Origin of the sequence: Isoptericola cucumis (genome assembly GCF_014635665.1) — a bacterium.
Lineage (GTDB): Bacteria > Actinomycetota > Actinomycetes > Actinomycetales > Cellulomonadaceae > Isoptericola > Isoptericola cucumis.
In genome coordinates, this window is record NZ_BMDG01000008.1 from 113139 (window position 1) to 228481 (window position 115343).

The window sequence follows — 115343 nt, forward strand, 5'->3', positions numbered from 1 at the left end:
CCGACGGGGCGCCGCGCGTGCTCGACGTCGGCGTCGGCACCGGCATCGTCGCGCGACAGCTGCGCGACGCGGGCTGCACCGTGCTCGGGGTCGACGTCGACGACCGCATGGCCGACGTCGCGCGCCGGGACGGGACCGTCGTCGAGATCGCGCGGTTCGAGGACTGGGACGCCGCCGGCCGCACGTTCGACGCCGTCACCGCCGGCCAGACCTGGCACTGGGTCGACCCGGACGCGGGCGCGCTGCGCGCCGCGGAGGCGCTGCGGCCGGGCGGCGGACTGACGGTGTTCTGGAACGCCGGCGACCCTCCGCCCGACCTCGCCGAGGCGTTCGCCGACGTGTACCGGGAGGTGCTTCCCGGCTCTCCGATGGCGGCCGCCGGCTCGGGGTCGGCCCGCGAGGGCTACGGCCGGATGATCACCCGGGCGGCCGAGGGGGTGCGCCGCAGCGCGGCGTTCGCCGATCCTCGCGAGCACCGGTACACCTGGGAGCGCACGTACACCCGTGACCAGTGGCTCGACCTCGTACCCACGACCGGCCTGATGACTCGCCTCCCGGCCGCCCAGCTGGACGCCGTCCTCGACGGCCTCGGCGCCGCGATCGACGCCGCCGGCGGGAGCTTCGTGCAGCAGGGCGCCACCCTCGCGCTGACCGCGGCGCGGCGCTGAGCCGGCGCGGGGTCAGTGCCCGCCGGAGACCAGGAAGACCAGCCCGAAGGCGACGGCCCCCACGACGACGCCCAGGCACACGATCGCGCCGGCGAGCCGCGCCGGGGTGGGCCGGCCGATGGAGACCGCACCGGCCGACGCCGGCCGCTCGCCCGCGGCCGGCGCGCCCGGGGCCGCCGGCGCCTGCTCGGTCGTCGTGCCGGCCAGCAGGCGCAGGCCGAGGGCGAACAGCGCCGGGATCCCGGCACCCACGATCAGGCCGGCCACGAGGACCTGGCCCAGGGCGCCCCACTCGATGAAGTCGCTCATGACTGCACGCTCCCCTGCGCCGGGACGCTGACGGTCCCGACCGACTCGATGGCCGCGCCCACGGAGGACGCGGTGGCGGCGGCCGGCACGGGGGCGACACGCTCGCCGCCGGCCTCGCCGGTGGTGGCGGCGACGGCCTCGACCGTCGCGCCCTTCTCCTCGTCCCAGGCCTCGTTGACGTTGGTGTGGTCGACCGGCTTGCGGCGCGACGCCAGCCAGATCGCGGCCGAGGAGGCGATCAGCACCACGAACACGGCGATCGTGCCGGCGGCGCCGCCGATCGCGGACTCCATCCAGTGGCACAGCGCGCCGACCAGGCCGGCGGCCGGGAGGGTGATCAGCCAGGCCACGAACATGCGGCTCGCGACGCCCCAGCGCACCTTCGCCCCCGGCATGCCGACGCCGGAGCCGAGCACCGAGCCCGTCGCGACGTGCGTCGTCGACAGGGAGAAGCCGAAGTGGCTGGACAGCAGGATGACCGCAGCGGACGAAGTCTCGGCCGCCATGCCCTGGCGGGTGTCGATCTCGACGAGCCCCTTGCCGAGGGTGCGGATGACGCGCCAGCCGCCCAGGTAGGTGCCGGCCGCCATCGCGAGGGCGCAGGACAGGATCACCCAGAACGGGACGCCCGAGTCGGCCGGCACGGCGCCGCCCGCGATGAGCGCGAGCAGGATGATGCCCATCGACTTCTGCGCGTCGTTGGTGCCGTGCGCCAGGGAGACGAGCGAGGCGGAGCCGATCTGGCCCCAGCGGAAGCCGCGGTTGCTGACCTCCTGCGGCACGCCGCGGGTCAGGCGGGCGACCAGCCAGGTGCCCGCGCCGGCGACGGCGATCGCCACGAGCGGCGCGACCAGCGCCGGCACGAGGACCTTCGACACCACGCCCGTCCACAGCACGCCCGACGTGCCGACGGCGGCCAGCACCGCGCCGACCATGCCGCCCACGAGGGCGTGCGACGAGCTCGACGGGATGCCGAACAACCAGGTGATGAGGTTCCAGACGATGCCGCCGACCAGGCCGGCGAGCACCACCGGCAGGGTGACGACACCGGCGTCGACGATGCCCTTGGCGATCGTCGCGGCGACGGCCAGCGACAGGAAGGCGCCGACGAGGTTGAGGACGGCCGACAGCAGGACGGCTGTCTTGGGCTTGAGTGCGCGGGTGGCGATGGAGGTCGCCATGGCGTTTCCCGTGTCGTGGAAGCCGTTCGTGAAGTCGAAGGCCAGTGCGGTCACGACGACGAGCGCCAGCAGGAGCGTCTCGGTCACGACATCCATCGTGGGGGGCCGGTCCGGGCCCGATCGACCATCAGGGGGCTGTTCGGTGAACTGTTCCGGGACTGTTCATCTTCTGTTCACCTTCGCTCCGCGTGTCGGGTCAGCGCGCCCCGAGCACGTCGAGCACCCACGCGTTCTCGAACGCGATCTCCTCCCAGCGGGCGTACCGGCCGGAGACCCCGCCGTGCCCGGCGGACATCTCGATCTTCAGCAGCGCCGGGGCGCCCGACGCGCGCAGCCGCGCCACCCACTTCGCCGGCTCCACGTACAGCACGCGGGTGTCGTGCAGCGACGTGGTCGCGAGGATCCGCGGGTAGTGCGCGGCGTCGTCCGGCACGTTCTCGTAGGGGCTGTACGACCGCATGAGCGCGTAGGTGGCCGGGTCGTGCAGCGGGTCGCCCCACTCGTCCCACTCCACGACGGTCAGCGGCAGCGACGGGTCGAGCATCGAGGTCAGGGCGTCGACGAACGGCACCCCGGCGAGCACGCCCGCGAACAGCTCCGGGGCGAGGTTGGTGACCGCCCCGACCAGCAGGCCGCCCGCGCTGGCGCCGTCCGCGACCATCCGCTCCGGCGTCGTCCACCCCGCCTCGACGAGGTGGCGCGCGCACGCCACGAAGTCGGTGAACGTGTGCGGCTTGGCCGCGAGCTTGCCGTCGTCGTACCAGCGGCGGCCCATCTCCCCGCCGCCGCGCACGTGCGCGACGGCGAACACGACGCCGCGGTCGAGCATGCTGAGGCGCGGTACGGAGAAGTACGGGTCGATGCTCATCTCGTACGCGCCGTACCCGTACAGCAGCAGGGGGGCCGGCTCGGCGCGCAGCCCCGCGCCGTCCAGGGTGACCGCGTCCCGCCGCCACACCAGGCTGATCGGCACCTGCGTGCCGTCGGGCGCCGTCGCCCACTCGCGCCGCTGGGTGTACTCGTCCGGGTCGTACCCGCCGAGCACGGGCTGGCGCTTGCGCACGTGCCGCTCGCCGGTCGCGAGGTCGACGTCGAGCACCGTGGCCGGCGTGACGAACGACGTGTGCTGCACCCGCAGCAGCGGCTGCGACCAGTCCGGGTTCGCGTCGAGGGCGACGGAGAACAGCGGCTCGTCCACGGCGATCTCCTCGACCGGCCACGGCGAGCCCGCCTCCAGCCCGCGCAGCGCGACCACGCCCACGCGCGGCAGCGCCTCGCGGCGGAACGACAGCACCACGTGCTCGGCGAAGGCGTCGACGCCGTCGAGCCGCGTCGCCGGGTCGTGCGGCACGACGGCGCGCGCGGCGGCGGGGTCCTGCGGGCCGTCGGCGCCGGGCACGTCGGTCACCGCCAGCTCGAAGTTCTCGGCGCCGTCGTTGTGCAGCACCAGCAGGGCGTCCCGCCCGGCCGCGAGCACGACGTGCTCGACCGTGTACTCCATGCCGTCGCGGCGCTCCCACACGACGCGCGGTGTGCCGGTGGGGTCGTCGGCCTCGAGCACGCGGGCCTCGCTCGTCGTCTTCGAGCCCAGCTCGAGCACCAGGTAGCGCTGCGACCGGGTCAGGCCGACGCCCACCCAGAACCGCTCGTCGGGCTCCTCCAGGACGAGGACGTCCTCGGACGCGGGGGTGCCGACCTCGTGCCGCCAGATGCGGTACGGGCGCCACGCGTCGTCCACGGTCGGGTAGAAGACGTACGCGCCGTCCGGGGTGATCGTCGCGCCCGGGAACGTGTCGGTGACGACGTCGGGCAGGTCGGCGCCGGTGGTCAGGTCGCGCACGCGCAGCGTGTACCGCTCGTCGCCGGTGGTGTCGACGGCGTACGCGAGCCGCGCGCCGTCGGCGGAGACGTCGAACGACCCGAGCGAGAAGAAGTCGTGCCCCTCGGCCTCGACGTTCTGGTCCAGCAGCACCTGCTCGCCGTCGGGCCCGCCGTCGTGGCCGCCGTGGCCGTCCCGGCCGCCCTCGTCCGGCTGCAGGTCCGGCGGGGTCCAGGCGTCGGCGCCGCCCGCTCCGGCGGCCGGCACCCGGGCGTGGATGGGGTACTGCCGGCCCTCGACGGTCCGGGCGTAGTACCAGGCGTCGCCCAGGCGCGTCGGCACCGACAGATCGGTCTCCTGGGTGCGCTCCTTGATCTCCGTGAAGAGGTCGCTGCGCAGGCCGGCGAGCGGCGCGAGCTGCGCCTGCGTCCACGCGTTCTCGGCCTCCAGGTGCGCCAGCACCTCGGGGTCGTCCTTGGCGCGCAGCCACTCGTAGTCGTCGACGAACGCGTCCCCGTGGTGGGTGCGCGTGGTCGGGCGCCGCTCGGCCGCGGGGGCCTCCTGCGGCCCGGCGACCGGGGTCTCGGGGACGGTCTGCTCAGGGCTGCTCTCGACGTCGTGCACGCGGCCAGCGTACGTGCCGGGACCCACGGGCCGACGCCGCCACCGGCGCCCGCCGGGTGACCGTTCCGGTGATGCAGGACTGTGACCTCAGAGTGTCGGCTGGGTCACATTTTCGTCGCTACACTTCCGGCACGCTCGTGAAACCTCGGCGATACATGGGGCCTTTAGTGTCGCTGCACCGCCGGGGGTGAACGGGCACGCCCCGAGCTGCCTCGGGGACCACGCCCTCGACACCGAGGAGGACCGGCCGGATGACATCGGACCGACCCCACCTCGCGAGCGTGCTGCGCCGCACCGCTGCGGCACTCGCGATCGCGCTCGCCCCGCTCGCCCTCACCGCTGCGCCCGCTACCGCGGCGCCCGGGACGGCGACACCCGTATCGACCAGCACCGCCGCAGGAGCCGCCACACCTGCAGGAACGACGACCGGCACGGCCGACGTCCCCACCGACTGCTCGCCCGAGGAGTCGGCCTGCGTCGCCGCGTTCGTCCTCACCGAGGAGAACGACCGCATCCCCGACGTGGCGGTCACCATCACCGGCCCGGAGGACTTCAGCGCCACCTTCACCACCACCGCCGACATGCAGTCGGTCGCCGTCCCCGTGGTCGGCCAGTACACCGTGGCGATCGACCCGGCGACGCTGCCGGCCGATCAGCCGCTCCCGGAGGGAGCGGCCACCGAGATCGAGGTCACCGCGCAGACCGGCGCCACGGCCCGGGCCGCGTTCCGCGTCGGCGCCGACGCCGCCGCACCGGCCCCCACGCAGGAGGAGACCACCTCCGCCCCCGCCGACGACGGCGGGGAAGCCCCGGCGGAGTCGGACGGCGAGGGCGTCGGGGCTGCGCCGGAGGGCGACGCCTCGCAGGGCGCGCTCACGTGGGCCCAGGTGTGGCAGCAGTTCGGCTCCGGCATCCGCTTCGGCCTGCTGCTCGCGCTCGCCTCGATCGGGCTCAACCTCATCTTCGGCACCACCGGGCTGTCGAACTTCGCGCACGGCGAGCAGTTCGCCCTCGGCGCCGCGTTCGGCTTCATCACCATCAACCAGATGGGGATGCCGGTGTGGCTCGGCGCCATCCTGACCATCGCCGTCTGCGCGCTCACCGGGCTGGCGCAGGACGCCGGCGTCTGGCGGCCGCTGCGGCGCAAGGGCACCCCGGTGATGCAGCTGATGATCGTGTCGATCGGCCTCTCGATCGCGCTGCAGTACGTCATCCAGCTGCTCATCGGCGGCGGGTCCGAGCGCATCCTGTCGAACAACCCGCGGCCGCTGAACATCGCCGGGATCACGCTGAGCACCGCGTCGTGGCTCTCGATGGTCGTCGCGCTGGTCTGTCTCGTGGGGATCGCCTGGTTCCTCACGCGCACCCGCCTCGGGCGCGCCACCCGCGCCGTCTCCGACAACCCGGCGCTCGCCGCGACCACCGGCATCGACCCCGACAAGATCGTCCGCATCGTGTGGATCATGGCCACCGGCTTCGCCGCCCTGGCCGGCCTCATGTGGGGCATCTCGTTCGGGTCGTTCAACTGGCAGCTCGGCGTGCAGCTCCTGCTGCTGATGTTCGCCGCGGTCACGCTCGGCGGTCTCGGCACCGCGTTCGGCGCGCTCGTCGGGTCGATCCTCATCGGGCTCGTCGTCGAGCTCTCCAACCTCGTGATCCAGAGCGACCTGCGCTACGCGTCGGCCCTCGTGATCCTCATCCTCGTGCTCCTGATCAGGCCGCAGGGCATCCTCGGCCGCCGCGAGCGGATCGGCTGAAGGGAGACCCACCATGGACGAGCTCATCAGAATCCTCACCCAGTCGCTGGCCGAGGCCATCGCACCCACCACGGCCGCGTTCGCCATCGCGGCGATCGGCCTGAACCTGCACTTCGGGTACACCGGGCTGCTCAACATGGGCCAGGCAGGCTTCATGCTGCTCGGGGCCTACGGCTTCGGCATCTCGACGATCGCCGGAGCGCCGTTCTTCCTCGCCCTGCTGATCGCCCTCGGGGCGGGCCTGATCTTCGCCGTCGTCCTCGGCATCCCGACGCTGCAGCTCAGAGGCGACTACCTCGCGATCGTCACCATCTCCGCCGCGGAGATCATCAGATGGATCGGCAGGTCCACGTGGCTCCAGGAGTGGACGGGCGGTGCGTCGGGCCTGCAGGGGCGCAACTACAAGGGCACCTTCCAGGACCTGTCGCCGCTGCCCGACGGGCGCACCACGATCGGCCCGCTCGAGTACATCAACACCGGCTCCGACTCCTGGTGGACGCGCCTCTTCGCGTGGGGCGTGGTCGCCGTCGTGCTGCTGTTCGTCTGGCTCATCACCCGCAGCCCGTGGGGCCGCGTCCTCAAGGGCATCCGTGAGGACGAGGACGCCGTGCGCGCGCTCGGCAAGAACGTGTACTCCTACAAGCTCCAGTCGCTGGTGCTCGGCGGGATGCTGGGCTCGCTCGGCGGTGTGCTCTACGTGCTACCACTGACCATCGCCCCCGACGCCATGGGCCGCACGATGACGTTCTTCGCGTGGACGGTGCTGCTCCTGGGCGGGGCCGCCACCGTGTTCGGGCCCGTGCTCGGGTCGATGATCTTCTTCGGCGCGTACATGCTCATGCGCACCGGGATGCGCGCCCTGTCGGAGAACACCGGGGTCGGGAACATCATCAGCACCACCAACGTGGAGCAGATCGGCGGCATGCTGGTAGGAGCCACGCTCATGCTGCTCGTGATCTTCAGGCCACAGGGCATCCTGGGCAACAAGAAGGAGCTGGCGTTCAATGTCCGCTGACGAGACCACCCACGCCGCACCCGGCACGGGGCCCGGCGACGAGGCCGGGCGGGCACCCGCCTCCGTCGTCGACGCCGCGGCGGCAGCCGCCCAGGAACCGAGCTCCGCGACCGCGGTCGAGGCCCGCGGGGAGCTCGCCGAGATCGAGCCCGTCGTCGGCGTCTCCAAGCCGGACGCCATCCTCGTCGCGGACGACGTCGTGCGCCGCTTCGGCGGCATGACGGCGTGCGACGTCGACCACCTCGAGGTGCAGCGGGGCGCCATCACGGCGCTCATCGGCCCCAACGGCGCCGGCAAGACGACGTTCTTCAACCTGCTCACCGGCTTCGACACCCCGCAGAGCGGCACCTGGAGCTTCGAGGGCCGCTCGTTGCAGGGCAAGAGCGGCGCGCGCGTCGCCAAGGCGGGGATGGTGCGCACCTTCCAGCTCACCAAGGCCCTGTCACGGCTCACGGTGCTGCAGAACATGCTGCTGGCCGCGCCCGACAACCCCGGCGAGCGGTTCTGGCTCTCCTGGCTGCCGTTCACCTGGCGGGCCCACGAGATGGCCGCCACCGAGAAGGCGATGGAGATCCTCGCGCGGTTCAAGCTCGCCGACAAGGCGCCCGACTACGCCGGGTCCCTGTCGGGCGGGCAGCGCAAGCTGCTCGAGATGGCCCGCGCGCTGATGACCGACCCGACGATGATCATGCTCGACGAGCCCATGGCGGGCGTGAACCCCGTGCTCGTGCAGTCGCTGCTGGGTCACGTCCAGGCGCTGCGCGACGAGGGGATGACCGTCCTCTTCGTCGAGCACGACATGCACGCCGTGCGGCACATCTCCGACTGGGTGGTGGTCATGGCCGAGGGCCGGATCGTCGCCGAGGGGCCGCCCGCGTCGGTGATGCGGGACCAGGCCGTCGTCGACGCCTACCTGGGAGCCCACCACGACACCGACCTCGGGGACGACTCCCTGCTCGATCCCGAGATCCTGGCCCGGCTCGAGGCCGAGGAGGAGAAGCGATGAGCGACACCGCGATCCTGCCCGGGGAGGCCGCCGCCGGCGCCCCCAAGGACCGGGAGCTGCTGCTGCGGGCCGACAACCTCGTGGCGGGCTACCTGCCGGGGGTCAACATCCTCGACGGCTGCTCGATCGAGGTCGCCAAGGGCGAGCTGGTCGGCATCATCGGCCCGAACGGCGCCGGCAAGTCCACGCTGCTCAAGGCGTTGTTCGGGCTGGTGAAGATCCACTCCGGGACCGTCACCCTCGGCGGCGACGACATCACGGGCATGAAGGCGAACGCCCTCGTGGCCCGCGGCGTCGGCTTCGTGCCCCAGAACAACAACGTGTTCCCCTCGCTCACGGTCGAGGAGAACATGCGCATGGGCGTGTACCTGCGCCCCCGCGTGTTCGACGAGCGCTGGGGGTTCATCGGGGAGCTGTTCCCCGTGCTGCACGAGCGGCGGTCGCAGCGGGCGGGCGCCATGTCCGGCGGCGAGCGGCAGATGGTCGCCATGGCGCGGGCTCTCATGATGAACCCGTCCGTGCTGCTGCTCGACGAGCCGTCCGCCGGCCTGTCCCCCGTCCGCCAGGACGAGACCTTCCTGCGCACCCGCATGATCAACAAGGCCGGCGTCTCGGTGGTCATGGTCGAGCAGAACGCCCGCCGGTGCCTGCAGATCTGCGACCGAGGCTACGTTCTCGACCAGGGCAAGGACGCGTACACCGGCACCGGGCGCGAGCTCCAGGCCGACCCGAAGGTGATCTCGCTCTACCTCGGCACCCTCGCGGAGGAGAACCCGTAGGCACCCGACCGGCGGCGGGCGTCCCTCCGAGGGACGCCCGCCGCTGTCGTCGAGCCACGCAGCTGGTCAGGCGCCGCCCCAGCGCCGCAGGTCGTCGTCGGTGATGTCCCGCACGGGGACCTCCTGCGTGATCCGCAGGTGGTTGCCGAACGGGTCCCGCAGCGCGCAGTCGATGCCGTAGGGCTGCTCGGTCGGCTTCTCGGTGAACTCCACCCCCTTGGCGGCCAGCGCGGCGTAGGTGGCACGGCAGTCGTCGGTGGTGAGGATGGCGGCGGTGCCGAGCGCGCCGCGGGTCACGAGCGACCGCACCTGCGCGGCGGTCTCCTCGCTCATCGACGGCGGGCCGGGCACCTCGAGCAGGATGCGGCGCTCCGGCTGCCCCGGCACGGCCACGGTGAGCCAGCGCATGAACCCCATGTCGACGTCGGAGGTCACCTCCAGGCCGAGGGTGTCGACGTAGAAGGCGAGCGCCTCCTCCTGGTCGAGGACGTAGACGCTGTGGATGGCGATTCCGGTGAACATGCCGACAACGCTAGGGACGGGCCGCCGGCGACGCTTCTCCGAAACTGCTCGGTCGCGTCCAGGCCTTGGTGAAGCAGACCGGCGCGGGCACCGGGCGCGCGTCCTGCCGGTACCGGGTCGGGCTGCGCCCGACGACGGCCGTGAAGGTGCGGCTGAAGGTGCCGAGGCTGTCGTAGCCCACCGTCCGTGCGACGTCCGTGACGGGCTCCGACGTGTCCCGCAGCAGCGCGCAGGCACGCTCGATCCGGCGGCGCTGCAGGTAGCGGTACGGCGTCTCGCCGAACACCGCGCGGAACCGGCGGGCGAAGTGGGCCGGCGACATGTACGCGACCGCGGCGAGCGACGGGACGTCCAGCGGCGCCGAGTACTCACGGTCGATGGCGTCGCGGGCGCGCAGGAGCCGGCGGTTCTCGTCCTCCGCCGGCGTGAACATCTCGCCAGTCAACACCACCGCCGTGGGCCCCGCGCCGCGTGCTCGCCGCGCGGAGGCGGCCCGCGTCACGACGGCCCGGGTGCTCGTGGGGAGCACCCGGGCCGTCGTGGTGTCGGCGACCGGTCAGCGACCGGCCTGACCGGGGGTCACTCGATCTTGCCCTCGATCTGCCGCTCGTAGCTGTACGTGTTGTCCTTGCCGTAGGCGTAGATGCCGATGAACGCGGACGTCGGGTCGTTCTTGTCGTTGAGCGGCCCGATGCCGGACTTGCCGACGTAGTTGATGTCGTCGCCGGCCTCGAGGGCGGTCACGCCCTCCTCGAACGTGGTCACCTCCGTGCCGCCGTCCGCACCGGACACGGCCTTGATGTTCGCCGAGATGGTCTCGCCGTCCGTGGCGCCGCCCTTCACCGCGGCCAGCGCGGCGAGGACGGCCGCGTCGTACGACTCGGCCGAGTACGAGAAGTCGTTGAGCTCGCCGTCCTCGTTCTCGGTGTACCAGGCCTTGAGCTCCTCACGGAAGGAGTCGTCCGCCTGGGCGCCGGGCAGCGTGCCCTTGACCCCGGCAAGCGTGCCCGGGTCGAACTGGTCGCCGTAGTTGGACAGGTTCCCGTCGCAGAAGTACGTGGTCCCGTCGAAGTCCCACCCCTGCGACACGAGCTCGTTGACGATCGCGACCGTCTCCTCGAACGCGATGACCGAGATGGCGTCCGGCTTCTGCGCCAGCAGGTCGGTCACCTGGGCACCGAAGTTGGTCTCGCCGGGGGCGAACTCGTGCCCCTGACCGGTTCCGCCGTAGACGACCTCGCAGCCGCCGGCCTCGACCGCCTTCTGCACGTTGTCACGCAGGCCGGTGCCGTAGGCCTCGTTCTGCACGAGGAAGCCGACCTTGCAGTGCCCGTCGTCGAGGATGAGCGAGCCGTGCGCGGCGCCCTGCACCGTGTCCGGCGGTGCCGTGCGGGCGAAGAACTCGCCGTAGCCGGACAGGTCGGTCGCAGTGTTGGCCGGCGAGATCTGCATGACGCCGGCCTCGGCGAACGTGTCGACCACGCCGAGGGACACGGCCGACGAGGCCGCACCGATCACGGCCGTCGCGCCCTTGTTGATGAGGTCGGTGGCGGTGCTGTTCGCCACCGACAGGTCGGTGCTGTCACCGGAGTCGCCCCACTCCACCTTCACGTCCTCGCCGAGGACGCCTCCGGCGGAGTTGATGTCGTCGATGGCGAGGCCGACACCGGCGATCTCGGGGGGGCCGAGGAAGGCGAGGGTGCCCGTCACCGGGAGGATCGTGCCGATCGTCAGGGGTTCTGCGGTCGTCTCGCCCTCGCCGTCGTCGCCGCCCCCGCCCTCGGAGGAGGCACAGGCCGTGAGGCCCAGGCTCAGGACCGCTGCCAGGGCGAGGCCCCGGGCGGCCGTGCTGCGTCGAATCATGCTGTTCCCCTTCACCAGGTGGGACTGCGCGGCTCAACGCCGCCTTTAGTGGCGCTGAACGTAGTGGGAATGTATGTCCGCCACGTGTCGCGTGGGTCACACTCCCGGGATCGTGACGAACCTGTTACCTCCGTCACACCACGGCGCGCAGTCCCTCCCGGTGCGGGCCGGTCAGTCGCGGAACTGCGTGAAGGCAGCGGTCGCCGGGTCCGCCCCGGTGCGCCCGTCCACACCTGACTCGAGCGCGTCGATCTGCGCCATCTGCTCCTCGGAGAGCTCGAACGAGAAGAGGTCCATGTTGGTCGCCTGACGCTCGACCGACATCGACTTCGGGATGACGATCCGGTTCTGCTGCACGGCCCACCGCAGCACGACCTGCGCCGGCGTGACGCCGAGCTCGGTCGCCGCGGCCACGACGGCAGGCGCGTCGAGGTCGCCGCCGCGCCCCAGGGGCGAGTACGCCTCGACCGCGATCCCCAGCGCGCGGCACGTCTGCTGCACGTCGACCTGCTGGAAGGTGGGGTGCACCTCCATCTGGTTCACCGCGGGCACGACGTCGGTCTCCGCGACGAGGCGTTCCAGGTGGTCGGACAGGAAGTTGGAGACACCGATCGCCCGCACCGCGCCGTCGGCGAGCAGCTTCTCGAACGCCCGCCAGGTCTCGACGTACAGGTCACGGCTCGGCACCGGCCAGTGGATCAGGTACAGGTCGACGACGTCGACGCCCAGCTCCCGCCGCGAGTCGTCGAAGGCGCGCAGGGTCTGCTCGTAGCCCTGGTCGCCGTTGCGGAGCTTGGTGGTCACGAAGACCTCGTCGCGCGACAGCCCCGAGGCGCGCAGCGCGGCGCCGACGCCCGCCTCGTTGTAGTACGCGGCAGCCGTGTCCACGTGCCGGTAGCCGAGCTCGAGGGCCTGCTCGACGTTCTCCTGCGTGCCGCCGTCGGGCACCTGGAAGACGCCGAGGCCCACCTGCGGGATGTCGACGCCGTTGTTGAGGGTCAGGGACGGGGTGGTGACGCTGCTCATGGCACCTTTCTATCCCAGCGGCCCGCCGGGGTCGGGTCGGTCACACCGACGCGTCCACGGTGTGGACGTGTCGGCGAAGACCACTGGTGCACGATCGCGCGCTCGCGTACCGTTGGGGCCGTTGCAGTGCCTCGCTCGATCCAGGACGTCCTTTCGTCCTGCGCTCCACGGCCACGTCGTTCAGGATTGACGTGAACGTCGGGCGGACCTTGGTTTCAAGAGTTGACGACGATTCACCGTGATGCGCGATCTCGACGGTCGAGGTCGTCGACACCTCTTGAAGGAGTTCTCATGGCTACCGGAACCGTGAAGTGGTTCAACAGCGAGAAGGGCTACGGCTTCATCGCCCCCGAGGACGGCTCGGCTGACGTGTTCGTCCACTTCTCCGCGATCCAGTCCCAGGGCTACCGCTCGCTGGACGAGGAGCAGCGCGTCGAGTTCGACGTGACGCAGGGCCCCAAGGGCCCGCAGGCGGAGAACGTTCGCCCGCTCTGACCCTCCGCACGGCCGAGTGACTCGGCCCGCGTGAGCACACGGCCCGCATCCCGCCAGTCGGCGGGGTGCGGGCCGTCGTCGTCCCGCCGGGAACGCGCGCCAGGACGCGGTCGTTGGACGAGGTATGGGATTCCTCGACCGACTTCTCGGCAGGACGCGCGACACACGGACGTTCCACGGAGTGCCCGGGCAGCCCGGAGCCACGTCGCCGGACGTCGGTGAGGCGCCGGGCAAGCACGGCTACTCCCCCGGCTCGGGCCAGGAGCCGGCCGGCGCCCCGGCCGCCCCCGGCTACGGCGCGAGCGGCGCCGCCGCCGACCGCGACCCCGACGAGGTCGCCGTCGAGCGGTACCGCTACCTCCTGCGGACCGCGCCGCCGGACGCCGTCGAGCAGGCGCACGCCGAGGCTTTCGCGCGGCTGACACCCGAGCAGCGACGGCGCGTCCTCGACGAGCTGAGCGCGGGGGCGCCGCCCGCGGAGCGGGCGTCGTCGGACGACCCGCAGTCCCTCGCCCGGATGGCCACCCGCGCGGAGATGCGCCAGCCCGGCACGCTCGAGCAGACGTTCCGCGGCACCGACGGGCCCGGCGCGGCTCGCGGCACGGGCTTCGGCTCCATGGTGGGGGCGAGCATGCTGGGCACGGTCGCCGGCGTGGTGATCGGCACCGCCGTGGCGGGCGCGCTGTTCGGCCCGACGTTCGGCGACCCCTCGCAGGACTTCGCCGCCGACCCTGGCGCGGGCGGGTCCGACGCGGGGGCCGACGCGGGGGCCGACTCGGGCGGGGACGCGGGTGCCGGGGCAGACCCGGGGGCCGAGGCCGCGGGCCAGGACGGCGGCGGCTTCTTCGGCGACGGCGGGTTCGGCGACGGTGGAGGGTTCGGCGACGTCGGCGGCTTCTGACGGCCCGCTACGTGCCGAGCGCCAGGAACGCGCCGAGCCGCTCGACACCGTGCACGGTGCCCGGCAGATAGTTCGTCAGCTGCGGCGACCGGACGACGACGGCGCACCACCGACCGCGCGAGACGGCGACGTTGATGCGGTGCCTGCTGAGCAGGAAGCCCGTGCCCCGGGGGATCCGGTCGGGGGACGACGCTGCCATCGTCAGCACCACGACCACCGCCTCCCGCCCCTGGAACATGTCCACGGTGCCGACCGCGACCCCGGCCAGGCCGGCGGCGTCGAGCGCGCGTCGCACCGTCGCGACCTGCGCGTTGTAGGCCGCGACGACGAGCACGTCGCCGGCGTCCAGGGGGCGCGCGCTCCCGTCGCCCGGGTGCCAGGTGCGCCCCAGGACGTCGCGGACCTGCCGCACCACCTCCTGGGCCTCGGCGACGGAGGACACGTCGTCGCCCTCGTGGTCGACCAGCACGTGCCGGACGCCGGGCTCCACGCCGTCCAGGTGCCGGGCGGCGGCGCGCGGGTGGGCGTGCAGCCTGCCCTCGTAGGCGAGCCGGGAGACCTGGTCGCACAGCGCCGGGTGCATGCGGTACGACGCGGGCAGGAAGTAGCCGAACCGCTCGGGGAGCACGTCGTGCTCCCCCGTCAGCCACGACAGCGCCGACCCGGCCACCGCGGGCTCGGGGTGGCTGCCCCGGCTCACCTGCCCGAGCTGCTGCGGGTCGCCGAGCAGCAGCAGGCGGGCGGCGGCGCGCGCCACGGCGACCGTGTTGGCGAGCGAGAACTGCCCGGCCTCGTCCACGACGAGCAGGTCGAGGCCCTCGGGCTCCCAGCGGGCGTGCGCGAAGTCCCAGGCGGTGCCGCCCACGAGGCACCCGCGCCTCGCGTCCCGGGCCGCCGCCGCGTGCGTGGCGAGCGCCTCGGGGGTGACCTCCGCCCACGCCGCGGCCGGCGCACCCGGACGGTCCCGTCGTTTCTTGGCCACCCGCTCGGGCGGCACCCCGGCCCGGACGGCGGCCGCGAGCAGGTTCTCCACCACCGCGTGGGACTGCGCGACGACGCCGACGCGCCATCCCTCCTCGACCAGCCGGGCGACGACGTGCGAGCCGAGGGAGGTCTTGCCCGTGCCGGGCGGCCCCTGCACCGCGAGGAACGACCGGTCCAGCCGGCGCACCGCCTCGAGCACCGCCGGCACGAGCTCCGCCTCGCCGTCGGGACCGGGCCGGGCCTCCGGCAGCGCATCGCCCCCGGCGAGACGCGGGGAGCGTCGCGCCAGCAGGTCGGCCGCCGGGCCGTCGGGCAGCCGCCCGGCGGCGCGCCAGGTCGCCAGCGCCGCGGCCGCCGCGTCCTCCACGGCCTGCTCCTGCGGCCCCGTCTGCACCAGCCCGTCCAGGGCGACCCCCGTCGGCAGCGCGTCGTACGGATGGTCGGACCGGCGCAGCTGCTCCCGCACGACCAGCACCTGTCCGGCTGCGCGGCCGTCTGCGGCCGGACCAGCGGCCGGACCAGCGGCCGGACCAGCGGCCGGGTCGGGCTCGACGATGCTCGCCCGGCGGTGCGCGGCGCGCACCGCCCCCGGGGTGAGCTCGCCGACCCCCGCCGGCACCGGCTCGTCGTACAGCAGCCAGACCGGGGCGCCGGGCACGAGCTCCGAGCCCTCGACCGCCCGCCCCCGCAGCACCAGCAGCCGTGACGACGTCGACCGTCCCGCCTCGACCTCCCAGCCCCTGAGGACCTCGGCCTCCTGCACGACCATCGAGGTCCGCCGCCCGGGCCACTCGTCGGGCGGCGAGTCCAGCCGGGCGAAGTGCTCGTGCCAGAACGGCTTGGCCTCGCGCCGGTAGTAGCCGACGGACGCCCCCAGCAGCGCCAGACCCTGCACCTGGGCCGCACGCCCGGTCGCCGCGGCGCCGTCGAGCGCGGCCCGCTCGGCCCGCTCGGCCTCGACCGTGGCCCGCACGTCGTCCTCGAGCGCCAGCCGGCGCCGGACGTCGAGGGCGCGCCTCGTCGGCTCGGCGGCCGCCTCGACCGATGCCTCGACCGATGCCTCGCCCGATGCCTCGACCGGTGCCTCGCCCGCCGCCGGGCCGGGCTCGGCCGGCGCCGGCTGACCGGAGTGGGCCCGTACCCCGTTCACCTGGGCGCGGGCGTCGCGCAGCCAGTCGAGCAGGCGCAGCGTGGAGACGCAGTCGTACCGGTTGTACTCGAGGATCTGCTGCTTGCGGCGCGCGGCCTCGTCGTGCCGCCCCGCCGCCAGGAGGCCGGTGTACTCGGCGTACTCGACGATCGACGCCGCGGCGTCGGTCACGCCCTCACGACCCGGTTCGTGGGACATGTACAGCGGCTCGAGCTTCTTGATCGACCGCGACCGGTGGGAGATGCGCAGCGACGGGCGCACCACCTTCCACAGGTCCACGAGCACGCCCTCGCGCAGCAGGTCGTCGACCTCGTCCTCGTACGTCCCGTGCCGGGCCGCGATGGACAGCAGGTGCGACCGCTCGTAGTCGGCGTAGTGGTAGACGTGCAGGTCCGGCCACCGTCGGCGCCGGTCGCGCAGCCAGTCGACGAAGGCGACCAGCGCGTCGCGCTCCTGCGCCGGGGTGTCGGCCCACAGCCCGTGGAACGGCGGGGCGCCCTCGTCGGCCGCGTCGTCGTCCACCCCGGGGCGGGTCACCCAGCCGAAGAGGTAGTCCAGCCCGTACCCGGCCCCCGGCCCACGGCCCTGCGGGTCCGTCCACAGTGGGTCGCCCTCGAAGTCGAAGAACACGTCGCCGGGGCTGGGCGGGGGCAGCCGGTCGACGGCGGCGGGGTCGGGCATGGCCCAGCGCAGCTCGGCCGCCTGCGGCCCGTCGGGGCCCTCGACCTCGTACCGGACGCGCCCGTCCCCCGGGTCGGTACCGAGCTGCAGCGCCGCCTGGGACCGCACCTTCTCGAACGCTCCCTCGGACATCCCGGCGGGCGCCTGCTCGGCCGCGGCCAGCCCGTCGATCGTGGTGACGCCCCCGGCGGCCAGGGCCGCGCGCTGGCGCGGGTAGACCCCGCCGACCAGCAGCACGTCACGGTGCCGCTCGGCAGCCTGGGCGCAGTCCGGGCACACACCGAGCCGCCCGCACGCGACGAACCGCGGGTCCCCCCAGGTCACGGGTCCGTCGTCGGCGACGTGCGCCGCCACCACGTCGAGCATCCGGTCCCGTCGCGCACGGAACACGGGCAGCACCTCGGCGAGCAGGTGCGCGGTGGCCTCCTGCGTGCCCAGCAGCAGGTGCCCGTGGGAGGTCGGGTCGACGCCCGCGGCGGCGAGCTGCTCCGCGTAGGCACCCACCTGCAGCAGCGCGGGCACCTGGGCCCGGCGCGCGAGCTTCGCCTCCCACACGGCGTACCGGGGGCGGGAGCCCTCGCCCGCACCGTCGGCACGGTCCGCGCGCACGAGGAAGTCGGCGCGGCCGTGGAACCGGCCGTCGAAGAAGGCCGCCTGCGCGACGACGTCGGCGCCCCGCTCCAGGGCTCCGAGCGTGCGCGCGTGCGCCCCCGCCAGCTCGTCCCAGGTGGTGGCGGCCGGCGGCATGACCTCCACGACGCCGCCGGGGCCGCCGCCGGCCGGCGCTTCCCCGAAGCGGGCACGGTGCTCCTCGAGCGCGCGGCGCTCGTGGGCCGCACCCAGCGCGAGGGTGCGCGCCAGCGTCGCGTCGGCGACCCGCTCGGTGCGGGGCGACCGTCCGAGGACCTCGTCGACGCGGCGCAGCAGCGCGTGCTCGCACTCCGCCGCGAGCACCACGTCACGGGCCGAGTGCACCAGCCGGGGCGGGGCGTCGGCCGTCGTGCCGCGGGCACCGTCGTCGTCGAGAAGGAACATGCCACCTTCTCTACCAGGGCCCCCCGACAGCCCGCGGAGCACTGTCGGCGCGTTGCCGGCATGGTCGCGACGTGGACCTGCACGCCCGGTTTCCGCCATAGTAGGTGCCGCTCGACGACCAAGGAGTGTCATGGCTGTGCGATTCAACCCGCCCCCGGGGTGGCAGGTTCCCCCCGGTTTCCGGCCCGAGGCCGGGTGGGTTCCCGACCCTGCCTGGCCGCCCGCGCCCCCCGGCTGGGAGTACTGGGTCGAGAGCTCCGCGCCGCCACCGGTCGCCCCCGCCCCCCGGTACTCCGCACCGCCGCCGCCCGTGGCCCCGGCGGAGTCGGCGGCCGAGCGGACCAGCGTCATGGCACCGATCGCGAGCCACGCGCCCGCGCCGCCGCCCGCCGGGCCACCCGCCGTCGACCCCCGCGCGACGACGACGATGCCCCCGTCGCCGCCCGCACCGCAGCCCGGGCAGGCCGGCCCCGCGACCGCGACCCCGTCGCGCCGCGCCCTCCAGGCGGAGGAGCCCGAGCCCGGTCGTGCCGCCGCGGCGGCGTCGGCGGCCGCCACCGCGGTGCAGGCCTGGGGCGACAAGCTGCAGGCGCGCCGCGCCGCGAAGGCCGAGACCGCCCAGGCGGAGGCTGCCCGGGCGGAGACTGCCCGGGCGGAGACTGCCCAGCAGTCGGCACGACCCGTCCGGCGCCGGGGCCCGTCGAGCATGCTCGTCACCGGAGTGGCCGTGGCGTGCCTCGCGCTGGGCTGCATCCTCGGCGTCACCGTGTCGATGATGCGCAGCTCGGACGCCGCGCAGGCGCTCGTCGACGCCCGACGCGACCTGCAGCAGGCCGAGCAGCTCAAGTCGGAGGCCACCCAGGCGCAGCAGGACCTGACGAACCTGCGCACCGAGGTCGAGGACCGCGAGAAGGCGCTGCAGGAACGCGAGAAGGAGGCCGCCGCCAAGGAGGCCGAGCTCACCAGCCAGGAGCAGCAGCTCGCCGACCAGCAGCAGCAGCAGGAGGAGGAGGCGGCCCAGCCGGAGCCCGAGGAGGGCGGCGACTGGTTCTACTGGGACTGCAACGCGGCCCGGGCCGCCGGCGCGGCCCCGATCCAGCAGGGCCAGCCGGCCTACCGCGGCAGCCTCGACGCCAACGGCAACGGCATCGCCTGCGAGGACGGCGAGTAGCGCCGCCGCGTCACCCCGCGACCGCGAGCATGTCGACGCCCAGGGTCGCCAGGACGCCGAACAGCACGCCCCACAGGACGATCGAGACGATCTGCCAGCCGATCACCGCGTTGCGCGAGGCGCCGAAGGACACCATGGCGGCCGAGGTGATCTGGCTGGGCAGCAGCGTCTGGCCGAGCAGGCTCACGCCCGGGACGCCGAAGCGGTCGAACCGCTCGCGCAGCTTCGCGCGCCGCGGCGAGTCGGGCTTGCCCCGCCCCTTGGCCGCCGCGGTCCGCACCCGGGCGGCCACGAGCACGAAGACGAGCATGGAGATCACGTTGCCGACCACGGCCGCCGCGACGGCGACGGCCGGTTCGAGCCCGGCGAGGATGCCCAGCACGGAACCGAGGTACGACTCGACGAACGGGATCGCCCCGGCCAGCATCACCCCCAGCCACTGGAGCAGGGGCGGCAGGCTCTCGGTGAGCTCTTGCAGGTTCTCGATCACGGGTACTCCACAGGTCGTTGTCAGGACGTCCCTGACATCCTGGCCATGACCTGGGCGGACGGACAGTGTCCTGCCGCACCGGTCCCGGTGAGCCGGTCACGGTGCGGCGGTGACATCTGTCAGGTCCGCCGGTCGGCCCGACCTCCGGTCAGTCCCCGGTGTCGATCTCGACCTGCGCCGTCGTCCCGTCCGTGAAGGTCACGTCGGCCGTCGGGGGCAGCGACGACGCCCCCGGCGCCCACGCCGCCCACCAGCCGTCGTCGAGCGACGCCCGGACGACCTGACCGTCGTCCGTCGTGAGCTCGATCGACTCCACCTCGTCCCCGGCGCGGCCGAACGCGGACGTGAGCGCCCCGTCCCCGGTGCTGCTCTCGGACCACGACGCGGTCCCGGCCTGGAGCGTCGTGACGTCGCGCGCGCCGGGGGCGGCCGGCCCGGCGGCCACGACCGCGTCGGAGGTGACGACGTCCTGCGCCCCGTCGGCGGGGGTCGTGACGAAGCACTCGGTGACGGCGTCGTCGCCCGCGAGCACGACGTACGTGTACTCCCCGCGCACCTCCGTGAGCACGGGCCGTACGGGCACCTCGGTGACGGCCGGGCCGTCGGGCCCGTCGGTGATCTCGTGGGCGGAGGTGCCGCACGGCTCGGCGGCCTGCGTCGCGGCGGCCCGGGAGAGGTCCGCGGGCTCGGGCGTCCAGGACGCGTACGCGGGCGGCGACCCGAGGGACGAGGTCAGCGTGACCCCGACGGCGACCGCGACGACGGCGGCGGCCGCCGCGCTCGCGACCAGCGCCGGGCGCGGGGCGCGGCGGATCTTCACGGCGGAGCGCTCGGTCCCGAGGATCGCCTGCAGGGCGGGGTCGTCCGCCCGGCCGGGGGCGCGCAGGTCGCGGGCGGGGTCGAGGCCCTCGAGCTCCGCCATCATCGGCGTCTTCATCGTGCCTCCTCGCCCACCGACGAACCGGTGGAGGACTTGAGGTTGCGCAGCACGTCGGCCGTCTCGTGCGGCAGGCCGGAGAACGCGAGCAGGCGCTTGCGCGCCCGGGTGAGCCGGACGGAGAACGTGGTGGGCCGCACGCCGAGCACCCGCGCCGCCTCCACCGCCGTGAGCCCGTCCCAGGCCACGAGCGCGATGACCTCGCGGTCCGCGGCGGACAGCAGGTCCCAGGCGCGGCGCAGGTCGGTGCGGTCGGCGGCGACGTCGGCGGTGCCTTCCCGCCCGGGCTCCGGCTCCTGCTCGAGGCGGGTGCCGAGCGCCCGCCACCGGCCGTGCGTGCGCAGGTGCGTGGACAGCACGTTGCGGGCCACCCCGAACAGCCAGGGCCGCGGTTCTGCCGGCACGTCCTCCACCTTTCGCCACGCCACCAGGAACGTCTCGGAGACGACGTCGTCGACGAGCTCCGGCATCGCCCGCCGAGCCACGAACCGCGCGACCGGCTCGTGGTGGTCCACCCACAGCCGCGTCAGCAGCGCGCGAGCATCGGCGTCGTCCACGCTCGTCCTCTCGTCTCTACCTCTGGTGTTGCCGGCAGGGGCCTCGGTGCTACACCGTAGTGACAGTCAGTTGCCCCGGACGAGTCGGCTGGTGCGCGCACCGCACCTCGCCCGGGCAGCCCGGGCAATGCCCACCGGAGACGAGGAGCGGACATGAGCCGACGCAGGACCACCACGACCCGGGCCGCCGCGTGCCTCGGCGCAGCCGCCCTCCTGCTCGGCGGCGCGCTCGCCACGACGGCGGGGTCGACGGCCGCCGTGGCGGCCCCCGAGAACCTGCCCGGCGTGCCGGAGGCGGGCAGCCCGGCGAAGGCCTGGGAGAAGTGGGCCGCGCAGGAGCGCGCCGACGCGAAGGCCACCGACTGGGAGGCCGACGCCGCGGCCCGCGGGTGCGAGCTGCAGGACGTGACGATCACGTCCGAGGTCGACCGCGAGTACAACCTCGCGATGGGCGCGCCCGCCGACCTCGAGACCCACCGCGTCGAGCTGGCGGAGCGCTGCGACGGCGCAGCGAGCCTCGCCGGCGAGGTCGGCAGCGCCGACGGCGACGCCACGCGGTCCGCCACCACCCTCGCGGCCGGCCTGCCCTCCGGTTCGCAGTGCGACACCACCGAGGGCCCCGGCGTCGTGTGCCTGTGGAAGGACAGCGGGCGGATCTACTCCTCCTGGCGGTACGAGGGGTCCGGCACCGTGACGGGCTTCCTGCGCATCTACCGGGTCTCCACCGGCTCGAGCGGCTGCCCCACGGGCAGCACGTGGCTCACCGGGGCCGACTCGTCGTGGAGCAACGGCACCACCCGGACGGTCTCCAAGACCCGCACCCAGGCCGGGGGCTACGCCACCCACGTGTGGAAGAAGGTCGTCATCGGGCACACGAACTGGGGCTCCACCTGCGCGTCGCTCTGACGCGGGCCGACCTCAGAGGACGTGCGCGAGGAAGTCCCTCAGTCGCGGCTCGGACGGGTTGTCCAGCACGTCGCCGGGCCGCCCCTCCTCGACGATGGCGCCGTCGTCCATGAACACGACGTGGTCGGCGACCTCGCGGGCGAAGCCGATCTCGTGCGTCACGACGATCATCGTCATCCCGGACCGGGCCAGGTCCTGCATGACGGCCAGCACCTCGCCGACCAGCTCCGGGTCGAGGGCGGACGTCGGCTCGTCGAACAGCATGAGCTCGGGGTCCATCGCGAGCGCGCGGGCGATCGCGACGCGCTGCTGCTGGCCGCCGGAGAGCTGCGCCGGGTAGTGCTCCACCCGGTCGGACAGCCCGACCCGGTCGAGCAGCTCCAGCGCCCGGGTGCGGGCGGCCGCCTTCGACAGCCCGCGCACCTGGACGGGCGCCTCCATGACGTTCTCCAGCGCCGTCTTGTGCGGGAACAGGTGGAAGCGCTGGAACACCATCCCGATGCGGGAGCGCTGGGTCGCGATCGCCTTGGGGTGCAGGCGGTGCAGCACGCCCTTGGCGTCCTCGCGGTAGCCCATGAGCTCGCCGTCCACGTGGATGGCGCCCGCGGTGATCTCCTCCAGCTCGTTGACGCAGCGCAGCAGCGTCGACTTGCCCGAGCCGGACGGGCCGAGGACGACGGTCACCGACCCCCGCTCGACGTCGAGGTCGATGCCGCGCAGCACGTGCACGGCGTCGTGCCCGCGGCCGAACACCTTGTGCACGCCGCGGACGGTCACCATGGGGTCCGTGCTCTCGACCGGCTCGACCGGCTTGACCGACGGGGTCACGGGGTCACCTCCAGGAAGGGGTCGTCCTTGGTCGTGCCCGAGGCGCCGATGAGCGCCTGCTTGCTGGGCTTGCGCCCGCGCCCGAAGGGCCCGCGGCCGCCGCCCCGGCGGCCGGTGGCGCCGCCGTCGAACCCGCGGCCGTAGTACCGCTCCAGGTAGTGCTGGCCGATCATGAGGACCGACGTGATGAGCAGGTACCAGAGCGCCGCGACGATGAGCAGCGGGATGGGCTGGAAGATGCGGTTGCCGATGGCGTTGGTCGCGTACGTCAGCTCGAGGGTGAACGGCACGGCGAGCACCAGCGACGTCGTCTTGAGCATGGAGATCGTCTCGTTGCCGGTGGGCGGCACGATGACGCGCATCGCCTGGGGCAGCACGATGCGGCGCAGGATCTTGCCGTCCTTCATGCCCAGCGCCTTGGCGGCCTCCGTCTGGCCCGGGTCGACCGACGAGAGACCGGCCCGCACGATCTCCGCGAGGTAGGCCGACTCGTTGAGCGCGAGGCCGAGCAGCGCCGCCCAGAAGGCCGTGATGACGTCCTGGGTGCTGAACGTGAAGAACTCCGGCCCGAACGGGACGCCCAGGCTCAGGCGCGGGTACAGCACCGACAGCAGGCCCCAGAACACCAGCTGGGTGTAGATCGGGGTGCCGCGGAAGAACCAGATCCAGAACCAGGACACCCCGCGCATCACGGGGTTGTCGCTGCGCCGCATCACCGCGAGCATCACCGCCAGCACGATCGCCAGCGCCATCGACCCGAACGTCAGGACGAGCGTCCAGCCGACGCCGCGCACCACGACGACGTCGCGCAGGTACAGCCAGACGGTGTCCCAGCGGAAGTTCGGGTTGGTGACCAGCGCGTTCACCGCCATCGCGGCGAGCACGAGGACGATCGCGGCCGAGATCCACCGCCCGGGCCGGCGTACCGGCCGGGCGTGGATCGGTTCGGGCAGCGTGCTCATGGGGTCTCCTCGGGACGGCCGGGTCAGCCTGCGGGTGTCAGCCTGCGGGGTTCAGCTCGGCGGTGCCCAGCACGGCCTCGCCGCTGCCCCAGGCGTCCGCGACCTCGGCGAGCACGCCGTCGTCCATGAGCTTCTGCAGCGCGGCCTGCACGGCCTTCGCCAGCTCGGTGTCGTCCTTCGCGACGACGGCGCCGTACGGGGCGGCGTCGGTGATGTCACCCAGGGTCTCGACGGAGCCCTCCGTCTGCTCGACCGCGTAGGCGATGATCGGCGAGTCGGCGTACATCGCCTGCAGCTTGCCGCCGGCGAGGTTGGTCGTCACGTCGGACTGCGAGTCGTAGGGCAGCACGTCGATCGCGTCCTTGCCGGCGTCGGCGCACTCCTTGTCCATGTCGCCGAGCTCGTCCTGCTGGATCGTGCCGGTCTGCACGCCGACGGTCACGCCGCACAGGTCGTCGGGCGCCACGTCGTCGGGGTTGCCCTTCGCGACCGCGAGCTGCGAGCCCGCCGTGAAGTAGCTGACCATGTTCACGGTGTCGAGGCGCTCGGGCGTGATCGAGAAGGCGGAGAACCCGACCTCGAACTTGCTGCCGATCGCGGGGATGATCGAGTCGAACCCGGCGTTCTGCACGTCCGCCTCGAGCCCCATCGTCGCGGCGACGGCGGTGACGATGTCGATGTCGAGCCCGACCGGCGTCTTCCCGTCCGCGTCGACGAACTCGACGGGTGCGTACTCCAGGTTGGAGCCGACCGTCAGGGTGCCGTCCTCCGACACGCCCTCCGGCACCATCGCCTCGACCTCGGGGTCCACCTCGATCGCGGAGAGATCGGGCAGCGCGGTGGACTCGTCGGCGGGTGCCGTCGCGGCGCCGCCGCCGTCCTGGGACGCCGTGGTGCAGCCGGTGAGGAGAAGGACGGCCGCGGTGGCGGACGCCGCGAGGGCGGGCAGGGTGCGCATGGTGGGCTCCGAAGATCGTGCGAGGGGTCAATGCATGATTATGCAGTCCACTGCATGATGCTCCAAACCGGCTGGTGGGGACGACACCCGGCCGCGCCTCTCGACATGCCGGAGGACGCCGCCGTCCTTATGCTCCGAGAATGATCAGATTCCTGATCCGGGCGGCGATCTTCCTGCTCGCAGCGGCGGTGGGCATCCTGCTGACTGACTGGGGCTTCTCGATGCTGGACCTGGAGACCTTCGAGATCAACTGGAGCGAGCCCCTGGGCTTCGTCGTCGCCGTCGTGGTGTTCGCCCTGGCGCAGGCGATCCTCTCGCCCTTCCTCGCCAAGATCGCCCGCAACAACGCGCCCGCGCTCGTCGGCGCCGTCGGGCTGCTGTCCACGTTCGTGGCGCTCATCATCGCCGTCCTCACCACCGACGGCCTCGTGATCTCCGGCGCGGCGGGCTGGATCCTCGGCCCCGTCGTGGTCTGGCTGATGGGGATGCTTGCCGCGTTCCTGCTGCCGCTCTTCCTGCTCAAGGAGGGCGTGGAGAAGGTCCGCGAGAACAACGACTGATCGTTGCGGGTACGAGATCGGCGTGGACTCGAGCTCGAGTCCACGCCGATCTCGTACCCCCAGCAGGTCGGGGTCGCTCGGGGTCAGGTGTCGTGCTGGACGATCGGGTCGTCCTCGCGGTGGTCGTCCTCGCCGCCGGGCGGGAAGTCCGTCCGCTCGGGCCGGGCCCGCAGCGCCAGGATGCTGGCGATCATCCCGCCCCAGACGATCAGCAGGGCGACGATCATCATCACGATCGCGTCGGTGCTCATCGGTCGGTCTCCTTCCCGGAGGTCGCGGCAGCGGACGCCACCGGCGGGTACGTGGGCCAGGCGTCGAACCTGTCGGGGTCGACCCGCCAGCGCGGCAGCGTCAGCAGGACCGCCCCCACGACGAGCACCACGAGCGTGCCCCAGCCGGCGTACAGCAGGTAGGTCTCGTCGTAGCCCTCGTAGCCGTTCTGCACGAGGTCGACGATCCGCGAGACCAGCATGTAGGCGAGCACGGCCGGGACGATCGCGCCCACGCAGATGTACCACCAGCGCCCGACGGGGAACGTCGAGACCCCGGTGAGGTGGTAGCGCAGCTCCGGACCCATGCGCAGCACCCAGATGAGGAAGATGCACATGAGGACGGCGGACGCCACGATGCCGATGTTGTTCGACCAGTTGTCGATGGTGTCCAGGGCGATGAGGCCCGTGGTCGTGGAGAACCCGACGACCGACACGACCCCGGCGACGACGCCGAGGCCGGTGACGGCCTGCCGGCGGGTGAGGCCGAACTTCTCCTGGATGCCGGCGGAGACCACCTGCAGGATCGAGATCAGCGACGTGAACCCGGCCATCGCCAGCGCCCCGAAGAACAGCGCGCCGAACAGCGGGCCGGCCGGCATCTGCGACACGACCGCGGGGAACGTCACGAACGACAGGATCGGCCCGGTGATGCCCTCCAGCTCACCGACGGCGATCCCCTGCTCGTGCGCGAGGAAGCCGAGCGCGGCGAACACGCCGATGCCCGCGAGCATCTCGAAGCCCGAGTTGGAGAACGCCACCACGAGGCCCGGCGACGTGAGGTTCGCCTTGCGCTTCCGGTAGGACGAGTACGTGATCATGATGCCGAACGCCACGGAGAGCGAGAAGAAGATCTGCCCGTAGGCGGCGATCCACACGTTCGGGTCGCCGAGCGCGCCCCAGTCCGGGGTGAAGAGGGCGTTGAGGCCGTCCCCCGCGCCGTCCAGGAAGACCGCCCGCACCACGAGGACGGCGAACGCGACCACCAGCAGCGGCAGGAAGATGACGTTCGCCTTCTCGATGCCCTTCGCGATTCCGCCCGCGAGGACCGCGATCGTCGCGACCCAGACCAGCAGCAGCGGGATCAGCACCGCCGGCACGAAGTCGAGCGAGAACCACGGGCCGCCGTTGGCCGTGTCCGAGAGCTGCAGGTACTCGCCGGTGAAGAAGCCCGCCGTGTCGTCGCCCCACCTCAGGTCGAACGAGTAGACGAAGAAGCTCAGCGCCCAGGCGATGATCGCGGCGTAGTAGATCGCGATGACGAAGCAGATCATCACCTGGAACCAGCCGAGGGTCTCCAGCCAGGACTTGGCGCGGCGCAGCGCCGTCGGCGGCCCGCCACGGAAGCGGTGCCCGAGGGCGTAGTCGAGGAACAGGATCGGGATGCCCGCCGTCAGGAGCGCGATCACGTAGGGCACCATGAAGGCGCCGCCGCCGTTCTCGTACGCGACGCCGGGGAATCGCCAGATGTTGCCGAGCCCGATGGCGGAGCCGATCGCGGACAGGATGAAGCCGACCTGTCCGGTGAACTGCTCCCGCGGGGGCTGCGTGTCATGCGTGGATGTTGCGGTCACGGGTGACGAACCTCCATGTTGATCACCGCCGCGTCAAACGCGTCTCACGAATGATGATGCCTCAGGGGCGCCGGTCGAGCCCGTCGCGACATGCTCAACCGGCGAGCAGGCGCCCCACGAACCCGCCGCGCAGCCGGCCCTCCGGGTCGAACCGGTCCGCGAGGGCGCGGAAGTCGCCGAACCGCGGGTACAGGGCCGCCATGTCGCGCGGGTCCACCGTACTCACCTTGCCCCAGTGCGGCCGAGCCCCGAGCGGCAGCAGCGCCGCCTCGACGTCCGGCAGCACCGCACGCACGTCCGCCTCGCGCGGCAGCCACGTGAAGTGGAACCCCACGGACGGCTCGTCGAACGGGCTGAGCCACAGGTCGTCGCCGGCGACCGTGCGAATCTCGCTCGTGGCCAGCAGGGGCGCCACCTTCGGGCCCAGCCGCCGCATCGCCTCGACCGCGGCCACCACGTTGCGGCGCGGCAGCAGGTACTCCGACTGGACCTCGTCGCCGGCGGACGGCGTGAACTCGAGCCGGAAGTGGCTCAGCCGCTCGTGCCACGGCCCCGCCACCCCCAGCTGCTCCGTGCACGCCGACGGGTCCACGCCCGGCAGGGGGTGCACCGGCGTCGTCGCCCAGCGCGCGCCCGGCACCTCCGGCACCCGTCCGCCGTCCGACCCCGCCTTCGACTTGAACCAGATGTCGCGCACGGCCGGGTCGTCCCAGCGGGTGAAGGCGCTCACCGAGTACGCGGCGGACATGATCGCGTCGAAGTTGTCGAGGTAGTCGTCCCAGGGCAGCTCCTGGGCCACGTCCTGGCGCACCGAGAAGGTCGGCACGGTGGTCAGCTCCACCCGGGTCACGACGCCCAGCGCCCCCAGGGACACGACCGTGCCCGCGAAGACGTCGGGGTGCTCCGCGCGCGTGATGCGGCGCAGCTCGCCGCCCGGCGACATGATCTCCAGACCCACGACGGCGCCGGACAGGCTCTGGTTCGCGTCGCCCGAGCCGTGGGTCGCGGTGGCCACCGCGCCGGCGACCGAGATGTGCGGCAGGGAGGCCATGTTGCCCAGCGCGCGCCCGGTCGCATGCAGGCCGCGGGACACCTCGCCGTAGCGCAGCCCGGCGTTCACCGAGACGATGCCGTTCTCCGCCCCGTCCTGGTCGAGCAGGTCGACGGCGGGGCGGCCGTCGTCGAGCACGTCCACCTGCACGTGCACGCCCGGGGTGTCGGCGACGTCGTTGAACGAGTGCCGCGAGCCGAGGGCGCGCACGTGGTCGGCCGCCGTGACGACGTCGGCGAGCTGCTCCAGCGAGGTGGGGCGCACGATCTCGCGAGCGGAGTAGGTCAGGTTCCCGGCCCAGTTCTGATGCACGGGACCACCCTGCCACCTCGTGGCACCCCCGCGGATCCGTCTTCCGGTGGATCCCGGGTCGTCCCGAGGACCTACGCCGCCGTCGGCGCCAGGTACGCGGCCAGCGCCGTGACCTGCTCGGACAGGGCCTCGGGCTCGGAGCCGGTCGCGTCGCGCAGCCACTGCACCTCGACGTCGACCAGACCGCCGGGCGGCGGGTTCGCGGGCCAGCGCCACCGGCCCGCGACGACGCCGTCCACCGCCAGCGAGTGGACGAAGGCTCCCGCCCGGTCGGGCGGCGGCAGCGCGGGGTCGAGCACGACGTGCCGCGTCTCGCGGTAGGACATGAGGAGCTCGTCGTACGCCTGGAGCAGGTCGACCTCCGGCCGGGTGGTGCCCGGCGCGTGCCGGCCGGGGTCGTCGAGCCAGCGGTCGGCGACGGACGTCGTCCCCACGAGGGTGAGCCCCTCGAGGTCGCCGGCGCCCGGCACCTCGACGACCTCGCCGGCGTCGCGGAGCACGGCCAGGCCCCGCCGCAGGTCGGCGAGCGGGATGTCGCTCCACAGCCGCAGGTCACCCACCGTGGCGAACGCCCGTCCCGGCAGGTAGCGGCGCCACAGCTCCAGCACCGCGGCCTCCGCGTCGAACCGCTCGCCGAGCGGCCCGTAGCCGGCAGGGACCCGGTCGTCGAACGCCGCGTACACCTGGTGGTGCTCCGGCCGGCCGGCCGGCGGCGGGCCGCTGACGACCAGCCGCCGCAGCTCGGCGTGCATGAGCGTCTGCGTGAACACGATGCCGGGCGCGTCGGCGGCGAGCACCCCGCGCGCGAGGAGCGCGCCCTTCAGCTCGGCGCGGGTGCGGGGCCCGGCCGCGACCTCGGCGGCGACCGCGTCCACGCCGGGGCCGAGGTCGCCCACGTCCCACGCCCGCTCGGTCGACGCCATGAGCCGCGCGACCCGTGGCGCCGTCAGCTCGAGCAGCCAGCGCACGTCGGCCGGCCGCACCAGGTGCCAGGTGGGGCGCAGCACGTGGGTGCGCAGCACCTCGCCGTCGGCGAGCGACCGGTTCGCCGCCGCCCGGTCGGGCCGGGCCGCGGCGTCGACGCGTCGGCTCAGCCCCCACAGCGCGGGCTGCAGCTCCTGCCCCTGCACGGCGAGCAGCCGCTCGACGGCGGCCGGGAGGCCGGGCGTGCCGGGCCCGCGCAGGCCCGTCGCCTCGAGGCGGGCGGCGCGCACGCGCCGCGAGTCCAGGACAGGGCGGGAGGGACCCGTCATCCGCGCCGGCCCGACGGCTCCGCTTCCTCCACCGGGATGCGGCCGCCCATGCCCACCATGTCCAGCACCTCGGTCACCGCGTCCGACGGGGCGCGCAGCACCACCGGCGTCCCCGTCTCCTGGCCGAGCATGTAGACCTGCAGGATGAAGGCGACCCCGGACGAGTCGATGAACGTCACGTCCCGGGCGTCCAGGACGACGGGGCGCGTGGTCCCGCGGGCCGCGAGGCTCGCCATCGCGTCGCTGGCCGCCTCCCGGAGCTCCGCGTCCACCTCGCCCCAGAGGGTCAGGACGGTGCCCTCGTCCCCGGTGCGTGACGAGATCCCGGAGCTGGGCCCGGGTTCGCTGCTGGTGTCGAAGTCCATGTCCTCGTGAAGCTCCCGTACGTGCGGCGCCGATCGGCGAGCGGGCGGCCCTCGCTGCCCCTCTGTCGCAACGAGAAGGCCCGCGTCGAGTGTTCCCCGCTCAGATGGTTTCGTCCACCCCTGCCGCGGCGCCCAGTGCGGCAGACGCCGCCCGCACCCTGGCCGGTGGCGTGTGCGGGCGCCGCGGCGTCATCGGCCCGGCTCGGGATCCGTGACGTCCGCGACCTGCGCTCCCAGCGCCCTGACCAGGGCGGCGCCGTCGACGGTGGCGGCCACGCCGTGGCCGCCCGCGCCGATCGACACCGGCCCGGCGGCGACCCGCTCGTCCGCGACCACCGGCCACGGGCGCGTCGAGCCGAACGGCGTGATCGTGCCCCGCTCGTAGCCGGTCATCTCCCGCGCCACGTCCCGGTCGGGCATCGACAGCCGCGACACGCCCAGCAGCGCCCGCAGCCGCGGCCACGCGATGGTGCGGCCGCCCGGGACCAGCACGAACAGGTAATCGTCGTCACCGCGGCGCAGCACCAGGGACTTGATCACCTGGTCCGCCCGCAGACCGCGCGCCTGCGCCGCCTCCTCCAGCGACGACACCTGGCCGTGCCGGACGAGCTCGAACTCCAGCCCCGACGCCTCCAGCGCCTCCCGGGACCGGCGCTCGCCCGCGGACTCGGTCGAGCCGGTCACCCCTCGTCCCCGGACTTGACGGCGTCCTCGGTCTCGACGGCGAGGACGACCTCGGAACCCTTCGCCACCGCGGCGTCCGCGTCCGGGGACTCGACGACCTCGTCCTCGGGCTCGACGCCCTCCGCCGGGTCCGTGACGACCACGAACCCGAGCGGCTCGAGCTCGTCCCGCGCCTCGGCGACCGTCAGGCCGGTGACGTCCGGGACCACCACCATGTCGCTCCAGTCGATGGTGACGGTCGACCCCTCCGGGACCTTCGTGCCCGCCCCCCGGGTCTCGACGACCAGGTCCTCGGGCCCGACGCCCTCCGCCGGGTCGGTGACCACCACGAACCCGAGCGCCTCGAGCTGCTCCGTCGCCTCGGCGACCGTCAGCCCTTCGAGGTCCGGGATCGTGACCAGGGCCGGACCGCTCGAGACGACGAGGGTGACCGTCCACCCGGTCCGCACCTTCTGGCCGGCACCGGTGTTCTCCAGGACCTGCCCCTGGGGCTCGTCGCTCGCCTGGGTCGTCGTGGTGACCCGGAGCCCGAGCGCCTTGAGCTTCGTCTTCGCCGTGGTGACGGACTGGCCGGCGAGGTTCGGCACCGTCACCTTCTGCACGGTCTCGCCCGTGCCAGGACCGTCGCCGCCCGTGCCGGGCCTCGACCCGCCGTCGGAACCTCCGGTGCCGCCGGAGCCGTTGCCCGAGCCCTTGCCCCCCGAGTCCTTGCCTCCGGTGCCGCCGGTGCCGCCGGTGCCACCGGAGTCCTTGCCGCCCGAGCCCGTCTTCTGCTCGTCGGCGCTGCCCTTCTTGTCCGAGCGCTGCTTCTGGTCGGGGCTGCTCTTCCGGTCGCCGGACCGCTTGTCGGCGGGCTGCTTCCCGTCGTCGTCGTGGCCCGCCTTGTCGACCGGCGCCCCGTGGCCGTCGCCGTCCCAGCGGCCGACGTCGGCGGAGTCCCACGCCCGGTCGGGGATGGGCCCGGACGCGAAGAACTCGAAGTGCCACGGCTCGGGCTTGGACCCGTCGAGCCGCGCCCACGACGGGTTGTCCCAGCCGAAGTCGGGGCCGTGCACGCGCAGCCACCGGTACTCGGCGGACGTGCCGGACGAGATCGGCGTCGACAGGTCGACGGCGACGCCCCAGCCGTGGTTGGAGGTACCGGGCGTCGCGGCCAGGTACGGCTTGATGACCTTGAGCCGCACCTGGACGTCGTACGGCCGGTACGAGTCCGTCATCGGGATCGGGACGCCGAACTCCTTCTCGTACAGCGCGTTGAGGGCGGTGAGCTGCGCGGCGGCGTCGCACCGCAGCATGTGGCCCTGCGCGAAGTCCAGCGGGCACAGCACCGAGGTCGGGATCCGGCCGTTGGCGAAGCCCGCGGTGCTGCCGGCGTACTTGTCGACGACGGCCCGCAGCCCGGCGGTCAGCGTCGCGCGGGAGCTGTCGCCGGACAGCCCGTCCGCCGGCAGGACGGCGTCGGCCGAGCTCTCCGACGCCGGGTCGAGCAGGTTCGCGAGCCGCGTCGCGGCGACGACCACGTCGTCGAACGTCACCGGCCCGGACTCCGTCACCTCGGGGACCTCGGCGGCCGCGTCCTGCACCGCGTCGGCCGGGGACGTGGGCGGCTCGACGACGCGCGAGACGGGCGCGGCGTCGGCGGTCGAGACGTCGGCCGGTCCGTCGGCGGGGCTCGTCGCGGCCTGGACGACGGGCGCGGCCTGCGGGACGGCCTCGGGGGTGCGCAGCCCGGCGTCGGCCTGCTGGGCGAGGTACGTGCTGAGCAGCATCCCCACCTCGGCCGCCGCCTGCTCGATCTCGCGGGTGTACTCGCGCCCGGCGTCCTCGGCGGCCAGCTCGGCGCGCTCCAGGACGGCGAGCACCTCGGCCACGCTGGTCGGGCCGGTCGTCGTGGTCTCGCCGACGACGCCGATGCTGACGCCCTCTCCCTCCGGGCTTCCCGCGCCCGCGACGGGCAGGTCCTGGGCGGCGTGCAGGTGCTCCGCGTCGCCGGGTGCACCGACGACCGGGAGCGCCACCAGACCCGCGCTCAGCACGGCGACGGTGGTCGCGATGCCGACGACGCGGGCAAGCCCGTGCCCCCGCTTGCGCTGCTCGCGGCGTTCCACCTGGTCAGCGTCTCGTACGACCGTCACGACCGCGGACCTCCCTCAGCGACGATGCAAAGTGCTCGCATCCTTGCACAACCCTCCCGGTGCCGGTGACCCGGGCGACGATGTGGCTCTCCCACTCTGCGTCACCCTGTCGCGGCTTGCCAGCGGGGCTGCCGAGAATTCATCCGTCGGCCATCCCCGTGACAAGGAACGAGCCCCGGGGGGCGCGGTTGATACGTCGAGGCACTCGACCGGCGGGCGCGGGCGGACGACGCGGGGTGGACGACGCGGGGTGGACACTGACCTCATGAGCTCCGTCGACCTCAACAGCGACCTCGGCGAGGGGTTCGGGCGCTGGACCCTCGGCGACGACGCGGCGATGCTCGGCGTCGTGTCGTCCGCCAACGTCGCGTGCGGCTTCCACGCCGGCGACCCGGCCTCCATCCGCCGCACCGTGCGGCTCGCCGCCGAGCGCGGCGTCGCCGTCGGGGCGCACGTCGGCTACCGCGACCTGGTGGGCTTCGGCCGCCGCGACCTCGACGTCGCGTCCGAGGAGCTGCAGGCCGACGTCGCGTACCAGATCGGCGCGCTGGCGGGGCTCGCGGCCGCCGAGGGCGCGCGCGTCACGTACGTCAAGCCGCACGGCGCGCTCTACACCGCCTCAGCGGTCGACGGGCGGGTGGCGGCCGACGTCGCGGCCGCGGTCGCCGCCGTCGACCCGTCGCTGAAGCTGCTCGGCCTGCCGGGCACCCGGTCGCTCGACGCCGCGGCCGCGGCCGGCCTGACCACGGTCGCGGAGGCGTTCGCCGACCGCGCGTACACGCCGGCGGGCACGCTCGTCCCCCGGCGGGAGCCGGGCGCGGTGCTGCACGACCCCGACGTCGTGGCCCGCCGCATGCTGCGGCTCGTCACCGAGGGGGTGGTGGAGGCGGTCGACGGGTCGCCGGTCGAGGTGCGCGCGGACTCGATCTGCGTGCACGGCGACTCCGACGGCGCCGTCGCGATGGCCCGCCGCGTCCGCGAGCTCCTCGACGCCGAGGGCGTGGCGATCGCGCCGTTCGCGCCCGCGGGCGGACGGGTGCGGGCGGACCGCTGAGCGTGCGGATCCTGCCGGCCCGTGACGACGTGCTGCTGGTGGAGGTCGACGACCTCGACCAGGCGCTCGCCCTGCACGGCTCCCTCCGGGCGTCGCCCGTCCCGGGCGTCGGCCGACCGGTGCCGGGGGCGCGCACGCTGCTGGTGCCGTTCGACCCCTGGCGGGTCGGCGCCCGCGACCTGGCGGCCGTGCTCCGGGACCGGGTCGCGACGGCGCGGCAGGCCGCCGGGCAGCCCGGGTCCGGCGCCGCGGGCGGCCGGACCGTCGAGATCCCCACGGTGTACGACGGCGCCGACCTCGCCGACGTCGCCGACCTGCTCGGGTGGAGCGCCGAGGAGGTCGTGCGCCGGCACGCTGCCGCGTCGTGGGTCGTGGGGTTCGTGGGGTTCGCGCCCGGCTTCGCCTACCTGACGAGCGACGACGACGGGCTGGTCGTCCCCCGGCGGGACACGCCGCGCACGCGCGTGCCCGCGGGCTCCGTGGCGCTCGCCGGGCCCTGGTCCGGCGTCTACCCGCGCGAGAGCCCGGGCGGGTGGCAGCTGATCGGGCGGACCGACGTCGTCACCTGGGACGCCGACCGCGACCCGCCCACGCCGTGGGCTCCCGGCGACCGGGTGCGCTTCACGGTCGTGCGGGAGTCCGTCCGTGGACGCTCGGCCGGTGAGGTCGGTGGTTCGGGGCGAGGTCGGCGGTCCGGACCGCCGACCTCGCCCCGGACCACCGATCTCGCCGGCGCAGCCCCGTCCGGCCCGGGGCTCGACGTCGTGACGCCTGGCGCGCAGGCGCTGCTGCAGGACCTCGGGCGGCCGGCGCTCGAGCACCTCGGCGTCTCCGCGTCGGGGGCCGCCGACCCGCGCAGCCTGCGCGCCGCCAACCGGGCCGTGGGCAACCCGCCGGGGGCGGCGGCGGTCGAGGCCGTCGGCGGGCTGCGCCTGCGCGCCCGGGGCCCGGTGGTGCTGGCGCTCGCCGGCGCCGACGCGGGCGCCGTCGTGCATCCCGCGGGCGCCCCGGACGAGGGGCGTGCCGCGCCGTTCGCGCGCCCGTTCCTCCTGGCCGACGGCGACGAGCTGGCGCTCGGCCACCCGGCGCGCGGGTGGCGCACCTACGTCGCGGTGCGCGGCGGCGTCGACGCGCCGCCCGTCCTCGGGTCCCGCGCGACCGACACCCTCGCCGGCCTCGGGCCCGCGGCCCTCGGCCCGGCGACCCGGCTCGCGGCAGGCCCGGGCGGCGCCGCGGACGCCGTGGCGGCGCACGACGTCGGGGCGCCGTCCCCCTCGACGCTGCCCGCGCCCGGCGAGGTCACGACGCTCCCGCTGGTGCTCGGCCCGCACGACGACTGGTTCGACGCCGCCGGCCTCGCGCTGCTGGCGGGCCAGGACTGGGAGGTCACCGCGCGGTCGGACCGCGTCGGGCTGCGGCTGGCGGGGCCCTCCCCGCTCGCGCGCACCCCGGCCGCCCGGGGCCGCGAGCTGCCGAGCGTGGGCTGCGTGACGGGCGCCGTGCAGGTGCCGCCCGACGGGCTGCCGGTGCTGTTCGGCCCCGACCACCCGCTCACGGGCGGGTACCCGGTGGTGGGAGCGGTGGCGTCGGGCCACCTGTGGCTGCTCGGTCAGCTGCCGCCGGGCGCGCTGGTGCGGTTCCGGCCGGGCGCGACCAGCCCGCACTCGTAGGCGACGATCACCGCCTGGACCCGGTCCCGGACCCCGAGCTTGGCCAGGACGTTGCCGACGTGCGTCTTCACCGTCGTCGCGGAGAGGACGAGCCGGTCCGCGATCTCGGCGTTGGACAGCCCGTCCGCCACGCACCGCAGCACGTCGAGCTCGCGCGGGGTGAGCGAGCGCAGCCGGGGGTCGGTCTCGTGCGCGGAGGGGTCGGCGCCGCCCGCGGGCAGGTGCGGGGCGAACAGGTCGAGCATCCGCCGCAGGACGCGCGGCGCGACGACCGAGCGCCCCGTCGCGACCGTGCGGATCGCGTCGACGAGCTCGTCCGGGCGGGCGTTCTTCAGCAGGAAGCCGCTGGCGCCGGCCCGCAGCGCGGCGAACGCGTACTCGTCGACGTCGAACGTGGTCAGCACGAGCACGCGCACCTCCGGGTGCTCGGCGACGATCCGGCGCGTGGCCTCGATGCCGTCCGTCCCCGGCATGCGGATGTCCATGAGCACGACGTCCGGGGCCAGCGCCGCGACCTGCTCGAGCGCGACGGCGCCGTCCGACGCCTCGCCGACGACGTCCAGGTCCGCCTCCGTCTCGATCACCAGCCGGAAGCCCATGCGCAGCAGCGCCTGGTCGTCCACGAGCAGCACCGTCGTCATCGGACCCCGTCCTCGTTCGTGTCGTCGTGCGCGTCGTCGTGCGCGTCGTCGTGCGCGTCGTCCCAGGGCAGGACGACGTGCACCCGCCAGCCTCCGCCGGGCCGGGGGCCGGCGTCGACCCGGCCGCCGAGGAGCGCGGCCCGCTCCCGCATCCCGAGGACGCCCCGCCCGCTGCCGCCGCCGGCCGGCGCCCGGGTGCCGCCCTCGTCGAGCACGTCCACCTCGACCGCCCGGTCGCCCCGGGCCAGCGCGACGTGCACGACCCGGGTGCCGGGGGCGTGCCGCAGCACGTTCGTCAGCCCCTCGGTCACGATCCGCACGAGCGCGAGCCGCAGCGAGGTGTCCGCCGGCAGCGGGGCGTCGAGGCCGGTCGCGGTGACCGGCAGGCCGGCGGCGCGGAAGCGCTCCACGACGCCGGCGAGGTCCGTGCCCGGGAGGTCGGGACGGGGCTCGGGCCCCGCCCCGTCCACGGCACGCCCGGCGTCGGCGGGGTCGAGGGCGCCGAGCACGCGCTGCAGGTCCGACAACGCCTCCCGGCCGGTCCGGGACAGCTCCCGCAGCGCCTCGCGGGACCGCTCGGGCGCGCGGTCGAGCGCCGCCCCGGCGCCGTCGGAGAGCGCCACCATGACGGAGACGCTGTGCGCGACGACGTCGTGCATCTCGCGCGCGATGCGGCCCCGCTCGGCCGCGCGCGCGAGCGCCGCGCTCTGGTCGCGCTCGCGGGCCATCGCCTGGTAGCGCTCGACGATCTCCAGGGCGTACAGCCGGCGGGCCCGCGCCGTCGACCCCGTCGCGACGCCCAGCGCCACGAGCGCGAGCAGGAGCGACGCCGAGAGCGCCCGGCGACCGGCGGAGAAGGGCGGCGCCTCCAGCTGCCGGGCCGGGTCGCCGCCGGTCCCCGGCTCCGGTCCCCACAGCAGGATCTCCGCGAGACCGATCTCCTGCCACCACCACAGCGCGGCCACGACGACCACGGCCGCCGCGGCGGCGGCGACCCAGGTGGTGCGTGCCGGCCGGGTGGCCGCGACGGTGTACAGCGCGCAGGCGAGGCACAGCCCGAGGACGCCGAGCACGCCCGCGACGCCCAGCGAGGCGACGGCCACGACGGTGAGGGCCGCGGTGACGCCGAGCGGCCACCGACGACGGACGGCGAGCAGCGCCGCCCCCAGGACGGCTCCGGCGAGCCACGCCGTCGGGACGGTCCACGCGACCGCCGCGCCCGGCCGGTACATCCCCAGGGCGGTGGTCCCCAGCACGGTCTGCACCGCCACGACGGCGGTGACGAGCCCGACCAGCAGCACCGCCGTGACGAGGGCGGCGTCAGCGATTCGCGGATGGGCGGCGACCAGGCCTCCCAGCGGCCCCTGCCGCTGCACCTGTCCCGGGGTGAGGGGGTCGGCCGCGCGGAGGGTCGTCACGGGCCCACTCTCCCATCGCTCGTCATGCCCGTCGCGATCCCGTGACCGCTCACGTGACGTCGCCACGGCGCAGGCGGTACGCGGCCACGGCGAGCACTCCGGCGACCCAGGCCCCGAGGACGAGCCCGCCGCCCCACGCCCCGAGGTGCGGGCCGAGGCTCGCCGCGTCCAGGGCCGCGAGCCCGGCGTCGTCGAGGAGCAGCCGCGTCCCGGCGCCGGGCAGCAGGGCGCGGGCGGTGTCGGCCGCCTGTCCCGGGTTCGTCGCGAGCAGGTGGTCGACGACGACCAGCAGGAGCGTCGCGCTCACGAGCGCCGCCGCCGGCCGCCGCAGCAGCGCACCGAGGCCGAGCCCGAGGAGCGCCACGCCCGTCAGGTCGAGCACGAACCCGGCCAGGACGCGGACGGTCTCGCCGTCCGCGAGGTCGAGCGCCGTCCCCGCGGTGGCCCGTGTGCCGGCCGTGACCAGCGCCGACGCGGCGACCGCCGCGACCGCGGCGGCGAGGGTGACGACGGTCGTCACGACGCCCTGCGCCACGAGCACCGGCAGCCGCCGGGGCACGGCGGTGTACGTCGTCGTCGCGGTGCCGGCGCTGTGCTCGCCGGCGCCCACCAGCGCGCCCAGCGTCAGGGGGCCGAGCTGGGCGAGCAGGTGGCCGGCGACCACGAGCGAGGCGGCGGTCCGGCCGTCCCCCGACCGCGCGAACAGCCCCAGCACCCACGCGAGCGCCGCCGTCGTGCCGACCGTGCCCACGACGACCCACCAGGTCGAGCGCAGGCCGGCGAGCTTGGTCCACTCCGCGGCGACCACGCGCCCGAGCGTGACACCGGTGCGCCCGGGCGCCCGCGGCGTCGTCGAGGCGTTCCCCGGGACGGTCGTCGGCCCCACCTCAGGTCAGGTCCCTGCCGCGCAGGCGGGCCGCGGCCGCGGCCAGCGGGACGAGCACCCACGCGGCGAGCACGAGCCCGCCGCCCCACGGGCCGAGGTCGGGCGCGCCCTCGACGCCGCCGGCCCCGGGCGGCGTCGCGAGGAGCGCCCCCGCCCCGCTGGGCAGGAGCGTGACGAGGGTGTTCACCGCGCTCTGCAGCGCGGCGGGGTCGCCCGCGGGCGCGGTCGTGGGGCCGGCCGCGACGTCGGTCGCGAGCATGAGCGCGATCGGCAGCACCAGGGCGACGGCGAGCACGGCCACGAAGGCCGGCGTCGGGCGGCGCAGCAGCGCCCCGACCGCGAGGCCGAACAGCGCCAGCCCGACCAGGAAGGCCACCATGCCCGCGAGGACCTGCGGCGTCCCGTGGGTCGTCAGCTCGAGGGGGATCCCCCGCGAGCGGGCGGCGGGCAGCAGGCCGGCCACCGCGGCACCGACCGCCAGGACGGCGGTGGCCAGGGCCGCCGCGGCCGTGACGACGGTCTGGCCCGCGAGGACGGGCAGCCGGCGCGGGACCGCGGTGAACGTCGCGCGGAACGTGCCGCTGCTGAACTCCCCCGTCCCGACGAGCACCCCCAGGACCAGCGGCCCCACCTGGGCGAGCGAGAGACCCGCGGTGAGCGAGTCGAGCGGGTCGAAGCCGGGGTCGACGGACGACGCGTTCGCGGCCGCGAACGTCAGGAGCCCGGACACCAGCACGGTGGCGACGGCGACCAGGGCCGGGCCCCGGAGGCCGGCGAGCTTGGTCCACTCGGCCGCGACCACGCGCGGCAGGGTCGGCGCCGTCATCGGGCACCGCCCCGGTACTGCACGGCGCCGGCGGTGAGCTGCAGGTAGGCGTCCTCGAGGGAGCCGCCGTCCTCGAGCTCGGCCACGGTCGCGTCCGCGAGCAGCCGGCCCCGGCCGATGACGACCACCCGGTCGGCGCACAGCGCGAGCTCGTGCATGAGGTGCGACGACAGCAGGACGGTGCGCCCCTCGGCGGCCAGCTCGCGCACGAGGCCGCGCACCCACAGCACGCCGTCCGGGTCGAGCCCGTTGACCGGCTCGTCGAGGATCAGCGTCCCCGGGTCGCCGAGCAGCGCGCCGGCGATCCCGAGCCGCTGGCCCATCCCGAGCGAGAACGTGCCCGCGCGGCGGTGCGCGACGGTCTCCAGCCCCGTCGTCGCGATCACCTCGTCGACGCGGGACCGGGGGATGCCGTGGGTGCGCGCCAGGCCCAGCAGGTGGCGGAACGCGGTCCGCCCCGGGTGTGCCGAGCGGGCGTCGAGCATGACGCCGACGTCGTGGAGCGGCGCGGCCAGCTCGGCGTACGGGCGGCCGTCGACGGTCGCCGTGCCCGACGTGGGGCGCTCCAGGCCCACGATCAGGCGCATCGTCGTCGACTTGCCCGCACCGTTCGGCCCGAGGAACCCCGTCACCGTCCCGGGCGGCGCCGTGAACGTCAGCCCGTCCACGGCCGTGGTGCGCCCGTAGCGCTTGGTCAGCGCCGTCACCTCGATCATCTGTCCTCCTGTCGGCGGCGGGCGGCGTCCGTCGGCGTCGCGCCGCCCGTCGTGACCGACGCTAGGGAGGCGGCCGGGGGTGCCGGCACCTGCGCACGGCCGAGATCCGCGGCCCGCCGCCTCGTCCTCGAGGAGGAGGTCCGTCCGCACCAGGGGGCGGTCACGGCACGACGAAGGCCTGGCGGGCAGGTGCCCACCAGGCCTTCGTCGTCGCCGACATGACGTCCGGCGTCGCGCGTCCGTCAGGCGCGCGTGGTGGCCTCCGCCAGCTCGCGGTCGTCCTTGGACCCGCCGTCCGACGCGGCGTCGGACGCGTCGTCGGACGCGGCGGCGTCGGCCTGCTCGGCCGCGGCGTCGTCCGCCTCCGGCTCGTCGTCGTCGAACAGGTTCTCCGACGACGCGGCGCGGTACTGCTCGAGGTCGAGGATGCCCTCGCGCTTGGCGACGACGGTCGGCACGAGCGTCTGGCCGGCGACGTTCACGGCGGTGCGGCCCATGTCGAGGATCGGGTCCACGGCGAGCAGCAGGCCGACGCCGGCGAGCGGCAGGCCCAGGGTCGACAGCGTCAGCGTGAGCATGACCATGGCCCCGGTGAGCCCGGCGGTCGCGGCGGAGCCCACCACGGACACGAACGCGATCAGCAGGTAGTCGGTGATCGACAGGTCGACGCCGAAGATCTGCGCCACGAAGATCGCGGAGATCGCCGGGTAGATCGAGGCGCAGCCGTCCATCTTGGTCGTCGCGGCCAGCGGCACGGCGAACGACGCGTACTCGCTCGGGACGCCCAGGTTCCGCTCGGTCACGCGCTGCGTCACCGGCAGGGTGCCGATCGAGGAGCGGGAGACGAACGCCAGCTGGATGGCCGGCCAGGCACCCCGGAACCAGGCCATGACGCCCAGCCCGTTGGAGCGCAGCACCACCGGGTAGACGACGAACAGCACCAGCGCGAGGCCCACGTAGATCGCCAGCGAGAACGACGCGAGCGAGCGCAGCGACTCCCAGCCGTACGTCGCGACGGCGTTGCCGATGAGGCCCATCGTGCCCAGCGGCGCGAGGCGGATGATCCACCACAGCACCTTCTGCACGATGGCGAGGGCGGAGCGGTTGAAGGCGAGGAACGGGTCGGCCTTGGCGCCGGACTTGAGCGCCGCGATGCCGATGACGAGCGCGACCACGAGGATCTGCAGCACGTTGAAGCTGATCCCGGTCTCGGCGCTCAGCGCGCCGTCGGCGCCCGCCTCCACGGAGGTGTCGGCACCGAGGCCGAGCACGTTCGTGGGGATGAGCCCGTTGAGGAAGTCCATCCACGTGCCCGTGCTGGACGGCTCGGCCGCCTCCGCCGTGGTCAGGGTCGTGTTGTGACCGGGCTGGAAGACCAGGCCCAGGCCGATGCCGATCGCCACCGCGACGGCGGCCGTGATCGCGAACCAGAGCAGCGTCTGGCCGGCGAGGCGGGCCGCGTTGGTGACGGTGCGCAGGTTGGCGATCGACGCGACGATCGCCGTGAAGATCAGCGGCGGCACGATCGCCTTGAGCAGGGTGACGAACGACGAGCCGATGGTGTCGAGGGTCGTCGTCAGTCCGTTGGGGACCGGGTCGGAGCCGTCCGTGCCGGGCGACTGCGGGCCCATGGACAGGGCCAGCCAGCCGAGCAGCACGCCGAGCACGAGGCCCAGGATGATCTGGACCGAGAAGGACGGGAAGCGCAGACCCTTGCGGGCGCGGGGCTGCGCTCCGGGGATCTTGGTCGTAGCGGAGGACACGGAGGGACCTTTCGCCTCGGGCGCCGGGCGGCAGGGAACCGGTCGGCGTCGTGGGGGACGTGGCGGCGCGGGGCGCGGCCGACGTCAGGACGGAGGGTGCACGGGAGGTGCGGGGCGCGTGGCAGCGCCGGGGGGTGCCGGGCCGTCGGCGTCGACGGCGGTCAGCGCAGGGTCAGCGACACAGCGCGCTGGCGACGCGACGGAAGTCGACATCCAGGCGCGCGGTGAGGAGCTTCCTCACGGGAACGCTGACAGCCACAGGTGCTCCAGGCAAGATCGAGGATCGGGGGCCGATCACGCGGTCGAATGATCGACATGATCGAAGGTAGGTATCGAACCCACGAATACGGGACGATAGCAGGGACGCGGCGCGCCGCCCAAGGGGTGTGAGCCGAGTCATGCGCGTCGTACCGTCGGCAACGTGACCGACGCCCCCCTCTCCCGCGACCCCCTCTGGCCACGCGCGGGCGGTTGGCCTGCGACGACGCCCGACGGGTCGCGCGCCGACCTCGCGATGCTGGGCGTCCCCGCCTGGCGCACCTCGCTGTCGCCCACCGGCGCGCACGCCACGCCCGCCGCGGTGCGCGACGCGCTGCGCCGCTACAGCCCCGCGCTGATCGACGGGCCGGGCACGGCGGCCGACGCCGGGCCGGTCGACCTGTGCGAGCTCGACGTCGTCGACCTGGGCGACGTCGACGAGCCGGACGGCCCGGACGGCGAGGCGCGGACCCGCGCCGCCGTCACGTCGGCACTGGCGCAGGCGCGGGCGCTCGTCGCGCTCGGCGGCGACAACTCGCTCACCGTGGCGACCGCGCTCGGCGCCTGGGGCGACGACCTCGCCACCGCGGGCCTGGTCACCCTCGACGCCCACTACGACCTGCGCGACGGCGTCTCCAACGGTTCGCCCGTGCGGCGCCTGGTCGAGGCGGGCCTGGACCCGACGCGGATCGTGCAGGTCGGCATCGCCGACTTCGCCAACTCGGCCGGGTACGCGCAGCGTGCCGCCGACCTCGGCATCACGGTCGTGACCCTCGACGACCTGCGCCGACGCGGTCCCGGGGCGCTGGCCGACGTCGCCCGCGAGGCGCTCGAGGTCGCCGGCGCCGCGGGCGGGCCGGTGCACCTGGACGTCGACGTCGACGTGTGCGACCGCTCCGTCGCGCCCGGCTGCCCGGCGAGCGTGCCGGGCGGGCTCGCCGCGTGGGAGCTGCGCGCCCTCGTCCGCGAGGTGTCGCGCGACGAGCGCGTGCGCTCGGTCGACGTCGCCGAGGTGGACGCGACCGCGGACGCCCCCGACGGGCGCACGGTGCGCCTGGCCGCGCTGTGCGTGCTGGAGGTCCTCGCCGGCCTGGCGCTGCGGCGGGCGCCGGCTGCGGTCTAGCGGCCCGTCGACCGCCCGGCCGGCTGCGGCTCCGCGGCGGGCGACGAACCCGTCGCGAGGCCGCGGATCAGCGCCTCGAGAGAGACCTCGAAGACGCTCCGGCGCTCACGGCCGGGCGCCTCGCCGACCGCCTGCTGCAGCAGCGGGAGCCCGTCCAGGTCCGCCGCGTCCAGGCGTCCGACCCGGTCGGCGGTCGTGTCGTCGCCGGCGGCGACCTCCATGCCCACCTGGCCGAGCACCAGGCCGATCACCGCGTAGACCATCTCGAGCGCCCGCGCTGGCCCGAGCTCGGACGGCTGCATCGCCTCGAGCGCGCGCTCCATGCCCCGCAGCGTCGCCGGCGTGATGCCCGGCCGGGTGGCGACGACCGGCACGAGCCGGGGGTGGGCGAGGAGCTGGGCGCGGAACCCGTGGGCGACGGCCCGCAGCGTGCCCTGCCAGTCCCCCGCGTCGGGCAGGTCCGGCAGGACGCCGTCGAGCAGGCGCTCCACGAGGCCGTCGAGCAGCTGGTCCTTGGTGCCGACGTGGTGCTGGACCGTCATCGCCTCGACCCCGACGGCCGCGCCCAGCCGCCGCATGGACAGCGCCGCGAGGCCGTCCCGGTCGACGAGCTCGGTCGCCGCGTCGAGCAGCGCGGCCCGGGTCACTCCCGCGTGCCGTCCCTGGGGACGCCGCGGCGTCGCTTGACTTCTCATACGACGTAAGTCTAGCGTCGCCGAGTCTCATACGGTGTATGACAAGGAGTCCTGATGAGCAACCGCACGCAGACCGACCGCACGCAGCGCACCAGGGCCGTCCCGACGGCCCTGTGGATCGGAGCCGGGCTCACCCTGTTCTGCGCCCTGGCGCCGCTTCTCGACCTGGCGCTCACCGGAGCGATATCGGCGCACGTCCGCGCGGCCTACCCCGCCTGGGACGCCGCCACCGTCTCGACCGAGGCCACGGCGATCACCGCCTGGCTGGTGGGCACGGCCGTGCTCGGCCTCGTCGGCTGGGGCGTGACCATCCGGGCCACGGCCAAGGGCCGCCGCTGGGCGCGCCCGACCGCCGCCGCCCTGCTGGTGGCAGGGCTCGTCGTCGCCGCGACGAACCTCAGCCTGGGCGGCGAGGCCTACGACGTCATCGTCCCGACCGCGTTCGGGTTGCTGACGCTGCTGCCCACCGTCGCCGGGTTGGTCGCCGTGCTCACGATGGGCGGGGCGTCCCGGGCGGCCGCCCCCGTCGGGGCCTGACGACCCAGACCCGACCCAGACCCGATCTCGACCTGACCTAGACCTGCCGCCCGCCCTGCCACACCGCGTGCACCAGCGGGACACCGGGGCGGTACGCCAGATGGGTGCGGCTGGGGGCGTCGAGCACGACGGCGTCGGCGCGGGCGCCCGGCGCGAGGTGCCCGACGTCGTCGCGCCGCAGCGCCCGCGCGCCGCCCGCCGTCGCGGCCCACACGGCCTCGGGCACGGTCATGCCCATCTCCCGCACGGCGAGCGCCACCATGAGCGGCATCGAGCTCGTGTACGACGAGCCGGGGTTGCAGTCGCTCGCCAGCGCGACGACGGCGCCCGCGTCGAGCAGCCGCCGCGCGTCGGGGTACGGCTGCCGGGTGGAGAACTCGACGCCGGGCAGCAAGGTCGCGACGGTCCCGTGAGCGGCGGGGCCGGACGAGCCGCCCGACGCGCCGCCCGACGACCACGAGCCCGCGAGCGCCGCGACGTCGTCGTCGGACAGGTACGTGCAGTGGTCGACGGCGGCGGCGCCGAGGTCGACGGCGAGCCGCACGCCCTCCCCCGGGCCGAGCTGGTTGGCGTGCACCCGCACGCCGAGGCCGGCGGCGGCGCCTGCCTCCAGCACCCGCCGCGACTGCTCGGGGGTGAACGCACCGGTCTCGCAGAACACGTCGATCCACCGCGCGTGCGGGGCGCACGCGGCGAGCATGTCGCCGACCACGAGGTCGACGTACGCATCCGGGTCGTCCGCGCACTCCGGCGGCACCACGTGCGCTCCGAGGAACGTCACCTCGTCGGTGACCTCCGCGGCGAGGCGCACCGCGCGTTCCTCGTCGGCCACGGACAGGCCGTACCCGCTCTTGACCTCGAGCGTCGTGGTGCCCTGCGCGAGCGCCTCGTCGACGTGCTTGCGCAGGTTCGCGCGCAGCGCGTCGTCGGACGCCGCCCGCGTCGCGGCGACGGTGGTGCGGATGCCGCCCGCCGCGTACGGGCGCCCGGCCATGCGCGCCTCGAACTCGGCCGTCCGGTCGCCGTCGAACACGAGGTGGGTGTGGGAGTCGACGAACCCGGGCAGCACGGCGCGCCCCTCGACCGCGACCACACGGTCCGGCGCCCGCCCGAGCGCCTGCTCCACGCCGTCGGCGCACGCGCTCTCCGTGCCCACCCATGCCACCCGTCCGCCGTCCAGCAGCAGCGCGGCGTCGCGGACGAGGCCGGTCGGGTCGTCGGCCGGATCGACGCCGACCACCTCGGGGGCGTTGGTCGTGAGCTCGCCGATGCCCAGGATCAGGGTCGCCGGGTGTGCGCCCCCGGGATGCTCCACCTCGCGCACGTCACGCCTCCCGGTCGAGGGCTCTGGCCGGCTCGTCGGGGTCGGGGCCGCCCGCCTCCAGCATGGGCACGCGCAGCCCGCCGCGCTCGGCGGCGCGGGCGGCGTCGTCGTACCCGGCGTCCACGTGCCGCAGGACGCCGAGGCCCGGGTCGTTGGACAGCACGCGTGCGAGCTTCCGCGCCGCCAGGTCGGTGCCGTCCGCGACCGACACCTGCCCCGCGTGGATGGACCGCCCCATCCCCACGCCGCCGCCGTGGTGCAGCGACACCCACGTGGCGCCGGACGACGCGGCGGTGAGCGCGTTGAGCAGCGGCCAGTCGGCGATGGCGTCGGAGCCGTCGGCCATGCCCTCCGTCTCCCGGTACGGGGAGGCGACGGACCCGGCGTCGAGGTGGTCGCGCCCGATGACGACGGGCGCGCTCACGTCGCCGGAGGCCACGAGGTCGTTGAACGCCAGCCCGGCGCGGTCGCGCTCCCCGTGCCCGAGCCAGCAGATGCGCGCGGGCAGGCCCTGGAACGCCACGCGCTCCTGCGCGGCACGGATCCAGCGGTGCAGGTGGTCGTTCTCCGGGAACAGGTCGAGCACGGCCTTGTCCGTGGCGGCGATGTCGCGCGGGTCGCCGGACAGCGCCGCCCAGCGGAACGGCCCCTTCCCCTGCGCGAACAGCGGCCGGATGTAGGCCGGCACGAAGCCGGGGAAGTCGAAGGCGCGGTCGAAGCCGCCGCGGCGCGCCTCGTCGCGGATGGAGTTGCCGTAGTCGAACACCTCGGCACCGGCGTCCATGAACCCGACCATGGCCTCGACGTGCCGGGCCATCGACTCGCGCGCCCGGTCGGTGAACTCCTCCGGCTTGGCGGCGGCGTAGTCGTGCCACTCGTCGACGCCGACGCCGAGCGGCAGGTACGACAGCGGGTCGTGCGCCGACGTCTGGTCGGTGACGACGTCGACCGCGACGCCGCGCTTGAGGAGCTCCGGCACGACGTGCGCGCTGTTGCCCGCCACGCCGACGGACAGCGCGCGCTTCTCGGTGCGCGCGGCCTCGACGCGGCGGACGGCGTCGTCGAGGTCGTCCGCGACCTCGTCGAGGTAGCGCTCGCGCACGCGGCGCTCCAGGCGGGAGCGGTCGACGTCGACCACCAGACACACCCCGCCGTTGAGCGTCACCGCCAGCGGCTGCGCGCCGCCCATGCCGCCGCAGCCGCCGGTGAGCGTGAGGGTCCCGGCGAGCGTGCCCCCGAACCGCTTCGCCGCGACGGCGGCGAGCGTCTCGTACGTGCCCTGCAGGATGCCCTGCGCGCCGATGTAGATCCACGACCCGGCCGTCATCTGCCCGTACATGGTGAGGCCCTGGGCCTCGAGCTTCCGGAACTCCGGCCACGTGGCCCAGTCGCCCACGAGGTTGCTGTTGGCGATCAGCACCCGCGGCGCCCACTCGTGCGTGCGCAGCACGCCGACGGGCTTGCCGGACTGGACGAGCAGCGTCTCGTCGTCGGCCAGCGTCGTGAGCGTGCGGACGATGGTGTGGAAGCACGGCCAGTCGCGCGCCGCGCGGCCCGTGCCGCCGTAGACGACCAGGTCGTCGGGGCGCTCCGCCACCTCCGGGTCGAGGTTGTTCATCAGCATGCGCAGCGGTGCCTCGGTCTGCCAGCTGCGGGCGGTGAGAGTCGTGCCCCGCGGGGCGCGGACCGGGACGGGGGTGCCGCGGTCGTAGGCGGTGTGGGACATCGTCGTCTCCTTCGGCGAGGTCAGGTCGGTGTCAGCGGAGCGGCCCGACGGCGCCGCTCGCGGCGGCGGCCACGCCGCCGTCGGCAACGAGCCGGGTCACGGCGTCGATCTCGGGGGCGAGGAAGCGGTCCGGGCCGGGGCCGGGGACGGCCGTGCGCAGCAGGTCGTGGACGGCGCCGGTGCCGGCGGCGGGCGTCAGGCCGGACTCGGGGGTGCAGCGCAGGTCGAGGGCGCGGGCGGCGGTCATGAGCTCGACGGCGAGCACGCGGCCCAGGCCGTCGACGGCGCGGCGCAGCTTGCGGGCGCCGGCCCAGCCCATGGACACGTGGTCCTCCTGCATGGCCGACGACGGGATGGAGTCGACGCTCGCCGGAGCGGCGAGGCGCTTGAGCTCGCTCACGATCCCCGCAGCCGTGTACTGCGCGATCATCAGGCCGGAGTCGACGCCCGGGTCGTCGGCGAGGAACGCCGGCAGCCCCTCGTTGCGTGCGACGTCGAGGAACCGGTCGGTGCGCCGCTCGCTCATGCTCGCGACGTCGGCCACCGCCACGGCGAGGAAGTCCAGCACGTACGCGACCGGGGCGCCGTGGAAGTTGCCGTTGGACTCGACCCGCCCGTCCACGGTGACGACGGGGTTGTCGATGGCGGAGGCGAGCTCGCGGCCCGCGACGGTCTCGGCGTGGTCCAGGGTGTCGCGGGCCGCGCCGTGCACCTGCGGCGCGCAGCGCAGCGAGTACGCGTCCTGCACGCGGGTGCACTCGGGGCGGCCCTCGGCGTCGAAGGTGCGGTGGCTCGCCACGACCGGCGAGCCGGCCAGCAGCGCGCGCAGGTTCGCGGCCGACGCCGCCTGGCCCGGGTGCGGGCGCATGCCCACCAGGTCCTCGGCGAACGGCGCGTCCGAGCCGAGCAGCGCCTCGACGCTCGACGCCGCCGCGACGTCCGCCGTCGTGAGCAGGCGGTGCAGGTCGTCGAGGGCGAGGCACAGCATGCCGAGCATGCCGTCCGTGCCGTTGATGAGGGCGAGGCCCTCCTTCTCGCGCAGCTTCAGCGGCGCGATGCCCGCGGCCGCGAGCGCCTCGGCGGCGTCGACACGCTCGCCGTCTTCCTCCGGGCCGGTCGAGACCCGCACCGGGCCCTCGCCGAGCGCGGCGAGCGCCACGTGGGCGAGCGGCGCGAGGTCGCCCGAGCAGCCGAGCGAGCCGTACTCGTGCACGACGGGCGTGATGCCGGCGTTGAGCATCGCGGCGTACGTCTCGGCGACGACGGGGCGCGCGCCCGTGCGGCCGGTGGCGAGTGTCGCGAGGCGGAGGAGCTGCAGGGCGCGGACGACCTCGCGCTCCACCTCCGGGCCGCTGCCCGCGGCGTGCGAGCGCACCAGGCCGAGCTGCAGCTGCGCCCGCTTGTCGACGGGGATGTGGCGGCGAGCCAGGGCGCCGAAGCCGGTGGAGACGCCGTAGTGCGGGCGGTCGTCGTCGGCCAGGTCCTCGACGACGGCGCGGCTCGCCGCCATCGACTCCAGCGCGCGGTCGGTGAGGCGCACCGCGGCGCCGTGCCGGGCGACGGCGACGACGTCCGCGACGGACAGCGGGTCGCCGGTGATCTCGACGGTGGTCGTGGCGGCGCTCGTGGCGCTCGTGGCGGTGCGGCCGGCCACGGGGGTGGTGCGGTCGGCGGGGTGCTGCAGCGTGTCGGCCATACGGACAGCACACACCGTCGTCGTGCCGCTGGACACGGCTCCGGGCGAGGTTCAGTCTGGGATCCCAGACAACGTCGATGCGTCCGGCCCCGCGGGACCACGCCCGGGTGCGGCGCCCGCGGGGCCACCCGCGCGGGCAGGACGGCCAAGGAGAGTCGCATGGCGGACGTCCCAGCAGCGCGCAGCACGCTGCGGGTGCTCGCGTACCTGGCGGCGCAGCCCGGCCCGTCGCCCGCCGCGGCGGTGGCGCAGCACCTGGGGCTGCCGCGCTCGACGGTGTACCACCTGCTGTCCGTGCTGGTGGACGAGGGCTTCGTGACCCACCTGCCCGAAGAGCACCGGTACGGGCTGGGGACGGCGTCGCTCTCTCTCGGCTCGGCGTACGCGCGTCAGGCTCCTCTCGCCCGGTTGGCGCGACCCGTGGTCGCGCGCCTGGTCGAGACGACGGGCGAGAGCGCGCACCTCGCCGTCCTGCACGGGCGCGAGGTGCTGTACCTCGTGGAGCAGCGCGCCCCGCACCGGCTCAGCCTCGTCACCGACGTCGACGTCCGGCTGCCGAGCCACCTCACCGCCAGCGGCCGCGCCGTGCTCGCGCGGCTGCCCGCCGCGCAGGTGCGCGCACTGTTCCCCTCCGCGGGGGCGCTCGCCGACCGCACCGGCGTGGGCCCGCGCACGCTGCGCGAGCTGCGCGAGGTGCTGCGCGACACCCGCCGACGGGGACACGCCACCGAGGACGGCGAGGTCACCACCGGCCTGGCGTCCGTCGCGCACGCCGCGGTCGACCACACCGGGTACCCGGTGGCGGGCGTCGCGCTGACGTTCTGGTCCGACGACGTCGACGACGGGCGACGGGACGAGCTGGCCGCCGCCGCCGGCCGGGCCGCCGTGGAGATCAGTCGCCGGCTGGGCGCGCGGGGCTGACGCACGACGCGGCCGTGCCCGGTCCCTCACCGGCACCCACCGCCGCTCGCCGGGCACGCACCGGCGCAACCTCGCGCCGAGGCTGTCCACAGCCGCCATCGTCCACAGATATCCGGGGATCTTCCGCCACTCCTTGACGCGTTCGAACGCCTGTTCGATAACGTCGCACCATCACCTCGAGAGGCGAACGTCTGGGCGGTCGTGCCGGGCGACGCCGCACCGGAGGTGAGCGACCGACCAGAGGAGGAGCGATGACGCTGACCGAGCAACCCGTCAGGCCGAACGCCCCCGGGCCACGTACCTCGCACCCGAACGCCGCCCACCCGCCCACAGCCGATCCACCGGCGCTCGAACCGCCGCCTGACGTCGACGCCCCTGCCCTCGGCACGGGCTCGGCCCCGTCCGCGACGGGGGCGCTCGAGCTCGTCGTGGAGGCGCTCTCCGAGATCGCTGCGAACGCCGGGTGGGACCACGTCACGGACCCGGACCTGGCACAGCTCGAGTCACGGCTCCGCGCCGTCGAACAACGGCTCGCGGCGGTCCGTCTCGACATCCTGCCTGCGCTGGAGGCTTCCGGGACCTGGTCGCTGGACGACTCGCGGACGTTCGCCCACTGGCTGGCCCGCCGCGACCGCGTCCACCCGGCCACGGCGCACCGGGAGGTGCGCACGGCCCGCCGGCTGCTCCACGACCTGCCCGCCACCCGCGCCGCCGCTCTCGCCGGGCAGATCGGGGCGGACCACGTACGGGCGTTGGTCGACGTCGCGCCGACGTCTCCGGCGCGGCGCGAGACGCTCGCCGCACCCGTACCGGACCCGACCGTCGGCACGGAACGCGACGCCGCTGACGTCGAGGACCCCGACGAGGGAGGCGCCCTCGAGAGGCCGACCGGGGAGGAGTACCTCCTCAGCCTGTCCGAGGCCTGCTCGGTCCCGCAGTTCCGCCGCCTCGTGGGTCGCTTCGCCCACGTCGCCGACCCCGAGGCCGACGAGCGCGGATACGTGAAGGCCCGCGAGAAGGAGTTCCTGGAGGTCTCCCCGACGTTCGACGGCTACCACCTCGCCGGGTTCCTCACCGAGGAGCACGGACAGACCCTCCGCGGCACGCTCGACGCCCTGACCGGGCCACCGACCGGCGGCGACACTCGCACGCCGACGCAGCGGCGCGCCCAGGCGCTCGCCGACATGGCACGGCTCACGGCCGAGCGCGGGGACACCCGGCAGGACCACACCGGGCAGGAGGCCGCGGGACGAGAGGCCGCGGGACGGGAGAACGGCGGACTGGGGCGCGCCGGGCACCGTGCCGCATCCCGGCCGCACGTCACGGTGACGGTGTCGTGGACGGAGCTCCGGCGCGCGCTCGCCGGCACCGCCACCGCCGGCACCGCCACCGACGGCTCCGAGACCGACTGCTCCGAGACCGACTGCTCCAGGGCCGACTGCTCCAGGGCCGACAACCTCGACCTGGAGAGCCTGACCGCTCCCGTCGGAGAGGGCCTTGCCCGGTTCGGCGACGGCCGTGGCCCGATCCCGGCGTCGGTGCTGCGCCGCATCGCGTGCGACGGTGCCCTCACGCGCGTGATCTTCGGCCCGGACTCACAGGTGCTCGACGTCGGGCGGGCGCAGCGCACGGTCGCCGGTCCGCTGCGCCGCGCCGTCGTCGCCCGCGACCAGCACTGCACCTTTCCCGGCTGCGACGAGCCGCCGTCACGCTGCGAGGTGCACCACGCCGTCGTCCGCTGGGCTGACGGCGGACCCACCAGTGCCGAGAACGCCGCACTGCTGTGCTGGCACCACCACGACCACGTCGACGGCAGCGGTGTCAGCATGCGCCGGCGCGCCCGGGCCGGGACCTCGTGGTGGGAGTTCCGCGACCGGCAGGGTCGGGCCCTCGCCGGGTCGGACGTTCCGCCCGGCCACGCTCCGCCCAGGCCTGCCGCGCCCGGCCACCCGACTCCCGATCGCCGGGCTCTCGACCGCCCCACTCCCGACCGGGCAGCCGCAGACCGGGCAGCCGCATGACCGCGCGATCAGTCGAGCCACTCCCGCGCGGCGGCAACCAGCGTCGCGACGCCGAGGTCGAGGGTCGGCTCGGGAGCCGGGGCGAAGTACGGCGAGTGGTTGGACGGGATGCCGCGCGGCTGCTGGCCCGCCGCGGCAGCACCGGCGAGGTCGACGTCGGCGAACTGCGCCGGGTCGTGGCCCCCGAGGAACCAGTACACGAGCGGAGCGCCGGCGGCCGTCGCGAGCTCGCCCACGTCCTCGGACGCCGCGTGCGGGGCGGGGGTCACGACCGCAGGCGAGCCGCCGACCGCCTCGACCGGCGCACGGCGCGCCTCCAGGGCCGCGCCCAGGGCGCTGCGGGTGCGCTCGGTCGCCTCCGGGTCGTTCACCGTCGCCGCGAAGCTGGTGACCGTCTCGATCTCGGGAGGCTGGGGCGCCCCGGACGCGGCGGCCTCCGCCTCGACGATCCGGCGGATGGCGGCCAGCACGCGCTCGCGGACCTCGGGCGTGTAGGTGCGTACGTTGACCAGCAGCTCGGCACGGTCCGGGATGATGTTGGGCTCGCTCCCGGCGCGGACGGACCCGACCGTCACGACGGCCGACTCCCCCGCCGCCACCTCGCGGGCCACGATGCCCTGCAGCCGCTGCACCGTGGCGGCTGCCATCAGCACGGGATCCACGGTGGTCTCCGGCATCGAGCCGTGCCCGCCGCGCCCGTGCAGCGTGATCCGCAGCGAGTCCGCGGCCGACATCGCCACGCCGGCGCGCACCGCGACCACCCCCGCGGGCAACGCCAGGACGTGCTGACCGAGCACCACGTCGGGCGCCCCGCCGACGGTCGCGAACAGGCCGTCGTCGAGCATGGCCCGGGCACCCCGGCCGAGCTCCTCGGCGGGCTGGAAGAGCACCACCAGCGTGCCCCTCCATCCGGTGTCCCCGTCCGCGAGCGCGGCCGCCGCCCCGAGCAGGCAGGTGACGTGCACGTCGTGGCCGCAGGCATGCATGACGCCGGCTTCCTGGCCGTCGTCCGTGGTCGTCACCTGCGTCGACGCATAGGGCAGCCCGGTGCGCTCGGTGACGGGCAGCCCGTCCATGTCGGCACGCAGCAGCACGCGCGGGCCGTCGCCGTTCGTGAGGACGCCGACGACGCCGGTGCCGCCGATCCCCTCGTGGACGGCGTAGCCCCACCCGCGCAGCCGCTCGGCGACGATCCCGGCCGTGCGGTGCTCGGCGAACCCGAGCTCCGGGTGCGCATGCAGGTCGGTGTAGATCGCGGTCAGCTCGGACGTCGTCAGCGCGCTCATGCCGCCATCCTGCCGCCGACCAGCGTGGCCGCCAGGCGGCGCCACGGCCCGCTCGCGCCCGCCCTGCACGGCGGTGTGTGCAAGATCTCCACGTCATCTGTGGATTCCGGCCAGTGGAAACGCTCCCGGGCAAGGCAGAATCGGGCCCATGACGTCAGCGACGACTTCGACCATGGGCAAGACGACGACCCGTCTGGCCGCAGCGAGCCTGCTCGCCCTGGCCATGATGCTCGGCGCCTGTTCCGCCCCTGCCGACGTCGAGCGGTTCATCGCCGACGCACAAGGTCAGGCCGAGGCCATCGAGGGCGACCTGCACGAGCTGGAGAAGCAGGTGTCCGACCTGCCCGCCACGCTCGCCACCGACGTCACCAACGCGGTCGCCTCGGCGACCGCCGCCACGGAGGAGGCCCGCGCGGCCCTGGTCCGCGCGTCCGAGTCCGCCGCCGGCGCGGTGATCGCCCTCGAGGACGCCCAGGTGGCGCTCGAGGCGGCGTCCGCCGAGGTCAGGCACGTGACCGGGGAGGCCGCCGATGCCGGCGCCGCCGAGGTCTCGGGCATGCTGGGCAGCCTGCAGGAGCAGATCGACGCCCTGCGCGGCGAGACGGAGAACGCCGCAGCCTGACCCGCCGGCGTCAGTCCGGGTCGCTCGGGTCGAGCGGCAGGTGGTGGTCGAGGTTGACCGTGCCGCGCCGCCAGTACCCGGAGATCGAGAGCTGGGCGGGCGGCAGCCCGAGCTCGCGACGCAGGTAGCGCCGCACGGGCACGAGGTCCCCCGCCTCCCCGAGGGCGACGACGAGCTCACCCTCCTCGACGCCTCCGAGGGACCGCACGGCGTCCTCCAGCTGGCCCGGGCCGTCGGTGCGGTAGAGGATCTCGACGGTGGCCCGCCCGAGCTCGTCCTCGACGAACGCCTCGTCGACGTCGTCCCCGATCTCGACGATCGCGGTGACGGGGACGTCCGGCCCGACGGCCTGCACCCAGCGCGCGGCGGCGGGCAGGCCCGTCTCGTCGACGGCGAGGGTGAGGCGGTCGACCCCCTCCGGGGCGCCGACGCTCCCGCGCGGCCCGGCGAGCACCAGCTCGTCACCCTCGGCGGCCCTCGCGGCCCAGGCCGACGCCGGCCCTTCGTCGCCGTGCAGCACCCAGTCGATGTCGAGCTCGGCCACGCCGTCGACGGTCCTGGTGGCGCGCACGGTGTAGTCGCGCGAGATGGACACGACGCCGGTGGGCCGCTGCAGGCCCCCGTCGGGCGCGATCGTCGGGGCGTGCAGCTGGCCGGTGGCCGGGTCGGGCAGGAAGACCTTGACGTGGTCCTCCGGGCCGGGCGCCTGCAGAGCGGCGAGCGACGACGACGCCGCGGGGTCGGCGCCGGCGACGTCGCGGAAGGTCGTGCGCCGCATCGAGCCGGTCAGCTCGGCGACGGCGTGCACGCGCACGCGGCGGGGGACGAGGTCGAGGCGGGTGCGGGGTCGGTCGAACACCTCTCGATTCCATCACGACCGCCCGTGCGCGGGCCCACGGCCCGATGAGGGCGGGCCGGGTCGCGGGTCTACCTGCCATGACCGACCTTGCCGCCGACGCCGAGCGCGTCCTCGCCACCGTCCGCTACGTCGTGCTCGCGACGATCGACCCGGACGGCGCGCCGCGCGTCTCGCCGGTGTTCTTCACCCGGGACGGTCGCGACGTCTACTGGGTGTCGTCCCCAAGCGCGCACCACTCCCGGAACGTGGAGCGCGAGCCGCGGGTCGAGGGCGTCGTCTTCGACTCCACCGTCCGGGTCGGCTCCGCGGAGGCCGTGTACCTCACCGGCCGGGCGCAGGTCGTGCCCGACGGCGAGCTCGAGGCCCGCTGCGCCGCGGCGTACGCCGACACCCGTGACGGCGTGGCGTTCACGCCCGGCGAGCTGTCCGGGGAGGCCGACATCCGGCTGTACCGCTTCGAGGTCGACCGGTGGGAGGTCCTGGTGCGCGGCAGCGACCCGGAGCGCGGCACGGGCACCGACCGCCGGGTGCCCGCGCCGCTGGGGTGAGAACCCCGGAGGTCAGGCGAAGAAGACCCGCAGGTCGGCGACGTCGCCCGGCACCTCCATCGCCGCGACGTGCCCGCCGCGCGGGAGCTCGGACCAGTGCTCGATCCGCGCGTTGTCGCGCTCGGCGAGGCTGCGGATCGTCTGGAGGTCGTCGGCGAACACCGCGACGCCGATGCGGCCGGTGCTGACGACGGGCTCGGCGCCGCTGCGCTGCTCGGCGTGGTGGCAGCGCGCTGTGCCACCCCGGCACCTCACGTGAGCACGCGCACCGGGCTGCCCGCCGCCCACGCGGCGACGTCCTCGACCGCTTCGCCGTAGAACGTCTCGTACGTGGCCTCGGTGACGTACCCGAGGTGCGGGGTCAGCACCGTGCGCGGCGCGGACCGCAGCCGGTGGTCGGCGGGCAGCGGCTCGGCGTCGTACACGTCGAGCCCGGCGCCGGCGATCCGCCCGTCGTGCAGCGCCGCGAGCAGGGCGTCCGTGTCGACGAGCGCACCGCGCGAGGTGTTGACGAGGTACGCGGTCGGCTTCATCCGCGCGAGGTCGCCGGCGCCGACGATCCCCACGCTGCGCGCGCTCAGCTTGTAGTGCACGGTCACGACGTCCGACGTCGCGAAGAGCTCGTCCTTGGTCACCGCGCGCACGCCGACCTCGGCGGCGTGCGCAGGGTCGAGGTGGGTGCTCCACGCGACGACGTCCATGTCGAAGGCCGCGCCCACGCGCGCCACCCGCGTGCCGAGCCGGCCGAGCCCCACGACCCCGAGCCTGCGTCCGGCGAGGTCGGCACCCACGGTGTGCTGCCACCCGCCGTCGCGGACGGCGCGGTCCTCGGCAGGGACGTGCCGCAGCAGCGCGAGGACGAGCGCCCAGGTGAGCTCGGGTGTCGCGTTGGTGGGTGATCCCGTGCCGCACACGACGATGCCACGCCCGCGGGCGGCGTCCAGGTCGATCGCCGCGTTGGCACGCCCGGTGGTGACGAGCAGCCGCAGGTCGGGCAGCCGGGCGAGCCGGGCGGCGGTGAACGGCGTCCGCTCCCGCATCGCGACCACGACGTCGTAGCCCGCGAGCGCGGCGACCACGGCGTCGTCGTCGGGCAGGTGCCGGTCGAGGAAGTCGACCTCGGCCTGCAGGCTCGCCCAGTCGGCGAACCGGTGGGCCACCTGCTGGTAGTCGTCCAGGACGGCGACGCGCACGCTGGCCTCCTCGTCGATGCTGGGTGCTGGGCGCCTGCTGGGTGCTGGGTGCCTGCTGGGCGCCGGCCCTCGCCGGGCGGTGCCGACGTTACCGACGTCCGCGCGCCGCGTCGTGCCCGCCCCCTTGGCGCGACGACGCCGGGGCGGGAGACTGTCGGGGTGAGCGACCCGTACCAGCCCGACCAGCCGGGCCAGCAGCCCGGCTACCAGACCCAGCCCGGTTACCCCGCGCAGCCCGGCTACCAGACCCAGCCCGGCTACCCACCCCAGCCTGGCTACCCGCCGCAGCCCCACCAGCCGCAGGGTGGAAACCCGGGGTACGGGTACCCGCCGCCGTACGGTTACCCGCCGGCCGACCCGGGCCAGACGATGGGCATCGTCGGCTTCGTCCTCGCGTTCGTGTTCCCGCCCGCGGGCATCGTCTTCGCCGCGATCGGTCGTTCCCAGTCGCGGCAGGCCGGCTTCGACAACCAGCTCGCGACGTGGGGGTTCTGGCTCTCCATCGTCTTCACGTCGCTCGGCGTGCTCTACGCGCTGTTCTGGGTGCTCCTGGTGTTCGGGGGCCTGTTCGCGGCGGTGTCCGTCGGCGGGGCCACGTCGGCGGTCGGGCTCACCGTCTGACGCCCCGGTCCTGACGCACCGGCCCTGACGCCCCGGCCCGAGCGACCGGGCGCGGCCCGCCGGCCGTGGCTAGCCTGACCCGACACCGTCGGACGGAGACCTCCATGCAGCGACCCACGATCGACGCGGACCTGGCCGTGGTCGGGTTCGGCAAGGGCGGCAAGACGCTCGCCGCCGCGATGGCCGGACGCGGCGCCCGGGTCGTCATGATCGAGCAGTCGGACCAGATGTACGGCGGCACGTGCATCAACATCGGCTGCGTCCCCACGAAGTCGCTCATCTACCAGGGCGAGCACGTCGACCCGCACACCGCGGGCGAGGAGAGCTTCCGGCTCGCGGCCGCCACCACCCGCTCGCTCACGTCGCTCATGCGCGGGAAGAACTTCGCGATGATCGACTCGCTGGACGCCGCGACCGTCGTGACGGGGCAGGCGACGTTCACCGGGCCGCACTCGCTGGTGGTGCGTGCCGGCGACGACGAGCTCGAGGTCACGGCGACGACGATCGTCGTCGGCACGGGTGCGGAGCCCGTCCTGCCCCCGATCCCCGGCCTGCGGGAGAGCAACCACGTCGTCACGAGCACCGGCCTGCTGGGGCGCACGGAACGCCCGCGCGAGCTCGTGGTCCTCGGCGGCGGGTACGTCGCGGTCGAGCTGGCCGCGATGCATGCCGCGTTCGGCGCGCGGGTCACGCTGCTCACGCGCGGGCCGCGCATCCTGCGCCACGAGGACGACGACGTCGCCACGGCCGCGGCCGGCATCCTCGCCGACGCGGGGGTCGCGATCCGCACGGACGTGACGATCGATTCCGTGGCCGACACGACGACCGACGACGGCCCCTGCGCCCGCGTGACGTACCGGACGGCGGACGGCACCACCGACACGGTCGACGGGGACACGGTGCTCGCCGCGCTCGGACGGCGCCCGGTCACCGACGGGCTGGGGCTCGAGGCCGCGGGTGTCCGCACCGACGCCCGCGGCGCCGTCGTCGTCGACGAGCACCTGCGCACCAGCGCGGAGCACGTCTTCGCGGTGGGCGACGTCAACGGCGGCCCGCAGTTCACGTACGTGTCGCTCGACGACTACCGCATCGTCCTGGACCAGCTCGTCGGCGAGGGTCGGCGCTCGACCGCCGACCGGCGCGCGGTGCCGCAGGCGATCTTCATGACGCCGCCGCTGGCGCGGGTGGGGATGACGGAGGCGGAGGCCCGGGAGACCGGGCGACCGCTGCGCGTGGCGGTGCGCCGGGTGGCGGACATGGCCACGGTGCCGCGCGCCAAGATCGCCGACCCGCGCGGCCTGATGAAGGCCGTCGTCGACGCGGAGACGGACGAGGTCCTCGGCGTCACGATGCTCAGCCACGACGCCCACGAGACGATCAACACCGTCGCGCTGGCGATGCGGCACGGGGTCACGGCGACCCGGCTCCGCGACGAGATCTACACCCACCCGTCCATGACCGAGGCGCTCAACGACCTGTTCGCGAACCTCGCCTGACGTCCACGAGCGCCGGCGAGACCACCACCCCGATCGACGAGGAGATCCATGAGAACCGTCCCCCTGGGCACCACCGGCCGCCACGTCCCGAACGTCGTGATCGGCCTCATGCGCATCCAGCAGCTGGACGACGACGCCGTGCGCGAGCTCGTGCGCACCGCACGCGACGCCGGCATCGACTTCGTCGACCACGCCGACGTCTACGGTGACGACCTGCACGGCTGCGAGCGCCGGTTCGCCGAGGCCATGCAGCTGTCGCCGTCGGAGCGCGAGCAGCTCACCATCCAGTCCAAGGCCGGCATCGTGCGCGAGGGGCCGTACTTCGACTACTCGTACGAGCACCTGGTCTCCTCGGTCGAGGGCTCCCTGCGCGCCCTGGGCACCGACTACCTGGACGTGCTGCTGCTGCACCGCCCGGACGCGCTCGTGGAGCCGGACGAGGTGGCCCGCGCCTTCGACGACCTGGAGGCCGCCGGCAAGGTCCGCGCCTTCGGCGTCTCCAACCACACCCCGGGCCAGATCGACCTGCTCAAGAAGTCCGTGCGCCAGCCGCTGGTCGCGAACCAGCTGCAGCTGTCGATCACGCACGCGCCGATCGTCGCGCAGGGGGTGGCTGCCAACATGGCGGGCGAGGACCAGGCGCTCACCCTCGACGGCGGCGGGATCCTCGACTACTGCCGCCTCCACGACATCACCGTGCAGGCCTGGTCGCCGTTCCAGGCGGGCTTCTTCACCGGCGTGTTCCTCGGCTCGGAGGACTACCCGGAGCTCAACGCCGTGATCGACCGCCTCGCGGCGAAGTACGACGTGCCGCCCATCGCGATCGCCGTCGCCTGGATCACCCGGCACCCGGCGGGGATGCAGGTGGTGCTCGGCACGACGACGCCGGAGCGCGTCGAGGGCGCGGCCCAGGGCTCGGACCTGCCCCTCACCCGCGCCGAGTGGTACGAGCTGTTCCGCGCCGCGGGCTACCGCGTGCCCTGACGGGCAGCCGCCCCCGAGGTCGCCGCTCGTGGTCGGGCTCGGGGGCGGGTAGCGCGGGCCAATCACCTTGCGCGGCTTGAGAGAATGGGACGTCGTGAGCACCGAGCCCAGCCCCGCACCGCAGTCGTCGTCGGACGACGGCGGTGCGCGGCGTCCCCGCCGCCGCGGCCGCGGACGCGGCAGGCCCCCGGGCTCGGGCCGGCCGGCGGACCAGCAGGCCGCCCGGTCGCGCGGCCCGCGTCGCGTCAGCCATGAGCAGCTCGAGAAGGCCGCCGCGAGGCGCGCCGCGGTCGAGGTCCCGCCGATCGTTTACCCCGAGCAGCTGCCGGTCTCGGCGCGCCGGGACGACATCGCCGCTGCGATCCGCGACCACCAGGTGGTCGTCGTCGCGGGCGAGACGGGCTCCGGCAAGACGACGCAGCTGCCGAAGATCCTGCTCGAGCTGGGCCGCGGGCGCGCCGGGCAGATCGGGCACACGCAGCCGCGCCGGATCGCGGCGCGCAGCGTCGCCGAGCGCGTCGCCGAGGAGCTGGACACCGAGCTGGGCGGCGTCGTCGGCTACCAGGTGCGGTTCACCGACCAGTCGTCGGAGGACACCCTCGTCAAGGTCATGACGGACGGCATCCTGCTGGCCCAGATCCAGCGTGACCCGGAACTCCTCGCCTACGACACGATCGTCATCGACGAGGCGCACGAGCGGTCGCTCAACATCGACTTCCTGCTCGGCTACCTGTCGCGGCTGCTGCCGCGCCGCCCGGACCTCAAGGTCGTCATCACGTCGGCGACGATCGACTCCGAGCGGTTCGCGGCGCACTTCTCGCCGTCGCACCTGGCCGAGGTCGGCGGTGCCCCGCGCGACGTGGTCGAGGTGCTGCCCGACCATGCGCCCGTCGTCGAGGTCACGGGCCGCACCTACCCGGTGGAGATCCGCTGGCGTCCCCTGTCCCCCGACACCGACCCGGACGCGCCGGCGAAGAAGAGGGCCCGCTCCGAGGACGGCGAGAAGGACCTGGTCACCGGCATCGTCGAGGCCTGCGACGAGCTGATGCGCGAGGGCCCCGGCGACATCCTCGTGTTCCTCTCCGGCGAGCGGGAGATCCACGACGCGGCGGACGCGCTGGAGGGCCACCTCAAGGACCGGGTGCGCGACAGCAAGCGGCCCGACTTCGTCGAGATCCTGCCGCTGTACTCGCGGCTGTCCGCGGCGGAGCAGCACCGCGTCTTCCAGTCGCACCCCGGCCGCCGCATCGTGCTGTCGACGAACGTCGCCGAGACGTCGCTGACCGTGCCGGGCATCCACTACGTCGTCGACCCGGGCACCGCCCGCATCTCGCGCTACTCCAAGGCGACCAAGGTGCAGCGGCTGCCCATCGAGCCGATCAGCCAGGCGAGCGCCAACCAGCGCTCCGGGCGGTCCGGCCGCGTGGCGGACGGCGTCGCGATCCGTCTCTACTCGCAGGAGGACTTCGAGAGCCGGCCGGAGTTCACCGAGCCCGAGATCCTGCGCACGTCGCTCGCGTCCGTGCTGCTGCAGATGATCTCCGTCGGTGTGGTGCAGACCCCCGACGACGTGGCGCGCTTCCCGTTCGTCGAGCCGCCGGACACCCGCGCCGTGCGCGACGGCGTGCAGCTCCTCAGCGAGCTCGGCGCGCTGGAGACGCGGGACGGCGCCACTCGCCTGACGGAGGTCGGGCGCACGCTCGCGCAGCTCCCGATGGACCCGCGGCTGGCGCGCATGATCATCGAGGGCGCGAAGCAGGGGGTGGCGCGCGAGGTCGCGATCATCGCCGCCGTGCTGTCCATCCAGGACCCGCGCGAGCGCCCGGCCGAGACGCGCGCGCACGCCGACCAGCTGCACGCCCGGTTCACCGACCCGCGATCCGACTTCCTCACGTACCTCAACCTGTGGGAGTACGTGCGCGGCCAGCAGCACGAGATGGGCTCGTCCGCGTTCCGGCGGATGTGCAAGGCGGAGCACCTCAACTTCCTGCGCATCCGCGAGTGGCAGGACGTCGTCGCGCAGCTGCGCGAGATGAGCAAGCCGCTCGGCATCGACATGTCGTTCAAGCCCCGCACCCGCACGGTCTCGGCGGAGCGCGCCGACGTCGACCCCGAGACCGCCGAGGTGGACCACCGGCTCGCCTGGGACGGCGACACCATCCACCGCGCCCTGCTGGCGGGTCTGCTGTCGCAGATCGGCATGCAGGACACCGGGGAGATCAAGGCGTCGTCGGTGGCCCACCTGCGCGGGGAGGCGCGCGCCCGCGCGCTGCGCCAGGCCGCGAAGCGCGCGCGCAACGAGTACCTCGGCGCCCGCGGCGCCCGGTTCGCCATCTTCCCCGGGTCGCCGCTGAGCAAGAAGCCGCCGGAGTGGATCATGGCGGGCGAGCTCGTGGAGACGTCGCGGCTGTGGGCGCGCGACGTCGCCCGCATCCAGCCCGAGTGGGCGGAGGAGCTCGCCGGGCCGCTGGCCAAGCACACCTACTCCGAGCCGCACTGGTCCACGAAGCAGGGCGCGGCGATGGCGACGGAGAAGGTGCTGCTGTACGGCGTGCCGATCGTCGCCGACCGGCCGGTGCTGTTCGCCAAGGTCGACCCCGAGGCGGCGCGCGAGATGTTCGTCCGCCACGCGCTCGTCGAGGGGCAGTGGACCACCCACCACCGGTTCTTCGCGGAGAACCGGCGCCTGCTCGCCGAGGCCGAGGAGCTCGAGGCCCGGTCCCGGCAGCGCGGGCTCGTGGCGTCCGAGGACGACCTCTTCGCGTTCTACGACGAGCGGGTCCCGTCGTCGGTGGTCAGCGCCCGGCACTTCGACACCTGGTGGAAGTCCGCGCAGCGCGAGACGCCGGACCTGCTGACGTTCACGCTCGACCAGCTCGTGGACTCAGGAGCCGTCGACACCGACCAGTTCCCGGAGACGTGGACGCAGGGCGAGGTCACCCTGCCGCTGACGTACCAGTTCTCCCCCGGCAGCGACGCGGACGGCGTCACCGTGCACGTGCCGCTGTCCATCCTCAACCGCGTCGCCCCCGAGGGGTTCGACTGGATGGTGCCGGGCCTGCTCGACGAGCTGTGCGTCGCGACGGTCCGGTCGCTGCCGAAGGCCGTGCGCCGCGAGCTGGTGCCCGCGCCCGACGTCGGCGGCGCGGTCGCCGCGTGGCTGCGCGAGAACACGCCGAGCTGGGAGGACATGACCCGCGCCGGCGACATGGCGTCCCCCTTCCACGTGGAGTTCACCCGCGCCGTGCGCGCGCTGCGCGACGTCGTCATCCCCGACGACGTGTGGGACGCCGAGCGCGTCGAGCGGCTTCCCGCGCACCTGCGCATGACGTTCCGCGTCGAGGACGCCGCCCGGGCGGAGGCTCCCGTCAAGGCCAAGGGCCAGGGCAAGGGGAACGGCCGCAAGCGGGCGCCGAAGGCGGCGGCACCCGCCGTCGTCGGCGAGTCCAAGGACCTGCTCGCCCTGCAGAAGCAGCTCGCCCCGCAGGCCGAGGCGGCCGTGCGCGCGGCGGTGAAGGGCGCCGTCGGCCTGGCGCTCGAGGAGGCGCGCGCCGCGGCCGGGTCGCCCGCACCGGCCCACGCAGGCGCGCCGGCGTCGCGTCGCGCCTCGGCCGGGCCGCCCGCGGCCGGGCACGCGACCGGGAACGCGACCGGGAACGCGGCCGGGCAGGGCACGTCCGTCGTCGCCGAGCAGTCCGGTCTCACGACCTGGCCGTCGGCGCTGCCCGACGGCGCGCTGCCGCGCTCGGTGTCGACCGACCTGGGCGGCGGTGTCGTGGTCCGGGGGTACCCCGCCCTGGTGGAGGAGCCCGACGCGAAAGGGCGGCCCACGGTCGCGCTGCGCGTGCTCGCCGACGCCGCGGCGCAGGACGCCTCGCACGCCCGGGGCGTGCGGCGGCTGCTGCTGACGGAGACGGGGCTGCAGCCCGGGCGCATCACGTCGCGGTGGACGTCGTCGCAGTCGCTGACGCTCGCCGCCGCGCCGTACCGGAACACCGAAGGGCTGGTGGCCGACCTGCAGCTCGCGGCGGTCACCGCACTGACCAGCCCCGACGCCGAGAAGGCACCGGGGACTCCCACCGGCGGCCCGGTCGCTGTACAGATCCGCGACGCGGAGTCGTACACGACGGCCGTCGCGTTCGTGCGGCGTCACCTGGAGGACGAGGTGCACCGGATCGTCGGGCACGTCGTCGCGGCCCTCGCGGCCTGGCGCGCGGTCGAGGGCGAGGTCCGGGCGTCGTCGTCGCTCGCGCTGCTGAACACGCTGCAGGACGTCCGTGACCACGTGGCCGGGCTCGTGCACGACGGCTTCGTCGGGCACACCCCGCCACGCCGCGTCCCCCACCTGGTGCGCTACCTCCGCGCCGCGTCGTACCGGCTGGAGAAGGCCCAGACCAGCCCGGCGCGCGACGCCGAGCTGGCCTGGCGCGTGCACGACGTCACCGAGGCCTACGACAAGGCCCGGGCCGCCTACGCCGCGGGCCCCGCCGACCCGGCCCGCGCCGCCGAGCTGGACGACGTGCGGTGGCTGGTCGAGGAGCTGCGGGTCTCGCTGTTCGCCCAGCAGCTCGGGACCGACGGCGCCGTCAGCGAGAAGCGGATCCGCAAGATCCTCAGCCCCGGCGGCTGGTGAGGTCGGCGCACGTCCCGGAACCTGCACCGCGCATGCATCGACGGTCGCTCGTAGGGTCGGGCTACTTCGTCTCACGCGCAGTGAAGGAGCCATCGTGATGGGTCGGTCGAGGCGCAGGTCGCGGGACGGCACGCCGCCGCAGGCGGGAGCCACGCAGGTCGAGGGGTCGCCGCTCCCCTCCGGCGCCGTCGTGGGGGTGTGGTCCGACGGGTTCGGCCGCGTGGCGACGAGGTCGCTGCAGGTGCTGGCGGTGCTCGCGGTGATCGCCGTGCTCGCGCTCGCGGTGACCCAGCTGTCGCTCGTCGTCATCCCCGTGCTGATCGCGCTGGTGCTGGCCGCGGCGATCTCGCCGCTCGTGGCATGGTTGCGCCGACGCGGCCTGCCCTCCCTGCTGGCGACGTGGATCGCCCTGGTCGCGCTCGTCGCGGTGCTGTCGGGGATCGTCTGGCTGGTCGTCCTGGCCGTGGTGAACCAGTGGGACGAGCTGCGCACCCAGGCCCTCGACGGGTTCGCGGAGCTCCAGACGTACGTGCAGGGCCTGCCCTTCGAGATCACGGACGAGCAGATCCGGTCCGCGCAGGAGTCCGCGGCCGGGCTGCTGCGGTCCGACGCCGTCGGCTCGGGCGCGATCGCCGGGGTGTCCCAGACCGCGGACTTCGTGGCGGGGTTCTTCATCATGATCGTCGTGCTGTTCTTCTTCCTCAAGGACGGCCCGAAGCTGTGGGAGTTCCTCCTGCGCCCGTTCGAGGGCCACCGCTACGAGCGCGGCAAGCGCATCGGTGACGCGACGATCCGCACGCTCGGCGGGTACGTGCGCGGCACGGCGATCATCGCGGCCGTCGACGCGGTCGCCATCGGCATCGGTCTCGCGATACTCGGGGTGCCGCTCGCGATCCCGCTGTCCGTGCTCGTGTTCCTGCTGGCGTTCATCCCGCTCGTCGGCGCGACCCTCGCCGGCATCCTCGCGACGTTGGTGGCCCTCGTGGCGGTCGGCCCGGTCGAGGCGCTCGTCGTGGCCGCGCTCGTCATCGTGGTAAACCAGCTGGAGGGTGACCTCCTCCAGCCGATCGTCATGGGCCGGGCGCTGCGCCTGCACCCCCTGGTGATCCTCGTGGCGCTGACCGCGGGCACGGTGCTCGTCGGTCTCACCGGCGCCGTGCTCGCGGTGCCCATCGCGGCGTCGATCTGGCGTGCGGTGCAGGTGTGGGACGGCCCGGACCTCCCGGCACGGTTCGCCCGTGAGAAGCGCCCCGAGACGGTTCAGCAGGCGTCGTAGACGTAGCCGTCCTCGCCGGCGGCGACGAGGTCCCGGTCGCGCAGGACCGTGAGCGGCGCCCGGTCGTCCAGGGCGCAGACGTCGTCGAAGGTCAGGCCCGCCTCCTCGAGGGCGTCCGGGTACTCGACCTGCAGCACGTGGTCGCCGTAGACGTCGGTGTAGGCGGCGCACTCGGACCACGCGGCGCACTCCTCGGTGACGGCGAAGTCGAAGCCGAGCTCGCCGTGGGCCACCCCCGTGATCTCGGCGGCGTTCTTCTGCGCGATCGCGAGCCCGGCGTCGTGCGCGGTCTCGACGTACGCGCGGGCGAGCGCGTAGGCGCCCGCGGACTCGATCTCGTCGAAGCGCGTCCACGTGTCGAGGTTGTCGATCTCCACGGCGTCGAACCCGGCGTCCGCGCAGCCGGTCACGGCCGGCCCGAGCACGTCGAGGATCCCCTCGCGCTGCGCCTCCGTGGACGGGTCGAGCACGTACTCGTCCGGCCAGTCCGGGTCGACGACGAGCTCGCCGTCGGCGTCGTGCAGCAGCAGCTCGGCGCGCTCGAGCCACGCCTCCGCGTCGCCCGGCTGGGTCTGGAACCCGTTGACGTAGCAGACGTTGTACGCGCCGGGCAGCGGGGCGGCCGTCGCGTCGCGCACGACGACGTCGACCGGCACCGGACCGCCGGACCCCGCGCCCGCGTCGACCTCGTCGTACGCGCCGCCGAGCTGGTAGTCGAAGACGCCGGCCGTAGGGGGCAGCGCGACCGACGCGGCCGCAGCAGCGGCCGACGACGCGGTCGACGGGCCGGCCGGCCAGGGCTCGTCCGACGAGGCCGCGGCCTCTCCCGTGGCCGGTCCGGCGCATGCCACCGCCGCCACGAGGACGAGCGCTGCCGACGTGATCCCCCTCGCGCGCCTCACGGAATCACGATGTCACGACCTCTCGGTGCCGCGCGCGTCAGAGCACCCGCAGGCCCGCGCTCCCGGCCAGGCGCTGCAGCCGTCGCACGTCGGCGCACACCAGCGGGACCTGCGACCCGTCGGCCAGCATCAGCCAGTGCCGCCGGGAAGCCAGCATGTGCGGCACACCGCTGACCAGCGCGGCCCCGTCGAGCGCGACCGCGGCCCCGTCGGCCGGCCGCAGCGTGGGCGCATCGCCGAGGTCGAGGACGGCCGGCCCGGGCACGACGACCTCCGGCCCGAGGGGCGGCACGTCGTCGGCCAGCACCCGCACCGACACCTCGACGCCACGAGCGCGCACCCGACCGGCCATCATCCGCACCACGAAGCTGCCGTAGACCAGCAGGATCGGCACCACGACGATGCCGACGCCGATCGCGACCCCGTCGACGCCCGCCGTCGGACCGGACGCCGACCGAGCGACCACGACGACGAGCCCGCCGACCGCGACGGGCAGGAAGACGAGGTTGAGCCGACGCCACCAGGGGCGGGGGGCGGCCGCCTCCTCGTGGCCGGTCAGCACCCGCCACCCGGTCCACCGGGCGCGGTCGTCGTGCTCCAGCCCCGCCACGACCCATCCGTCCGCGAGGCGCCGCCACGCGCGGACGGATGCCAGGAGCCCGACGACGAGCAGCACCACGCCCGGCGACAGCGCGGTCGCGCCGTCGACCAGATCGTCCTGGTCGGAACCCACGACCACCAGCAGCAGCCCGACGGCCAGCACGAGCGGGTAGAGGATCGCCCGCAGCGCGTCGAGCAGCCCGCTGAAGCCGTCCACCGGCTTGACGCCCGGGTACGGCTCCAGCTCGGCCAGCTCGCGCGCTCTGAAGTCGTGCATCCGCTCCGGGTCGACCCCGGGGCCCGTGGCCTGCGTGCGGGTCGGGAGCGCCAGCACCTCGGGGTCGCGCAGCGCCAGCGCCCAGCCCTGCCGCAGGCGCCGCGCCCTGCCCCAGTCGCGCCGGTAACGCGTCCACCAGGCGAGGGTCCCGAGCAGCACGAGCCCGCCCACGACGACCGACGCGACGTCGGCCTGCGCGCCGTCGGGCCCGTTCCCGAGCAGCACCAGCACGGGCTCGGTGGCAAGGCCCAGCCCCAGCAGGCAGCCGAGCACCAGCACGAGGCCGGCGAGCATCCGCCTGCCGCCGCTGTCCCGCCGCTGGACCGCTCCGAGGTTCGAGGCGGCCACGTCGTACCAGTCGCCGAAGGTCGCGGGCAGGGGGACGTCCCGCGGCGCCGGCGGCAGCGGCACGCGGCCGCTCCCTCGTCGTCGCTGCGGCGGCGCCTCGGCGTCGCGCACCGTCACCCGATCTCCTCGCCCTGTGCGTCCACGGGGGACGATCTTCGCAGACCCCGCCGTGGCGGCGAGCAGCATGCCCACGCAGACGGACGCGCTATTCGATGGCGCCCCGGCGGCGCCGTCCGTACGGTCGTCGGCATGCCCCTGCACGACGACGAGGTCCCGGTCACCGTCGACGACGTCCGCCGCCTGGTGGCGGCCCAGCACCCGCGGTGGGCGGGCCTGCCCGTGACGCCGGTGGCCGAGTCCGGCACCGACCACCTGCTCTTCCGGCTCGGCGACGAGCTGGTGGCCCGGATGCCGAAGATCGCGTGGGCGGCCCAGCACGCGCTCGGCGACGCCCGGTGGCTGCCGCGGCTCGCGCCGCACCTGCCGCTGACCGTGCCGGCGCCGCTGGCCGTCGGCGAGCCGGACGACCGCTACCCGTTCCGGTGGTCGGTGGTGCCCTGGGTCCCCGGGGCCGCGACGGCCGACCCGCTCGACCCGGGCGCGACGCCGAACCTCGACCCCGGCGCCGCCGCCACGGACCTGGGGGCGTTCGTGACCGCGCTGCGCGCCGTCGACCCGGCCGGCGGGCCCGTCAAGGGCGGCACCGGGCGCGGCGTGCCCCTCGCACGACTGGACGAGGACGTCCGCGCCGCGACGGCCGCGGCCGGGAACCGGGTCGACGGGCCCGCCGTCCTCAAGGCGTGGGACCGGGCGCTCGAGGCGGCCACCGACCCGGTGCCCGGGACGTGGCTGCACGGCGACCTCATGCCGGGCAACCTCATCTCGAGCGGCGCGGGCGACGGAGGACGACTCACCGCCGTCATCGACTGGGGTGCGCTGGGCGTGGGCGACCCGGCCGCCGACCTGCCGCCCGCCTGGTGGCTGTTCGCCGGCCGGGACCGCGACGCGTTCCGGCAGGCCGCGGGCGCCGGCCCCGGCGGGTCGCTCGACGACGGCGCCTGGGAGCGCGGTCGCGGGTGGGTGCTGGTCCAGGGCATCATCGCGCTGCCGTACTACTGGGACCGCTGGCCCGAGTTCGCGCGGGCGTCCCAGCGCCGGGTCGCGGCGGCGGTCGCCGACCTTCCCTGACCCGTCAGGGTGCGTCAGGGTCGAACCCGGGAAGCACCGGATACCGGGCGCGCGGGCACCGTCGTAACGTCGAAGACATGAGCACCACGACCCCGTACCCCCAGGCCCCGTACCAGCAGCCCGCGCCGCCGCCGCGGCGCAAGCTGTTCCGGCCCAGCCGCGGGCGCATGCTCGGCGGCGTCTGTGCCGGGCTCGCGGACTACCTCGGCTGGAGCCGTGGCCTCGTCCGCATCCTCACCGTGGCGTCGATCCTCATCCCCGGCCCGCAGGTGCTGGCGTACATCGTGCTGTGGATCGTCATGCCGAGCGAGGCCAAGGCCCTCCGGGCGGGCTGAACCACCGGCGGCCCGCCCGCCCCGCCGCACCCGAGGAGGACCCGTGCACCTGACCGCGGAACAGGGCGACATCACGACCGTCCACGTGGACGCGATCGTCAACGCCGCGAACTCGTCGCTGCTGGGCGGCGGCGGGGTCGACGGCGCCATCCACGCCGCCGCCGGCCCCCGGTTGCTGGCGGCGTGCCGCGAGCTGCGGCGCACCACGGTCCCCGACGGGCTCGCGGTCGGCGACGCCGTGGCCACCCCCGGCTTCGACCTCCCCGCGGCGTGGGTGATCCACACCGTCGGCCCGAACCGGCACCGCGGCGAGACGGACCCGGACCTCCTCGTCTCGTGCTTCACCCGGTCGCTGGACGTCGCGGCCGACCTGCGCGCCCGGTCCGTGGCGTTCCCCGCCGTCAGCGCGGGGGTCTACGGCTGGGACCCCGACGACGTCGCGCGCACCGCCGTCGCCGCGGTGCGGTCGTGGGACGACGCCAACCCGGCCGCCGTGGACGAGGTCCGCTTCGTCCTCTTCGACGCGGCGGTCCACGACGCCTTCGAACGCGCTCTGACCGGTCCGTACGGCTAGCCCGCCCAGGAGTACTCGAGCTCCGGCCGGCCCTGGTGACCGTGCCGCGGCGTGCGCGACGCCTCGCCCCGGTCGACCAGGTGCTCGAGGTACCGCCGCGCGGTCACGCGCGAGACGCCCAGCTCGCGGCCGACCTCGCTCGCGGACCGCGCCCGCGGGCTGCCGCGCAGAGCCGCGGCGACCGACTCGAGCGTCTCGGGGAGCAGCCCCTTCGGCAGCACCGGCCGCGCGCCCGAGTGCAGCAGGCCGAGCGCCTCGTCGATCTGCTCCTGGCGGCCCGTCCCGCCGGCCGTGAGCGCCCGCCGGTACTGGGCGTACCCGCGGAGCTTGGCGGCGAACGCCGAGTACGTGAACGGCTTGACCAGGTAGCCCACCACCCCGGCCTGGGCGGCGGCCCGCAGCGACGGCAGCTCGTCGTCCGCCGTGATGACGAGGATGTCGACGTCGGCCCGGCCCGCCCGCAGCGCGCGGGCGACGTCGAGCCCGCCCATGTCGGGCAGCCCGAGGTCGAGGAGCACCAGGTGCACCGGGCGCCCCGCCTCCTCCAGCGAGCCGAGCGCCGACAGGGCCGACCGGCCGGTGAGGGCGGTGCCGGCGACGGCGTACCCGGGGATCCGGCGGACGAACTCGGCGTGCGCCTGCGCGGTCAGCTCCTCGTCCTCGACGACGAGGACCCTGAGGTCGCTCCCCTGGCTGTCGGTCATCGCCCCGCATCCTCCCCCGGCGGGAGCTCGACGACGAACACCGCGCCGTCGTCGTCGTACGCCTCCACCGTGCCACCGAGCCGCTGCACGGTGTGCCGCACCAGCGCCAGTCCCAGGCCCCGGCCCTCGGGGCCGGCGGCCTTGCCGGTGCGGCCGAGCGCGAAGAGCGCGACGGGCGAGCGCACGCCGTCGGGCCCGCCGAGCCCCGGGCCGGTGTCGGCCACGCGGATGCGCAGGCCCGACGGGATCCGGCTCAGCTCGACCTCCACGGTCGCCTCCTCGCTGCCCTCCGCCGCGTCCACGGCGTTGTCCACCAGGTTGCCCACCACGGTGACCAGGTCGGCCGACGGGAGGTGCAGCCCCGCCACCTGCCCGGCGACGACGACCTCGACCCGCACCCCTCGGTCCCGGGCCTCGGCGCTCTTGCTCACCAGCAGCGCGGACACGAAGGGCTCGTCGACGGCCGTCACCGCGCCGCCCGCGAGACGGCGGGTGCGGGCGAGGTCGCCGGCGGCGAAGCGCCGGGCCTCGTCCGCGCGTCCCAGCTCGAGCAGCGAGACGACGGTGTGCAGCCGGTTGGCGTGCTCGTGGGTCTGGGCGCGCAGCGCCGTCGCCATCGCCTGCGTGCTGCGCAGCTGCCCGGACAGGTGCATGAGCTCGGTGCTGTCGCGCACCAGCAGGACCCGGCCGGTGGACGCCGGGCGCTGGCTCACGACCAGCGTGCGGTCCGGCGTGACGTGGTGCTCGGCGTCGACGGTCCTCCCGCTGGTCACGACCTGCTCCACGGACTCGGGCATGCCCAGCGTGGCGACAGGCTGCGGCAGCGCCTGGCCGACGTCCGCGGCCAGCCCCAGCAGCTCGCCGGCACGGTCGTTGACGAGCTGCACGTTCCCGCGGGCGTCCACCAGCACGAGCCCCTCGTCGGCGTTGTGCAGCGCCGCGTCGTACAGGTCGTGCACCTGCCGCAGCTCCGTCGGCCCGAGGCCGAGGGTGATGCGCCGCAGGTACCGTCCCAGCGCGACGGCGCAGCCGGCGCCCACCAGGAGCACCCCGGCGCCGAGCCCGAGGACGAGCGGCAGGTCGCGGGTCGCGTCGAGGGAGACGTTCTCCACGGTGATGCCCGCGGCGACGAGCCCGCGCACCCGCCCCGACCCGTCGTGCACCGGCGCGATGGTGCGCACCGACGGGCCGAGCGTGCCGGTGAACGTCTCCGAGTACACCCGGCCGGCGAGCGCCGGGGCCCGCGTCCCGAGGTAGGTGCCGCCGACCTCGTCGGGGTCGGGGTGGGTCCAGCGGGTCCCGTCCGGGGCCATGATCGTGATGAAGTCGGCGCCGGAGTCGGCGAGCAGCTCGTTCGTGAGCCCGCGCAGGTCGCCGACGGGATCGGCCCCCACCGCCGCGGCGCGCACCGTCGGGTCGTCCGCGATCGCCACCACCAGCGCGCGGCTCTCCGCCGTCGCCGTCTGCTCGGCGGCGCGCTGGGCCTGCACGTACAGCAGCGCCGACAGCGCCAGGCCCGCCAGCACCGCGAGCGCCAGCAGCAGCGCGAGGACGCGCACGGCGATGCTCCAGCTGCGCACGCCTGCTCCTCTCCCCGCGCCGGCCCGGACGTCGAGAACTCTATGCACGCAAGCAGCCACGCAGGGTCCGCGGCTGTGACGCTCGGCACAGCCCGGGAACGAGCCCGGGCGCACTCGCCGAGGAGGAGCACATGGCCCTGAGAACCGCGGACGCAAGGGCGCCGAAGCGGACCGGTGGCACGCGGGACCGCACGCACTGGCTCTACATCGCCGTCATCGTCGCCGTCGTGGCGGGCGCCGTCCTGGGGCTCGCCGCCCCCGCCGCCGGGGTGGCGCTCAAGCCGCTCGGCACGGCCTTCGTGGCGCTGATCAAGATGATGATCGCGCCCGTCATCTTCTGCACCATCGTGCTGGGCATCGGCTCGATCGCGAAGGCGGCCACGGTCGGCAAGGTCGGCGGCCTCGCGCTCGCGTACTTCCTGGTGATGTCGACGTTCGCGCTGGCCATCGGCCTCGTCGTCGGTAACCTCATCCACCCGGGCGAGGGGCTGCACGCCGCCGGCCAGACCGCCACCTACGAGGTCGAGGGCGGGGGCGAGTCCATGACGGACTTCCTCGTCGGCATCATCCCCGTGACGATGCTCGCGTCGCTCACCGGCGAGTCGATCCTGCAGACGCTCTTCGTCGCCCTGCTGGTCGGCTTCGGCCTGCAGGCGATGGGGTCGTCCGGCAAGCCGATCCTGGACGGCGTCGCCCACGTCCAGCGGCTCGTCTTCAAGATCCTCATGATGATCATGTGGGCCGCGCCGGTCGGCGCGTTCGGCGCCATCGCGGGGGTCGTGGGCGAGACCGGGTTCCGGGCCATCGCGGCGCTCGGCACCCTGATGCTCGCGTTCTACCTGACCTGCGTGCTGTTCATCGTGGTGGTGCTCGGGACGGTGCTGCGCGTCGTGGCGGGCGTCAACATCTTCCGGCTGATGAAGTACCTGGCCCGCGAGTACCTGCTGATCTTCTCCACGTCGTCCTCCGAGTCGGCCCTGCCGCGCCTCATCGCGAAGATGGAGCACCTGGGCGTCTCGAAGCCGGTCGTGGGGGTGACGGTGCCGACGGGCTACTCGTTCAACCTCGACGGGACCGCCATCTACCTGACGATGTCGGCGCTCTTCGTCGCGTCGGCGCTCGACAACCCGCTGTCGGTCGGCGAGCAGATCTCGCTGCTGGTGTTCATGATCGTCGCGTCCAAGGGGGCGGCGGGCGTCACCGGCGCCGGGCTGGCCACCCTCGCCGGCGGCCTGCAGTCGCACCGCCCCGACCTGGTCGACGGCGTCGGCATCATCGTCGGCATCGACCGGTTCATGTCCGAGGCCCGCGCGCTGACCAACTTCACGGGCAACGCCGTGGCGACCATCCTCATCGGCACGTGGGTCAAGGAGATCGACGGCGAGCGCGTGCAGCGCGTGCTGCACGGTGGCCAGCCGTTCGACGAGGCGAGCCTGGCGGGCGACGGGCACGGCGACGAGGGTGCCGACGGTGCCGACGACGAGTCCGCCGACGTCGGACCGGCGCCGCGAGAGCTGGAGCCCACCGGGGCGCGCTGACCGGCGTCGCCCGGCCACCCGGCCGCCCGGCCACCCGCGAGCGTCTCTGTGCGTCAGGAATCCGGGCGGGATTCCTGACGCACAGGGACGCTCGCCGGCCTAGGCCCGGGTCAGCGCTTGGGGAACCCCGCGCCCGGCTTGTCCTCGTCCAGGTCCTCGATGTGCTCGAACTCGGTGGGCCGGTGCCGCACCGCACGGTTGTAGATCCAGGTGAGGAAGGACAGCACCACGCCGACGGCGAGGAGCCCGCCCGCGATGGCGTACTGCTCCTGCTGGTCCGCCGACCGCGCCCACGGCCCCGCGAGGTACGCGCAGGTGATCGCGCCGAGCAGGGCGACCCACGACTTGGTGCGGAAGTGCTCGTGCTGCACGGGCTGACGACGCAGCACCAGCAACGCCACGTTCACGACGGCGAACACGACCAGGAGCAGCAGCGACGTCGTCCCGCCGAGCAGGCTGATGGCGTTCGAGCCGGACTCGGTGCCGCTGGCGGGCACGACGTAGAGGATGAGCCCGAACGCGATGAGCGTGGTGACGATGATCGACACCCACGGGGTGTGGCGGGTGCGGTGCACCTTGCCGAAGGCGCGCGGGAGCACCCCCTGGTTCGCCAGCCCGTACAGCAGGCGCGAAGCCATGAGCATGTTGATCAACGCGGAGTTCGCGACCGCGAACATCCCGATGAACGGGAAGATCGTGTCGAACGGCAGGTTCGGCGCCCCCGCCGCGACGACCTGCGTGAGCGCGGAGCCCTTCGACTCGTCCGTCAGGTCGCCCACCGGCACGAGGGCCACCGCGGTGATCGCGACCAGCACGTAGATCAGCCCGGTGATCGACAGACCCGTGAGCATCACGCGCGGGAAGTCCTTCACCGGGTCCCGGCACTCCTCGGCCATGTTCACCGAGTCCTCGAAGCCGACCATGGCGAAGAAGGCGAGCGTGGTGGCCGCGGTGACGGCGAGGAACACGCTCTTGTCGTCGGCGCTCTCGAAGACGACGACGCGGGAGAAGTCGGCCCGTCCCTGCGTCACGGCCCAGAGGCCGACGAAGATGATGAGGAGCAGCCCGGACAGCTCCACGATCGTCAGGACGACGTTCGCCTTGACGCTCTCCCCCACGCCACGGAAGTTGATGATCGCCACGAGGGTCATGAAGCCGAGCGCGATGAGCAGCAGGCCCGGGCCACCGGCCTCGAGGCCGAGGCCGAAGCCGTCGTTGAGGAAACCGGCGAACGCGTTCGACGCCGTCGACGCGGAGGTGATGCCGGAGCACATCACCATGAACGCGATGATGAACGTGACGAAGTGGATGCCGAACGCCTTGTGCGTGTACAGGGCGGCACCCGCGGCGTGCGGGTACTTCGTCACCAGCTCCAGGTAGGAGAACGCCGTCAGCGTCGCGACGGCGAACGCGATGAGGAACGGTGCCCACGCCGCCCCGCCGACCTCGCCCGCGACCTGCCCGGTCAGCGCGTAGACGCCGGTGCCGAGGATGTCGCCCACGATGAACAGCAGCAGGAGCTTGCGCCCCATGACGCGCTTGAGACCGTGCTCGGGCACGACCGTGCCGTCGTGCGCGGTGTCCTGGCTCATCCGTGCCTCCTCGCCTGGTGCGCCTGTCCCCGGTGCCACGATGCGCCGGTGCGCCGCCTCCCATGGAACATCGCCGCAGGCTGACGCGCGCGTTGCGCGTCCGGCGTGGCGTCGTGCTCGGGCCGCCGGGGGCCCGGCCGTGCCCGTGGACTCCACCGGCGGACTTCGCCCGCGTACGGCACAGTTCTGGTCACAGGTCTTGCACGGTGCGGGGGCAGGGGGCGCTCGGACGTGGAGGGTAGACCGACTTGGGACGAACGGTGGTCACAGGGTTCGGGGCGATCACGCCCGTCGGCCTCACGGTGCGCGAGACCTGGGCGTCGCTGTCCGACGGTGTCGGAGCGGTGACGGCGCTCGAGGACGGCTGGGCGCGCGACCTCCCGGTGCGCATCGCGGCGCGGGTCGACGACGCGTTCACGGCGTCGCTGCAGGTCCGCGAGCTGCGGCGGCTGGACCGGGCCGAGCAGCTGACGCTCGTCGCCGGGCGCGAGGCATGGGCGTCGGCGGGCGCCCCGGACGTCGACCCCGAGCGGCTCGCCGTGTCGATCGGCACCGCGAACGGCGGGCTCTCCACCACCCTCGCCCAGTACGACGTGCTGCAGCGCGAGGGGCACCGGCGGGTGTCCCCGCACGCGGTGACGATGGTGATGGCGAACGGGCCGGCGGCGTGGCTGTCGATCGACCTCGGTGCCAAGGCGGGCGCCCGGGGGCCGGTGAGCGCCTGCGCGGCCGGCGTGGAGGCCATCGTGCAGGGCCGGCAGATGATCCTCGCCGGCGAGGCGGACGTCGTCCTGTGCGGCGGGGTCGAGGCGAGCATCGTCGACCTGTGCATCTCGGCGTTCGCCCGCGCCCGCGCGATGTCGACGCGCAACGACGAGCCCGAGCGGGCCTCGCGGCCGTTCGACGTCGGTCGGGACGGCTTCGTCATGGGCGAGGGCTCCGTGGTGCTGGTGCTCGAGTCCGAGGAGCACGCTCGCGCCCGTGGGGCGACGGTGCTCGGCGCCGTCGACGGCGCGTCCCTCACCTCCGACGCGCACGACATCGTCGGCGGCGAGCCCGGCAACCAGGCCCGCACGGTCGGCCTCGCCCTGCGCTCCGCGGGCCTCACCGCCGCCGACGTCGGCCTGGTGCACGCGCACGCCACCTCCACGCCGTCGGGCGACCTCAACGAGGCCCGTGCCCTGCGGGAGGTCTTCACCGACCCGCCGCCGGTCACCGCGACCAAGGCGTCGACCGGTCACCTGCTCGGTGCGTCCGGCGCGCTGGGCGCCCTGGTCGCCCTGCTCGCGATGCGCGACGGCGTCGTGCCCCCCACGCTCAACCTCGACGAGCAGGACCCGGCCGTCGACCTCGACGTCGTCACGGCGTCCCGGCCGACGACGGCCCGGCACGCGCTCGTCGACGCCTTCGGGTTCGGGGGCCACAGCGCCGCGCTGGTGCTGTCGCGGGAGTGAGCCCAGGAGCGTCCGGGGAGTTCACCCCCTGCCGGGCGCACCGGGCCGACAGCGGGAACCTCTTTCCTGGTGCCCGCGCGGCGAGCGGGGACCCCAGGGGGTGGACGGCGAGCCCGGCCCTGCCGGCCAGGACGCGAGCGGGACGTCGAACGACATCGACCCCCCGGCCGACGTGCCCGACCCTCCGGCCGAGGCCCCCGACACCACGGCGGACTACTACGAGAACTGCGACGCCGCCCGCAGCGACGGCGCCGCCCCGGTGTTCGCGGGCGATCCCGGGTACGGCAGCCACCTGGACCGCGACGGCGACGGCGTCGGCTGCGAGTAGTCCCGAGCCGGGCCCACGAGCCGTGGACGACCCGCAGCACCTGGCGACGTAGCGATCCCTCGCGGTCGTGGGCGAGAACCGGAAGGCATCACTACGTCGTCACGGGCTGCTGGTGGTCGCGTCCAGGTAGGTGCGCCCGCGCGGGGAGATGCGGTAGCCGACGTCGAGGCTCTCGGTGAGCCCGAGCTCCTTGAGCCGCCGCACGCGGATCTTGAACGGGTCGCGCTCCATGCCGATGCCGGCGGCGAGCTCCCGCGCGACGACGCCGGGGTGTGCGTCGATCAGCTCGAGGTACGCGCGCGTCCACGGCTCGGGCGCGGCGCGGTCCATGCGCGCCAGACGCCCGGAGATCGCGGCGACGGCTGTGTCGTCCAGGTCGGCGTCCTGCCGCAGCGCGACGCGCGGGTCCTCGCCGACGACGCGCAGCCCCACCCGGTACAGGTCGCCCTCACCCCGCCGCGCGATCCAGGCACGGGCCGCGTCCGCCGAGCGGAAGCCCGCGGCGTGCGCGTCGTCGTCCGTGATCGCCGCCGCCTCCATCAGGTCGACGGCGGTCACCTCGACCACCCCCGCCCGCGTGCGCATCGTGCTCCCGGGGCGCACCCGCACCACCGCCCACCGGCGGTACGTGTGCGTGACCGTCCCGTCCGTGATCCCGCGCAGCGTCCTCGCGTCGAGCAACACGGTCCCACGATGCCAGCCCGGAAGCTCGCGCGCCCGCGGCGGGTCACGCCCTCACGGCCAGGTCATCCCTCAGGCCGGGTCACCGGCACGACCGTCCCGCGTACTCGTGGGTCGTCGTGCCGCCGCCCGCCGAGACGGTCACGTTGCCCGCGTCGAGCGTCCGGCCGTGCGCGGGGACCGAGGTGCGCCACGTGTCCCCCGGCTCGAGGCCGGAGCGCACGCGCTCCGTGCCGACGGCCGCCACGGTGACGTCGGTGCGCTCGTCGGAGGTGTTGGTCACCGCGACCTGCACGAACGGCTTCCGGCCGCGGCACTCGGTCGCGACGTCCACGGAGACCGGCACCAGGTCGTCGGTCGGCACCAGCTGGTCGGCCGCGAGCGAGAGCCGGCGGGCCCGGTCGTCGACCAGCTCCTGCGTGGCGTCGTCCGCCGCGAGCAGCGCCCGCGCGGCGTCGAGCTCACGCACGAACACGCCGAAGTCGATGCGGCCGTACCGCTCGCCGTCGCCCTCGAGGTGCTCGGCCTCGGCGACCACCTCCGCGAGCGCGGTGGTGTCCACCGGGGGGACGTCGACGGGGGTGGAGAAGGTCATGCCGTCGACGTTCGCCACGTACGGGTGGTTCGCGTACGCCTCGGTCGTCAGGCGCACGAAGACCTCATGGGTGCCGGACACCGGGCCCGGGAGGTCGATCGTGGCGACGCCGTCGTCCGACCAGCCGGTCCCGGTCGTGGGCAGCGGGACGGTGGCGAACGGCTCGCCCGGGGCGGCCGGGTCGAACTCGTCCAGGTACACCTCCAGCGCGGAGCCGTTCCCGCAGCGGCTCGAGTTGTGCACGTAGTGCACCGTGAGCTGCTCGAGCGGGGCCGCGCCGAGGTCGACCTCGCCGTAGGCGAGCCAGTCGCCGTCCGCGGTGCCCCCGACGTTGGTGACCGGGCCGCTGGCCCACGTGGAGCTCTCGTTCTTGAGCCCGCGGCCCGAGTGCTCGGTCCAGCTCTCCGCCTCGACCGTCACCTCAGGCGCGCCCTGGACCGGGGGATCCTCGCCGAACCGGAACCAGTCGACGTTCGCGACCCAGCTCCGTCCGTCCGGGGCGCGGAGCTCGAACGTCACCACGCCGGCGTCGACGAGCGCTCGCGCGTCGTCGAGCGGGACGGTCACCTCGCGGTAGTTCCCCCACCCGCCGGTGCCCGCCAGGTCCACGGTCGCCACGACCGGGCCGTCGACGTCACCGCCGTGCACCACGACCGTGCTCGGCTCCTCGCCCGGCCCGAAGCTCGTCGCGTACGCCACGGTCAGGTACCCGGGCCGCGCGTCGCCGTCGAATGTCATGTCCTGGTACTGGACCCACGCCCCCGACCGCACGCCGCCGAGGTTGCCGGACGAGCCATTCGCCTCGTTCGACAGCTCACCGCCGGACCAGCCCTCGGACTCCTCTCCCTCCAGGACCCGGAACCCGCCCCCGGTGATGTCTAGACCGTCGATCGCCGCCTCGAGCCGATCGACCGCGAACCGCAGGTCCACGCTCGACGACCCGTCGTCGGCGAGCAGCCCCTGAGCGCGCTCGAGCGCGGCCGTGAACCGGGCGAAGGACACCGAGGAGTAGTGGGCCTTGCGCACCGCGACCGCGTCGTCCACCAGGTCGGCCAGCGCGGACCGTTCCGCGCGGGCGACGGACAGCCGCAGCGGCGAGCGCAGCGAGATCCCCTCGCCCCGCAGCGCGGAAGCCTCGACGCCACCGGCGAGCGCCGAGTCGCGCAGGCGCACGTAGAAGCGGGCGGCGTCGGACGCTGTGCCGCTCAGCGCGACCGTGAGCCGCTTGCGCGAGCTGACCGTGACGGTCGCGTCGACGCCGTCCGGCAGCCTCTCGACGGTCGCGTCGCCGCTCGCCACCAGCTCCGTCCCAGGGCGGGCGGCGAGCTTCGCTCCCCCGCTCAGCGTCAGCGTCACCGTGGCGTCGACCCCGCCGTCGGCGCCGGCCCGCACCGTCGCCGGGTCGGCCGCGACGCGGTAGCCGCCCTCGTCGCCGCCGTCGGTGACCGTGCTCATCGAGTACGGGGGCTCGGTGTCCGTGCCCCAGTCGCTCGGCTCGTCGTCCATCCGGAACGCGAGGTCTCCCCCGCCGACGAGGGTGGAGTAGTCGACCCACGTGTTGTCGAACGGGGCACCGTCGAGCGACGCGGACCGCACGTAGAAGTCGTCCTCGGACACGCCGTCGGCCGTCACCGTGAAGGTCGTGCCGTCGTCGTAGCCGATGACCGCGGAGTCGAAGAACGGCGACCCGACCTGGTACTGCGACGACCCTGCGGTGACCGGGAAGAGCCCGATCGCCGCGGCCACGAACATCGTCGACATCGTGCCCGCGTCGTTGTCCATCGTGGCGAGCATGCCGCGCGGGTCCAGCTGGTAGACCTTCGTCCTGATCGGCGGGGTGAACTCGCCGCCGCCGCTCGGGAAGAAGCTCGTGGAGCCGGTGCCGATGTACCGGTTCCAGGTCGGCTTCGTGTAGATCGCGCGCGTCCACTTCTGCGTCAGGCTCGGCTCGCCGACGTAGTTGAACAGGTACGGGGCCTGCAGGTCGATCTCGTTCGCGTTCGAGTGCAGCATGCCGGACCCGTCGTCCTCCGCCGCGTCCTCGCCGAACATGTGGCGCATCGCGAGGCGGGCCGCCTCGGTGCCGCCCATCGCCTCGACGAGGGCGTCCATGTCGTACGCGTCGTACCAGTGGTACTGCCAGAGCGTGCCCTGGTAGAGCTTCGCAGCCTCGAACTTCTCGTGGTCGGCGCTCTGCCACGACCCGTCGGCGGCACGCGGGGTGAGCACGCCGACCTCGGTACCGTCCGGGGCCGTCCAGGCGCCGGGTTTGACGAGGTTCTCGATCGGCAGTGCCGCCTGCTCGCGCAGCTCCTGCGCCTCGTCGGCGAGCCCGAGCTCGTCGGCGACGATCGACAGGCCCCACTGGTCGTAACCGCGCTGCACCGTGGCACCGGGGTCGCCCGGGACGTACCCGCGCTCGCGGTCGGCGTCGCTGTACCGCCCCACGAGGCGCTCGAGAGCCGGGTACGCCTCGTCGAGCCGCTCCAGCCCGGTGTACCCCTTGGCGATCGCGTCGGCGACCACGACGGCGGAGCGCTCCCAGCGCACCGTCGGCACCGTGTGCGTGAGCCCGCCCAGGCCGCCGCCGCTTCCCTCGGCCTCCGCGTCGGCGAACAGGTAGACCATCGACTGCACCATGTCGCGGTACAGCGAGGGGTCGATATAGGCGAGCACGGAGAACTTGCGGAAGTCGTCCCAGGTGGCCCAGGAGTCGTAGTAGGTAAAGCCCTGCGCGCGGTGCACCGTGCCGTCGACGCCCCGGTACGTCCCCGACGTGCTCGTCGCGTTCATCGGCATGGCGAACATCCGGTACAGGTGCGTGTAGAACAGCCGCTCGAGCTCACCGGTGGGGTCGGTCGCGACCGAGGCCGTGACGTCGACCTTCCCGAGCGTGCGGTTCCACTCGGCGCGGGTGCGCTCGTGCACCTGGTCGAAGCCGAGGCCGCCGAGCTCGGCCTCCTGGTCGGCCTTCGCCTGCGCCGCGCTCACGGGGGACACCGTGACCTCGAGCCCGACGTCGTCGCGGGCGGCGGCGTCGAACGTGAGGATCGCGCCGGTGTCCTTGCCGTCCTGCACGGTCGCGTCGGTGAGCTCGCGGTCGTCGCCCCAGGTCTGCACGCCCTCGACCGGCCGCGTCGTCGTCGCGTAGTAGTGCATGGTGTACGACGCGTTGTAGAAGTGTCCGGTGAAGCTGCCGGCGATCGCCACGCGGCCGTCGTCGAGCGACGACACGTCGAGCGACGACGCGATCCGGCTCGTGTTGTTGGTCGAGAGGTCGACCACGAGGCTCGGCGTGGAGCCGGCGGGGAAGTCGTAGCGGTGGACGCCGGACCGCGTCGTGGCGGTCACCTCCGCCTCGATCGTGCCGGGCGCCGCCGTGATCGCGCCGTCCGTGCCCGCCACGTTGCCGAGGCCGACCGCGTAGTAGCCCGGGCTGCCGACTTCGTCGTCGTGCGAGAACGGGTGCGCGTACGTGCTCGTGTCCGGCCGCGACGTGTACGTCCCCGACGTGGGGACGACGAGGATGTCGCCGCCGCCGCCGGACCCGCCGACGCCGTCCAGGTTGGTGTGGGTGAAGCCGGAGATCTGCGACTGCGCGTAGTCGTACCCGGTGTTGTTGCGTCCGGGCATGGTGCGCGGGTTGATCTTGGCCAGCCCGTTCGGCGCCTGCGCCGCCGGCATGTCGTTGCCGAAGTCGCCCTCCGTGCCGACGAACACGTCGACGAGCGACGCGAGGTCCCGGTCGTCGGCCGCGGCCGGCGCCGCCGGTGCGGCCGAGGCCGCGGGCGCGAGCCCGACGACCGCGAGGGCCGCCGCGAGCGTCCCCGCGACGAGCCGGCCACCGCGGCGGCGGATGGCGGTCATCGGTCTCCCCTGTCGGTGGCAATCGCGAACACGTGCAGGTCGGGCTCGCTCGGGAACCTCACGCTCACGACCTGCTTGCCTTCCGGAGCCGTGTACGCCGAGGTCGCGAAGACGAAGGCGCCGTCGTCACCCCCGTTGCGCGCGTCCACGCGCGCCACCACCTCGTTGCCCTCCACCGGGGAGCCGTCGTCGCTGGGCAGCACCCAGTCGCCGAACGCGAGCTCGGTCGCCGCGGTGCTGCCGTCGTCGAACGTCAGCACCGCGTCTCCCCGGTGCGTGCCGTTGGTGGCCGTGCCGACGAACGACAGGCCCGACGACGGGCCGTCCAGGCGCACGGTCTGCCCGTCGAGCGTCACGGAGTCCACCCGGCCATCGGGGGACGACGGCCATGTGAAGCCGAGCCCCTGTGTGGTGTGCTCCGAGCCCGGGGCGAGCCCGGCGTCCGCGAGCGCCTCGCGCGAGTACGAGTTGCCGGCGCCGTCGAGGTCGGCCGACGCGCGCTTCTCCGCGCTCGCGCTGCCGACGGTGTCGTATGCCGCGAAGAGGCTGCCCGCGTCGGCGACGCGGATCGTCAGCGGCGCGCGGACCTCACCTCCGGCCCCGTCGCCGGTGGAGACCACCAGCTCCGCGTCGTGGAAGCCCTCACCCGCGCCCTCGTCGAGCGTGATCGGTACGGTGCCGGTGACTCGGCCGGAGCCGTCCGACTCCAGCATCGCCTTCCCCCCGGTGACGCCGTCCGGGGCCTCGAGGCGCGCCGAGACATCGCTGTCGAGGTCGCCGAAGAGCTGCGCGGTGAACCCGACCTCGGCGGTGCCGCCCGGCTCCACGGTCACGGTCCCGGCGTCCGCGGCGGCGAGGACGGGCTGCTCGCCGTCCCGGAACGACGGCGGCGCGGCCTGCGCGCCGGTCCCCCAGGAGGTGTCGCGCTCGGTGGACAGGTCGAGCCGGACGAGGCCGCCGCGCTCCACCGTGCGCTCGGGCAGCCAGGTCGCGTCGAGCGACCGACCGCCGGCCTTCGCCCCGGTGATGTACCGGGCGCCGCTCGATGCGCCGGGCGCGCGGATGTCGAGGTCACGGCCGGGCAGGTCGACGACGACGCGGTCGAAGCGCGGGCTGTTGAGTGCGAGCACGTTCGTGCCCGGCGTCGTGGGGTACAGCCCCATCGCGGCCCACACGTACCACCCGGCCTGGGCGCCAAGGTCGTCGTTGCCGGGCTTGCCGTCGGGGACGGGTTGGAACAGCGTCGACGTCAGCTCGTCCACCAGCTCGCTGGTGCGCCACGGCTGGCCGAGGTAGTCGTACAGCCACGGCACCCCGAAGTTCGGCTCGTTCCCGATCCACAGGTGCGGGTCGTTCGGCCCGGAGTTGTGCGTGGTGACGAACTCGTCGAGACGGTCCGCGGCAGCCTCGCGACCACCGAGCGCCTCGGTGAGCCCCGCGACGTCCTGCGGCACGAGCCACGTGTACTGCTCCGCGTTGCCCTCGTCGAAGCCCTCCTGCCCGAAGCCCTCCCCGGCCTCGTCGCGGACGAAGGTGCCGTCGTCGTTCCGGGCCGCCGCCGTGCGGGTGCTCGGGTCGAAGACGTTCTGCCAGTACTGGCCACGCTCGGCGAACTCGGCGGCGAGCTCGTCGTCGCCGCGGTCCCCGGCGAGCTGCCCGATCGCGAAGTCGGCGATCGACCACTCCAGGGTGATGGAGGCCCCGACGACGCGGTGGTCGCCGCGGAACTCCTCCGTCTGCGGGGCGTAGCCGCGCTCGAGGTAGGTCTCGATGCCGCGCCGCTGGATGTACCCGTTCTCCGTGGGCGCCGCCTCGGTGGCTCCCTTCACCATGTACTCGAGCGCCGCGTCGACGTCGAAGTCCCGTGCCCCGAACGCGTGCATGCTGGCGATGAGCGGGACGGACGAGTCGCCCGTCATCTGCCCCACGTGCTGGTTCGCCACCGGCCAGCGCGGCAGCCAGCCGCTCTGCTCGGCGTCGTTCACGAGCGACTGCGCCATGTCCGACGCCCGGTCGGGCGCGATCATGGCCTGCAGGGCGCCGAGCGAGCGGTACGTGTCCCAATCGCTGAAGTTCGCGTACTGCTCGTGCCCCCGGCGCACGTGGTGGATCTCGCCGTCGAACCCGATGTAGCGGCCGTCGACGTCGCTGAACGTGTTCGGGTGCAGCAGCGAGTGGTAGAGCGACGTGTAGAACATCGTGAGGTCGTCGGCGTCGCGGCCCGCCACGCGGATCTTGCGGAGCTGATCGGCCCAGGCGGCGCGGTTCGCGTCGCGCACGGCGTCGAAGTCCCAGTCGGGGATCTCGGCGTCGAGGTTCGCCCGGGCGCCCTCGGCGCTGACGTAGGAGATCGCCACCTTCGCGTTGACCGTCGCGCCCGGCGCAAACGTCAGCCACGAGCCCGCGTTCTTCCCCGCGGCGTCGCGGACGCCGGGCGAGAGCTCCTCGCCCTCCCAGGTGCCGAAGCCCTCGAAGTCCTGGTCGAACTCGACGGCGTAGTAGAGCGTGTGGGTGTTGTTCTTGCCGCAGAACCCGCCGGAGCGTACCGAGCCGGACACCGTGCGCTCACCCACGACCTCGGTGGTCGCCTCCTGCACGGTGGCGAGCGAGCCGCCCGCGTTGAGGATGACCTGGGAGTCGCCGTCCGCGGGGTAGTCGAACGTCAGCCCGCCCGAACGCGTGGCGGCAGACAGCTCCGCCTCGATCCCCGAGGACTGCAGGGTGACCTCATAGCGCCCGACCTCGGCGCTCTCGGCGTCGTGCGAGAACTTCTCGCTGCGCTCCCACGGGCGCTCGCCGACGTCGCCGCTCACGGGCAGGATCGGCACGTCGCCGAAGATGTTGCAGCCGGCGGCCGCGTGCGTGAGCGAGAACCCGCGGATCGCCTCGTGGGAGTACCGATACCCCGCGTACGCGCGGTCCGGGTCGTCCACCGACACCTGGGTGTCCGGGGACAGCTGCATCATGCCGAACGGCATCGATGGCCCGGGAAAGTTGTTGATCTCCCCGACGACGCCGGTCGCCTGGCCCGTGCCCACCATCGGGTCCACGTACGGCACCGGGTCGCGCACGAGGCGCGGCGGGGCGCCGTCCGACGCACCGGCCGGGCTCGCCGCGACGGCGCCGCCGAGCAGCACGGCCGCCGTCGTCACGAGGGCCGCGAGTCGCTCGCGCCCTGTCCTGGTCCGGGGCTTCGTCATCTCAGGCTCCTGGCTCGGTCGCGATCGCGAAGACGTGCATGCGGGTGTTGGACGGCAGGGTCACGGAGGTGAGCTCCTTGCCGGCCGGGACGTCGACCGGCGCGGTCGCGTAGAGGCCGCAGCCGAAGGTGTCGACGTCCTCGCCGTTGCCGCGCCCGCCGGGCTTGGCGACCAGGATGTTGTCCCCCTCGGGCGAGCCCGCGCACCAGTCGGTGAGGGTGATCTCGGCGTCGGTGCTGGACCCGTCGGCGAAGCCGAGCCGCAGCGTGCCGTCCTGGGCGCCGTGCGTGGCGGTTCCCACGACGGACACGGCGCGGGACCCGGACAGCTCCGCGGGCACGGCGAGCTCCTGCCCGTCGGCGAGGGCGTTGTCCGGCTGGCCGGCGTCGGGCGCCCCCAGCACGTAGGTCAGCTCCGTGCCGGGCACGATGAGCTCCAGGCCCTGCACGGCGCCGGCGTCGGCGAGGCCGTCGCGCAGCAGGTACGCGCCCCCGCCGTCGAGGTCCGCGTTCGCCGCGGCCCGGTCGCCGATGCCCACATTGTCGAACGCGGGCGCGAGCCACGACGGCGCCGCCACCACGACCGGCACCTCGCGCTCGACGGTGGCGCCCGCCTCGTCGGTCACGACGACGCGCGTCACGTACTCCCCCGGCGGGGCGTCGGCCGCCGCGGTGAAGGTGATGGTCCCTTCCACGGTCGCAGGCAACCCGCCCGAGCCGGCGGTCCAGTCGGCGAGGTCGGTCTCCGCCTCCACCGGGCCGTCTGCGGAGATCGCGACGCTGCCCGACCGCTCGCCCGCACCCTGCGCGACGACCTGCACGGACGCCTCGACGCTGCCGCCCGGCTGCAGCACCGGGTGCCGCGGGGCGACGCCGGCGAACAGCCGGTCCGCGTCCTGCGCCTCGCCCGGCGCCACCGCGCCCGGCAGGTCCGACGGCGCCGTCGCCCAGGCGGACGGCTCGGCGCCGACGGCGAAGTCGAGCGAGCGGCCCGACGTCAGCTCGTCGCCGGTGAGGAAGGCCTGCGACAGGTCGTGCCGGCCGAGCGACACGGACTGCGTGTACCGGTCGGCGTCCGAGACGCCGTCGGCGGTGATATGCAGGGAGCCGCGGTCGTAGAACCGGCCGTCGAGGTCGATCCGCACGTCCTCGAACCGGGGCGTCGTCAGGCCCCACAGGTCGGTGCCCGGCGCGATCGGGTACACCCCGATCGACGACAGCACGTGCCAGGCCGACATCGTGCCCAGGTCGTCGTTGCCCGTCACGCCGTCCGGCCCGTCCGTGAAGAGGGTCGACGCGGCCCGGACGACGTCCGTCGTCTTCCACGGCTGGCCGAGCCACAGGTAGGTGTACGGGGCGTGCAGGTTCGGCTCGTTGTTCGGGTTGTAGGTGTGCCACCCGTAGTAGTCGTACGTGCCGTTGACCCAGACCTCGCGCGCCGTGCGCTCCGGGTCGGCCAGCAGCTCGTCGTAGGCGAAGAAGTCGTCGAGGTCGCTCGTGGTGGCCTCGGTGCCGCCCAGCAGGTCGACCAGCCCGGGCACGTCCTGCGGCACGAGCCACTGGTACTGCACGGCCGTGCCCTCGTGGAAGCCCTCGCTGTGCGCCGGGTCCGGGTCGCCGATGAACAGCCCGTCGGCGTTCCGGGCCCGGAACGCGCCCGTGCGCGGGTCGAAGACGTTGCGGTAGCTCTGCCCGCGCTCCGCATACCGGTCCGCGTCCTCGTCGTGACCCAGCTCGCGGGCCATCGTCGACAGCATCGCGTCCGACAGCGCGTACTCGAGCGTGGCCGACCCGCCGTGGTCGAGGTCGAAGTCCCCGGGCCGGGTGCGGCGCGTCGGGTCCTGCGGCACGAAGCCGTCGCGGAGGTACTCGACGTTGACGGCCCGGCCGTTGGCCGGGCCGTCCGCGGGCGGCACGCCGTCCGCGTTCTGCTTCAGGACCTCGTACGCCTCGTCCTCGTGCCCGTCGAGCAGGCCCTGGTGGAACGCGCTGACCAGGAACGGCGTCACGGGGTCGCCGGTCATGATGTTCGTCTCGACCGTGCCGTAGCCCCACCGCGGCAGCCAGCCGCCCTGCTGGCCCTGCCGCACGACCGACAACGCCATGTCCTGCGACTCGCGCGGGGCCAGCAGCGCGAGCAGCTGCTGCTGCGTGCGGTACGTGTCCCACAGCGAGAAGTTCTGGTAGTAGGTGAACCCCTTCTCGCGGTGCACCTCCTGGTCCCACCCGCGGTAGCGGCCGTCGACGTCGGAGCCGACGTTGGGTGCGAGGAAGCTGCGGTACAGCGAGGAGTAGAAGGTCCGCAGGTCCTCGGTGGCGCCCCGTTCGACGCGCACCGTGCGCAGCCGCTTCTCCCACGCCCGGGTCGTCCGGTGGTGCACCCGGTCGAAGGTGCCGCGCTCGGCCCGCAGGTTCGCCTTCGCGCCGCGCGCGTCGACGTAGCTCATGGAGGTCACGACCTCCACGTCGCGGTCCTTCGTCGCGTCGAACTGCACGTACGCGCCGAGCCGGCCCTCGCCCTCGGCGGCGTCCGAACCCGCGGTGACGTCGTCCCCGCTCCACGTGCCGTGCGCGGCGATCGGCCGGTCGAACACCGTGCGGGTGTGGATGGTCTGCGGCTCGGTGTCCTGGCAGAAGCCGCGGGTCGTGATGGTGGTCTCGACCGTCCGCTCGTCGACCACGCGCACGCTCGAGCCCGTGACCCGGTTGAGCGCCTGGCCCGTGTTGAGCATGACCGTGGCCTTCTCCGTGGCAGGGAAGGTGTAACGCTGCACGCCCGTGCGCTCCGACGCCGTGAGCTCCGCCTGCACCACGCCGTCGGGAGCCTGCAGCCCCACGCGGTAGTACCCGGGCGCGGCCTCCTCGTCGTCGTGCGTGTAGGCGAGCTCGTACTCGGCGTAGTCCGTGCTCGTCGGGTCGCCGGTGGTGGGCAGCACGGGCAGCGGTCCGCCCAGCCCGCAGCCGACGCCGGACAGGTGCACGAGCGAGAAGCCACGCACGTGGTCGCGGCCGTAGTCGTAGCCGACGTTGTGCCCGTTGTCCGGCGAGAGCTGCACCATGCCGAACGGCGCCGCCGCCCCCGGGTACGTGTTCCCGTCGTCCTTGGTGCCGATGAACGGGTTGACGTAGCTCGTGAGCGGGCCGTCGGCCCGCTCGAGCTCGTCGGAGGGCGGTGCGGCGGACGCCGGGGCACCCGCTGCTCCCACGCCGAGGCCGACGCCGAGGGCGGCGGTGGTCGTGAGGGCGAGCGCCCTGCGGAATCGGCCGGAGGGGCCTCGACGTGCGGTCATGCGGCTCGTTCCTTCCACGGCGGTGTGGGGAGATCACGCGTCGGCCGGGGCCGACAGGGGTCAGGCTTCCACCGCGTGACAGCGCTGTCAAGGCTGAGAACTCATCACGACGTAGCGATTCCTTCGCCTCCACGTGCGGGAGGCGAAGGAATCGCTACGTCGGTCAGACCGTCGCCACCGTCAGCGGCAGCTCACGGCGTCGTACTGGGCCTGGATCGTCTCGCGCACCGCGTCGTCGCCGTGGCCCTTGACCACCTCGGCCGACACGGTCCCGGCGTCGATCGCCCCGAAGCGGACGTCGAACGCCAGCCGGACGGTCTTGCCGGGCCGCACGTGCCCGAACGTGCGGTCGCCGAAGCGGGTGCTGACCCGCACGGCCACCGGCGCGTCCTCGTCGTTGACGACCCGCACCCAGACGAAGCCCACGGGCCCGGCACAGCGCGTGGCGGCGCTGACCCGGACGTCGAGGGCCGGACCGGTCACCGTCACCGGGACCTCGACGACCTGGCTGGTCCAGCCGTCGTCGACGACGACCGAGGCGGTGTACTCGCCTGCGGCCTCGTAGGCGTGGGCACCGCTCACCTGCGCCCCGCCGTCGGCCGCGGTCACCGTCCCGGGGGCGACGTCGGAACCGTCGCCCCACGTGATCGCCGCCCGGTACCCGTCGTCGGCGGCCCGGCCGCCGGCGACCTCGGCGACGACCGCCTCGGTCTCCTCGCCCGCCGCGACGGTCACGCCGTCGGCCGGCGTCACCTCCAGCGGCGCGTGCTCGGCCGGCGTGCCGTCGTCGGCCACCGCGAACACGTGGATGCGGCCCTCGTCGCCCGGCGTGCCCGGCTGGTCGGGGAGCGTCAGGCGGACCGCCTGCTTGCCCTCCGGCAGGTCGGTCGGCGTCGTCGCGAAGACGGCGGCCGGGGTGTTCGAGAGGCCGTCGCCGTTCAACCGCCGCTCGGTGACCGCGACCGGCAGGTTGCCGAACGCCGGGTCGTGCGCCGTGCCCGACCAGTCGCCGAAGCTGAGGTCGATCGGGGCCGTGCTGCCGTCGTCGAACGTCAGCACCCCCTCGGCCTCCTGGTTGCGCTGCGTCGCCGTGCCGACCACCGAGAGCTGCGTCGCGTCCGTCCCGAGCTCCAGCTCGATCTCCTGACCGTCGCCGCTCGCGTTGTCCGGCTCGCCGGCCGGGATCGCGGGCACGTCGAACGTGAGCTCCGTGCCCGGCACGGTGCCGCGCTCGCCCTGGACGAACCCCTCGGCGGCGAGCTGCGCCTTGTCGAAGGACGCGCCGCCGGCGTCACAGCTGACCCCCGCGCCGACGGCGCCGAGGCACGCGGTGTCGTAGGCCGCGAGCAGCGACCCCTCGCGCACGAGGGCGACCGTCACGTGCGAGGTCGCGGTGACCACCCGGTCCCCCTCGGTCGCCGTGACCGTGACGGGGTAGACCCCCGGCTCCTTCCAGGTGTGCGCGGCCTGCACCGCGAACCCGCCGAACTTGCCGGGCTTCAGCGTCGCGTCCACGGCGTCGGAGCCGTCGCCGAACGCCACCTGGACGTCGACCGACCCCGCGTCGCCCTCGACGCCCACGAGCGTCCCGAACTTCCCGGACACCTCGTCCCCGGTCCGCGCCTCGCGGTCGGCGGCCGCCGTGAGCGTGAGCTCCTCGGCCCCCGACTCGCGCGGGTCGGCGAGCAGCTCCAGCTCGGACAGCTTCAGCGCGCCCTCGCCCGCAGCCGCGGTGACCGTGAGCCGGTACCGCGCGAACGACGCCGGCTCGGCGACGGTGAACGGGCGGGTCTGGTGCGCCCACCGGAACTCCTCGCCGTCCCGCTCGTCGAGAACCGTCCACGAGGTCCCGTCGTCGGAACCCTCGAGCCGCCACGCCGTCGGCGTCGCCGCCGCGCTGCCGGCCGACGTGAGTGTGTAGGTGCTCGCGGCGGGCCGGATCCCGTCCCCGGTCCAGGTGACGACCGGGTTGTCGGCCTGGAACGTCGTGGCCGTGGCCGAGGTGTCGTCGGTGAGCGCGCCCACCTCCTCGGCGGCCCCGTCGGCCACCGTCACCTTCCCGAGGCCGGTCGCGTCGGCGGCCGGGGCCGGCGGCTCGTCGCCCTCGGTGAGCGACGGCAGGCTGTCGTCGGGGCCCGTGCCCCAGTCGGACGGCTCCGGGCCCATGGCGAAGTCCAGCGTGGCGCCGCCCGTCAGGTCGTCCTGCGACAGCGACGTCGACGTGCGGGCCTCGCCGTCCACCGCGAGCGACTGCACGTAGACGTTGTCCACCGAGTTGTTCTCGGCGTTGACCACGAGGTCGCCGTCCGGCAGGTGCACGGTGGCCTTGTCGAACAGCGGCGACCCGATCGCGTACTGGTCGGAGCCGACCTGCAGCGGGTAGAAGCCGAGCGAGGCGAAGATCCACCACGACGACATCTCGCCGTTGTCCTCGTCGCCCGGGTAGCCCTGCCCGATCTCGCTGCCCGTGAACATGCGGCGCGTGACCTCGCGGACGATCTCCTGCGTCTTGTGCGGGGCGCCCACGGCGTCGTACAGCCACGGGATGTGGTGCGAGACCTGGTTGCTCATGCCCCACATGCCCATGCGCACGTCGCGCGCCTCGCGCTGCTCGTGGATGCCGCCGTTCCCGGCGCCGAGCTCGGGCGTGCTGAAGAACTCGTCGAGCTTGTCCTCCAGGCCGTCCGTGCCGCCGTAGAGGTTGGCCAGGCCGCGGGGGTCCTGCGGCGCGTGGAACGCGAAGTTCCAGCCGTTGGTCTCCGTGTACCCGCCGCCCCACGACGCGGGGTCGTAGTCCTCCGGCGCCGTCGCGAACTCCCCGTCCGCGTGCCGCGGGGCGAAGAACTCGGTCTCCGGGTTGAAGAGCTCGCCGAAGTGGGTGGCCCGCTCGAGGAGGTACTCCGACTCCTCGCGCAGCGTCGCGCGACGCTCGTCGGGCGTCGCCGGGTCCTCGGCGAGCGCGGCGGCCATGGTGCCGATGCCGAAGTCGTTGACCAGGCCCTCCAGGCCCCACGACACCGACTCGTGCGTGGCCTCGGGCGTGAACCCGAGGAACGGCGACGTCTCCAGACCCTTGCGGCCCACCGCGTTGTTCGGCGGTGCCACCGTCGCGTTCTTCAGCGCGGCGTCGTAGGCGTCCAGGGCCTTGTCGGTGGGCAGCGAGCCCTTCACGTAGGCGTCGGCGAACGCGACGTCCGAGCTGGTGCCGGTCATGAGGTCGGCGTAGCCCGGCGACGACCAGCGCGCGATCCACCCGCCGTCGCGGTACTGCTGGGTGAACCCGTCGACGAGCTCGGTCGCGAGCTCCGGGTAGAGCAGCGAGTACGCCGGCCAGGCGGTGCGGTAGGTGTCCCAGAAGCCGTTGTTGACGTAGACCTTCCCGTCGACGATCTTGGCGTTCGTCTCGGTGTCGGTCGCGTCGCCGGACGGGTCCGAGACCGGGCTCGCGTACTGGTACGCGGGCTCGGCCGCGGTGCCCGTGTTCTCGAACTGCGAGTTCGGGTACAGGTTCAGCCGGTACAGGTTCGAGTACAGCGTCACGAGCTGGTCGGTGGTGGCGCCCTCGACCTCGACGACCTCCAGGCGGTCGTTCCACGTCTCCGTCGCCGCGGCCTTGACCTCGGTGAACGAGCGCCCCTCGACCTCGAGCGCCAGGTTCTTGCGCGCCTGGTCCAGGCCGATGAACGACGTCGCGACGCGCAGCTCGACGGTGTCGTCCGACGACGTGTCGAAGGTGGCGTAGCGCGCGTCCCCACGGTCGCCCGCGGCGGCGCCGACCTCGGACGGCGCCCGGTCGAAGGTGCCCGCGACGAACATGCGGGTGCGCCCCACGGACAGGCCGCTGCCGTTCTCCACCCAGCCGGACAGGGTGCCCGTCTCGGGGTCGAGGTCGAGCTTCGAGTCCCCCTTCACCTTGTCGACCAGCGCGTGCCCGACGTCGCCCGGGTAGGTGAAGCGCAGCACCGCACCGTGGTCGCTGGGCGTGACCTCGAGCGCGCTGTCGTCGGCGAAGGTCACGCCGTAGTAGTCGGGACGCGCGGTCTCGTCGGCGTGGGAGAACGCGAGGCCGCGCTCGGCCAGCGTGCCGCTCGGCGTGCCCTCTCCGGTGGCCGGCAGGAACGCGAGCTGGTTGCGGTCGCCCATCCACGGGCTGGGCTCGTGCGAGATGCCGAGCCCCTCCAGGACGGGCTTGTTGTTCGCGTTGTTGCCCTTCTGGTACTCGTACAGCCAGGTGTCGGAGTCCGCGTTCGTCATCGGGACCCAGAAGTTGAAGCCGTTCGGCACCGCCGTGGCGGGGATGTTGTTGCCGCGCGAGAAGCTGCCGCTGGACTGGGTGCCGCGGCGGGTGTCCACGTAGTTCGCGAGGCTCGAGCCGTCGATCGTCTCCGGCTCTGCCGTCAGCGCCACGTCGTCGAGCCAGCCGGCGAAGTCGGTCCCCGCCGTGCCGCCCGGGTTGTCGTAGCCGAGCAGCACCTGGTCGACCGTCTTGCCGGCGGCGACGGCGCCCAGGTCCACGCGCACGGAGTTCCACTGGTCGGCGTAGAGGATCTTGCCCTCGCCCTGGGCCTGGGCCGTCGCGCCGGTGCCGTGCCCGTCCCGCGCGTCGAGGTCGGACAGGTAGGTGCCGTCCGTGAACCGCAGGTCCACGGCGGCGAACGTCGAGGGGTACTGCAGGTCGTCGAGCAGCTCGGGGAAGACGACGTAGCTCAGCCGGGTGTCGTCACCGACGGCGATGTCGACGTCCTCGTACAGGACGTTCGTGCCACCGGCGGTGCCGTCGCCGGCATGGGAGCCCGCGTAGCGCAGCGCGTGCTTCCCGGAGAACCCGACGTCCTTCTTGTTCGTCCAGTCCACGTCCGCCGGGCCGGTGCCGACCCGCGTCCGCATCCCGGCCGCGGGGGGCTCGGCGTCGAGGTTCTCCTGCCACGGCTCGCCGTCGCGCTCGGCGACGGCGTCCTCCAGCGGCGCGGCGTCGCCGTCCTCGAACGAGGACGCGAAGTCGCCGGCCTCGGCCGCCGGTGCTGCTGGTGCCGCGGGTGCTGCCGATGCCGCCGGGGCGGCGACGACGGCCAGCGGCGCGAGCACCGCCGTGGCGAGGGCGGACGACAGGAAGGTGGTGAGCCGGCGCGGCCTGCCGCGCTGCCCATGTCGTCGGATGCTGGTCATGGTCTGGATCTCCCTTGATCATTCCGTCGCACGCGCGACCTTGACAGCGCTGTCGGTTCGGGTCGAACGTATGGGCGGACCGTTGCCCTGTCAACGCGTAGGCACCGACGTGGCCGGTCGCACCTCGCCGCTGCCACGCTCCACGAGGAGCGTCGGCACCACGACCAGCTGCGCCGGGCGCGTCGGGTCGGCGGCCCGCGCCATCGCCAGCGCCGCCGCCTGCCGGCCCATCTCCGCGGCGTCGTACCCGATGACGGTGACGCCCAGCAGGTCGGCGAGCTCGAAGTCGTCGAATCCGATCAGCGCCACCTGCCCGCGCTCCGCGACGGCCGAGCCCTGGCGGTCGCGCAGCGCGTGCAGCGCCCCGACCGTGATCTTGTTGTTCGCCGTCACGAGGGCGGTGGGCGGTTCGTCGAGCGACAGCAGCTCCGTGACGAAGGCGCGGGCCCGGTCGGCGTCGTGCGCGCCGTCGCGCACGTACCGGCCGGGGTCCGCGATCCCTGCCTCGGCGAGCGTCGCGACGAACGCCTCCTTGCGCTCCTGGAACGTCCACAGGCGCGACTCGTCCCCCACGAGCCCGATCCTGCGGTGCCCCCGGGCCAGCAGGTGCGACACCGCCGTCCGCACACCGCCCCGGTTGTCGATGACGACCGTGTCGGCCTCGACGTCGAGCGCCGGGCGGTCGACGAGGACGACGGGCAGCCCGCCCGCCAGCTCGTCGCGCAGCGCCGGGTGCTCGCGCGCCGTGGACGTGACGACGAGCGCACCGACCCGTCGCTCGACCAGCTCCTCCGTGAGCGCCCGCTCCCGCTCCGGGTCCTCGTCGGTGCTTGCGGTGATGAGCTGCAGCCCGCGCCCGCGCAGCTCCCGCTCGATCCCGCTGGCGAGGGCCGAGTAGAACGGGTTCGCGAGGTCGCCGGTGACGAAGCCGACCAGGCGCGACGCGCCCCCGCGGGCGAGGTCCGCGGCCACGGCGTTGCGTCGGAACCCGAGCGCCAGCGCCGCCGCCTGCACCCGCTCCCGGGTCGCCGTCGCCACGTTGGGCTCCTGGTTGAGCACCCGGGAGGCCGTCTTGAGGCTCACGCCCGCGCGCTGGGCGACGGCGGCGAGCGTCGGGCGCCGGCCGCCCCGGGAGTGACCCGCGAGCGGCGAGGCCGCGGGTCCGTGCGTGTCGTACGTCATCAGGTCTCCCGGCGCCGGCGGACAAACGTGTCGACGACGATAGCCAGGACGAGCACCGTTCCGGTGACCATCTGCTGCGTGGCCAGGTCGAGATCGAGCAGGGTCAGCCCGTTGGCGATCGACTGCAGCACGAGCACGCCCACCAGGGCGGACCAGGCTCCGCCGCGGCCGCCGAAGATGCTGGTGCCGCCGATGACGGCGGCCGCGATCGCCGTGAGGTAGGTGTCGGTGCCGCCGGTGCCCTGGTTGGCGGCGGCCAGCCGGCCCGCGGCGAGCACGCCCCCCAGCGCGGCCAGGCCGGAGCAGGCGGCGAAGCAGGAGATGACGGTGCGGTTGACGGCGACGCCCGCGAGCCGCGCGGCTCGCCGGTCGCTGCCCACGGCGCGCACCGACCGGCCCCAGCGGGTGCGGCGCAGCAGCACGTCGGCGACGACGACGAGCCAGACGAACAGCACGACGGAGTACCCGACGCCCCGTGCGGTGCCGAGGTACGCGACGGTGCCCACGAGGACCACGGCCAGGACGCCGGTGCGCGCGGCGATGCTCCCGAGGCTCGGGGCCTGCAGGTCCGCCTGCAGGCGGCGGAAGCGGTCGGCGAGGTGCAGCGTCGCGGAGCCGGCGACCACCACCACGACCAGGCACCAGGCCACGACCGGCGGCAGGAAGCCCTGCTGCACCGTGCGCACCAGCCACGACTCGAAGGGCAGGTTGATCGACCCGGCCGGGCCCAGCACGCGCATCTGCACGCCGGCGAGGAGGAGCAGCCCGCCGAGGGTGAAGACGAAGCTCGGCACCCCGAGCCGCGCGGACAGCAGGCCGTACCCGAGCCCGACGACGACCCCCACGGCGATGGCCGCGAGGATCGACACCGCGACCGGCCAGCCGAGGTTCACCGTGCCGACCGCGACCACGGCGGCCGCGAGGCCGCTCAGCGATCCGACGGACAGGTCGATCTGCCCCACCAGCAGCACCATGACGACGCCCAGCGCGATCACCCCGACGGGGGCGCTCTGCAGCGTGAGGTTGACGAGGTTCTCCGCGGACAGGAAGGCCGGGTCGATCACCCCGAGCACGAGCCACACGAGCGCGAGCGCGCCCAGCGCCGGCAGCATGCTCAGGTGCGCGCCGCGCACGCGGTCGACCAGCCGGGACGGTCCGCCCCCGCCGAAGGGCTGCCGGTCCTCGGTGACGACGGCGCTCATGGCGCGACCGCCTTCCGGGAGCCGCCGCGGCGCGTGCCGGGCCGCACCGCTCCGGTCATCGCGGCGAGCAGGTCCTCGTACGAGGTGTCACCGGTGAAGACGTCGTGCACCTGCCCCAGGCGCAGCACCAGGATGCGGTCGGCGACGGCCTGCAGGTCGGCCGCCTGGTGGCTGATGAGGACGACGGCGTGACCGCGCTCGCGCAGCCGCACCACGAGGTTGAGCACCTCCGCGGTCTGGCGCACCCCGAGGGACGCCGTCGGCTCGTCGAGCACCACGACGCGCGGGGAGCCGAGCAGGGCGCGGGCCACCGCGACGACCTGGCGCTGGCCGCCCGACAGGGTGCGCACCGGCTCCCGCACCGACGGCACGGTCGCGGCGAGCTGGTCGAGCAGCGCCCACGCCCGGCGCTCCATCGCCACCTCGTCCAGGAGCGGGCCGCGGCGCGTCTCGTGGCCGAGGAAGAGGTTCTCGACCACGTCGAGGTCGTCCATGAGCGCGAGGTCCTGGAAGACCGTCGCGATGCCGAGCGCGCGGGCCGTCGCCGGGGGGTCGAGCACGACGGGCGCGCCGTCGAGGCGCACCTCGCCGGCGTCGGGCCGGTACGCGCCGGCGAGGACCCCGGCCAGCGTGGACTTGCCGGCGCCGTTGTCCCCGACGACCGCCAGGACCTCCCGCTCGCGCACGTCCAGGTCCACGTCCACCAGCGCGTGCACGCCGCCGAAGTTCTTCGACACCCCGCGCAGCGACAGCACGGGCACCGGCGTCTTCTCCTGCACCCTGTCCCCCGTCATGACACCAACCCCGCGGCGCGACAGGCCTCCAGGTAGGACGGGGTGCAGATCTCGTCCACGCTGTGCACGTGGCCGTCGACGATGACGCGCTGCACGTCGCCGGCCGCGACCGCGCGCGGCGCGAGCAGCAGGGTGGGGACTCCGCCGATGGACGCCGTCGCGCGCGGCGACTCGCCGCGCAGCACCCGCACGGCGAGCTCGGCCGCGGTGCGCGCCTGCTGCGTCGTGGCCTTGTAGACGGTCATGTACTGGTCGCCCGAGAGCACGCGCTGCACGGCGGCGAGCTCGCCGTCCTGCCCGGTGGTGGGCGGGACGGGGTCGAGGCCGGCGGCCTTCATCGCGGAGATCGCACCGCCGGCGATGGAGTCGCTCGCGGCGAAGACGCCGTCGACCTGGTCGTCGAAGCGGGTGAGCATGCCTTCCACCCACTCCGTGGCCATGTCGGGGCTCCAGTCGGGGGTCTCGTACTCGGCGAGCACGTCGATGTCCTCTCCTTCCAGCGCGCGGTGGACGCCGGCCGCGAGCGCCTCCGCGTTGGGGTCGGTCGTCGCCCCGTGCACCAGGAGCACCCCGGGGCGCCTGCCCGCCGCGCGGGTCCCGTCCTCCTCGGCGCGGGCCTTGACGGCGCCGACGAGGGCCTCGCCCATGAGGAATCCGATCAGCTCGTTGTCGAACGACACGTAGTAGTCCGCGCCGTCGAGGAACCGATCGTAGGCGACGACGGGCACTCCCAGCCGCTGCGCCTGGACGACGATGCTCTTGGCCGCGACCGCGTCGACGGCGTCCAGCACCAGCACGTCCACGCCGCGCGAGAGCATCGACTCGGCCTGCTGCAGCTGGTCGGCGGCGTCCTGGGCCGCGTTCGCGTACAGCACCTCGCACTCGGGGCAGCGGCGCTCGACGACGGAGACGAACGTCGGGTGGTCCGTCGTCTCGTAGCGGGCGGTCTTGGCCTCGGGCAGCAGCAGCCCGACGGTGCCGGCGCGCAGGCCGGGTGACGCGGCCTCGCCGGGGGCGTCGTCGTCGCTGCTCGCGCACGCCGCCAGCACCGACAGCGCGAGCACCGCCGCGAGCGCGACGGCGAGGAGCCGGGCGAGGCGGCCGTGCGAGCGGAGGCCCTGCGAGCGGTGGCCGTACGGCGCGGTCCGGACCGTGGTCATGCGCTCACCACCCCCAGCGCGCCGCCGACGCGGGCGGAGTCGAGCGCGACCACCAGCGCCCCCCGCACCTCGGCGGTGGCGCCGAGCGCGGCCGCGACGACCTGCACGGGACCGGCGGCGGCGGGCACGGTGCGCTGCTCGACGACGGTGCGCATGGGGCCGAGCAGGATCTCGCCGGCCTCGGCGAGCTGTCCGCCGACGACGACGATCTCCGGGTCGACGATGTTGCACAGGCTGGCGGTGGCGACGCCGAGGTGCTGACCGGCGTCGAACAGCACGCGGCGGCAGCCGGCGTCGCCGTCGCGCGCCCGGTCGATGACGTCGCGCAGGGTGAGGGGCCCGCGGCTGGAGGACAGCATCCCGAGCAGCACGCCGGCGCCGGCGAAGGTCTCGAGGCAGCCGCGGTTGCCGCAGCGGCAGATGGGCCCGTTCTCGTCGATGGTCACGTGGCCGATCTCGCCCGCGACGCCCGAGCGCCCGTGCACGACCCGGTCCCCGAGGACGATCCCGCCGCCGATGCCGTGCGAGACGCGCAGGTAGGCGACGGCGTCGTGCCCGACGCCCGCGCCGTGCCGGGCCTCGGCGAGCGCGCCGAGGTTGGCCTCGTTGTCCACGTGCACGGGGGCGCCGAGGTGGTCCTCCAGGATCTGCGGCACGTCGACCCCGTCCCACCCGCGCAGCATGCCGACGGTCGAGATGCGGCCGGTGCGGACGTCGACCGGCGCGGGCACCCCGACGCCGACGCCGAGGAGCTCGTCCGGGGCGGCGTCGACGGCGGACAGCATCTCGCCGACGAGCAGTGCGGCACGCCGCAGCCCGGTGTCGGCGCGGTGGTCGGGGGCGAGCGGCATGTGCTGGTCGGCGAGCACGCGCATCGACGCGTCGGCGACGGCGACGCGCAGCGAGCGGGTGCCGAAGTGCACACCGGCGACGAGGCCGAGGTTGCGCGCGAGGGTGACCTTGAGTGCCCGCCGCCCGTTGCGGGTGGAGTGGGCGGTGTGCAGCACGCCCGCGCTGGTCAGCTCCTTGACGATGTTGGAGACGGTGGCCGGGGACAGGCCGGTGACGCCGGCCAGCTCGATCTGCGTGAGGGAGCCACGCTGCTGGACGGCGCTCACGATCCGGGCTCGGTTGGCCTCACGCAATGAAGTCTGGGAGCCCGGGGTCACCCGGTCTGCGCGCACGCGGTCAGGATAGCGGCCGGGCGCCACACGAACCCCGGCTTGAATCAACGATCTGACCCGAAAGTCACGATCCGGCGTCTCTTGCGTTCATTTCTTGACATCAAGGTGTCCGACTCGTTGGATGGGCCACGGGTTCGAGGGCGCGCCGACGCGTCCGACCGACCGGGCCGAGGTGGTCCCGGACGGTGCCCGACCGACGAAGGTTGAGGGACACAACGATGCGACTGAATCGCAGGACCAGCGCGACGGTGGCGGGCGCCGCCCTCGTGGGCCTGGCGCTCGCCGCGTGCGGCGGCGGCACGGACGACGGCGGGACGCCCGAGGCGGGCGGTGGCGGCGGCGGCGAGGTCGAGGTCTTCACCTGGTGGGCGGCCGGCTCCGAGAAGGCCGGCCTCGACGCCCTGGTCGGCGCCTTCGACGAGCAGCACCCCGACGTCACGTTCGTCAACGGCGCGGTGGCCGGCGGCGCCGGCTCCGCGGCGAAGGACCTGCTGCAGACGCGGCTCCAGGCGCAGGACCCGCCGGACACGTTCCAGGCGCACGCCGGCGCGGAGCTGCAGGACTACATCGACGCCGCGCAGATCGAGGACGTCTCCGCCCTCTACGACGAGTTCGGCCTCACGGACGCCTTCCCCGCCGACCTCCTGGACCGGCTCAGCACCGAGGACGGCGCGATCTACTCGATCCCGTCGAACATCCACCGGGCCAACGTCGTGTGGGCCAACCCCACCGTCCTCGAGGACAACGGCGTCGACCCCGAGGCCACGTACGAGGACCTCGACGCCTGGATGGCCGACCTCGACAAGCTCAAGGCCGCGGGCGTCACCCCCCTGTCCGTCGCGACGACGTGGACCCAGGTCCACCTGCTCGAGACGGTGCTGCTCGCCAACCTCGGCCCGGAGGCCTACACCGGCCTGTGGGACGGCTCGACCGACTGGGCGGGCGCCGACGTCACGGCCTCGCTCGAGGACTTCGAGAAGCTCATGAGCTACACCAACACCGACCGCGACGGGCTCGACTGGCCCGAAGCCACCCAGATGGTGATCGACGGCAACGCCGCCTTCAACGTCATGGGCGACTGGGCCGTGGCGGCGTTCGAGGAGCAGGACAAGAAGCTCGGCGCCGACTTCACCGCGTTCCCGGTCCCGGGCACCGACGGGACATTCGACTTCCTCGCGGACTCGTTCACCCTCCCGGTGGGCGCGCCCAACCCCGACGGGGCCAAGGCGTGGCTCGAGACCGTCGGCTCCCTCGAGGGCCAGGTCGCGTTCAACAAGGCCAAGGGCTCCATCCCGGCCCGCACCGACGCCGACCCGGCGGACTTCTCGGAGTACCAGCAGACGGCGATCGAGTCGTTCGGCAGCGACACCATCGTGTCCTCGCTGGCGCACGGCGCCGCGACGCCGGTCGCGACGCTCAACGCCGTCTCCGACGCGACGAGCAAGTTCACCACGGGGGCCTCGGACCTCGCGACGTACCAGCAGGAGCTGGCCGCCGCCGTCCAGGGCTGACGCCCCGCCGTCACCACCGCGCGCCGCCGGGCCGGTCCCGGCGGCGCGCGCCCCTGCCCGTCCTCCGACCGGGAAGACCACCATGCTCAAGAAGCTCCGGCGAGCCGGACCGCCGCTCCTCCTGCTCCTCCCGTCCCTGATCCTCGTCGGCGTCTTCGTCTACGGGCTCATCGGCGTCAACTTCGCCACGTCGGTCACCGACAACCACACGGCCGCGCAGGCCACCGGCCAGGAGCCGTCGGTGGTGGTGTGGTTCCGCAACTACCTCGACCTGCTCGGGTCCGAGGCGTTCCAGCACTCGCTGGTCAACCTCGTGCTGTTCACCGTGGTGTTCCTCGTCGGGACCATGGTCATGGGCTTCGCCTGGGCCTGGATGCTCGACCGTCCGGTGCGCGGTGAAGGGTTCTTCCGCTCGATCTACCTGTTCCCGATGGCAGTCTCGTTCGTCGCCTCGGGTGTCGTGTGGCGCTGGCTGCTCAACTCCAACCAGGGCGAGAGCGCGTCGGGCCTCAACCGGCTCTTCCAGATGATCGGGCTCGACTTCCTCCAGAACAACTGGTGGAACAACGTCACCTTCGGCATCGTCGCGATCGCCGTCCCGGCGATCTGGCAGCTCTCGGGCTACGTGATGGCGCTGTTCCTGGCCGGCTTCCGCGGCATCCCCGACGAGCTGCGCGAGGCCGCCCGCATGGACGGCGCGAGCGAGTGGAAGCTGTACCGGCACGTGCTGTTCCCGCAGCTGTCGCCCATCGCGCTGTCGGCGCTGATCATCATCGGCCACATGTCGCTGAAGTCGTTCGACCTCATCATGTCGATCTCGAAGCCGGCGAACTACCAGACCAAGGTCCCGGCGGTCGACATGTACGTGTTCAAGTCGAGCTTCGACTACGCGAACTCGGCCGCGGTCGGCGCGATCCTGCTGATCATCGTGGCCCTCGTCATCGTGCCGTACCTGATCCACTCGAACCGATCGGAGAAGCGATGACTGCCGTCGAGTCCACGCCGGCCACGCCGACCGGGACCAGCGGCACGCCGGTCGACCTGGGCCGCCGCGGGGCGCGGGAGCGCTTCACCGCCGGGCGCACGGCCAAGTACGCGGCCCTGCTGCTGTTCGTGGTCATCGTGCTGGTCCCCGTGTACGTGCTGCTCGTGACGAGCTTCAAGGGCGCGGGCGACGCCAACCCGGCGCGCGCCTGGAACCTGCCGCAGACGTGGACCACGGAGAACTGGCAGACGGCGTGGACCACGCTGTCGCCGGCGATCTGGCGCTCCGTGCAGATGGTCGTGCCGGCCGCGATCATCTCGGCGGTGCTGGGCTCGCTCAACGGGTTCGTGCTGTCGCGCTGGACGTTCAAGGGCGCCAACCTCGTGTTCACGCTGATCCTGTTCGGGATGTTCATCCCGTACCAGGCGGTGATGATCCCGCTGACGCAGCTGGTGCTCGACATCGGGTTCCCGGGCGGCATCCCCACGCTGATCCTGCTGCACGTGGTCTACGGCATCCCGATCACGACGCTGATCTTCCGCAACTACTACATGACGGTGCCGCACGAGCTGGTCGAGGCGGCGCGCGTCGACGGCGCGGGCATGCTGCGCACGTACTGGTCGGTGCTGCTGCCGATCTCCGTGCCGAGCTTCGTCGTGGTGCTGATCTGGCAGTTCACCAACGCGTGGAACGACTTCCTGTTCGCGGTGTTCTTCTCCTCGAGCCAGAACGGCCCCGTCACCGTCGCGCTGAACAACCTCGCCAACGGCGCGCTGCTGCAGGACTACGGCGTGTCGATGGCGGGCGCGCTGCTCGCGTCGCTGCCCACGCTGCTCGTGTACATCATCCTCGGCAAGTACTTCGTCGGGGGCCTGATGTCCGGTTCCGTCAAGGGCTGACGCCCACCCGCCGGGGAGGCGGTGCGCACGCCTCCCCGGCAGTCCGGTCGTCCCGCCGCGGACCGGACCGCACCTTGTTGACAACGCTGTCCCCCTCCTGCCGACGACGTCTGGAGCCTCTGATGTCCCCTTCCCGGTCCTTGATCGGCCTCGGCCTGGCGGTCGCGCTGCTCGCGCCCGCCGCGGCCGGTGCCTCCGCACACGCCGCGCCCCCGACGAAGAGCGCCAGGAGCGGCGCCGCGGTGCAGCTCGACGGCCACGACGTCGCGTCTCCCGACGGGACGCTCGACCTCACCGTCGGCCTGGTGGACGGCCGCCTCACCTACGACGTCGTGCGCGACGGCACGACGACGGTCGTCGACGCCTCGGGGCTCGGCCTGGTGCTGGGCGACCCGGACGTCGACCTGACGAGCGGGATGTCCATCGAGTCGGTCGAGCGCGACGTGGTCGACGAGACGTGGACCCCGGCCTGGGGCACGGAGTCCTCCGTCCGGAACCACGCGAACGAGCTCACCGTGCACGCCCGCCACGCGTCGGGCCTCGAGGTCGACGTCGTCGCGCGGGTGTTCGACGACGGCGTCGGCTTCCGCTACGTGCTCCCTCGCCAGGAAGCGTTGGCGGGCGGGCCGTTCACCGTGACCGAGGAGAGCACCGAGTTCGCCCTCCCGACGGACCTCACCGCGTACTACCTCGAGGCCGGCACGACCTGGCGCGCGGACGAGAAGCACTACCGGACCGCTCCGGTCGGCGACGTCGAGACGGCGCAGACGCCGATCACCTTCGCGCGGGACGACGGCCTGTTCCTCGCGGTGCACGAGGCCGACCTGACGGACTACGCGAGCATGACCCTCAAGCGTGTCGACGGCGCGCCGGGAACGTTCGTGAGCGACCTGATCGCGCTGCCGGACGGGACCAAGGCGGTCCTCGACGCGAGCGAGCGCGACGTCGTGACGCCGTGGCGCACGGTGCAGGTGGGTCGGGAGGCGGGTGACCTCGCCGAGTCGCACCTGGTCCAGAACCTCAACGACCCGTGCGCGATCTGCGACGTCGACTCCGACGGCGACGGCGCCGCGGACACGACCGACTGGATCGACGCCGGCACCTACACCGGCGTCTGGTGGGAGCTGCAGCGCCGCGACACCACGTGGAACGCGGGCCCGAAGCACGGTGCGACGACCGAGCGCATCAAGGAGTACGTCGACCTGGCTGCCGAGGCCGGGGCGAAGTACGTGCTCGCCGAGGGGTGGAACACGAACTCGGGCGGCTCGTGGACGGGCCAGGACTTCGTCACCCCGCAGGCCGACGTCGACATCGACGAGGTGCTCGGGTACGCGGAGTCGAAGGGGGTCGGCTTCATCGCGCACAACGAGACGCGCGGCTACGTCGACTACTACGACGCCCACCTGGAGGAGATCTTCGCGCAGTACGAGGAGTGGGGCGTCCACGCCATCAAGACGGGCTACGCGACCCGCTTCGAGCTCGGGGGCGTGAACCGCAGCACCTTCGACCAGGAGGCGGTCAAGCACTTCCAGCGCGTGATCGACGCCGCGGCCCGGCACGAGATCTCGATCAACGCGCACGAGGCGATCAAGCCCACCGGCAAGGAGCGCACCTACCCGAACATGATGACGGGCGAAGGTGTGGCGGGCATGGAGCAGCAGAACTACATGGGGTCGAACGGCAACCCGCCGGAGCAGGCCACGATCCTCCCGTTCACCCGGTGGATCGGCGGCCCAGCCGACTACACGCCGGGCGTGCTCGACGTGCTGTGGGACCCGGCGAACCTGGGCACGCGCGTGCAGACCACGACCACGACGCAGCTCGCGCTGTACACGACGTTCTACAGCCCGCTCCAGATGCTCGCGGACACCCCGGAGAACTACGCGAAGCACCCGGAGGCGTTCGAGTACCTCCGCGACATGCCGGCCACCTGGGACGAGTCGCACGTCGACGCCGAGATCGGCGACCACGTCACCACCGCGCGACGCAGCGGCGACGACTGGTACGTCGGTGTCGTCACCGACGAGCACGACCGCACCCTGGACGTGCCCCTCGACATGCTCGACGACCGCACCACCTACGTCGCCGAGATCTGGGCCGACGCCCAGGACGCGAGCTGGAAGGGCAACCCCACCGCCGTCGAGGCCACTCGGTCGCTCGTGACCTCCGAGGACGTGCTCAGCGCATCGCTCGTGGGCGCCGGCGGCCAGGCCGTGCGGCTGCGCCCGGCCACCGACGCCGACCTCGCGGAGCTTCCGGCGTACGCGCGGCCGAGCATCGAGCCGGCCGGGCAGCCCGAGGCCTCGTACGACCCGGTGGCCCGGACCGTCCAGGTCACCGTCGACGCCCACAACAGCGGCACGACCGCGACGCAGGCGAGGCTGCTCGTCGACGGCGAGCCGGTCGACGCCCCGGCGGCACGGGTCGGCGGCGGACAGACACGGGAGCTGACCTTCACCCTCACGGCCGAGGACGTCGTGTACGCCGCGCAGTCCCGGATCGCGCTCGAGTCGGGAACGGGCGAGGTCGGTGACCCGGTCACGGTCTCCCTCCTGCCGTTCCCCGACGCGGGGGCGCTGGGCGCGCTGATCCACGACGCGCGGATGGCCGGCGACCTGTCCAAGAAGGCCGAGCGTGAGCTGCGGGCGCGCACGGACGCGCTGGTCACCGTGGCCGAGGCCGGTGACCTTGCCGGCACCGAGCGGGCGGCGCAGGCGGTGCGCACCTTCGCCGTCACGCAACGCCCGCGGGACCTCGCCGGCACGACGCTGGGCGCGCTCGACGCCGCGGTCGCCCCGTGGCTCGGCGACCTCGTCGGCATCCCGGCGATCCTTGCCGACCTGCACGCGGCCGAGGAGGCGCGGGACCTCAACCCCGCCACCGCACGCAAGGCCCGCACGCCGCTCGCGGCCGCGCTGGAGGCGGCCGTCGAGGGCGACGACGACGCCATGAACGCGTCGCTGGAGCGTGCCGCAGGGGTGCTCGACCGTGGTCGGGGCGATGCCGTACCGGCCCTCGCCGCAGCGGTCGACGCGCAGCTCGTCGAGCTCGTCCTGGAGGCCGAGGACGGGACCCTGTCCGGGGGCGCGGTCACCACGACGGAGCACCCGGGCTACACCGGCACCGGGTTCGTCCGCACCCTCTCGAAGCGGGGCGCTGCGCTGCAGGTCGACACGGGCGCCGCCGCCGGGACGACCTACGACGTGTCGTTCCGGTACGCGAACGGCATGGTCGTCGCACCCCTCGACCGGCAGCTCTCGCTGACGGTCGACGGCGAGTCCGTCCGCCCGCTGTCGTTCCCCAACCTCGGTCAGGACGCCGAGCGGTGGCGCCGCTGGGGGTACACCGCACCGGTCCGTGTCGTGCTCGACGGTTCCTCGGACGCCGTCGGCCTCCGGTACGAGCCGGGCGACAGCGGGAACGTCAACGTGGACCACGTGCTCCTCGTCCCGACGCGGGGTGTCCTGCCGGTCGACCGCTGATCGAGAGAGCCGCACACCCCCGTCACCGACGACGGGCCGACGAGAGGAACTCGATGAGGACAGCAGCCGAACGCCCCGCACGTCCCCGGCCGCGCCGCGCGATGCTCGCGGCCGTGCTCGCGGCGACGTTCCTGGCCCCGGCGGCCGGCGCGACCGGCGCGGCCGCCGGGGCCGAGCAGGACACCGCCCCGGCCGCGCACGGCGCGCCCGACCCGATCGCCGCGGACTACTACGAGGCGCTGCTGCGCCACACCCGCTGGGTGGAGACGGTCTGGGACGAGGACGCCGGCGTGTACCAGGCCAAGGACATGAACTTCGCCGTCGTCCTGGGCAACGCCGTGCTGCTCACCCACGGCGAGTACGACGAGGAGGTCGCGGGCATCTCCGAGGACGACCTGCGGGCGCACACCCTCGCGACGATCGAGCACTACGCGGACACCAACCGGCTCGTCGACCCCGACGGCACGTGGGGCAAACGGCTCTTCTGGGACTCGACGTTCCAGTCGTACTTCCTCGCCGCCGGCACGCTGCTGTGGGACGAGCTCGACGACGCCACCCGGGCGAACCTCACGACGATCGCCACCGCGCAGTCCCGCTACACCGCGGACCTCGACTTCGGCGACGACCCCCTCTCCGGCTCGTGGACCGCGGACTGGCCCACGGGCAAGCACCGCGGCGACACCGCCCAGGAGGAGGCCGGCGTCTACACGCAGGCGCTCGCTCCCGGGCTGGCGTGGGCGCCCGAGGACCCCGACGCCGCGCGGTGGGCCGCGCAGCTCGGCGACTGGGGGCGCAACGCCGCCGGCCAGCCGACGGCGGACCGCAACAACCCCGCCGTCGTCGCCGGCAAGGCGGTGTCGACCAACACGATGCAGACGATCCACGACTCGTACCTCGTGGAGAACCACGGGTCGTTCGGCCCGCACTACCAGTCGGACATCTGGCGGTCGGGCGGGCGCAACGCGATCCACTTCCTGCTCCGCGACGAGCCGCTGCCGGAGATCCTCACGCGGCAGCCCAACTCGGCGGAGCTGTGGGAGTCGATCAAGCTCGTGATGTCGGGCCAGGGCGAGCCGTTCATGCCCATGGTCGCCGACCGCGAGTTCCTCTACGGCCGCGACGCCATCCCTATGGCGTTCCTCGGCCAGGTGCTGCGCGACCCCGACGCGGCGCGCGCGGAGGCGAACCTCGCCGGGGCGCTCGAGGACTACCAGGCCTACCCGCCGGTCGACCGGCTGACGAAGTTCTCGGGCGAGCCCAAGTACGAGCCGGAGGCCCGCGCCGAGATCGCGATCTCCTACCTGCTGCACGTCGAGGCGGCCGAGTCGGCCGCCGGTCCCGTGGAGCCGACGCCGCAGGACGAGTTCTTCGACCGTCTCGCCGGGGTCCGAGACTTCGGCGCCGGACCGGGCCTGACGGTCCAGCAGTCCGCGGACGCCTGGACGGCCGCGTCGAGCCGCAAGGGCTTCGTGAAGTTCCCCTGGGTGCCGCAGCACGACTCGTGGCTCTTCCACGTCTCCGGCTCCACGCCGTACCTCTACCCCACCACGGGCGCGACGGTCGACGAGCGCCGCGTGCGCACCTACACGTCGCCGCGGGACGGCTTCGAGGGCACCACGTCGGTGTTCCGGGTCGGCGACGGGTACGCCGGGCAGGCCACGCTCCCGACCGGGGCCGCGGTCTACGCCTCGACCGGGGCCGGGCCCGACGACGCGAGCCTGTCCGTACGCAACCTCGACATGGGCGGGTACGCGGGGCTCGACGGGTCGCGCACGTACACGACGGCGGAGGGTGAGACGACCGCGTCCCTTCCCACGGCCCGTCCCGCCGACCCGGCCGACGCGAACGCCGCCCGGGTCGACGACCTCACGTTCGCGCCCGTCGAGGCGCGCTACGTGCGGATGCTCGGCCAGCAGGGGAATCCCCGGTACGGGTACTCGATGCACGCGTTCCACGCCTACGGCGCCGACGAGGGTGCGGCGGACGACCTCGCGGCCGGCCGGCCGGCGACGGCGTCGAGCGAGGACGCGGCGAACGGCCGCACGGCAGCGCGGGTGACCGACGGCGACCCGTCGACGCGGTGGGCCGTGGCGGTCGGCGAACGCTCCCGCCAGGACTCGTGGGTCCAGGTCGACCTGGGCTCCGAGACGACCGTGGGCGGCGTGCGGCTCGCCTGGGAGGCTGCTGCCGGCGAGCGGTACCTCGTCCAGACGTCGACGGACGGCGAGTCGTGGACGACGGCGACCGCCTACGGGAAGGCGCCCGCGGACGTGAACGTGGCACGGCTGGACACGGTGGACCTCGTCCCGCCGGGCGCGCAGGAGCCGGCCCCGGTCAGCGCCCGCTACGTACGCATGCAGGGCGTGCGCGGGAATCCCGAGTACGGCTACTCGCTCTACCACCTGCGTGCGTTCGCCCCGGACGGGACGGACGTCGCCGCCGGCCGCCCCGCCACGGCGTCCAGCGCCGACGGCGGGAATCCGGCGAGCGCCGTCACCGACGGGGGCGCGAGGACGCGGTGGGCCGTCTCGCGCGCCGACCGCCCGCGGCCGGACTCGTGGGTGCAGGTCGACCTCGGCGCACCGGTCGACGTGGCCCAGGTGCAGCTCGGCTGGGAGTCGGCCGCCGGCCAGGAGTACCGGGTACAGACGTCCCTCGACGGGGTGACGTGGCACGACGCCGCGTCCTTCCGCTACACGGGCGACCAGGTGCTCAGCAGCGACGGCTCCTGGATCGACGTGGAGGGCGAGGCCGGGTTCGTCGTGCGCGGCACGGACGCGCCGATCACCGTGTCGCGGGCGAGCGACACCCGGCACGTGGTGCGCCTCGCCGACGGCGCCACCGGGCCGCGGCTCGTCGAGATGGTGCCCGGCGACGCCGCCGCCGCGGCCGCGCAGGCCGACCGTCCCGTCCCGACGGCCGACGACCCGGGCCTGCTCGTCAGCGTCGTGGACGGCTACCTCGTCGCCTTCAACCTCACCGATGCCGACGTCGCGAGCTCCGTCACCGTGCCGCACGCCGGCGGCGAGGTCGCGGTCTACGAGGGCACGCAGGAGGTCGGCGCGACGTCGTCGACGCTGGCCGTCGAGGTCGGCGCCGGCGAGGCCGTGGTGCTGGCGCCCCGGGCCACCGTCTCCCTGCGCGACGGCGGCACCCCGGCCGGCGTCACCGTGCGCGCCGCCGACGCGCGGACGTTCACCCTCGTCGGGCGGGGCGTGCCCGTGACGGTGACGAACGCCGAGACCGGCACCGCCCGCACGGTGGGCGCGACGCCGTCGGGCACCCCGCTGCGGTTCGGCGCGGCGACGGCGTTCCCGGTGGTGGACCTGGCGCTGAGCACGCTCACGTTCCCCGCGTCGGTGCTGCCGGAGGGGATGACGTCCCCGTCGGCCGCGGTCGACGGCGACGACGCGACCGCCTGGGTGCCGGGTCCGGGCGGCCGCATGGTCACGGACCTCGGGGCGGCGCACGACGTCGGTCGCGTCGTCACGTCGTGGGAGCGCGGAGGGTCCCCGTCCGCCGTGGTCTCGGTCAGCGACGACGGGCTGACCTTCACCGACGTCGGCACGATCCGGGGCGGGCGGCCCGAGGGCGGGCTCGACGTCGCCCGGAAGGCCCGGTATGTCGCGCTGACCACCACGTGGGGCGAGGGCGACCCCGGGCTCACCGCCCTGCGCGTCCTGCCCGCGGCGGAGTGAGGACGGCACCTCGCCGGTCGTAGCCCCCGAGGCTGCGCACAGGGCCCGACGGCTGTGGATGGTCTCCACAGGTGTCGGGCCCTGCGTGCACCCTGGGGGCATGACGACGACCACCCCCGCGGCCCGGTGCTTCGGCGACGGCGACCCCCTGTACGAGGCGTACCACGACACCGAGTGGGGCGTGGAAGTGCACGGCGAGGCCGCACTGCTGGAGCGGATCGCGCTGGAGGGGTTCCAGTCCGGCCTGTCCTGGATCACCGTGCTGCGCAAGCGGCCCGCGTTCCGGGAGGTGTTCCTCGACTTCGAGCCCGAGCGGGTGGCGGCGCTCGGCCCCGACGACGTGGAGCGGCTGCTCGGCGACGCGCGCATCATCCGCAACCGCCAGAAGATCGAGGCCACGATCGGCAACGCGCGGGCGGTGCTCGCGCTCCACGACGAGGGGCGCACGCTCGACGAGCTCTTCTGGTCGTTCGCTCCCCCGGCGCGCGAGCACCGGCTCGGGGCGTGGGACGTGGTGCCCGCCAGCACACCCGAGTCGGTCGCGCTGGCGAAGGCGCTCAAGAAGGAGGGCTTCCGCTTCTTCGGGCCGACGACGGCGTACGCCGCCATGCAGGCGTGCGGGCTGGTGGACGACCACCTCGCCACGTGCCCCGTGGTCAGTCGCCCGGCCACTCCCCGACGAAGCTCTCGAACGCCCGGGCGCCGCCCCGGTCGATGAGCGCCTTCACCACCGCGAAGATCGCGCCCTGCAGCAACGACGCGAGCACGATCTCCCGCAACCGGTACTCGGACTGCAGCGGCCCCGGCACGTCGTCGGGGTGGCCTGGCGCCACCCGCTTGTACACCTGCTTGAACACCTGGCCGGCCACGATGCCGCCGACGATCGAGCTCACGATCCCGACCGGCCGGTACAGGATCTTCGCTGCCTTGCCGCCCTGCCGCTCGGAGCGGTCCACGCTGGTCGTCTCGCTCATGTCACGACGGTAGGCCGTCCCCGGCCGGCCCGCAGCGAGGGCGGGCACGTCGTCCGCGGGACCGTCGCCGAGCGGCCCGCCCGCTCACCTGGTCGAATGGCGCCATGGCGGGATTCTGGTGGGGTCTCCTCGGCAGCTCGTCGCTCCTGATCGGCGCGGCCCTGGTGCTGTGGCGCACCCCGAGCCGCCGCCTCACGGGACTGATCATGGCGTTCGGCGCGGGCGTGCTGATCAGCGCGGTCGCCTACGACCTCGTGGAGGACGCCGCCGGCGCGGCCAGCGGCTGGGTGCTGCTCGGCGGCCTCGCCGCGGGGGCGCTGACGTTCTTCGTCGGCGACCTGCTCATCGACCGCCGCGGGGGTCGCGACCGCAAGCGCTCCTCGGGCGCGCAGTCGGAGGGTTCCGGCGGCGCCATCGCGCTGGGCACCGTGCTCGACGGCGTCCCGGAGTCGGTGGTGCTCGGCTCCACGCTGGTCGGCGGCGGCGGGGTGAGCATCGCCGTGCTGTCGGCGGTGTTCATCTCGAACCTGCCCGAGGCGATGTCGGCCACCGTGGGCCTGCGCCAGGCGGGGACGTCGCGGACGCGGCTCTTCCTGCTCTGGGGCGGCACGACGCTCGTGTCCGCGCTCGCCGCCGGCGTCGGGTACGCCGTGCTCGGCACCGCCGACCCGGCGACCATCGCCGTCGTGCAGGCCTTCGCCGCGGGCGCGCTGCTGACCATGCTGGTCGACACGATGATCCCGGAGGCCACCGAGCACGGCGGGCCCGTGACCGGGCTCGTCACCGTGCTCGGCTTCGCGACCGCCTTCGGGCTGTCGTCGCTCGGCTGAGGCCGGCCGGCGGGCCGCCTCCGACGTCGTGACTTCTTCGGTTCCCGGTCCGGGAGCCGAAGAAGTCACGACGTCGAGGCGGGGCGAGCATCAGGCAGGGGCGCCGTCACCCTTCTCGAACGCCGCCGGCCGCTGCTGGACGGCGCGCACCCGGCCGACGTCGAGCTTCTCGGAGCGGTCGAACCGGTAGATGCCGTTCTGCTCCTGGAACACGTCGGTGAGCTGGGTGTAGCAGTAGCCGAACATCAGCGGGTCGTCGAGCAGCGCGTCCGTGAGGCCGGCGAACCGGGAGTGGAAGCCCTCCTCGTCGGCGACGCGCTGGCCGTAGCCCCACGACTCGGCTCGGTCGTCGCCGGCGGCCTTGGCCGCCTCCTCCGGGTTCCACCAGATGCCGCCGTACTCGCTGACGAAGTACGGCTGGCCCCGGTACGGCTGCGAGATCGGGCCCTCGTCGTAGACGTTCGCGTACGGGGCGCCGGACGCGAGCCCGCCGACCTGCTCGGCGAACGCCGCCGGCTCCTGCTCGTAGTTGTGGGAGTCCCACACGTCGGTCTCGAGGACGCGGTGCGAGTAGCCGCTCGCGTCGAGCACGGGCCGGGACGGGTCGGCGAGCTTGGTCGCGAGGAACATGCCGCGGGTGACGTCGTCGAGCTGCGTGATCCGGTCGTTGAGGAGCTGGTGGGTCTCGTTGAGCGGGCACCACCCGATGATCGACGGGTGGGAGTAGTCCCGCTCCAGCGCCTCCAGCCACTCGGTCACGAACGACGTCGTCGGGCGCTGGTGGTCGTCGCGGCGGCCGAAGTCCCCCGCGCCCCAGTCGCCGAACTCGCCCCACACGAGGTAGCCGAGGCGGTCGGCGTGGAACAGGTAGCGCTCCTCGAAGACCTTCTGGTGCAGCCGCGCGCCGTTGAAGCCGGCCTCGAGGCCGAGCTCCACGTCCCGCAGCAGGGCGGCGTCGCTGGGCGCGGTCATGAGCGACTCGGGCCAGTACCCCTGGTCGAGCACGAGCCGCTGGAAGACGGGCTCGCCGTTGATCCGCACGGCCTTGCCATCGATCGCCACCGACCGCAGGCCGGCGTACGAGCGCACGGTGTCGACGACGGCGCCGTCCGCGTCCTGCAGCTGCACGTCGACGCCGTACAGGTGCGGGTCGCGGGTCGACCACGGCCGCACGCGGTCGGCCGGGATCTCGACCCGGACGGCGGGCGCCAGGTCGAGGTCCGCCCGCACCGACGACGACGCGACCGGGCCGGCCTCGTCGCTGACGGACACGACGACGCGGTGCCCGCGCCGGTTCTGCGTGAGCGGCACGCGCACGTCGAAGGTGTGCCCGGCCAGGTCGGGGGTGATGCGCGGGCGGCGCAGGCTCGCGCCCGGCACCGGCTCCATCCACACGGTCTGCCAGATGCCGGTGGTGCGGGTGTAGTGGCAGTCCTTGTTGGCGTAGAGGCCGGACTGCTTGCCGCGCGCCTGCGGGATGCCGCGGTGGTCGCGGGCGCGCACCACCACGGTCACCGTGTCGCCCGGGGCGGCGACGCCGTGCAGGTCGGCCGTGAACGGCGTGAACCCGCCGCGGTGGCGCACCACCTCGGTGCCGTCCACCCAGACCGTCGCGTCGTGGTCGACGGCGCCGAAGTGCAGCAGGACGTGGGTGTCGTCGCCGCCGACCTCGGCCCAGTCGGCGGGGACCGTCACCTCGCGGCGGTACCAGACCGCCTCGAGGAAGTCGGTGTTCTCCACCCCGGACAGCTCGGACTCGGGCGCGAACGGCACCGTGATCGACCCCGTGAGCGGGCTCTCGCGCAGCCCGCGCTCCAGGCCCGAGTCGCCCGGGTCGATCTCGAACTGCCAGGTGCCGTTGAGGTTGAGCCACCGGTCGCGCACGACCTGCGGCCGCGGGTACTCGGGGCGCGGGACGTCCGCACCGGTCGGCGCGGAGGGCGGGTCGAGGAGGTCGAGGAACGGGGTGTGACTCATCGGTAGTACTCCATGCGGTCGACGTTGATCGGAAGGCACCTGCGATTCAACCCGCCATCGGCCCAGAATGCAACGTTGTACCAGCAGGTGGTTCAGAGCGACGACGCCGGGCGGCTGCTCTCGCGGACCAGCAGCCGGTGCGCCACCACGGCATCCTCGGGCTCACCCGCGTCCCCCTCGACCTGCGCGACGGCCCGCCGGACGGCGTGCTCGGCCAGCGCGCCGACGTCAGGCGCGACGGTGGTGAGCGACGGGTTCGCGAACCGCCCGTCCTCGGTGTTGTCCCAGCCCACGACGGCGACGTCGGCCGGCACCGCCACACCGTTGAGACGCAGGGCGTGCATCGCGCCGAGGGCGAGCTGGTCGTTGCCGCACAGCAGCCCGTCGATCTCCCCGACGCGCGCGAGCACGCCCTCCACCGCCTCCGCGCCGGACTGGCGGTGGTACTCGTCCACCGGCAGCACCCAGCGCTCGTCGACCGCGATCCCGGCGGCGTCGAGCTCCTCGCGGAACCCCTGCAGCCGCTGCGTGCTCGACCGGACCGCCTCCTGGCGCTCGGCCCCCAGGAACCCCAGCCGGCGCCGCCCGGAGTCCAGCAGGTGCCGGGTGGCCTCGCGGGCGGCACGGACGTTGTCGATGCTCACGTGGTCGGTGCCGAGCCCCTGACCTGCCCTTCCGTCGGGAGGCGTACCGCCGTCCCGCTCGCCCAGGAGCACCATGGGCATGGCGCCGCGCAGCCCGTCCACCTCGGCCAGCGAGAGGGCGAGCGGCGAGAACACGATCCCGTCGATCAGCCGCACGTCGAACCCGCGCGCGACCGATCGCTCCGCCTCCGGGTCGCCCCGCGTCTCGTCGATGAACACCCGGTACCCACGGTCGCGCGCCGCGACGATGACGGCGTGCGCGAGCGCGGCGAAGTACGGCGAGTCGATCTCCGGCACGGCGAGGGCCAGGATGTTCGTCCGCCCGCGCCGCAGCTGGCGGCCGGCCAGGCTCGGTCGGTACCCGAGCTCGGCGATCGTGCGCTCGACGCGCTCGCGCGTCGCGGCGCCCACGCGGCCCGTGTCGTTGACGACGTTCGACACCGTCTTCCAGGACACGCCCGCGGCGGCCGCGACGTCCTTGATGCCCGGCGGCCTGCCGGCCCGTGCCCTCGTGGTGGGGCCGCTGTCCACGGGCCCGTCGGCGTCGACCCCGTCCGCGTCGGCTGCTCGCACGGTCCTCCTTCGTGATCAGGGCCGAGTCTTGACGCCCGGCCCGGGGTAGTCCATCGTGGTGCAACGTTAGAGCGCAACGTTGCACCATGGGAGGTCGAGGATGACCGCGCGACGAGGCCGGGGCCCCACGGGACCGGCACCGCACGAGGCACGGGCACGGTTGTCCCGCCGAGGATTCCTGCAGACGGCGCTCGTCGGCGCAGGGGCGGTGGCGCTCGGCGGCGCCGTCAGCGGCTGCGCGGGAAGCGCGAGCGCCGGCGGGGGCACGACGGTGCGCATCTGGGACCTCTTCTCGGGCGCCGACGGCGAGCGGATGCAGTCGATGCAGGCCGCGGCGACGCAGGCCCACCCCGACGTCTCGATCGAGTCGGTCACCCTCGCCTGGGGCTCCGCGTACTACACCAAGCTCG

The 115343-nt window shown here is 74.1% G+C and carries 89 protein-coding genes and 2 pseudogenes (2 of these 91 cut by a window edge); 37 read left to right on the forward strand and 54 right to left on the reverse strand.

What is annotated here, in order from left to right:
- A protein-coding gene (locus IEW03_RS12855) for a class I SAM-dependent methyltransferase (RefSeq protein WP_188524086.1) crosses the window boundary here: on the forward strand, nt 1-668 show its 3' portion. Its footprint begins 136 nt before the window's first position; the window shows 668 of its 804 coding nt (coding positions 137-804); the start codon falls outside the window, past its left edge; the stop codon is at nt 666-668.
- A gap of 12 nt (nt 669-680) precedes the next feature.
- On the opposite strand, the gene IEW03_RS12860 is transcribed toward IEW03_RS12855, so the two are convergent.
- From IEW03_RS12860 to IEW03_RS20665, 4 genes and pseudogenes are all read right to left on the reverse strand, one after another.
- Nucleotides 681-977: a hypothetical protein gene (locus tag IEW03_RS12860; RefSeq protein WP_188524087.1), complete on the reverse strand. Its 297-nt coding sequence runs from the start codon at nt 975-977 to the stop codon at nt 681-683.
- Nucleotides 974-2254 carry an inorganic phosphate transporter gene (locus tag IEW03_RS12865; protein WP_188524088.1) on the reverse strand — a complete coding sequence of 427 codons (1281 nt, stop codon included), beginning with the start codon at nt 2252-2254 and terminating at the stop codon, nt 974-976. The genes IEW03_RS12860 and IEW03_RS12865 overlap by 4 nt, the downstream gene beginning before the upstream one ends.
- Before the next feature lie 100 nt (nt 2255-2354).
- Nucleotides 2355-3026: a prolyl oligopeptidase family serine peptidase gene (locus tag IEW03_RS20660; protein WP_371870628.1), complete on the reverse strand. Its 672-nt coding sequence runs from the start codon at nt 3024-3026 to the stop codon at nt 2355-2357.
- Between the two features lie 195 nt (nt 3027-3221).
- Nucleotides 3222-4628, reverse strand: a pseudogene (locus IEW03_RS20665) (S9 family peptidase); the annotation flags it as partial.
- A gap of 224 nt (nt 4629-4852) precedes the next feature.
- Here IEW03_RS20665 and IEW03_RS12875 point away from each other — a divergent pair.
- The 4 genes from IEW03_RS12875 to IEW03_RS12890 are packed head-to-tail and all read left to right on the forward strand — an operon-like array spanning nt 4853 to nt 9158.
- A complete protein-coding gene (locus IEW03_RS12875) occupies nt 4853-6358 on the forward strand; it encodes an ABC transporter permease subunit (RefSeq protein WP_188524090.1) in 1506 nt (501 codons plus the stop codon).
- Nucleotides 6359-6371: 13 nt separating this feature from the next.
- Nucleotides 6372-7373: a branched-chain amino acid ABC transporter permease gene (locus tag IEW03_RS12880; RefSeq protein WP_188524091.1), complete on the forward strand. Its 1002-nt coding sequence runs from the start codon at nt 6372-6374 to the stop codon at nt 7371-7373.
- Nucleotides 7363-8379 carry an ABC transporter ATP-binding protein gene (locus IEW03_RS12885; protein WP_188524092.1) on the forward strand — a complete coding sequence of 339 codons (1017 nt, stop codon included), beginning with the start codon at nt 7363-7365 and terminating at the stop codon, nt 8377-8379. Before IEW03_RS12880 ends, IEW03_RS12885 begins: the two co-directional genes overlap by 11 nt.
- Nucleotides 8376-9158 carry an ABC transporter ATP-binding protein gene (locus IEW03_RS12890; RefSeq protein WP_188524093.1) on the forward strand — a complete coding sequence of 261 codons (783 nt, stop codon included), beginning with the start codon at nt 8376-8378 and terminating at the stop codon, nt 9156-9158. Before IEW03_RS12885 ends, IEW03_RS12890 begins: the two co-directional genes overlap by 4 nt.
- Before the next feature lie 66 nt (nt 9159-9224).
- Here the strand turns inward: IEW03_RS12890 and IEW03_RS12895 are convergent, their stop codons facing one another.
- The 4 genes from IEW03_RS12895 to IEW03_RS12910 form a co-directional block, all read right to left on the reverse strand.
- On the reverse strand, nt 9225-9680 hold the full coding sequence (locus IEW03_RS12895; protein ID WP_188524094.1) for a VOC family protein: 456 nt from the start codon (nt 9678-9680) through the stop codon (nt 9225-9227).
- A 10-nt stretch (nt 9681-9690) separates the two neighbouring features.
- On the reverse strand, nt 9691-10113 hold the full coding sequence (locus IEW03_RS12900; protein ID WP_188524095.1) for a helix-turn-helix domain-containing protein: 423 nt from the start codon (nt 10111-10113) through the stop codon (nt 9691-9693).
- A gap of 146 nt (nt 10114-10259) precedes the next feature.
- Nucleotides 10260-11543 (reverse strand): ABC transporter substrate-binding protein, encoded by a 1284-nt coding sequence (locus tag IEW03_RS12905; protein WP_188524096.1) that lies wholly within the window; start codon nt 11541-11543, stop codon nt 10260-10262.
- A gap of 171 nt (nt 11544-11714) precedes the next feature.
- A complete protein-coding gene (locus IEW03_RS12910) occupies nt 11715-12569 on the reverse strand; it encodes an aldo/keto reductase (protein WP_188524097.1) in 855 nt (284 codons plus the stop codon).
- 291 nt (nt 12570-12860) lie between these two features.
- Here IEW03_RS12910 and cspE point away from each other — a divergent pair, with 291 nt between their 5' ends.
- Entirely contained in the window at nt 12861-13064 is a 204-nt protein-coding gene (gene cspE, locus IEW03_RS12915) for a transcription antiterminator/RNA stability regulator CspE (RefSeq protein WP_079576569.1), read from the forward strand.
- Between the two features lie 181 nt (nt 13065-13245).
- Complete coding sequence (locus IEW03_RS12920) at nt 13246-13965, forward strand: hypothetical protein (protein WP_229737977.1); 720 nt, start codon at nt 13246-13248, stop codon at nt 13963-13965.
- A 7-nt stretch (nt 13966-13972) separates the two neighbouring features.
- Here the strand turns inward: IEW03_RS12920 and IEW03_RS12925 are convergent, their stop codons facing one another.
- Nucleotides 13973-17815 (reverse strand): TM0106 family RecB-like putative nuclease, encoded by a 3843-nt coding sequence (locus tag IEW03_RS12925; protein WP_188524099.1) that lies wholly within the window; start codon nt 17813-17815, stop codon nt 13973-13975.
- Nucleotides 17816-17945: 130 nt separating this feature from the next.
- Between IEW03_RS12925 and IEW03_RS12930 the strand changes: the two genes are divergently transcribed.
- A complete protein-coding gene (locus IEW03_RS12930) occupies nt 17946-18986 on the forward strand; it encodes an excalibur calcium-binding domain-containing protein (protein WP_188524100.1) in 1041 nt (346 codons plus the stop codon).
- Nucleotides 18987-18996: 10 nt separating this feature from the next.
- Here IEW03_RS12930 and IEW03_RS12935 read toward each other — a convergent pair whose 3' ends face one another.
- From IEW03_RS12935 to IEW03_RS12945, 3 genes are all read right to left on the reverse strand, one after another.
- Complete coding sequence (locus IEW03_RS12935) at nt 18997-19476, reverse strand: hypothetical protein (RefSeq protein ID WP_188524101.1); 480 nt, start codon at nt 19474-19476, stop codon at nt 18997-18999.
- A gap of 148 nt (nt 19477-19624) precedes the next feature.
- Nucleotides 19625-20413, reverse strand: a complete 789-nt coding sequence (locus IEW03_RS12940) for a hypothetical protein (RefSeq protein ID WP_188524102.1) — start codon at nt 20411-20413, stop codon at nt 19625-19627.
- A complete protein-coding gene (locus tag IEW03_RS12945) occupies nt 20410-20970 on the reverse strand; it encodes an RNA polymerase sigma factor (RefSeq protein ID WP_188524103.1) in 561 nt (186 codons plus the stop codon). The genes IEW03_RS12940 and IEW03_RS12945 overlap by 4 nt, the downstream gene beginning before the upstream one ends.
- Before the next feature lie 153 nt (nt 20971-21123).
- On the opposite strand from IEW03_RS12945, the gene IEW03_RS12950 reads away from it, so the two are divergent.
- Nucleotides 21124-21876 (forward strand): hypothetical protein, encoded by a 753-nt coding sequence (locus IEW03_RS12950; RefSeq protein WP_188524104.1) that lies wholly within the window; start codon nt 21124-21126, stop codon nt 21874-21876.
- 12 nt (nt 21877-21888) lie between these two features.
- On the opposite strand, the gene IEW03_RS12955 is transcribed toward IEW03_RS12950, so the two are convergent.
- From IEW03_RS12955 to IEW03_RS12965, 3 genes are read right to left on the reverse strand one after another with little or no spacing between them, the layout of a single operon-like run.
- The gene (locus IEW03_RS12955) at nt 21889-22656 is read right to left on the reverse strand and encodes an amino acid ABC transporter ATP-binding protein (protein WP_188524193.1); all 768 of its coding nucleotides are present in this window, start codon (nt 22654-22656) and stop codon (nt 21889-21891) included.
- Nucleotides 22657-22700: 44 nt separating this feature from the next.
- Nucleotides 22701-23666, reverse strand: coding sequence for an amino acid ABC transporter permease (locus IEW03_RS12960; protein WP_188524105.1), 966 nt, complete (start codon nt 23664-23666; stop codon nt 22701-22703).
- Nucleotides 23667-23703: 37 nt separating this feature from the next.
- A complete protein-coding gene (locus IEW03_RS12965) occupies nt 23704-24624 on the reverse strand; it encodes an ABC transporter substrate-binding protein (protein WP_188524106.1) in 921 nt (306 codons plus the stop codon).
- A gap of 140 nt (nt 24625-24764) precedes the next feature.
- Between IEW03_RS12965 and IEW03_RS12970 the strand changes: the two genes are divergently transcribed.
- Nucleotides 24765-25184: a hypothetical protein gene (locus IEW03_RS12970; protein WP_188524107.1), complete on the forward strand. Its 420-nt coding sequence runs from the start codon at nt 24765-24767 to the stop codon at nt 25182-25184.
- An 83-nt stretch (nt 25185-25267) separates the two neighbouring features.
- Here IEW03_RS12970 and IEW03_RS12975 read toward each other — a convergent pair whose 3' ends face one another.
- The 7 genes from IEW03_RS12975 to IEW03_RS13005 all read right to left on the reverse strand — a co-directional run bounded on the left by IEW03_RS12975 (nt 25268) and on the right by IEW03_RS13005 (nt 32827).
- Nucleotides 25268-25435 carry a methionine/alanine import family NSS transporter small subunit gene (locus tag IEW03_RS12975; RefSeq protein WP_188524108.1) on the reverse strand — a complete coding sequence of 56 codons (168 nt, stop codon included), beginning with the start codon at nt 25433-25435 and terminating at the stop codon, nt 25268-25270.
- The gene (locus IEW03_RS12980; protein ID WP_188524109.1) at nt 25432-27027 is read right to left on the reverse strand and encodes a sodium-dependent transporter; all 1596 of its coding nucleotides are present in this window, start codon (nt 27025-27027) and stop codon (nt 25432-25434) included. The genes IEW03_RS12975 and IEW03_RS12980 overlap by 4 nt, the downstream gene beginning before the upstream one ends.
- A 94-nt stretch (nt 27028-27121) precedes the next feature.
- Nucleotides 27122-28390, reverse strand: a complete 1269-nt coding sequence (locus tag IEW03_RS12985) for an FAD-binding protein (protein WP_188524110.1) — start codon at nt 28388-28390, stop codon at nt 27122-27124.
- Between the two features lie 71 nt (nt 28391-28461).
- Nucleotides 28462-29604, reverse strand: a complete 1143-nt coding sequence (locus IEW03_RS12990; protein ID WP_188524111.1) for a winged helix DNA-binding domain-containing protein — start codon at nt 29602-29604, stop codon at nt 28462-28464.
- Nucleotides 29605-29639: 35 nt separating this feature from the next.
- Nucleotides 29640-30008, reverse strand: coding sequence for an STAS domain-containing protein (locus IEW03_RS12995; protein ID WP_188524112.1), 369 nt, complete (start codon nt 30006-30008; stop codon nt 29640-29642).
- Between the two features lie 189 nt (nt 30009-30197).
- The gene (locus IEW03_RS13000; protein WP_188524113.1) at nt 30198-30692 is read right to left on the reverse strand and encodes an aminoacyl-tRNA deacylase; all 495 of its coding nucleotides are present in this window, start codon (nt 30690-30692) and stop codon (nt 30198-30200) included.
- Nucleotides 30689-32827, reverse strand: coding sequence for a PASTA domain-containing protein (locus IEW03_RS13005; protein WP_188524114.1), 2139 nt, complete (start codon nt 32825-32827; stop codon nt 30689-30691). The genes IEW03_RS13000 and IEW03_RS13005 overlap by 4 nt, the downstream gene beginning before the upstream one ends.
- Nucleotides 32828-33092: 265 nt before the next feature.
- Here IEW03_RS13005 and IEW03_RS13010 point away from each other — a divergent pair, with 265 nt between their 5' ends.
- Entirely contained in the window at nt 33093-33881 is a 789-nt protein-coding gene (locus IEW03_RS13010) for a LamB/YcsF family protein (protein ID WP_188524115.1), read from the forward strand.
- A gap of 2 nt (nt 33882-33883) precedes the next feature.
- Nucleotides 33884-35551, forward strand: a complete 1668-nt coding sequence (locus tag IEW03_RS13015; RefSeq protein ID WP_188524116.1) for a 5-oxoprolinase subunit B/C family protein — start codon at nt 33884-33886, stop codon at nt 35549-35551.
- Here IEW03_RS13015 and IEW03_RS13020 read toward each other — a convergent pair.
- From IEW03_RS13020 to IEW03_RS13045, 6 genes and pseudogenes are all read right to left on the reverse strand, one after another.
- Nucleotides 35491-36192, reverse strand: a complete 702-nt coding sequence (locus IEW03_RS13020) for a response regulator (RefSeq protein WP_188524117.1) — start codon at nt 36190-36192, stop codon at nt 35491-35493. The two genes, IEW03_RS13015 and IEW03_RS13020, sit on opposite strands and share 61 nt — an antisense overlap.
- The gene (locus IEW03_RS13025) at nt 36189-37610 is read right to left on the reverse strand and encodes a sensor histidine kinase (protein ID WP_188524118.1); all 1422 of its coding nucleotides are present in this window, start codon (nt 37608-37610) and stop codon (nt 36189-36191) included. Before IEW03_RS13025 ends, IEW03_RS13020 begins: the two co-directional genes overlap by 4 nt.
- A 49-nt stretch (nt 37611-37659) precedes the next feature.
- Nucleotides 37660-38418, reverse strand: a complete 759-nt coding sequence (locus IEW03_RS13030; RefSeq protein ID WP_229737978.1) for a hypothetical protein — start codon at nt 38416-38418, stop codon at nt 37660-37662.
- Nucleotides 38419-38497: 79 nt separating this feature from the next.
- Entirely contained in the window at nt 38498-39322 is an 825-nt protein-coding gene (locus IEW03_RS13035) for an ABC transporter permease subunit (protein ID WP_188524120.1), read from the reverse strand.
- Nucleotides 39323-39381: 59 nt separating this feature from the next.
- Nucleotides 39382-40038 (reverse strand): annotated as a pseudogene (locus tag IEW03_RS13040) (ABC transporter ATP-binding protein); the annotation flags it as partial.
- Between the two features lie 242 nt (nt 40039-40280).
- Nucleotides 40281-41801, reverse strand: coding sequence for a dicarboxylate/amino acid:cation symporter (locus IEW03_RS13045; protein ID WP_371870626.1), 1521 nt, complete (start codon nt 41799-41801; stop codon nt 40281-40283).
- Between the two features lie 421 nt (nt 41802-42222).
- On the opposite strand from IEW03_RS13045, the gene IEW03_RS13050 reads away from it, so the two are divergent.
- Complete coding sequence (locus IEW03_RS13050; RefSeq protein ID WP_229737979.1) at nt 42223-43182, forward strand: arginase family protein; 960 nt, start codon at nt 42223-42225, stop codon at nt 43180-43182.
- On the opposite strand, the gene IEW03_RS13055 is transcribed toward IEW03_RS13050, so the two are convergent.
- Nucleotides 43179-43877 (reverse strand): TetR/AcrR family transcriptional regulator, encoded by a 699-nt coding sequence (locus IEW03_RS13055; protein ID WP_188524122.1) that lies wholly within the window; start codon nt 43875-43877, stop codon nt 43179-43181. The genes IEW03_RS13050 and IEW03_RS13055 overlap by 4 nt on opposite strands.
- A gap of 54 nt (nt 43878-43931) precedes the next feature.
- On the opposite strand from IEW03_RS13055, the gene IEW03_RS13060 reads away from it, so the two are divergent.
- Complete coding sequence (locus tag IEW03_RS13060; protein WP_188524123.1) at nt 43932-44414, forward strand: hypothetical protein; 483 nt, start codon at nt 43932-43934, stop codon at nt 44412-44414.
- A 37-nt stretch (nt 44415-44451) separates the two neighbouring features.
- Here IEW03_RS13060 and hutI read toward each other — a convergent pair whose 3' ends face one another.
- From hutI to hutH, 3 genes are read right to left on the reverse strand one after another with little or no spacing between them, the layout of a single operon-like run.
- On the reverse strand, nt 44452-45729 hold the full coding sequence (hutI, locus tag IEW03_RS13065) for an imidazolonepropionase (protein WP_188524124.1): 1278 nt from the start codon (nt 45727-45729) through the stop codon (nt 44452-44454).
- Nucleotides 45730-45739: 10 nt separating this feature from the next.
- A complete protein-coding gene (gene hutU, locus IEW03_RS13070) occupies nt 45740-47464 on the reverse strand; it encodes a urocanate hydratase (RefSeq protein WP_188524125.1) in 1725 nt (574 codons plus the stop codon).
- Between the two features lie 31 nt (nt 47465-47495).
- Nucleotides 47496-49160 (reverse strand): histidine ammonia-lyase, encoded by a 1665-nt coding sequence (gene hutH, locus IEW03_RS13075; protein ID WP_188524126.1) that lies wholly within the window; start codon nt 49158-49160, stop codon nt 47496-47498.
- Between the two features lie 159 nt (nt 49161-49319).
- Between hutH and IEW03_RS13080 the strand changes: the two genes are divergently transcribed.
- Both IEW03_RS13080 and IEW03_RS13085 read left to right on the forward strand, forming a co-directional pair.
- Nucleotides 49320-50081 (forward strand): IclR family transcriptional regulator, encoded by a 762-nt coding sequence (locus IEW03_RS13080; protein ID WP_188524127.1) that lies wholly within the window; start codon nt 49320-49322, stop codon nt 50079-50081.
- A 251-nt stretch (nt 50082-50332) separates the two neighbouring features.
- A complete protein-coding gene (locus IEW03_RS13085) occupies nt 50333-52102 on the forward strand; it encodes an HNH endonuclease signature motif containing protein (RefSeq protein ID WP_188524128.1) in 1770 nt (589 codons plus the stop codon).
- Between the two features lie 8 nt (nt 52103-52110).
- Here IEW03_RS13085 and IEW03_RS13090 read toward each other — a convergent pair whose 3' ends face one another.
- Nucleotides 52111-53388: an amidohydrolase gene (locus tag IEW03_RS13090; protein WP_188524129.1), complete on the reverse strand. Its 1278-nt coding sequence runs from the start codon at nt 53386-53388 to the stop codon at nt 52111-52113.
- Between the two features lie 148 nt (nt 53389-53536).
- Between IEW03_RS13090 and IEW03_RS13095 the strand changes: the two genes are divergently transcribed.
- On the forward strand, nt 53537-54010 hold the full coding sequence (locus tag IEW03_RS13095; RefSeq protein ID WP_188524130.1) for a hypothetical protein: 474 nt from the start codon (nt 53537-53539) through the stop codon (nt 54008-54010).
- A gap of 10 nt (nt 54011-54020) precedes the next feature.
- On the opposite strand, the gene IEW03_RS13100 is transcribed toward IEW03_RS13095, so the two are convergent.
- Nucleotides 54021-54869 (reverse strand): siderophore-interacting protein, encoded by an 849-nt coding sequence (locus tag IEW03_RS13100; protein WP_229737980.1) that lies wholly within the window; start codon nt 54867-54869, stop codon nt 54021-54023.
- Nucleotides 54870-54946: 77 nt separating this feature from the next.
- Between IEW03_RS13100 and IEW03_RS13105 the strand changes: the two genes are divergently transcribed.
- A complete protein-coding gene (locus IEW03_RS13105; protein WP_188524131.1) occupies nt 54947-55417 on the forward strand; it encodes a pyridoxamine 5'-phosphate oxidase family protein in 471 nt (156 codons plus the stop codon).
- Nucleotides 55418-55429: 12 nt separating this feature from the next.
- Here the strand turns inward: IEW03_RS13105 and IEW03_RS13110 are convergent, their stop codons facing one another.
- Together IEW03_RS13110 and IEW03_RS13115 are read right to left on the reverse strand one after the other, a co-directional pair.
- Entirely contained in the window at nt 55430-55672 is a 243-nt protein-coding gene (locus IEW03_RS13110; protein ID WP_229737981.1) for a hypothetical protein, read from the reverse strand.
- Nucleotides 55669-56610, reverse strand: coding sequence for a D-2-hydroxyacid dehydrogenase family protein (locus IEW03_RS13115; protein WP_188524132.1), 942 nt, complete (start codon nt 56608-56610; stop codon nt 55669-55671). The genes IEW03_RS13110 and IEW03_RS13115 overlap by 4 nt, the downstream gene beginning before the upstream one ends.
- A gap of 159 nt (nt 56611-56769) precedes the next feature.
- Here IEW03_RS13115 and IEW03_RS13120 point away from each other — a divergent pair, with 159 nt between their 5' ends.
- From IEW03_RS13120 to IEW03_RS13140, 5 genes are all read left to right on the forward strand, one after another.
- On the forward strand, nt 56770-57231 hold the full coding sequence (locus tag IEW03_RS13120; RefSeq protein WP_188524133.1) for a DUF4190 domain-containing protein: 462 nt from the start codon (nt 56770-56772) through the stop codon (nt 57229-57231).
- Nucleotides 57232-57335: 104 nt separating this feature from the next.
- The gene (locus tag IEW03_RS13125; protein ID WP_188524134.1) at nt 57336-58727 is read left to right on the forward strand and encodes an FAD-dependent oxidoreductase; all 1392 of its coding nucleotides are present in this window, start codon (nt 57336-57338) and stop codon (nt 58725-58727) included.
- A 48-nt stretch (nt 58728-58775) separates the two neighbouring features.
- A complete protein-coding gene (locus tag IEW03_RS13130; protein ID WP_188524135.1) occupies nt 58776-59711 on the forward strand; it encodes an aldo/keto reductase in 936 nt (311 codons plus the stop codon).
- Between the two features lie 94 nt (nt 59712-59805).
- The gene (gene hrpA, locus IEW03_RS13135; protein ID WP_188524136.1) at nt 59806-64344 is read left to right on the forward strand and encodes an ATP-dependent RNA helicase HrpA; all 4539 of its coding nucleotides are present in this window, start codon (nt 59806-59808) and stop codon (nt 64342-64344) included.
- A gap of 97 nt (nt 64345-64441) precedes the next feature.
- The gene (locus IEW03_RS13140) at nt 64442-65620 is read left to right on the forward strand and encodes an AI-2E family transporter (RefSeq protein ID WP_188524137.1); all 1179 of its coding nucleotides are present in this window, start codon (nt 64442-64444) and stop codon (nt 65618-65620) included.
- On the opposite strand, the gene IEW03_RS13145 is transcribed toward IEW03_RS13140, so the two are convergent.
- Together IEW03_RS13145 and IEW03_RS13150 are read right to left on the reverse strand one after the other, a co-directional pair.
- Nucleotides 65605-66522: an endo alpha-1,4 polygalactosaminidase gene (locus tag IEW03_RS13145; RefSeq protein WP_188524138.1), complete on the reverse strand. Its 918-nt coding sequence runs from the start codon at nt 66520-66522 to the stop codon at nt 65605-65607. The two genes, IEW03_RS13140 and IEW03_RS13145, sit on opposite strands and share 16 nt — an antisense overlap.
- Nucleotides 66523-66559: 37 nt before the next feature.
- A complete protein-coding gene (locus IEW03_RS13150) occupies nt 66560-67864 on the reverse strand; it encodes a hypothetical protein (RefSeq protein WP_188524139.1) in 1305 nt (434 codons plus the stop codon).
- A gap of 132 nt (nt 67865-67996) precedes the next feature.
- Here IEW03_RS13150 and IEW03_RS13155 point away from each other — a divergent pair, with 132 nt between their 5' ends.
- From IEW03_RS13155 to IEW03_RS13165, 3 genes are all read left to right on the forward strand, one after another.
- Nucleotides 67997-68935 (forward strand): aminoglycoside phosphotransferase family protein, encoded by a 939-nt coding sequence (locus IEW03_RS13155; RefSeq protein ID WP_188524140.1) that lies wholly within the window; start codon nt 67997-67999, stop codon nt 68933-68935.
- A 77-nt stretch (nt 68936-69012) separates the two neighbouring features.
- Entirely contained in the window at nt 69013-69270 is a 258-nt protein-coding gene (locus IEW03_RS13160) for a PspC domain-containing protein (RefSeq protein WP_188524141.1), read from the forward strand.
- A 43-nt stretch (nt 69271-69313) separates the two neighbouring features.
- Nucleotides 69314-69844 carry an O-acetyl-ADP-ribose deacetylase gene (locus tag IEW03_RS13165; protein WP_188524142.1) on the forward strand — a complete coding sequence of 177 codons (531 nt, stop codon included), beginning with the start codon at nt 69314-69316 and terminating at the stop codon, nt 69842-69844.
- Here IEW03_RS13165 and IEW03_RS13170 read toward each other — a convergent pair.
- Nucleotides 69841-70548 (reverse strand): response regulator, encoded by a 708-nt coding sequence (locus tag IEW03_RS13170; protein WP_188524143.1) that lies wholly within the window; start codon nt 70546-70548, stop codon nt 69841-69843. The genes IEW03_RS13165 and IEW03_RS13170 overlap by 4 nt on opposite strands.
- Nucleotides 70545-72128, reverse strand: coding sequence for a sensor histidine kinase (locus IEW03_RS13175; protein WP_188524144.1), 1584 nt, complete (start codon nt 72126-72128; stop codon nt 70545-70547). Before IEW03_RS13175 ends, IEW03_RS13170 begins: the two co-directional genes overlap by 4 nt.
- 131 nt (nt 72129-72259) lie before the next feature.
- Here IEW03_RS13175 and IEW03_RS13180 point away from each other — a divergent pair, with 131 nt between their 5' ends.
- Nucleotides 72260-73666 carry a cation:dicarboxylate symporter family transporter gene (locus IEW03_RS13180; protein ID WP_188524145.1) on the forward strand — a complete coding sequence of 469 codons (1407 nt, stop codon included), beginning with the start codon at nt 72260-72262 and terminating at the stop codon, nt 73664-73666.
- A gap of 110 nt (nt 73667-73776) precedes the next feature.
- On the opposite strand, the gene IEW03_RS13185 is transcribed toward IEW03_RS13180, so the two are convergent.
- On the reverse strand, nt 73777-75258 hold the full coding sequence (locus IEW03_RS13185) for an APC family permease (protein ID WP_188524146.1): 1482 nt from the start codon (nt 75256-75258) through the stop codon (nt 73777-73779).
- A 248-nt stretch (nt 75259-75506) separates the two neighbouring features.
- On the opposite strand from IEW03_RS13185, the gene IEW03_RS13190 reads away from it, so the two are divergent.
- Together IEW03_RS13190 and IEW03_RS13195 are read left to right on the forward strand one after the other, a co-directional pair.
- Nucleotides 75507-76712 carry a beta-ketoacyl-[acyl-carrier-protein] synthase family protein gene (locus tag IEW03_RS13190; protein WP_188524147.1) on the forward strand — a complete coding sequence of 402 codons (1206 nt, stop codon included), beginning with the start codon at nt 75507-75509 and terminating at the stop codon, nt 76710-76712.
- A gap of 100 nt (nt 76713-76812) precedes the next feature.
- On the forward strand, nt 76813-77040 hold the full coding sequence (locus tag IEW03_RS13195; protein ID WP_188524148.1) for an excalibur calcium-binding domain-containing protein: 228 nt from the start codon (nt 76813-76815) through the stop codon (nt 77038-77040).
- 99 nt (nt 77041-77139) lie between these two features.
- Here the strand turns inward: IEW03_RS13195 and IEW03_RS13200 are convergent, their stop codons facing one another.
- From IEW03_RS13200 to IEW03_RS13245, 10 genes are all read right to left on the reverse strand, one after another.
- A complete protein-coding gene (locus IEW03_RS13200; protein ID WP_188524149.1) occupies nt 77140-77724 on the reverse strand; it encodes an ASCH domain-containing protein in 585 nt (194 codons plus the stop codon).
- A 79-nt stretch (nt 77725-77803) separates the two neighbouring features.
- Nucleotides 77804-82183, reverse strand: a complete 4380-nt coding sequence (locus IEW03_RS13205; RefSeq protein ID WP_188524150.1) for a glycoside hydrolase domain-containing protein — start codon at nt 82181-82183, stop codon at nt 77804-77806.
- Nucleotides 82180-85383, reverse strand: coding sequence for a GH92 family glycosyl hydrolase (locus IEW03_RS13210; protein WP_188524151.1), 3204 nt, complete (start codon nt 85381-85383; stop codon nt 82180-82182). The genes IEW03_RS13205 and IEW03_RS13210 overlap by 4 nt, the downstream gene beginning before the upstream one ends.
- 1 nt (nt 85384) lies before the next feature.
- Nucleotides 85385-88672 (reverse strand): GH92 family glycosyl hydrolase, encoded by a 3288-nt coding sequence (locus IEW03_RS13215; RefSeq protein ID WP_188524152.1) that lies wholly within the window; start codon nt 88670-88672, stop codon nt 85385-85387.
- A gap of 180 nt (nt 88673-88852) precedes the next feature.
- A complete protein-coding gene (locus IEW03_RS13220; protein WP_188524153.1) occupies nt 88853-93838 on the reverse strand; it encodes a GH92 family glycosyl hydrolase in 4986 nt (1661 codons plus the stop codon).
- A 90-nt stretch (nt 93839-93928) separates the two neighbouring features.
- On the reverse strand, nt 93929-95020 hold the full coding sequence (locus IEW03_RS13225) for a LacI family DNA-binding transcriptional regulator (RefSeq protein ID WP_188524154.1): 1092 nt from the start codon (nt 95018-95020) through the stop codon (nt 93929-93931).
- The gene (locus IEW03_RS13230; protein WP_188524155.1) at nt 95020-96222 is read right to left on the reverse strand and encodes a sugar ABC transporter permease; all 1203 of its coding nucleotides are present in this window, start codon (nt 96220-96222) and stop codon (nt 95020-95022) included. Before IEW03_RS13230 ends, IEW03_RS13225 begins: the two co-directional genes overlap by 1 nt.
- Nucleotides 96219-97016 carry an ATP-binding cassette domain-containing protein gene (locus tag IEW03_RS13235; RefSeq protein ID WP_188524156.1) on the reverse strand — a complete coding sequence of 266 codons (798 nt, stop codon included), beginning with the start codon at nt 97014-97016 and terminating at the stop codon, nt 96219-96221. The genes IEW03_RS13230 and IEW03_RS13235 overlap by 4 nt, the downstream gene beginning before the upstream one ends.
- Nucleotides 97013-98176 carry a substrate-binding domain-containing protein gene (locus IEW03_RS13240; protein ID WP_188524157.1) on the reverse strand — a complete coding sequence of 388 codons (1164 nt, stop codon included), beginning with the start codon at nt 98174-98176 and terminating at the stop codon, nt 97013-97015. Before IEW03_RS13240 ends, IEW03_RS13235 begins: the two co-directional genes overlap by 4 nt.
- The gene (locus IEW03_RS13245) at nt 98173-99360 is read right to left on the reverse strand and encodes an ROK family transcriptional regulator (protein WP_229737982.1); all 1188 of its coding nucleotides are present in this window, start codon (nt 99358-99360) and stop codon (nt 98173-98175) included. Before IEW03_RS13245 ends, IEW03_RS13240 begins: the two co-directional genes overlap by 4 nt.
- A gap of 218 nt (nt 99361-99578) precedes the next feature.
- On the opposite strand from IEW03_RS13245, the gene IEW03_RS13250 reads away from it, so the two are divergent.
- The 6 genes from IEW03_RS13250 to IEW03_RS13275 all read left to right on the forward strand — a co-directional run bounded on the left by IEW03_RS13250 (nt 99579) and on the right by IEW03_RS13275 (nt 110653).
- The gene (locus IEW03_RS13250; protein WP_188524158.1) at nt 99579-100871 is read left to right on the forward strand and encodes an ABC transporter substrate-binding protein; all 1293 of its coding nucleotides are present in this window, start codon (nt 99579-99581) and stop codon (nt 100869-100871) included.
- 82 nt (nt 100872-100953) lie between these two features.
- Nucleotides 100954-101856 (forward strand): carbohydrate ABC transporter permease, encoded by a 903-nt coding sequence (locus IEW03_RS13255; RefSeq protein ID WP_188524159.1) that lies wholly within the window; start codon nt 100954-100956, stop codon nt 101854-101856.
- Nucleotides 101853-102755 carry a carbohydrate ABC transporter permease gene (locus tag IEW03_RS13260; protein WP_188524160.1) on the forward strand — a complete coding sequence of 301 codons (903 nt, stop codon included), beginning with the start codon at nt 101853-101855 and terminating at the stop codon, nt 102753-102755. Before IEW03_RS13255 ends, IEW03_RS13260 begins: the two co-directional genes overlap by 4 nt.
- Nucleotides 102756-102877: 122 nt before the next feature.
- Nucleotides 102878-106237, forward strand: a complete 3360-nt coding sequence (locus tag IEW03_RS13265) for a glycoside hydrolase family 97 N-terminal domain-containing protein (protein WP_188524161.1) — start codon at nt 102878-102880, stop codon at nt 106235-106237.
- Nucleotides 106238-106290: 53 nt separating this feature from the next.
- Nucleotides 106291-109935, forward strand: coding sequence for a discoidin domain-containing protein (locus IEW03_RS13270; RefSeq protein ID WP_188524162.1), 3645 nt, complete (start codon nt 106291-106293; stop codon nt 109933-109935).
- A gap of 100 nt (nt 109936-110035) precedes the next feature.
- On the forward strand, nt 110036-110653 hold the full coding sequence (locus IEW03_RS13275) for a DNA-3-methyladenine glycosylase I (protein WP_188524163.1): 618 nt from the start codon (nt 110036-110038) through the stop codon (nt 110651-110653).
- Here IEW03_RS13275 and IEW03_RS13280 read toward each other — a convergent pair.
- A complete protein-coding gene (locus IEW03_RS13280) occupies nt 110592-110909 on the reverse strand; it encodes a DUF4235 domain-containing protein (protein WP_188524164.1) in 318 nt (105 codons plus the stop codon). The two genes, IEW03_RS13275 and IEW03_RS13280, sit on opposite strands and share 62 nt — an antisense overlap.
- Before the next feature lie 104 nt (nt 110910-111013).
- Between IEW03_RS13280 and IEW03_RS13285 the strand changes: the two genes are divergently transcribed.
- Nucleotides 111014-111739, forward strand: a complete 726-nt coding sequence (locus IEW03_RS13285) for a ZIP family metal transporter (protein ID WP_188524165.1) — start codon at nt 111014-111016, stop codon at nt 111737-111739.
- Nucleotides 111740-111829: 90 nt separating this feature from the next.
- On the opposite strand, the gene IEW03_RS13290 is transcribed toward IEW03_RS13285, so the two are convergent.
- Both IEW03_RS13290 and IEW03_RS13295 read right to left on the reverse strand, forming a co-directional pair.
- Nucleotides 111830-113716 (reverse strand): glycoside hydrolase family 2 protein, encoded by a 1887-nt coding sequence (locus IEW03_RS13290; protein ID WP_188524166.1) that lies wholly within the window; start codon nt 113714-113716, stop codon nt 111830-111832.
- 92 nt (nt 113717-113808) lie between these two features.
- On the reverse strand, nt 113809-114933 hold the full coding sequence (locus IEW03_RS13295; RefSeq protein WP_229737983.1) for a LacI family DNA-binding transcriptional regulator: 1125 nt from the start codon (nt 114931-114933) through the stop codon (nt 113809-113811).
- 160 nt (nt 114934-115093) lie between these two features.
- Here IEW03_RS13295 and IEW03_RS13300 point away from each other — a divergent pair, with 160 nt between their 5' ends.
- Nucleotides 115094-115343, forward strand: the 5' end (the start) of a protein-coding gene (locus IEW03_RS13300; RefSeq protein ID WP_229737988.1) for an ABC transporter substrate-binding protein. 1058 nt of this gene lie beyond the right edge of the window; the window shows 250 of its 1308 coding nt (coding positions 1-250); it begins with the start codon at nt 115094-115096; the stop codon falls past the right edge of the window.

Bases quoted from the DNA above. Each gene is read 5' to 3' on its own strand.
- IEW03_RS13255 (WP_188524159.1), top strand. From the start codon at position 100,954: ATGCTCAAGAAGCTCCGGCGAGCCGGACCGCCGCTCCTCCTGCTCCTC.
- IEW03_RS13170 (WP_188524143.1), bottom strand. From the start codon at position 70,548: ATGACCGACAGCCAGGGGAGCGACCTCAGGGTCCTCGTCGTCGAGGAC.
- IEW03_RS12950 (WP_188524104.1), top strand. From the start codon at position 21,124: ATGAGCCGACGCAGGACCACCACGACCCGGGCCGCCGCGTGCCTCGGC.
- IEW03_RS13010 (WP_188524115.1), top strand. From the start codon at position 33,093: ATGAGCTCCGTCGACCTCAACAGCGACCTCGGCGAGGGGTTCGGGCGC.
- IEW03_RS13185 (WP_188524146.1), bottom strand. From the start codon at position 75,258: ATGAGCCAGGACACCGCGCACGACGGCACGGTCGTGCCCGAGCACGGT.
- IEW03_RS13290 (WP_188524166.1), bottom strand. From the start codon at position 113,716: ATGAGTCACACCCCGTTCCTCGACCTCCTCGACCCGCCCTCCGCGCCG.
- IEW03_RS12925 (WP_188524099.1), bottom strand. From the start codon at position 17,815: ATGTTCCTTCTCGACGACGACGGTGCCCGCGGCACGACGGCCGACGCC.
- IEW03_RS13220 (WP_188524153.1), bottom strand. From the start codon at position 93,838: ATGACCAGCATCCGACGACATGGGCAGCGCGGCAGGCCGCGCCGGCTC.
- IEW03_RS12975 (WP_188524108.1), bottom strand. From the start codon at position 25,435: ATGAGCACCGACGCGATCGTGATGATGATCGTCGCCCTGCTGATCGTC.
- IEW03_RS12970 (WP_188524107.1), top strand. From the start codon at position 24,765: ATGATCAGATTCCTGATCCGGGCGGCGATCTTCCTGCTCGCAGCGGCG.
- IEW03_RS12965 (WP_188524106.1), bottom strand. From the start codon at position 24,624: ATGCGCACCCTGCCCGCCCTCGCGGCGTCCGCCACCGCGGCCGTCCTT.
- IEW03_RS13125 (WP_188524134.1), top strand. From the start codon at position 57,336: ATGCAGCGACCCACGATCGACGCGGACCTGGCCGTGGTCGGGTTCGGC.
- IEW03_RS12885 (WP_188524092.1), top strand. From the start codon at position 7,363: ATGTCCGCTGACGAGACCACCCACGCCGCACCCGGCACGGGGCCCGGC.
- IEW03_RS13260 (WP_188524160.1), top strand. From the start codon at position 101,853: ATGACTGCCGTCGAGTCCACGCCGGCCACGCCGACCGGGACCAGCGGC.
- IEW03_RS13230 (WP_188524155.1), bottom strand. From the start codon at position 96,222: ATGAGCGCCGTCGTCACCGAGGACCGGCAGCCCTTCGGCGGGGGCGGA.
- IEW03_RS13055 (WP_188524122.1), bottom strand. From the start codon at position 43,877: ATGAGAAGTCAAGCGACGCCGCGGCGTCCCCAGGGACGGCACGCGGGA.
- IEW03_RS12875 (WP_188524090.1), top strand. From the start codon at position 4,853: ATGACATCGGACCGACCCCACCTCGCGAGCGTGCTGCGCCGCACCGCT.
- IEW03_RS13235 (WP_188524156.1), bottom strand. From the start codon at position 97,016: ATGACGGGGGACAGGGTGCAGGAGAAGACGCCGGTGCCCGTGCTGTCG.
- hutH (WP_188524126.1), bottom strand. From the start codon at position 49,160: ATGGCCGACACGCTGCAGCACCCCGCCGACCGCACCACCCCCGTGGCC.
- IEW03_RS13285 (WP_188524165.1), top strand. From the start codon at position 111,014: ATGGCGGGATTCTGGTGGGGTCTCCTCGGCAGCTCGTCGCTCCTGATC.
- IEW03_RS13090 (WP_188524129.1), bottom strand. From the start codon at position 53,388: ATGAGCGCGCTGACGACGTCCGAGCTGACCGCGATCTACACCGACCTG.
- IEW03_RS13210 (WP_188524151.1), bottom strand. From the start codon at position 85,383: ATGACGAAGCCCCGGACCAGGACAGGGCGCGAGCGACTCGCGGCCCTC.
- IEW03_RS12890 (WP_188524093.1), top strand. From the start codon at position 8,376: ATGAGCGACACCGCGATCCTGCCCGGGGAGGCCGCCGCCGGCGCCCCC.
- IEW03_RS13270 (WP_188524162.1), top strand. From the start codon at position 106,291: ATGAGGACAGCAGCCGAACGCCCCGCACGTCCCCGGCCGCGCCGCGCG.
- IEW03_RS13265 (WP_188524161.1), top strand. From the start codon at position 102,878: ATGTCCCCTTCCCGGTCCTTGATCGGCCTCGGCCTGGCGGTCGCGCTG.
- IEW03_RS13140 (WP_188524137.1), top strand. From the start codon at position 64,442: ATGGGTCGGTCGAGGCGCAGGTCGCGGGACGGCACGCCGCCGCAGGCG.
- IEW03_RS12905 (WP_188524096.1), bottom strand. From the start codon at position 11,543: ATGATTCGACGCAGCACGGCCGCCCGGGGCCTCGCCCTGGCAGCGGTC.
- IEW03_RS13215 (WP_188524152.1), bottom strand. From the start codon at position 88,672: ATGACCGCACGTCGAGGCCCCTCCGGCCGATTCCGCAGGGCGCTCGCC.
- hutU (WP_188524125.1), bottom strand. From the start codon at position 47,464: ATGTCCCACACCGCCTACGACCGCGGCACCCCCGTCCCGGTCCGCGCC.
- IEW03_RS12995 (WP_188524112.1), bottom strand. From the start codon at position 30,008: ATGGACTTCGACACCAGCAGCGAACCCGGGCCCAGCTCCGGGATCTCG.
- IEW03_RS13085 (WP_188524128.1), top strand. From the start codon at position 50,333: ATGACGCTGACCGAGCAACCCGTCAGGCCGAACGCCCCCGGGCCACGT.
- IEW03_RS12955 (WP_188524193.1), bottom strand. From the start codon at position 22,656: ATGGTGACCGTCCGCGGCGTGCACAAGGTGTTCGGCCGCGGGCACGAC.
- IEW03_RS13160 (WP_188524141.1), top strand. From the start codon at position 69,013: ATGAGCACCACGACCCCGTACCCCCAGGCCCCGTACCAGCAGCCCGCG.
- IEW03_RS13280 (WP_188524164.1), bottom strand. From the start codon at position 110,909: ATGAGCGAGACGACCAGCGTGGACCGCTCCGAGCGGCAGGGCGGCAAG.
- IEW03_RS12860 (WP_188524087.1), bottom strand. From the start codon at position 977: ATGAGCGACTTCATCGAGTGGGGCGCCCTGGGCCAGGTCCTCGTGGCC.
- IEW03_RS13020 (WP_188524117.1), bottom strand. From the start codon at position 36,192: ATGACGACGGTGCTGCTCGTGGACGACCAGGCGCTGCTGCGCATGGGC.
- IEW03_RS13035 (WP_188524120.1), bottom strand. From the start codon at position 39,322: ATGACGGCGCCGACCCTGCCGCGCGTGGTCGCGGCCGAGTGGACCAAG.
- IEW03_RS13155 (WP_188524140.1), top strand. From the start codon at position 67,997: ATGCCCCTGCACGACGACGAGGTCCCGGTCACCGTCGACGACGTCCGC.
- IEW03_RS13105 (WP_188524131.1), top strand. From the start codon at position 54,947: ATGACCGACCTTGCCGCCGACGCCGAGCGCGTCCTCGCCACCGTCCGC.
- IEW03_RS13205 (WP_188524150.1), bottom strand. From the start codon at position 82,183: ATGACCGCCATCCGCCGCCGCGGTGGCCGGCTCGTCGCGGGGACGCTC.
- IEW03_RS12900 (WP_188524095.1), bottom strand. From the start codon at position 10,113: ATGTTCACGCCGGCGGAGGACGAGAACCGCCGGCTCCTGCGCGCCCGC.
- cspE (WP_079576569.1), top strand. From the start codon at position 12,861: ATGGCTACCGGAACCGTGAAGTGGTTCAACAGCGAGAAGGGCTACGGC.
- IEW03_RS13060 (WP_188524123.1), top strand. From the start codon at position 43,932: ATGAGCAACCGCACGCAGACCGACCGCACGCAGCGCACCAGGGCCGTC.
- IEW03_RS13130 (WP_188524135.1), top strand. From the start codon at position 58,776: ATGAGAACCGTCCCCCTGGGCACCACCGGCCGCCACGTCCCGAACGTC.
- IEW03_RS13225 (WP_188524154.1), bottom strand. From the start codon at position 95,020: ATGACGTACGACACGCACGGACCCGCGGCCTCGCCGCTCGCGGGTCAC.
- IEW03_RS12865 (WP_188524088.1), bottom strand. From the start codon at position 2,254: ATGGATGTCGTGACCGAGACGCTCCTGCTGGCGCTCGTCGTCGTGACC.
- IEW03_RS20660 (WP_371870628.1), bottom strand. From the start codon at position 3,026: ATGAGCATCGACCCGTACTTCTCCGTACCGCGCCTCAGCATGCTCGAC.
- IEW03_RS12910 (WP_188524097.1), bottom strand. From the start codon at position 12,569: ATGAGCAGCGTCACCACCCCGTCCCTGACCCTCAACAACGGCGTCGAC.
- IEW03_RS12930 (WP_188524100.1), top strand. From the start codon at position 17,946: ATGGCTGTGCGATTCAACCCGCCCCCGGGGTGGCAGGTTCCCCCCGGT.
- IEW03_RS12880 (WP_188524091.1), top strand. From the start codon at position 6,372: ATGGACGAGCTCATCAGAATCCTCACCCAGTCGCTGGCCGAGGCCATC.
- IEW03_RS13080 (WP_188524127.1), top strand. From the start codon at position 49,320: ATGGCGGACGTCCCAGCAGCGCGCAGCACGCTGCGGGTGCTCGCGTAC.
- IEW03_RS13275 (WP_188524163.1), top strand. From the start codon at position 110,036: ATGACGACGACCACCCCCGCGGCCCGGTGCTTCGGCGACGGCGACCCC.
- IEW03_RS12895 (WP_188524094.1), bottom strand. From the start codon at position 9,680: ATGTTCACCGGAATCGCCATCCACAGCGTCTACGTCCTCGACCAGGAG.
- IEW03_RS13240 (WP_188524157.1), bottom strand. From the start codon at position 98,176: ATGACCACGGTCCGGACCGCGCCGTACGGCCACCGCTCGCAGGGCCTC.
- IEW03_RS13180 (WP_188524145.1), top strand. From the start codon at position 72,260: ATGGCCCTGAGAACCGCGGACGCAAGGGCGCCGAAGCGGACCGGTGGC.
- IEW03_RS13250 (WP_188524158.1), top strand. From the start codon at position 99,579: ATGCGACTGAATCGCAGGACCAGCGCGACGGTGGCGGGCGCCGCCCTC.
- IEW03_RS12960 (WP_188524105.1), bottom strand. From the start codon at position 23,666: ATGAGCACGCTGCCCGAACCGATCCACGCCCGGCCGGTACGCCGGCCC.
- IEW03_RS12940 (WP_188524102.1), bottom strand. From the start codon at position 20,413: ATGAAGACGCCGATGATGGCGGAGCTCGAGGGCCTCGACCCCGCCCGC.
- IEW03_RS13095 (WP_188524130.1), top strand. From the start codon at position 53,537: ATGACGTCAGCGACGACTTCGACCATGGGCAAGACGACGACCCGTCTG.